Source organism: Streptomyces telluris (assembly GCF_024519335.1).
In the GTDB taxonomy this organism is placed as follows: Bacteria; Actinomycetota; Actinomycetes; order Streptomycetales; family Streptomycetaceae; genus Streptomyces; species Streptomyces telluris.
In genome coordinates this window covers 114785-227513 of the sequence record NZ_JANIID010000006.1, presented here as the reverse complement: position 1 = coordinate 227513, position 112729 = coordinate 114785, and the positions used below count along the sequence as shown (strand labels likewise).

The window sequence follows — 112729 nt, the reverse complement described above, 5'->3', positions numbered from 1 at the left end:
AAGCTCTGCTGGCGCGACTCGGCCTCGTAGATCGAGACCGGGAACACGATCTTGGCGACATCGGCGGGCACGCCGGCCAGGTTGACCTTGATGACCTCGTCGTCGCCCTCGCCCTCACCGGTGAGGTTGTCACCCTGGTGCTCGACGGAGCCCTCGGGGCTCTTGAGGTTGTTGAAGAAGACGAAGTTCTGGTCGTTGGCGACCTTCCCCTGGTCGTTCGTCAGCAGTGCGCTGGCGTCCAGGTCGAAGTCCGTACCGGTGGTGGTACGGGCGTCCCAGCCGAGACCGACGATGACCGCGGTCAGGTTCGGGGCCGCCTTGGTCAGCGAGACGTTGCCGCCCTTGCTGAGACTGACTCCCACGAGTCCTCCATTGGTTCGAGTTCGAGGGGGTAGGTCTCCACCTGCGCCCCCGGTGTGCGATGGCATCCGGTCAACGTGTGGATCCTAGTGACCGGTTCCCACCGATTACATACTTCTTGCTCAGAGAGCTGCGAGCGCCTTGGTGTACTCGTCCAGGTCACGCGCGTCGGGCAGGCCGTTGACGACGGTCCAGCGCACCACGCCCTCCTTGTCGATGATGAAGGTGCCGCGCACCGCGCAGCCCTTCTCCTCGTCGAAGACACCGTAGGCGCGGCTGACGTCGCCGTGCGGCCAGAAGTCGGAGAGCAGCGGGTAGGTGAGGCCCTCCTGCTCGGCGAAGACGCGCAGCGAGAACGGTGCGTCGTTGGAGACGGCGAGCAGCTGGACGTCGTCGTTGACGAACTTCGGCAGCTCGTCGCGCAGGGCGCACAGCTCGCCGGTGCACACGCCGGTGAAGGCGAAGGGGTAGAAGAGCAGGACGACGTTCTTCTCACCGCGGTAGTCGGAGAGCCGGACGGTCTCGCCGTGCTGGTTCCGCAGCGCGAAGTCCGGAGCCTTGGTGCCGACCTCGATCGCCATGTTCGAAATCCTTCTTCTCGGCAGGGCCGGCCCGGGAGGCCGTGCCCGGCCCCGGCCACCGGCGGGTAGGCCGTCAGTGTGTCACTGCGCACTCCGGAGGACGCACCGAGCCCCCCGGCAGCGTGCTGCCGGGGGGCTCGGTGCGTCTGCCGGGGCGCCTGGGCTAGCGCTTGGGGGCGACCATGCGGGTGCCGGTCCAGTCCTTGGCCACGCTGATGCTCTTGGTCTGACTCAGGCCGGCGGTCTGCGACGCCTCGTTGATGTCGCTCGGCTCGATGTAGCCGTCACGGCCGGTCTTCGGGGTCATCAGCCAGATGTCCCCGCCGTCCTCGAGCATGCCGATGGCGTCCACGAGCGCGTCCGTCAGGTCGCCGTCCTCGTCACGGAACCACAGGACGACGGCGTCGGCCACGTCGTCGTAGTCCTCGTCGACGAGGTCCTGGCCGGTGATCTCCTCAATGGCCTCGCGGAGCTCCTGATCGACATCGTCGTCGTAGCCGATCTCCTGGACCACCTGTCCGGGCTGGAAACCCAGCCTGGCGGCAGGGTTGGTCCGCTCCTCCGCGTGGTCCGCGGTCGCGCTCACGGATTGCCTCCTGTCATCTTTCGAGAAAGTGTCTTGTGTTCCTCGCATACGCGAGGCATTGGCGGTAGTCCACACGTGACGGACGGATCGCGCAAGTACCCGGCCATCGGGACCGCCGGAACGTTGACGGACGCGGACGTCCTGTGGCAACTCCAACCCTGAGGCAGGAGGGGAAAGTGATTCACAACACAGAACTTCACCCCTTTTGCGAAGTTACTCCATGTGATGACGGCCGCCGACCCCGAACAGCCGTACACGGAGGACCCTCTTTGGGGGCGTAAGGTTGCGATTTGGCCGCCCCGGGCGACCGACAAACGCTGCTTCGTCTCACCAGTGGTGGTTACCGCCCAGTAGAGATGACGTTTCCGCCGCCGCGGTCCACGATGGGACCGGCGCGACATAAGCAGAGCCATATTTGACCGCGTGCGCAGCAACATCGCGTGCAGAGCACGACAGACCGAACAGCGAAGGAACAGCGTGGCTTCCGGATCCGATCGCAACCCGATCATCATTGGCGGCCTTCCCAGCCAGGTCCCGGACTTCGATCCCGAAGAGACCCAGGAGTGGCTCGACTCGCTCGACGCAGCCGTCGATGAGCGAGGCCGGGAACGTGCCCGCTACCTCATGCTTCGCCTGATCGAGCGCGCACGCGAGAAGCGCGTCGCGGTGCCCGAGATGCGCAGCACGGACTACGTCAACACGATCGCGACCAAGGACGAGCCGTTCTTCCCCGGTAACGAGGAGATCGAGCGCAAGATCCTCAACGCGACCCGCTGGAACGCGGCCGTGATGGTCTCCCGCGCCCAGCGCCCCGGCATCGGCGTCGGCGGCCACATCGCCACCTTCGCCTCCTCCGCCTCGCTGTACGACGTGGGCTTCAACCACTTCTTCCGCGGCAAGGACGAGGGCGACGGCGGCGACCAGATCTTCTTCCAGGGCCACGCCTCCCCGGGCATCTACGCCCGCGCGTTCCTCCTGGACCGGCTCTCCGAGCGGAACCTGGACTCCTTCCGCCAGGAGAAGTCCAAGGCCCCCTACGGCCTCTCCAGCTACCCGCACCCGCGCCTCATGCCGGACTTCTGGGAGTTCCCGACCGTCTCGATGGGCCTCGGCCCGCTCGGTGCGATCTACCAGGCCCGCATGAACCGCTACATGGAGGCGCGCGGCATCGCCGACACCTCCAAGTCCCACGTGTGGGCGTTCCTCGGCGACGGCGAGATGGACGAGCCGGAGTCGCTCGGCCAGCTGTCCATCGCCGCCCGTGAGGGCCTGGACAACCTGACCTTCGTCGTCAACTGCAACCTGCAGCGCCTCGACGGCCCGGTCCGCGGCAACGGCAAGGTCATGCAGGAGCTGGAGTCGCAGTTCCGCGGCGCCGGCTGGAACGTGATCAAGCTGGTCTGGGACCGCTCCTGGGACCCGCTGCTGGCCCAGGACCGCGACGGCATCCTGGTCAACAAGCTCAACAGCACCCCGGACGGGCAGTTCCAGACGTACGCCACCGAGACCGGTGCGTACATCCGCGACCACTTCTTCGGCGACGACCACCGTCTCCGCAAGATGGTCGAGAACATGACCGACGACCAGATCCTGCACCTGGGCCGCGGCGGTCACGACCACAAGAAGATCTACGCGGCGTACGCGGCGGCCAAGGCCCACAAGGGCCAGCCGACCGTGATCCTCGCGCAGACGGTCAAGGGCTGGACCCTCGGTCCGAACTTCGAGGGCCGCAACGCGACCCACCAGATGAAGAAGCTCACGGTCGAGGACCTCAAGCGCTTCCGCGACCGCCTCCACATCCCGATCGCCGACAAGGAGCTGGAGTCCGGCCTGCCGCCGTACTACCACCCGGGTCGCGACTCGGAGGAGATCCAGTACATGCACGACCGCCGCAACTCGCTCGGCGGCTACGTGCCGACCCGTGTCGACCGGTCGAAGCCGCTGGCCCTCCCGGAGGACAAGGTCTACGCGAGCGCCAAGAAGGGCTCCGGCCAGCAGTCGATCGCCACCACCATGGCGTTCGTCCGCATCCTGAAGGACCTCATGCGGGACAAGGAGATCGGCAAGCGCTTCGTGCTGATCGCCCCCGACGAGTACCGCACCTTCGGCATGGACGCGTTCTTCCCGTCGGCCAAGATCTACAACCCGCTCGGCCAGCAGTACGAGTCCGTGGACCGCGAGCTGCTGCTCGCGTACAAGGAGTCGCCGACCGGCCAGATGCTGCACGACGGCATCTCCGAGGCGGGCTGCACGGCCTCGCTGATCGCGGCGGGCTCCGCCTACGCGACGCACGGCGAGCCGCTGATCCCGGTCTACGTCTTCTACTCGATGTTCGGCTTCCAGCGCACGGGCGACCAGTTCTGGCAGATGGCCGACCAGCTGTCGCGCGGCTTCGTGCTCGGCGCCACGGCCGGTCGCACCACCCTGACCGGTGAGGGCCTGCAGCACGCCGACGGCCACTCGCAGCTGCTGGCGTCCACCAACCCGGGCGTCGTCTCCTACGACCCCGCGTTCGGCTTCGAGATGGCGCACATCGTCAAGGACGGTCTGCGCCGGATGTACGGCGAGAACGCCGAGGACGTCTTCTACTACCTGACCGTCTACAACGAGCCGATCCAGCACCCGGCCGAGCCGGCGGACGTGGACGCCGAGGGCATCCTCAAGGGTCTGTACCGCTTCGCGCAGGGCGAGAAGGGCGCGATCCCGGCCCAGATCCTCGCCTCCGGTGTCGCGGTGCCGTGGGCGATCGAGGCCCAGAAGATCCTCGCCGAGGAGTGGGACGTCAAGGCGGACGTCTGGTCGGCGACCTCCTGGAACGAGCTGCGCAAGGACGCCATCGAGGCGGAGGAGCACAACCTCCTGCACCCGGAGGAGGACCTGCGCGTGCCGTACGTCACGCAGAAGCTCCAGGGCGCCGAGGGCCCGTTCGTGGCCGTGTCCGACTGGATGCGGGCCGTTCCGGACCAGATCTCGCGCTGGGTGCCGGGTGCGTACCAGTCGCTGGGCGCCGACGGTTTCGGCTTCGCCGACACCCGTGGTGCGGCCCGCCGCTTCTTCCACATCGACGCCCAGTCGATCGTCCTGGCCGTGCTCACCGAGCTCGCCAAGCAGGGGAAGGTGGACCGCTCCGCGCTGAAGCAGGCGGTGGACCGCTACCAGCTGCTGGACGTCACGGCGGCCGACCCGGGCGCCGCGGGCGGCGACGCGTAAGCAGTCACCCCGATTCACTGCCGGTGCCCCCGGACCAGCGTTCGCTGGTCCGGGGGCACCGGCGGTTTGCGTTGCGGTCAGTGCTCCCAGACCTTGTACGCCCGGACGACGTACGGGCTCTCCGGGACCCACGTCCCCGACGGGTACGTGTTGAACTCGCCCGTCTCCGCGCAGGTGGCGCTCTGGTACGTGGTGACCGGGCGCCCCGTGCGATTGGCCAGCGAGACCGCGCTGACGCCCGCCGGTAAGGCCACGCAGTCCTCGATGCCGATGTCGGCGAGCTCGCTCGTGCTGCGCGTCCCGCGGAAGTCGCCCTTCGTCCACAGGCACAGCTGCCCGGCGGCGCAGGCACCGAGCCGCCCCTTGCCGGCCGTGCCCGCGGCGCCCGCGGTGGGCGCGCAGAACAGGGCCAGCGCGGCGGCCGCGGCCGTGACGGCTGCGGCGGTGCGGATCGTACGCATGAGGATCACTCCCTGTGTCGGCGATGTTGCATTCCGCATCCTGACGGGAGTGACTCCGGCTGCCAAGAGGGCCCCGCGGTGCGGGGCCCTGATAGGGGAAGCGGTCCGGACGGGCTCAGATGTGGGCCGCTCCGGCGGCGGCCTCGGGGTGGGATCCGCGCTTGGTGAACAGGGCGACCGCGGCGGCGACGGCCGCGACGACGCCGGCGACGGTGAAGGACAGGCTCATCCCTGACACGAAAGTGTCATGCGCGACGCCCGTGATCTTCCCGGCCACCTCCGGCGGCGCCCCCGGCGGCACCGGCGGCACGCCGACGGCCACGGCGTCGGCCGCCTGCGCCATCTCCTCCGGCCTGCCCGGGGGCAGCCCCGCGCCGGCCCACTTGCCGGGCAGGAGGCTGTCGACCCGGGCGGCCATCACGGCGCCCAGCACGGCCGTCCCGAGCGAGCCGCCCACCTGCATGGCGGCCTGCTGCAGGCCGCCCGCGACGCCCGCGTGCTCCAGCGGGGCGTTGCCGACGATGACCTCGGTCGCGCCGACGATGACCGGGGCCAGGCCGAGGCCGAAGAGGGCGAACCACACCGACATCACGCCCGTGCCGGAGCCGGGCTCCAGCCGGGACATGCCGAAGCACGCGACGGTGGTCAGCAGCATGCCGGCGACCAGCGGGATCCGGGGCCCCAGCCGGGTGATGATCGCGCCGGCGGCCGGCGAGGCGACGATCATCATGCCGGTCAGCGGCAGCAGGTGCAGGCCCGAGTCGACCGGGCTCATGCCGTGCACGTTCTGCAGGTAGAAGGTGACGAAGAACAGCCCGCCGATGAAGGCGAAGGCCATCAGCAGCATCAGGGCCGTGCCCGCGCTCAGCGGCACGGAGCGGAAGAGGCCCAGCGGCAGCAGCGGCTCCCGGGCCTTGGTCTCCCACAGGACGAACAGGACGAGGGCCAGGGCCGCCCCGCCCAGGAACAGCAGGGTCTTGCCGTCCCCCCAGCTCCAGTCCCGGGCCTTGATCAGCGCCCAGACGAGGCAGAACATCCCGGCCGAGAGCAGGCCGATGCCGGGGAGGTCGAAGGAGCGCGGGGCGTGGTCGGACCGGTGGTCCTTGAGGATCACCAGGCCCAGGGCGAGCGCGAGGGCGCCGACCGGCACGTTGATGAAGAAGACGGACTGCCAGTTGACGTGCTCGACGAGGACGCCGCCGAGGATCGGGCCGCCGGCGGTCGAGACGCCGATCACCATGCCCCAGATGCCGACGGCCATGTTGAGCTTCTCGGCCGGGAAGGTGGCGCGCAGCAGGCCGAGCGCGGCCGGCATCAGCAGCGCCCCGCACAGGCCCTGGAGGACCCGGAAGACGACGACCGCCGACACGCTGCCGGAGAGCGCGATGGCTCCGGAGGCGACGGCGAAGCCGGTGGTACCTATGAGGAAGGTCAGCCGGTGACCGAAGCGGTCACCCAGCTTGCCCGCGGTGATCAGCGCGACCGCGAGGGCGAGGAGGTAGCTGTTGGTTATCCACTGGACATCGGCGAGCGAGGCGTGGAGGTCATCCCGGATGACGGGATTCGCGACGGCGACGATCGTGCCGTCGAGCGCGACCATCATCACGCCTATCGCCACGGAGAAGAGGGTCAGCCAGGGGTGGCCGCGGAGCCCCTTGCGGGGCCCGAGGTCCGGCTGCGCCTCGGCGACAGCGGTCTGAGACGTCATGGGGAGAATTATGTCAGTGCCTGCCAATTGGCTGTCGACCGCATCCGCTGACGCCTGTCACTTTCCTGCGCGGCTATCCTGAGCAGCACAAACGTGGCGGAGGAGAGACGAGCGATGCCGGCGATCGAGGACTCGGCGGCCCGTACGGCGCCGCCGTCCGGCCTGCGCGAGCGGAAGAAGCGGCGCACGCGGGACACCCTCATCCGGTCCGCCCTGGAGCTGTTCTCCCTCAAGGGTTACGAGCGCACCACCGTCGACGAGATCGCCGAGGCCGCGGAGGTCTCCCAGCGCACCTTCTTCCGCTACTTCGCGAACAAGGAAGAGGTCGCGCTGGCCATGCAGACCTCCGTGGACGCCCTCTTCCTGGCCACGCTGCGCTCCCGCCCGGCGGCCGAGGCGCCGCTGCCCGCGCTGCGCGGCGCCGTGCTCGACACCTGGGAGGGCGCGGGCGAGGTCATCGAGTCGGTCGTGCCGCTCGAACTGCACATGCGCACCTACCGGATGATCGAGTCGACGCCCCAGCTGCTGGCGGCGCGGCTGCGGAAGCTCTCCGAGGTGGAGGAGCAGCTGACCCGCGAGATCGCCCGGCGCGAGGGCCTGGACCTGGGCGCCGACCCACGGCCGCACGTGCTCGTGGCGGCGTTCGGCGGGGTGATGCGCGTCACCGCCAGGATCTGGGGCGAGCGCGGCGAGGGCGGCCTGGAGGATCTCCGGCTGCTCACCGTGGCCTATCTGGACCAGCTGGGTCCGGCTTTGGCCGGAAACTGGCGCGCCTGATCGAGAAACCCACGCATGTGCCCAATTACCCCCACTCAAACGTGAGATAGCTCACGGACTTCGCAGTCGCCGCCGCGTTTCTCCTACTGTGTTTCGCGGTGACTTCCTTCCCGGAGCTCGGCTCCCCCTCCTCCGTACCCTGGACGACCACGGCGACCGTGTGGCGCGCACTGCTCGCCCTGGCCGTGGTGTTCGTGATGCTCGGGACGACCGGCTGGACGGCCGTCAGAAGCCACAAGGCGGCCGGGGACGCCCGTACGGTCTCGCTCAGCGCCTGGCTGCACGGCTCCATAGCCGGCAGACCGCTGCCGGCCCCGGGGACGGCCCCCGGCGCCGTGGCCCGCTTCTTCGCCTCCCTCACCGGCGCCCAGCAGGCCCGGCTCGCCGACGACCACCCCTTCGTCGTCGGCAACCTCAACGGCGCCCCGGCCGCCCTGCGCTACCGCGCCAACCGCACCGCCCTCGACCGGGCGCGCGCCGTCGAGAAGCGCCGCAGCCACGCGAGCGGCCTCAGCCCGGTGGGCCGCCAGGAGGCCGTGCGCCGCATGCACCGCTTCGAGTCGCTGCGCGAGGACGGGCGGCAGATCCTCGCCTTCGACCCCACCGGCGCCGGCCGGGTCGCGGAGGTCATCGGCGACCTCGACCGGGCCGAGCGGGTCTCCGTCGTCGTCCCCGGAGTCGACACCAACCTGCTGACGTTCGAGAAGTCCCAGCGGGCCTACAGCGCCCCCGTGGGCATGGCCCGCTCCCTCTACGCCGCCGAGCGCAAGACGGCCCCCCGCATCCGTACGGCCGTCATCGCCTGGGCCGACTACACCTCGCCCGCCGGGGTGGGCATGGACGCCGCCACCGGCAAGCTCGCCGCCGAGGGCGCCCTGCGGCTGCGCGCCGCCGTGCGGGCGCTGCCCGGCACCTCGCGGGTCTCCCTCTTCTGCCACAGCTACGGCTCGGTGGTGTGCGGCGTCGCCGCGCGCGAGTTGCCCTCCCGGGTCACCGACGTCGCGGTGGCCGGCAGCCCCGGGATGCGTGCCGAGCACGTCTCCGAGCTGCGGACCAGCGCCCGGATATGGGCCATGCGCGACCCGGACGACTGGATCCAGGGCGTTCCCCACCTGGAGGTCGGCGGCCTCGGCCACGGCGCCGACCCCGTCTCGCAGTCCTTCGGGGCGCGGGTGCTGTCGGCGCGCGGCGCGGAGGGCCACGCCGGCTACTTCGAGCCCGGCACGACGAGCCTCGCCAACTTCGCCGGCATCGGCGTCGGCGCCCCGGCGACGATCTCCTGCGCGGACGCGGACGCCTCCTGCACCGAAGGCGCATAGCGGTACGAGCCGGGCCGGGCCGCACGACGGGCGGGAGCGCGCGGGCGGACGACGCGCGTAGCTCCCCGCTCCCCGCAGGGGGGACGCGCGAGCGGGCGGCGCATACGATGACGGCATGGGTGATGTGCTGACGGGTTTCCACACCGTCTGGGAGTTCGACACCGACTCCGTGCTCATCCGCTTCGAACGGGGGATCCGCACACCGAAGCTGCTCCAGGCGCTCGGTGAACGACGCATCCCCTACGAGGCGCTCGCGGCCGTCGAGCAGGCCCCGGGGAAGCGCGGGACGGTGGTGCTGCGTGCGGTCCCGAGACCGGGCGCCGATCCGCTGATGGACGTCGCCGACGGCCAGCTCAAGGAGGGCAGCGACCCCTACCGGCTGGTGCTGCCCGCCGAGCGCGACGCCCTCGCCGAGTACTACGCCGACGAGATACGGGCCGCGCTGGGCCCGGACGCGGCCGTGCCCGCCCAGCGCCCCCTGGTCGCGGCCCCCACTCCCCCGGCGTCCTTCAAGGCCTACGACGGCAAGGCCTCCTTCGACGGCGCCTCCGTCGCCTTCCGGTGGTTCTGGACCGGCGCGTCCTCCGCCAAGTGGAAGGCCGGCGACCAGCGGTTCGCCGTCGAGGAGCTCTCGGGCGTCCAGTGGCGCTCCCCCGAGATCGCCGGCGGCTATCTGCGGCTCGTGCCCCGCGGCGCCGAGGACGGGCCGCCGGGCCAGGCCGACCAGGATCCGGCGGCCGTCGTCTTCGGCATGGGCTACGGCCTCATCCACGAGTCGCTGCCGTTCGCCGCGGCCGTCCTGCAGGCCGTGCGGGCCTCCTCCCCGGCCTCGCCGGGCGCGCGCGTCCCGGCCGCCCGGCCCGACCCGGGCGGCATCGCCGACCGCATCCGCCACCTGGGCGCGCTGCACGACGCGGGGCTGCTCACGGACGACGAGTTCAGCGCGAAGAAGGCCCAGCTGCTCGCCGAGCTGTGACCCTCCGCCAAGGCGTGCGTCTGCTACCGGTGCTACCCCGGTATGACCCGCAAGCCCCCACCCCGGGGTGACGTCCCCGCCGGGGCCGCGGCCTAGGCTGAAAGGGTCATGATCCAGTCACCCCCTGCCCCTCTCGCGCGGGCGCGCGCCTTCGCGCTCGCCGTCTGCACCCCCGCCGGACCGCCCGTGCCGCTGGGCGGCCGGTCGCGCCGGCGCTGGGTGCGCAGGCTGCCGTACGTGGCCGCCTGGCTGTTCACCGCCCTGCTGCTGCCGCTGACGGGCTACAGCCTGGCGGAGGAGTACGGCCTGGGCTTCGGCCTCTCGCTGTCCCTCGGCACCGCCCAGGCCGTGTCCCTGCTCGCCGCCGTCCGCAGGCCCCTGCTCGCCTGGGCCGTCGCCTTCACGGCGGGCATCGTGGCGGCCGTGGCCGCGCTGGCCGAGCCGCCCGTGAACAACGACTGGCCGTGGCCCTGGCCGCCGACGACCGTGATCACCATGCTGCTGCTGATGCTCGCGGTCGGCATGCGGGAGCGGCGCCCGACGCTGCTGGCCGTCTGGCTGGCCACGGGCGTCTCGGGCGCGGTCCTGCGGGGCGTGGCGCCGGATCGCAGCTCCTCCAACGTCTGGATCACCCTGTTCGTGACCGGCGGCATCCTGATGCTGCTCGCCGGGGCCCTGCGCGAGCGCGGCGACGCGCGGCGGGCGCTGGCGGAGCAGGAGACCATCAGCGAGGCCGAGCGGGCACAGCGCACCCTGCTGGAGGAGCGCACCCGCATCGCCCGCGAGCTGCACGACGTCGTCGCCCACCACATGTCGGTGATCACCGTGCAGGCGGACAGCGCCCCGTACCGCATCGAGGGCCTGCCGGAGCAGGCGCGCGAGGAGTTCGGCGCGATCGCCGCCACGGCGCGGGAGTCGCTGACCGAGATGCGCCGGCTGCTGGGGGTGCTGCGCAGCGAGGGCGCCTCCGGCGGAGGCGGCGCGGAGCGGGCGCCGCAGCCGGGCGTCGCGCGGATCCCGCAGCTGGTCGAGGCGACCGTGCGGTCCGGGCTGCCGGTGGAGCTGGCCATGCCGGAGCCCCTGCCGGACGCCGTGCCGCAGACCGTGGACCTCTCCGCGTACCGCATCGTCCAGGAGGCCCTGGCCAACGTCGTCCGGCACGCGCCGGGGGCGGACACGCGGGTGTCGGTGTCCGTCGGCGAGGCCGGCACGGACCTGATGGTGCTGGTCGTCAACACCGCCGCGGCGGACCGGGACGCGCGGCCGGTGGAGACCGGCGGCACGGGCCACGGCCTGGTCGGCATGCGGGAGCGGGTGCGGCTGGTCGGCGGCACGCTCGACACCGGCCCGCTGGACGGCGGCGGCTTCCGCGTCGCCGCGCGGCTCCCGCTCACCGCGGAGTCGGGCACGGAATTCCCCACGGAATCGCTTACGGGCACCACAGGAAAAGAAGAGGACTCCCGCACCGCATGACCATCAAGGTGATCATCGTCGACGACCAGGCCATGGTGCGGGCGGGCTTCGCCGCGCTGCTGGCCGCGCAGCCCGACATCGACGTCGTCGGCGACGCCGCGGACGGGCGGCAGGGCGTGGAGCTGGGCCGCAGCGCCCACCCGGACGTCGTGCTGATGGACGTCCGGATGCCCGAGATGGACGGGCTGGAGGCCGCACGGCAGCTCCTCGACCCCCCGCGCGGCGTGCACCACCGCCCGAAGGTGCTGATGCTGACGACGTTCGACGTGGACGACTACGTCTACGAGGCGCTGCGCGCGGGCGCCTCCGGCTTCCTGCTGAAGGACGCCCCGCCCGCGGACCTGATCTCGGCCGTCCGGGTCGTGGCCGCCGGAGAGGCCCTGCTGGCCCCGTCCGTGACGCGCCGTCTGATCGCCGACTTCGCCAAGCAGCGCCCCGCCCGCCGCAAGGGCCCGTCCCTGCGGCTGAACGGGCTCACGCCGCGCGAGACCGAGGTCCTCGAACTCATCGCGCGGGGCCTGTCCAACCAGGAGATCGCGGCGTCCCTGGTGCTCGCCGAGCAGACCGTCAAGACGCACATCGGCCGGGTCCTGGCCAAGCTGGACCTGCGCGACCGCGCCCAGGCGGTGATCTTCGCCTACGAGTCGGGGCTGGTGGCCCCGGGCGGGCAGTGACGGGACGTCACCCGCACCGCGCCGCCCGTGGCCGGGCCTACTCGCGGCCGGCGGAGGTGAAGGCCATGTCGGCGTACCGGGTGCCCGCGACCCTGCCGGCGATCGGCTCCAGGGCCGCGAGCTCGTCCGCCGTCAGGGTGATGCGGGTCGCGCCCGCGTTCTCCTCCAGGCGGGAGCGGCGGCGCGTGCCCGGGATCGGAACGACCGTCAAGCCGTGCACCTGCGCCTGCTGCTGGACCCAGGCCAGGGCCACCTGGCCCGGGGAGGTGCCGTGCTGCTCCGCGATCCGCCGGACGGGCTCCAGCAGCGCCGCGTTCGCCTCCGCGTTGCCGCCGGTGAAGCGCGGCATGGTGCGGCGGAAGTCGTCGCCCGACAGCTCGCTCTCGGCCCGCACGAAGGAGCCGGTCAGGAAGCCCCGCCCGAGCGGGGAGTAGGGCACGAGGGCCACGCCCAGCTCCCGCGCGGCCGGCACCACGTGCGTCTCGATGTCGCGGCTGAAGAGCGACCACTCCGACTGCACGGCGGCGATCGGGTGCACGGCCTGCGCGGCGCGCAGTTCGCCGGCCGTGACCTCGCTGAGGCCCAGGTGCTTGACCTTGCCCTCGGCGACCAGCTCGGCCATGGCGCCGACCGTCTCCTCGACGGGGACGTTCACGTCGCGCCGGTGCATGTAGTAGAGGTCGATCTCGTCGACGCCGAGCCGCCGCAGGCTGGCCTCCACGGCCTGCCGGATGTACGGGCGGTCGTTGCGGATCGTCCGGACCTGCGGGTTCCCGGGGTCGATCCCGAGGGCGAACTTGGTGGCCAGGACGACGTCTTCGCGATGGGCCCGGACGAAGGGCGCGATGAACTTCTCGTTCTCGCCGAGGCCGTAGACGTCGGCGGTGTCGAAGAGCGTGACACCCAGTTCGAGCGCGCGCTCCAGCGTCGCCCGGGCCTCGTCCGGGTCGGTCGTCGGTCCGTAGGCGAAGCTCATGCCCATGCAGCCGAGGCCCTGAACGCCCACTTCGGGGCCGCCGGTGCCGAGGGTCGCGGTGGAGATCTTGTCGTTGCTGTCGGTCATCGGTGCGTCAGGCCCCTTCGGCGGCCTCGGCCCGTCGCCGGGCGTCGGCGTATATGTCGATCTTGTAGTCGAGTACCTCGAGGGTGCTGCGCAGCTCCGCGATGCGCGTGCGGACGTCCTCGCGGTGCGCGGTCAGCAGCCGTTCCCGCTCGGCCAGCGTGTGCTCGCCCTCGCGGACGAGCCGTGCGTAGCGGACCATGTCGGCCACCGGCATGCCGGTCAGGCGGAGCCGCCCCACCAGGTCCAGCCAGTCGAGGTCCCGGTCCGTGTAGCGGCGCTGGCCGGTGTGCGAGCGGTCCACGTGCGGCATCAGCCCGATCCGCTCGTACCAGCGCAGCGTGTGCACCGACAGCCCCGTGCAGTCGGCCACTTCGCTGATCGTGTAGCGGTCGCGCCCCGCCGGGCGGCTGTGGCGCTGCCGTTCCAGCACGGTGCACACGGCGGCCGGCGGTGCGGTGTCCACGACGGCCGGTGCGGTCTCCAAGACGGTCATCGAGCTTCCCCCTGTTTCGCGGGCGTTCGCAGTCGTTGCCCTTGCGATGACCACAACGCTAGAGAGTTCGAGTGCACTCCAGGCAAGCGAAGACTTGGGGGAATCTTGGCCGGAGCGGCCGGGCGGCGGGGCCGGGATAGGCTCGGAGCCATGCAGAGCCTGCGGATGATCGAGAACTGGCCGGTGGACACCGCTGCGGCGGCGGTCGTACGGGCCGATGGCACGACGGTGGGCGCACACGGCCCGGTGGAGCACCGCTTCCCGCTGGCCTCCGTCACCAAACCGCTCGCCGCCTACGCCGCGCTCGTCGCCGTCGAGGAGGGCGCGGTCGAGCTCGACGAGCCGGCCGGTCCCGCGGGCTCGACGGTCCGCCACCTCCTCGCCCACACCTCCGGGCTGGCCTTCGACGAGCACCGGTCCATGGCGGAGCCGGGCACGCGGCGGCTCTACTCCAACGCCGGCTTCGAGGTGCTCGGCGACCACATCGCCAAGGCCACGGACATCCCCTTCGCGGACTACCTGCGGGAGGCGGTGCTGGAGCCGCTGGGGATGACGGCGACGGACCTTGCGGGCTCGCCCGCCAAGGACGGCGTCTCCACCGTCGCCGACCTGGTGCGCTTCGCCGCGGAGCTGCAGGCGCCGCGGCTGCTCTCGCCGGAGACCGTGGCCGGGGCGACGTCGGTGGCCTTCCCCGGCCTCACCGGGATCCTGCCCGGCTACGGGCACCAGCGGCCCAACGACTGGGGCCTCGGCTTCGAGATCCGCGACGGCAAGTCCCCGCACTGGACGGGCGCGTCGTCTTCGCCCCGCACGTTCGGCCACTTCGGGCAGTCGGGGACGTTCCTGTGGGTGGACCCCGCCGCGGGCGCGGCGTGCGTCGCCCTGACGGACCGCGCGTTCGGGCCGTGGGCGACCGAGGTCTGGCCGGCCCTGACGGACGCGGTCCTGACCGAGCTGCGCTCCTAGGACGTGCATCACGACCGTCTGAGTAACCGGGCTGGGGGCACCTCCCAGCGGTAGCTGGGGGAGGTTGGGCGAGGCCCGGCGTGAAGCGCCGGGTCACCCGAAGTGAGGCTCGGCGTGCATCTCCCACGCCAGCAGCTCCGCGTCGGCACCGAGCGCCTCGACCTCGACGGCGGAGGCGTCCAGCAGTCGCGCGGCGTCGCCCGGGCGCAGGACGTCGCCGTCCACCCGGACATCACCGCGTACGACGTGCACGTACACCCACGGCGCCCCCGGCAGGGACCCCCGCTCGCCGGCCCGGAGCCGCCGCACGTGCAGCACCGCCTCCGCTCCCGGCAGCACGTACGACGCGTCGTCGGCGACGCCCCGCACCACCTCGTACGAGGGCTCGCCGCCGTACTCCGACGGAGTCAGCCACATCTGTACGAAGCGCAGGGGCGCCCCGCCCTCGTTCCGCTCGGTGTGGTGGACGCCGGCACCGGCGCTGAGCCGCTGCACGTCACCGGGCCGCACGATCTCGGTGTGCCCCGTGGAGTCCTCGTGGGTGAGCTCCCCCTCGACCACCCACGTGACGATCTCGACGTCGCGGTGGGGGTGCTCCGCGAAACCGGCGCCGGCGGCGAGCCGCTCCTCGTTGCAGGCGGCGAGCGGTCCGAACCGCACGTTGTCGGGGTCGTAGAAGCCGGAGAAGGAGAAGGCGTGCCAGGTCTCGATCCCGGCCTCCGGGTCGCCGCCGCGGAAGCGTTCACCGGCGCGCTGGACGGACCGCTGTACGTGCGTCATCGGGCTACGGTAGCCCGGCGACCCCGCACCGGACCCGAATAAGGCAGGCTTGTCCCCGTGCCTGAACCCGCCGCTAACACCCCGCATCCGCACAGCGCCACCCTCCGCCGCCTGGAGAAGTCATCCGGCACGCTGGCCGCCGCCGCCATCGCCCGCATGGATGCCCAGCTGCCGTGGTACCGGGCGATGCCCCCGGAGAACCGGTCGTGGATCGGCCTGGTCGCCCAGGCCGGCATCGCGGCCTTCACGGAGTGGTTCCGGCATCCGGAGACCCCGCAGGCCATCAGCACGGACGTGTTCGGCACGGCCCCGCGCGAGCTGACGCGGGCGATCACTTTGCGCCAGACGGTGGAGATGGTCCGGACCACCATCGAGGTCATGGAGTCGGCCATCGACGAGGTGGCGGCCCCCGGCGACGAGGGCGTGCTGCGGGAGGCGCTGCTCGTCTACGCCCGCGAGATCGCCTTCGCCACCGCGCAGGTCTACGCGCAGGCCGCCGAGGCACGGGGCGCCTGGGACGCCCGCCTGGAGTCGCTGGTGGTCAACGCGGTGCTCTCGGGCGAGGCGGACGAGGGCGCCCTCTCGCGGGCCGCGGCCCTCGGCTGGAGCGCCCCGGCGCACGTCTGCGTGGTGCTCGGCACCGCCCCGAACGGGGACAGCGAGCTGACGGTCGAGGCGATCCGGCGCGCGGCGCGGCACGCCAAGGTGCAGGTGCTGACGGGGGTGCTCGGCGACCGCCTGGTGGTGATCGCGGGCGGCTCCGACAATCCGCTGCAGACGGCCAAGGCGCTGATCGGGCCGTTCGCGGCGGGCCCGGTGGTGGCCGGCCCGGTGGTGCCGGACCTGCTGTCGGCGACGCGCTCGGCGCAGGCCGCGGCGGCCGGTCTCAAGGCGTGCGCGGCCTGGCCGGACGCCCCCCGTCCGGTGCCGGCGGACGATCTGCTGCCGGAGCGGGCGATGGCCGGGGACACCACGGCCCGCGATCAGCTGGTGGAGGAGATCTACAGACCGCTCCAGGAAGCGGGCTCGGCTCTGCTGGAGACGCTGAGTGTCTACCTGGAGCAGGCGAGTAGCTTGGAAGGTGCGGCACGGATGCTGTTCGTCCATCCCAACACCGTGAGATACCGCCTCCGACGTGTGACGGACGTCACCGGGTGGTCACCCTCCGATGTCCGCTCCGCGTTTACGCTGCGGATCGCGCTCATCCTGGGGCGTCTGGCCGACACGGAGACGGCCCTCTAGCCTTTTGTCGAACGTCAACAATTCCCCTGACGGTTCTTGGTCCCCATCCCCACGGGTGGCCGGAGCCGTCCACGAGAGAGAGTGTGAGGGTGCTCGTACTCGTCGCTCCCGGCCAGGGCGCTCAGACGCCCGGCTTCCTGACCCCCTGGCTCGACCTCCCCGGTGTCGAAGACCGGCTCCGTGAGTGGTCCGCCGCCATCGACCTGGACCTGGTCCACTACGGCACGAAGGCCGACGCGGACGAGATCCGCGACACCGCCGTCGCGCAGCCGCTGCTGGTCGCGTCGGCGCTGGTCTCGGCCCGGCAGCTGTTCCCGGCGGCGGAGGACTTCGCCCGCCTGGTGGGTGCGGCCGCGGGCCACAGCGTGGGCGAGCTCGCCGCGGCGGCGCTGACCGGCGTGCTGCCGGAGCGCTCCGCCATGGAGCTGGTCCGCAAGCGCGGCCTGGCCATGGCCGAGGCCGCCGCCGTCACCGAGACGGGCATGTCGGCGCTGCTCGGCGGCGACCCCGAGGTCGTCCTGCCGCACCTGGAGAAGCTCGGCCTGACCCCGGCCAACGTCAACGGCGCGGGCCAGATCGTGGCCGCCGGCACCGCCGCGCAGCTGGCCGCGCTCGCGGAGGACAAGCCCGAGGGCACCCGCAAGGTCGTCGCGCTGAAGGTGGCGGGCGCGTTCCACACGCACCACATGGCCCCGGCCGTGTCGGCCCTGGAGGCCGCCGTGCAGGAGCTGTCCCCCGCCGAGCCGCACACCCGCTACGTCTCGAACAAGGACGGCGGCGTCGTCGCCTCGGGCGCGGAGATCGTGCAGCGGCTGGTCGGCCAGGTGGCCAACCCGGTCCGCTGGGACCTGTGCATGGAGACCTTCAAGGAGCTCGGCGTCACCGCCCTGATCGAGGTGGCCCCCGGCGGTACGCTGACCGGTCTGGCCAAGCGTGCCCTGCCCGGCGTGAAGACCCTGGCCCTGAAGTCGCCGGCCGACCTCGACGCAGCCCGTGAGCTGATCGCCGAGCACGCCGCACCCGCCGGGTCCCCGGCCGAATAAGGAGCCTCAGAGCATGACCTCGAAGATCAAGCCGAGCAAGGGCGCCCCGTACGCGCGCATTCTCGGCGTGGGCGGCTACCGCCCCACCCGGGTGGTGCCGAACGAGGAGATCCTGAAGTACATCGACTCCTCGGACGAGTGGATCCGCTCCCGCTCCGGCATCGCGACGCGGCACTGGGCCGGTCCGGAGGAGACGGTGTCCGCGATGTCGGTCGAGGCGGCCGGCAAGGCCATCGCCGACGCGGGCATCACCCCGGAGCAGGTCGGCGCCGTGGTCGTCTCGACGGTTTCGCACTTCCACCAGACCCCGGCCATCGCGACCGAGATCGCGCACCGGATCGGCGCGGACAAGCCCGCCGCCTTCGACATCTCGGCCGGCTGCGCGGGCTTCGGCTACGGGCTGACGCTGGCCAAGGGCCTGGTCGTCGAGGGCTCGGCGCAGTACGTCGTCGTCATCGGCGTCGAGCGGCTGTCGGACCTGACCGACCTGGAGGACCGCGCGACGGCCTTCCTCTTCGGCGACGGCGCGGGCGCCGTGGTCGTCGGCCCCTCCGACGAGCCGGCCATCGGCCCCACCGTCTGGGGCTCCGAGGGCGACAAGTCGAACACCATCAAGCAGACCCTGGGGTGGGACGCCTACCGCACCACCCCGGTGCCCGGCGGGGACGGCCCCGAGGCCCGCAAGGCCCTCGACGAGCTCCGTTTCCCGGCCATCACGCAGGAGGGCCAGGCGGTCTTCCGCTGGGCCGTCTTCGAGATGGCCAAGGTCGCCCAGCAGGCGCTGGACGACGCCGGGGTCAGTGCGGAGGACCTGGACGTCTTCATCCCGCACCAGGCCAACATGCGGATCATCGACTCGATGGTCAAGACCCTCAAGCTGCCGGAGAGCGTCACGGTCGCCCGTGACGTGGAGACCACGGGCAACACGTCCGCGGCCTCCATTCCGCTGGCCATGGAGCGGCTCCTGGCCACCGGCGCGGCGAAGAGCGGGGACACCGCGCTCGTCATCGGTTTCGGGGCGGGTCTCGTCTACGCCGCCACGGTCGTTACCCTCCCCTAGGCGAGATCCGCGCAGCCCGGCCCCGCCTCGCTGCGCGGAGCTCACCGCACCAGCAGTTCCTTACCACGCAGTTCCACCGCACAAATAGAAGGAGCGCCGCACATGGCCGCCACCCAGGAAGAGATCCTCAAGGGCCTCGCCGAGATCGTCAACGAGATCGCCGGCATCCCGGTCGAGGACGTCCAGCTGGACAAGTCCTTCACCGACGACCTGGACGTCGACTCGCTGTCCATGGTCGAGGTCGTCGTCGCCGCCGAGGAGCGCTTCGACGTCAAGATCCCCGACGAGGACGTCAAGAACCTCAAGACCGTCGGCGACGCCGCGGACTACATCCTGAAGCACCAGGACTGACCCGAGCGTTCGTCGCCACCCCAGCGGTGGCGGTTTCACCAGCACCTCTACACGTGGAGACAGAATTCCTGTGAGCTCGACCAATCGCACCGTGGTCGTCACCGGTATCGGCGCAACCACACCGCTGGGTGGCGACAGCGCGACGACCTGGGAGGCTCTGCTCGCCGGCCGGTCCGGCGTCAAGCCCCTCGAAGGTGAGCGCTTCGCCGGCCTTCCGGTCCGCATCGCCGCTTCCGCGGCGGTGGATCCCGGTGATGTCCTGCCCCGCCCGCTCGCCCGCAAGCTGGACCGCTCGGCGCAGTTCGCGCTGATCGCGGCCCGTGAGGCCTGGGCCGACGCGGGTTACACCGCCATGGCCGGCGAGGACTCGTCCATCGCCCCCGAGCGCCTCGGCACCGTCATCGCCTCCGGCATCGGCGGCGTGACCACCCTGCTCGACCAGTACGACGTGCTCAAGGAGAAGGGCGTCCGCCGCGTCTCCCCGCACACCGTGCCCATGCTCATGCCGAACAGCCCCTCGGCCAACGTAGGCCTGGAGGTGAACGCCCAGGCGGGCGTGCACACCCCGGTCAGCGCCTGCGCCTCCGGCGCCGAGGCCATCGGCTACGCCGTCGAGATGATCCGCAGCGGCCGCGCCGACGTGGTCGTCGCCGGCGGCACCGAGGCGGCGATCCACCCGCTGCCCATCACCGCCTTCGCCAACATGATGGCGATGTCCAAGAACAACGAGGAGCCCGAGAAGGCCTCCCGCCCGTACGACAAGGCCCGTGACGGCTTCGTCCTCGGCGAGGGCGCCGGCGTCGTGATCCTCGAGTCCGCCGAGCACGCCGCACGCCGCGGCGCGCGGGTCTACTGCGAGGTGCTGGGCCAGGGCCTGTCCGCGGACAGCCACCACATCGCCCAGCCCGAGCCGACCGGCCGCGGCATCGCCGCCGCGCTGCAGAGCCTGCTCGACAGCACCGACCTCAAGCCGTCCGAGGTCGTGCACCTCAACGCGCACGCCACGTCCACCCCGCAGGGTGACGCGGCCGAGATCAAGGCGCTGCGCAAGGTCCTCGGCGACGACCTCGACCACGTCGCGGTCTCCGCGACCAAGTCGATGACCGGCCACCTGCTGGGCGGCGCGGGCGGCATCGAGACGGTCATGACCGTCCTCGCCCTGCACACCCGCACGGCCCCGCCGACCATCAACGTCGACGACCTGGACGAGGACATCGACGCGGACATCGTCCGCAACGAGCCCCGTGCCCTTCCCGCCGAGGGCCCGATCGCCGCGATCAACAACTCGTTCGGCTTTGGCGGCCACAACGTGGTCCTGGCCCTCCGCTCGGTCTGACCGCACCCCGCCCGACGCGACGGCCCCGCCCCGGAACCCCCGGGGCGGGGCCGTCGCCGTTCCGGCGCCCGCCGGGTCCGAGCCACACCGTCCGGCTGCCGACGGCGGCGAAGGCCGGCTCCAGGGTCTTGCGCACCTCCTGCGGCCGTGCTGCCCGACTGGACCCGGACCGTGCCGGGCCGCAGGGCGGGGGCGGCGGCGCTTCAGACCACCTGGTGCAGCCAGCGCACCGGTGCGCCCTCTCCCGCGTAGCGGAAGGGCTCCAGTTCGTCGTCCCAGGGCTTGCCGAGGAGCTTGGCGACCTCGGCCTCCAGCTCCGTCTCGCCGCGGGCGGCGCGGGCGAGGGCCGCGCGCAGCCGGTCCTCGGGGACGAGGATGTCGCCGTGGATGCCGGTGACGGCGTGGAAGATGCCGAGGTCGGGGGTGGAGCTGTAGCGCTCGCCCTCAGCCGTGGCGCACGGCTCGGCGGTCACCTCGAAGCGCAGCAGGTGCCAGCCGCGCAGTGCGGAGGCGAGTTTGGAGGCGGTGCCGACCTGGCCCTGCCAGGAGAATTCGGCGCGCCAGGTGCCGGGCGAGGCGGGCTGCCGGATCCAGTCGAGGGTGACCCGCACACCGAGCACGCCCGCGACCGCCCATTCGACGTGCGGGCACAGCGCGCGCGGCGCGGAGTGCACATACAGAACTCCACGTGTCGTCACCGGGACCTCCAGTGCGGTTCGAGGTTCGCCTTCCCCAGCGGCCTCGCACCCGTACCGGTCCCGCCTGGGACAGCGTGAAACATTCTGCCCCAATGGCCACTCCCGCACCAGCTCGCGAGGTTACCAACAGTAAACACCATCGGGAGCATTTCTCCTGAAAGGGACAGGATGTGACGTGTCGTATTTCAGTTGTGCCGGAAGTGCAAAGCCGCCCCGGGGCCCGGCACAACCACCCCGGGGAAAAGCTACCGTGCGAAGGTACCCCCGCGGTGACGTACCGTCGGACCCGAACAGATATCACCCGGCCGGAGGGGAAAAAGCGATGCGCCGCAGCACGGTGCGGAAGGTGCGCGGAGCCGCCAGGGCGGCCGTCGCAGCGGTCTCCGCCTTCTCGGCAGCCCTGCTCGTCACGGGCTGTGACAGCGGTGGAGAGGACACGTCCGCGGGAAAGCCGAGCGCCTCGCCCGCCGCCCCCGCCTGGAATACCCGGCCCACCTCCATCGCCTCGCTGGGCGACTCCATTACGCGCGGATTCGACGCCTGCTCGGTGCTCGCGGACTGCCCGGAGGTCTCCTGGGCCACGGGCACGCAGGTCGACAGCGTCGCCCGGAAACTGCTGGCGTCACCGCAGACGAGCAGCTGGAATTACGCGCGGACCGGCGCCCGGATGGCCGATCTCCCGGGGCAGATGCAGTCGGCGATCGCCCACAAGCCGCAGCTGGTGACCGTCCTCCTGGGCGCCAATGACGCCTGCCGCGACAATGTGGCCGACATGACGCCGACGGCCTCGTTCCGCGCGGACTTCGAGGCCTCGGTGAAGAAGCTGCGCACCGCCCTGCCCAAGTCCCAGCTCTACGTGGCCAGCGTGCCCGACCTGCAGCGCCTGTGGACGCAGGGCCGCGCGAACGGCTACGCCAAGACGGTCTGGAAGCTGGGCATCTGCCCGTCGATGCTCAAGGACTCCGAGTCCGCCGACCCGGCGGCGGAGCAGCGCCGCGCCCAGGTCGTCAAGCGGGTCGCCGAGTACAACGCGGCCCTGAAGGACGTCTGCGGCCGGGACGCGCTGTGCCGCTACGACGGCGCGGTCCACGGCTACGACTTCACGAGCGAGGCGCTCAGCAAGTGGGACTGGTTCCACCCGAGCAGGAAGGGCCAGGGGGAGCTGGCGGCGCTGGCCTACCGGACCATCACCGCGGAGAAGCACCCGGCCTGAGGCCCGGCCCGGGGCCGGAGCGTGGCTCGGGGCGGGACCTGTCAGGTGGCCCCGCCCCGGTCAGACGCGGTCGTGCGGCCCGCGCGCGGCGCGGGCGTACGTACCCTCGCTCCGGCCGTCCGGCGCCGCGCGCACGCGCACTGCACGCCCCCGGCTTTGGCCAAAGCCACGTCCGGGCGGGCGTTCGCGCCTGCTCATCAGCACGGTATCCGATGAACAGACCTTACTCATAAGCAAGTTCACCCCTGCGCGGGTCAACTTCCTTACCTGCCACGCGCCTGCGGCCACGCGGACGTCGGACAAGCTTTACCTATCGTCATCCCGGCGGCGTTCCGCAGGCCGCCCGCGGCCCGTGCCCGACCGGTACCGTCTGGCCATGACGGAAATCGACCCGCAGCGCACCGCCCTCGTCCTCGTCGACCTGATGGAGCGCATCGTCGCGCTCCCCCTCGCTCCGCGCAGCGGGGACGAAGTGGTCCGCACGGCGGAGGAGTTGGCGCGGTCGTTCCGCAAGTCCGGGGGCACGGTGGTCGTGGTGCGCACCGAGCGGCCGGGGGCGCCGGAGCAGCCGCCGGGGAGCGGGCTGCTCGCGGGGTTCGCCGAGGAGGGCGACGTCGAGGTGGTGAAGCGGGCGGTCGGCGCCTTCCACGGCACGGACCTGGACGCGCGGCTGCGCGAGCGCGGCGTGCGGACGCTCGTCCTCGGCGGGATCGCCACCAACCTGGGCGTGGAGTCGACGGCCCGCGCGGCCGCCGACCACGGCTACGGGCTGGTGTTCGCGGAGGACGCGATGAGCGCGCTGACGGCGGAGGAGCACCGGGCCTCGGTGACGCTGGACATGCCGCGCCTGGGCACGGTGACCACGGCCGCGGACCTGCGGTTCCCCGCGTAGGGGGCGGCCGGGCCACCCCTTTTCCCCGTCCGTTCAGGCGCCCGGTTCCAGCATCCGGCGCAGCAGGTCCCGCAGGGCCCCGCGCTCCTCTGCCGAGAGGGCGGCGAGCGGCTCGCGGGCGAAGTCAAGCGACTCGCTCAGGCGCCCGGCGGTGTCGAGGCCGGCCGGGGTGGCCGCCGCGAGCTTGATCCGGCGGTCGTCGGGGTCGGGGCGCCGCTCCACCAGGCCGCGGGCCTCCAGGCGGTCGACGATGCCGGTGACGTTCGACGGCTCGCACTTGAGGAGCTGGGCTATCCGGCGCATCGGCAGGGACTCGCGCGCGAGCAGGGCGAGGACCTTCGCCTGGGCGCCGGTGAGCGCGTGCTTGGCCGCCGCCTCCTCGTACTCCTCGTGGTAGCGGGCCACGACGGTCGCGATGAGATCGACGACCTCACGGGTCAGGGCATCGGTTCGGGGGGCCATGGATCCAGGGTAACGCGTTGCTTGACAACATGAAATATCGAGGCGCATGGTTGTTTAAGTTGCTTAACCTTTTGCCTGATCCTCAGGAGGTCGCGTTCCATGTCCGCCACGCCCAGCACCAGCCGTGAATGGCACCTCGTCGCCCGCCCGCACGGCTGGCCGACGCCCGAGGACTTCGCGCTGCGGGAGACGGCCGTGCCCGAGCCCGGCGAGGGGCAGATCCTGGTGCGCAACATCCACATGTCGGTGGACCCGTACATGCGCGGCCGGATGAACGACGCCCGCTCCTACATCCCGCCCTTCGAGCTCGACCGGCCCATGGAGGGCGGCGCGGTCGGCGAGGTCGTCGCCTCGCGCAGCGACGCCTTCCAGCCGGGTGACCACGTCCTGCACGGCCTCGGCTGGCGGGAGTACGCCCTGGTCGAGGCCGCGCACGCGGTCAAGGTCGACCCGGAGCTCGCGCCGCTGTCCACCTACCTCGGCGTGCTCGGCATGCCGGGCCTGACCGCCTACGCGGGCCTGCTGGAGGTGGCCTCCTTCAAGGAGGGCGACGCCGTCTTCGTCTCCGGCGCCGCGGGCGCGGTCGGCCTCCAGGTCGGCCAGATCGCCCGGCTCAAGGGCGCCTCGCGCGTCGTCGGCAGCGCGGGCACGGACGAGAAGGTCAAGGCCCTCGTCGAGGAGTACGGCTTCGACGCCGCCTTCAACTACAAGAACGGCCCGGTCGCCGAGCAGCTCAAGGAGGCCGCGCCCGAGGGCGTCGACGTCTACTTCGACAACGTCGGCGGCGAGCACCTGGAGGCCGCGATCGGCGCGCTGCGGCTGCACGGCCGCGCCACGCTCTGCGGCGCCATCGCCGGCTACAACGACACCGTGCCCCAGCCCGGCCCGCACAACATGATCGCGATCATCGGCAAGCGGCTCCGCCTGCAGGGCATGATCGTCCGCGACCACCAGGCGCTGCAGCCGCAGTTCGTGCAGGAGGTCGGCGGCTGGGTGCGCTCCGGCGAGCTCAAGTACCGCGAGACGGTCGTGGGCGGCGTCGAGAACGCCGTGGACGCGTTCCTGGGCATGCTGCGGGGCGAGAACACCGGCAAGATGATCGTCACGTTCTGAGGCCCTTCCCGCCCGTCCTGCGCGCTCCCGCCGTCCGCTCCACCGGCCGGCCGGAGCGCGCCGGATACCCTTCCCGCCATGCGAGATCTCATGGCGGGACTGACGTACCTGGGCAAGGGGCAGCGCTGGGTGGCGCGCAACCGGCGGCAGTGGGGCTTCGGGCTGCTGCCCGGGCTCATCACCCTCGTCGGCTACGCGGCGGCGGTCGTCTGCCTCGCCCTGTACGCGGACGACGCCGTCGGCTGGGCCACGCCCTTCGCCGACGGCTGGTCCTCCCCCTGGGCCGGCCTGTTCCGGGGCGCGCTGACCGTCCTGCTCTTCGGCGGCGGCCTGCTGCTGGCCCTCATCTCCTTCACCGCCGTGACCCTGCTGGTGGGCCAGCCCTTCTACGAGGAGCTGTCCGAGCGGGTCGACCGCTCCGTGGGCGGCGACGTCCCCGAGTCCGGGCTGCCGCTCTGGCGCGAGCTGTGGATCGCGGCCCGCGAGAGCCTCGCGGTCCTCGTGCGTGTCGCCGTCTGGGGCGTGCTGCTCTTCGCGCTCGGTTTCGTGCCCGTCGTCGGGCAGACCGTGATCCCGGCCCTCGGCTTCTGCGTCTCCGGCTTCTTCCTCGCCGAGGAGCTCACCGCCGTCGCCCTGCAGCGCCGCGGCGTGCCGCTGCGCGAGCGGCTGCGGCTGCTGCGCTCGCGCAAGCTGCTCGCGCTGGGCTTCGGGGTGCCGCTGACGCTGCTGTTCCTGGTGCCGTTCGTGGCGGTGTTCGTGATGCCCGGCGCGGTGGCCGGTGCGACGCTCCTCGTCCGGGACCTCATGGGCGAAGAGGCCGCCGCGGAGGACGCCCCCGACGGCCCCGGCCCCCGGACGGAGGACGAGGGCGCCGCGCTCGGCTGAGAGTCGGCCCCTTCTCAAGCGAGCGCCGGAAGGCGCTCAGCCGAGCGTCAGCACGGCCGGCACCAGCTCCGCCTCCGTGGCCGAGCCCTCCGCGAGGACGGAGCCGTCCGGCGCCCACACCGCGCTGAGGCCGCAGGCGTCGTACGGGCCCGACGGGCCGCAGTGGTTCGCCAGCAGGACGTGGAGGCCGCCGGCCTTCGCCAGCGCGGGGAAGATCTCCATCCGCTCCTGCGCGCCGCCGCCCTGCCCGTACAGCGAGCTGGCGAGCAGCACGCCGCACCCGTCGGCGACGGCGCGGGACCCGCACTCGGGGAAGTGGGCGTCGTAACAGATGACGTGCGCGAAACGGACGCCATGGAGCGTGAACCGGCCCTCTCCTGTCCCCGCCACGAAGCCCGCGGCCCGCTCCGTGTCCGTCACGTGCACTTTGTCGTAGCGGGTGAGGAGGGCGCCGTCCGGGCCGTAGACGTAGCTGGTGATCGTCGTTCCCGCGGCGGTCCGCCCCGCGCAGTTGACCACGGCCGCGACGCCCGCCGTGCGGCACGCGTCCCGCACGGGGGCGAGCCGCGGGTCGCCGGGCTCCATGACCAGCCGGTCGCCCCCGCCGATGATCGCGTCCAGCTCGTAGCCGGTGGCGGCGAGCTCGGCGAAGACGACGAGCGCGGCGCCGCGCTCCCCCGCCTCGGTGACGAACCCGGCCATCCGGGCCGCGTTCGCTTCGATGTCGCAGGGCCGGGCGGTGAACTGAGCTGCGGCGATGATCATCCGGCCATCATGGCGTCCGGCCGGCCGCGGCGGCCACCCCTGTGATCGACCGCACCTGCTCGACGATCGCGAGCCGGTTGCGCACGAACTCGGGATCGGTGACCGTGCCGGTCGCCGGGTCCGCGTTGCCCTGCCCGAACTGCAGCACCGGGGTGTGCAGGTGCCCGCCCGGCACGCCCAGGCGCACCGCGTCGCGCAGCAGGGTCGCCCGGTAGGCGATCTCGTTGGAGAGGTAGTCGCCTCCGCCGCCCGCCCGGGCGGTCGAGCCCGGGGTCGGCCCGTCCGGCCGGTCGACCGGCTCGGTGCCGCCCGCCGGGATCTCGGTGACCTCGGTGTTGTCGTGCACGGGGAACGGCCCGGTGGCGGCCGCGGTGATCGCCGCGTACGGGAGGCTGGTGGACGTCCACTGCGGCTGCGGGCGCACGGTCGGGATACCGGGCGGCACCGGCACGGTCTCCGTGCGGGAGACGTTCGCGTTGTCCGGGTAGCCGCCGCGCCAGGCGCCGTTGGTGCGCTCGACGTCGAAGCGGCCGGGGCGGCCCTGGCTGATCGTGGTGAAGACGTCCACCCGGCGGGGTCCCGGCCGGAAGTGCGGCAGCAGCGTCCGTTCCACCGTGCCGTCGGCGAAGTCCGCCCAGCGGACGGGGAAGACGGCGGCCTCGACGCGCGCCGGGCCGGCCGGGGTGTCGATCGTCGTGCCGTCCAGGGCGAGCGCGGCCGCGCCGGAGGGGTTGGAGCGGCGGGGGTCCGCGTCGAGCTGGAACGGGTCGAAGCCGGTGATGAGGACGCGCCTGACCTGCTCTCCGGCGGGGAGGTCGAGGGAGTCCTGGCCGCGCGAGGAGCGCTCGACGCGGCCGGTGAGCTCGGCGCGCTGCGGCCCGGACAGGCCGAAGGCGGGCTTCCACTCCCGCAGGGCGCGGGTCATGCCGAGCCGCGCCCAGTACAGCGGGCGGTCGTCGTCCCGGCTCAGGTCGCCGGCGCGCTCCGGGCCCGGGCCGCGGCCCTGCGCCCGGTCCACGGCCCGCCGCCACAGCCGCTGCCCCTCGGCCGTCGCGAGCCGCTGCGCCTGCGGCAGGGTGCGCGTACGGGCCAGGGCGGCGGCGAAGTCCGGGGCCGCGTCCGCGAAGCCGCCGCGGCGCAGGATCTCCTGCGGCACGGGGCCGGACAGGCGCTGCTCCTCGGCGGTGAGGGCCTGTCGTGCGGCGGTGGCAATGGCGGTGGCGCCGGCGGGGACCGGGGCGGCGGTGGCGGGCGGGGCGGCCGCGGAGGCGGCGAGAAGGGCGGCGCCGAGCGCCGCACCGAGGGGTATTCCGCCAAGTCTCATGGGATTCATGGGCCGGAACGTATCCACTGGGCCCGGTCGTGCGGTAGTGGGGTGTCAACTCTCTTTTAGGACAGTGAATTTCAAGCCACAATGAGGCATGAACCTCGTGCAGCACATTGCGGCTCCCCTGTTCGATCCCTCCGGCCAAGGCGTGCGCCAGTTCACCGAGTTGGGCATCGCGCTGCTGCTCTCCTCCCTCATCGGCCTGGAGCGCGAGTTACAGCAGAAGAGCGCCGGGCTGCGCACCCACACCCTCGTCGGGGTGGGCAGCGCGCTGTTCATGGAGGTCTCGATCCACGGCTTCGGCGCCGTGGCCGGCCTCGTCGGCGTCCGCCAGGACCCCTCGCGCGTGGCCGCCCAGATCGTCTCCGGCATCGGCTTCATCGGCGGCGGCCTGATCTTCGTGCGCCGCGACGCGGTGCGCGGCCTGACGACGGCGGCCACGATATGGCTGACCTGCGCGCTGGGCATGGCCTGCGGCGGCGGCCTGCCGCTGCTCGGCGCCGCGGCGACGCTGGTGCACTTCCTGGTGGTGCGCGGCTTCCCCGTGATCACCCGGCGCATGTCCATGGTGCCCGGCGACCGGGTCGAGCTGCACCTGTCGTACCGCACCCGCAGGGGGCTGCTGGCGCGAATACTGGAGCTGTGCACGAAGCGCGGCTTCCGGGTCACGGACGTGCACATCGAGCCGGAGCAGCCGGCGGACGGCCGCGAGCGGGGCAGGGCCAAGGAGGCCGGGGTGGTGCTGAGCCTGGAGGGCAAGGGCCCGGCGTACCCGCTCGTGGAGGAGCTGACGTACTGGGACGGGATCATCGGGGTCGGGCTGCGGGCACACCAGGACGCCGGGGACTAGCCCCCGGCGCCGGGGCTCCGCGGCCGTCCGCGGGGGCGGCGCGGACCGGGCGACCCGGGCGACCTGCGCCGACGGGCGGTTGTCAGTGGCGGGTGTCACGCTGGCTTCGCAAAGGACCCGCGAAGGGAGATCACTTCCATGATCACCACCGACTTTGTCCCCGGCTCCCCCTCCTGGCTCGACCTCGGCGCCCCCGACGTCCCGGCCGCGGCCGCCTTCTACGGCGCGGTGTTCGGCTGGGAGTTCCGGTCCTACGGCGAGGAGGCGGGTGACTACGGCGTCTTCCGGCTGGACGGCAAGTCCGTCGCCGGCATCGGCCCGCTCACCGAGGAGGGCGCCCGCTCGGCCTGGATGATCTATTTCGGGACCGCCGACGCGGACGCCACGGCCTCGGCCGTCGAGCGGGCGGGCGGCACGGTGCGGCTGCCGCCGACGAGCCCCGGCGAAGGAGAGGGCGAGGGCCGGATGGCCCAGTTCACCGACCCCCAGGGCGGCCAGTTCGCCGTCTTCCAGCCCGGCACCTACTCCGGCCTGGAGGCGGCCGACACCCCCGGCACCCTGTCCTGGACCGAGCTGTACACCACCGACGCGGCGGCGGCGCGGGAGTTCTACGGCGCGGTCTTCGGCTGGACCGCGGAGGACATGCCGCTCCCGGGCGGCGGGGGAACGTACACCCTGCTCACCCCGCAGGGCCGGGACAAGGAGCTGATGCACGGCGGCCTGATGCAGCTCCCCTCCGAGCACCTCGCCCTGAACGGCGGCCGCCCCTACTGGCACCCGGTCTTCGCCACCGCGGACTGCGACGCCACGGTCGCGAAGGTCGTCGAGGGAGGCGGCTCGGTGCAGATGGGCCCGGAGGACGCGGAGGGCGTCGGCCGCCTGGCCGTCTGCCTGGACCCGGCGGGAGCCGACTTCGTGGTGCTCCGCCCGGAACCGGAGAGCTCGGGCGGCTGAGGGCCCGGGCTGCGGCCGGACTCGGTCCGGGAAAGGAGTCGCGCGACCGTACGGGCCCGGGCATGATCGCCGGATGACGTGGACAGCACCCGCCATCACCCGGCCGGCCGGATCCCTCGCGGCCGGCGAACGCACCATGCTCACCGGCCTGCTCGCCTGGCACCGCAGCACCCTGCTGCACAAGTGCGCCGGGCTGACCGGCGAGCAGCTGGCCGAACGGACCGTGCCGCCGTCCGGCCTGTCGCTGCTGGGGCTGATCCGTCACATGGCGAAGGTCGAGCGCATCTGGTTCCGCGAGCGGTTCGCCGGCCAGGACGTGCCGCGGCTCTACAGCACGGAGGAGAACAGGGACGCCGACTTCGAGGAGGCGGACCCGGCCCGCGCCGCCGCGTACTACGCGTGCCTGCTGGAGGAGCAGCGCCTGGCCGACGAGGCGGTCGCGGGGGCGTCCCTGGACGACACGTTCACCGTCGACGGCGAGCCGTGTTCGCTCCGCTTCGTCCACCTCCACCTCATCGGCGAGTACGCCCGCCACAACGGGCACGCGGACCTGCTGCGGGAGCGGGCGGACGGGGTCACCGGCGGCTGAGCGCGGCGGCGGGCCGGGCGGACCCGTCGCTCCGCCGGCCCGTCGCCGCCGCCGGCGTGCGTCGGTGCCGGCGTACGCCGGTGCCGGCGCGTCTCAGTTCCGGACCAGCCGGTCCGCCGACCACGCCGCGAAGGCGAGCAGGCCCGCCGTCAGCACTGCTGCCACGGCGGCCACATCGGCCACGGCCCCCGCGTCGAGCGGCGCCCGCCCCAGCACCTTGTGCAGGGCGATCCCCAGGCCGCCGACCGTCACCAGCGGCCCCGCCGCGTACCAGCCGAGGAAGAGGATCACGCCGGGGTCGCCCATCGGCGTGCTGATGCCGGTGGCCATCAGGTGCGTACGGGCCGGGCCGCGGCACGCCGCGAAGACCGCCGCCGCCGCGAACGGCACCGCGCACACCGGCATCAGCAGCAGCGCCCAGGGCGCCCCCGCGACCGCGAACGGCACCGCCGCGAGGAGCGCCGTCAGGGCGCCCAGCACGGTCGGCACCACCGCGTGCTGGAGCATCAGCGTGCGGAAGCGGAACGGGGACCAGGCCGCGCGGCGCACGTCGTCCGTCTCCAGCCGGGCCGGTTCGGCGAGCGCACCCACGCCGACGTAGCCGAGCAGCAGCGCGGCGACGAGGCCGATCACGCGCTCCGGCCCGCCGAACTGCAGCCCCAGGGCGGCCGTCGCCGTGGCGCACGCCATCCACATCAGGGCCTTCGCCGGGCGTGCGGGCGCCCTCAGCAGGGACAGCAGGTCCCGCCACACCACCACGAGGTACTTGCTGCGCGGACGCGGCAGCCGGACCCGGCGGGCGCCGCCGGTGCCCGTGGCGTCCATCAGGGCCAGCTTGGCGGCCCGCAGCTCCACCGAGTACATCACCGAGGAGACCGTCTGGGCGGTCGCCGCGCGCCGCCGCAGCTGGGTGGTGGGCACGCGCGCGGCGTCCCGGTGCCCCTGCACCAGGCCCGCGGCCGCCAGCAGCACCAGCAGGGCCACCGCGGCGGGCCAGGCGGGCGCGTGCCCGCCGGTCACGGAGACGACGGGCTGGGCGGCCCAGCCCCACGGCCCGGACCAGAGCTCCACCTGCTCCAGCACCGCGCTCCGGTGCCCGTACGCCGCGGCCGCGACCTGCCCCGCCAGCAGCATCAGCACGAGCACGGCCAGGGGCGTGAACCGGCGTACGAGACGCGCGAGCCCGGCCCGGTGCTCCACCGCCATGCCGACCGCCACGGCCAGCAGCGGCAGGCACACCGCGGCCGGCAGGAGCGCGAGCAGCGCGGTGACGAGCGGGGCCAGGTCGATGACGCGCAGGACGACGGCCGCGGCGACCGCCACCAGAAGCGCCGGGACGACCGCGACCGCGGCCGACAGCCGGAACCACGGGCGCAGGACGGCCGCGCGGCGCACGGGCTGCGCGAGCAGCCAGCCGACCGAGGGGGCGGGGACGACGACGGGGCCGCGCCACAGGGCGTCGCGGGCCGCGAGCAGGGCCAGGGCGGCGGTCAGGAGGGTGAACAGGGCGGGCAGCGTGTCCTGGACGCGCTCGCCGAGGCCGCCGTAGTCCGCGCCCAGCCGGGCCCGCCGCAGGAAGTGGACGGCGTAGGCGCTGCCGTAGCCCGCGCCGATGAGCACGACCGAGTAGAGGAGGACGGCGAGGTCGCGGCCCTTCTGCCGGCGGTGGGCCTTGCGCTTCTCGCGCAGCCAGGCCAGCGTCTCGGCGGTGCGGTCGTCCTCCTCCTCGGTCCAGGTGGGCTCGTCGGTGTCGATGCCGATGGCGGTGGCGATGCCGGTCGCGGTGGCGATCTCAGTGTCGGTGTCCACCCCGGCGCCGGTGCCCGCGGCCGGGGCCCCGCCCGGTGCCTCCCCGCTCATCCGCGCAGCCCCAGCCCGGCCAGGACCTCCGCCGGCGGGCCCTCGGCGATCACCCGGCCGTCCTCCAGGGCGATCATCCGGTCCGCGACGGACTCCGCCAGGTCGGCCTGGTGGGTCGCCAGCAGGACGGCCACGCCGTCGCGCTTCTCGCCGTTCAGCAGCTCCGCGAGGCGGACCCGGGCGTCCGGGTCGAGCCGCTGCTCGGGCTCGTCCAGGATGAGCAGGTCGCGGGGGCGGACGAGGGCCGCGGCCAGCAGCAGGGACTGGAGCTGGCCGGAGGAGAGCGAGCCGGGCAGGGCCCGCGCGTGGTCGGACAGCCGGCGGTCGGCGAGCACGTGGTCGATCCAGGCGCCGGCGTCCTCCACGGCGTGGGCGACGGTGACGAGTTCGAGGTGCTCGCGCACGGTCAGGTCCGGGTAGGTGGCCACGGTGTCGCCCACGACCGCCACCCTGGCCCGTACCTCCGGGTCGTCCTCGGAGATCTTGCGGCCCGCGAACCGCGCGGTGCCGGCGGTGGGCTCGTCCCGGCCGGCGGCTATCCGCAGCAGCGTGGACTTGCCCGAGCCGTTGTGGCCGAAGAGGGCGGTGCAGGTCCCCGGCTCCAGGTCGAGGTCGAGCGGGTGCAGGGCCTCCCTCTCCCCGTAGGTGCGGCTGACTCCGCGCAGCCGCAGGAGCGGGGCGGGGCCGCCGCCCCGCGGGGCCTTCGAGCCGGACATCAGAGCCTCCGTACGCTGGTGATCACTCACCCCGACCTTAGGTGAGCGGGGAGTGTCCGCGGAGCCCCGCCCGTCCCGCCGCCGGGTGCGCGACGATGGCCGTCATGTACCCAGCCTCCGACTTCCCGTCCGAGCCGGGCCCGCGGTCCGGCACTCCCGGCGCCTTCGGCCGGTCCCACCGCCCCACCGGTCCCGCCCGTCCCGGCACTCCCGGCGCCTGGGACACCTTCGGTCCCCTCGGCTTCCAGCTCGTCCTGCTGCGGCGCATGGCCGACCACCAGCCCGGCCTGGTCGAGGACGCCCTGCGCGAACTCGGCGTCGACCGGAGCAGGATGCGGGAGGCCAACCGCCGCTGGCAGGCCGTGCTGCGGGCCCCCGGGCGGCGCGGGGCGCGCCCGCCCTACCGCTCGGTGCTCGGCCCGCCCGAGGCCACCGGCGAGCGGCACGTGGGCGACCTGACGTTCGAGGCTGCGACGTGGCGGGTGCCGCTCTGGCCGGACCTGCGGTTCGAGGTGCTGACGGCGCCCGGCGGGGCCGTCTGGAACGAGTGGCTGGTCCGCGCCCCGGGAGCGCCCGCACCCGAGTTGCGGACGGTGGAGGACCTCAAGCCCTGGTCGTGCACCGTGGACGAGGTGGCGCGCGCCTTCGCCCCCGCCCGGCCGCTGGAGGGCACGGCCCCCACCCGCTGGCGGCTCGCCTTCACGGCGCCGGACGCCTCCGGGAAGCGGGCCGCGTACACGGCCGAGTTCACGTGGGGGCTGCTGCAGCGGTTCGTCTGAGGCACCCGGGGGCCACCACCGGGCGGGGGTGCGTCTCCTCCTTCCGGGGGAGGCAGGACTGGCCGTTCACCCGAAGCGGGGGCGCCGCGGCCGTCCCTAGCGTGAGCAGCGTTCCCTCCCCCCACGCCCGGATGGATGCCCGATGCCCCGTACACCCCGTGCACCTCGTACGCCGTGTGCACCCCGTACGCGCCGTGCGCGCCTTCCCGTCCTCGCGCGCGCCCTCGCGGCCCTGCTGCTGCCGGCGGTGCTCGCCTCGGCCGTGCTCACCGGCTGCTCGTCGGGCACGGAGGCCAGCACGGCCGCCAGCGGCACCCCGGCCTCGGCGGAGGAGCCCGCCCGCGTCTCGATCCCGTCCATCGGCGTGGACAGCGCCCTGCTGCGCCTGGGCAAGAACGGCGACGGCACCGTGCAGGTGCCGCCGCCGGAGAAGGGCATGACCGCCGGCTGGTACACCGGCGGCGCGACGCCCGGCGAGCCCGGCGCCGCCGTCCTCATCGGCCACAACGACACCCGCGACGGCAAGGCCGTCTTCCACGACCTGGGGAAGGTCGGCAAGGGGACCGTCGTCAACGTCCGGCGGGGCGACGGCAAGGTGCTGCGCTTCACCGTCACCGGGAAGGAGACGGCCGACAAGTCCGCCTTCCCGACGCAGAAGGTCTACGGGGAGACGAAGGAGCGGGTGCTGCGCCTGATCACCTGCGCCGGGAGCCTCGACGCGGACGGGCACCCGGTGCAGAACCTGATCGTCTACGCGGCCCTGACGTCGTGACGTGACGACGCCGGGGCCGCGGAGCGCGAACGGGCGGGCGTCAGGCCAGCTCGGCCGTCAGCGTGATCGTCGTGCCCGTGAGGGCCTGGCTGACGGGGCAGTTCTTCTTGGCGCCCTCGGCGGCCTCCTGGAAGGCCGCCGCGTCCAGGCCCGGCACCTCGCCGCGGACGGTGAGGTGGATGCCGGTGATGCCCTCGCCGGGCTGGAACGTGACGTCGGCCTTGGTCTCCAGGCGGGTGGGCGGGTTGCCCGCGCCCGTCAGGCCGTGCGAGAGGGCCATGGAGAAGCAGCTGGAGTGCGCGGCCGCGATGAGCTCCTCGGGGCTGGTCTTGCCGTTGGCCTGCTCTGCGCGCGACGGCCACGACACCGGCTGGGAGCCGATGCCGGACGAGTCGAAGGTGACGGTGCCGCTGCCCTTGAGCAGCTCACCTTCCCAGACGGTGTGCGCGGTGCGGGTGGTGGCCACGAATACTTCCCTCCACTGGAATTCGGTCGTACGAAGGCGGTCGTACGGGGACCGGGGCGTCACCGGCCCTTCCGGTCCGCCCCGATCATCGGTGCACGGTGGCCGTGGCCCCGGTTCCGACACGCTCCGCCGGTCCTGCAACGGATCACGCCGACGGCTGGTTCCAGGCCACGAGCGCGGGGCGGCCGTGTTCGGTGCCGATCCGGCTGAGGGTGGCCGTGTCGAGGCGGAAGAGCGCGCCCGCGGCCGGCGGCAGGCCGAGCCTACGGGCGGTCAGCACGCGCAGGAAGTGGCCGTGCGCCACCAGCACCACGTCGCCCTCGCCGCCGCGGTCCCCGTCCAGCCAGGGCGCGAGGCGCGCGAGGACGCGGTCGGCGCGGGCGCCGACCTCCGCGGGCGTCTCCCCCGGGTGCTCCGGCGGCCCGGGGACGACCCCGTCGTCCCACAGGTACCAGCCGGGGCGGGTGCGGTGGATCTCCGCGGTCGTCACGCCCTCGTAGCCGCCGTAGTCCCACTCGTGGAGGTCGGGGTCGGTCACGGCGCCGTCCAGCCCGGCGAGCTCGGCCGTGCGCAGGGCCCGCTTCATGGGGCTCACCAGCACCTTCGCGACCGTGCGGCCCGCGAGCAGCGGCCGCAGGGCCTCCGCCTGCCGCTCGCCGCGCCCGGTCAGGGCCACGTCCGTGAAGCCGGTGTGCCGGCCGTCGCGGCTCCACTCGGTCTCGCCGTGACGGACCAGCAGCAGCTCACTCACCGGCGGACTGTCCCTCGCCCTGCGCCGCCCGCCCGGCCTTGGCCTGCTCCTCGGCGACGGAGGCGCGCACCTCGTCCATATCGAGCGCGCGGGCCTGGCGGATGACGTCCTCCAGGGCGGCCTCCGGCAGGGCGCCCGGCTGGGCGAAGACCGCGATGTTGTCCCGCACGATCATCAGCGTGGGGATCGACCGGATCTCGAACGCGGCGGCGAGCTCGGGCTGGGCCTCGGTGTCGACCTTGGCGAAGACCAGGTCGCCGTGGCGCTCCGCGGCGCCCTCGTACACCGGCGCGAACTGCCGGCAGGGGCCGCACCACGACGCCCAGAAGTCGATGAGGACGAATCCGCTGCCGGAGACGATCTCGTCGAAGTTGTCCTTGGTGAGCTCCACCGTGCTGCTGCTCATGCGTCGCTACCTGCTTCCGCTGTGGCGTCGGGTGACCGTCGGACCGGCCCAGCAGCGCCAACAGGATGAAGCCGGGCCGTATTCCGGCGCATACCCGTGCCCGGGCGGGGCAGACGGACGGCGTGGCCGAAGACGTGCGCCGCCCGGCCCCCGACAGCACGAAGCCCCGCCGGGTCGTTCCTGTCCGGAACCGGGCGGGGCATCGAAAACGCTGGTCGCATCGTTTCTGCACCAACGTCACGCGTGTGGGGCGGGTGGGACTCGAACCCACGGCCGACGGATTATGAGTCCGCTGCTCTAACCGGCTGAGCTACCGCCCCGTTCACGGCGCGTCGCGCACATCTGTGCGCGCCGTCTGCCGCAGCATAGCCGCTCATACGATCTGCTGCCCCTGAGGGGGCGTATTGCGTGACCTACCTGACCATGAGGACTTCGATCACGGCGGGGCGGTTCCCTCCGGAAGGGTCCGGATACGAAAAAGGACCCCCACAGGGGTCCTCGATCGCTTGCTCCTCCGACTGGACTCGAACCAGTAACCTGCCGGTTAACAGCCGGCTGCTCTGCCAATTGAGCTACAGAGGATCGCGCTCCCCCGACTGGACTCGAACCAGTAACCTGCCGGTTAACAGCCGGCTGCTCTGCCAATTGAGCTACAGGGGATTGCTGCGTTTGCCGCGAATGCGGTGCTGCCCGGGCGTCCGGGCGGCGTGCGCTCGCTGCGAGACATACATTAGCGCAAGCAGGGGGGTGCTCCGCCAATCGGTTCCCCGGGAGTGACCTTCGCACCCGGCGGGTAGGCGGCGACCACAGCGTCCGAGGGAAGGGTGGAGCGGGATGCGCTACCGGCTGACGTTCATGATCGGGGCAGCCGTCGGGTACGTACTGGGCGCACGGGCCGGCCGCGAGCGGTACGAGCAGCTGCGCAAGGGAGCCCGGCAGATCGCCCAGAACCCCGCGGTCCGCAATACGGTCGAGTCCGCCGCCCAGAACGGCAGGGCCATGAGCTCCCGGGCCTTCGCGAAGGTGGGCGACCGGCTGCCGGACTCGGTGAGCGAGCGGGTGCGGTCGCTGCGCGAGCGCGGACAGGGCGGCGCCGAGGACGACTGGGGCACCAGTAACACCTGACCGGGCCGTGAGCCCCTGACCCGGCCGCCGGCCGGCCGGGTCAACACCCGACCGGCGCACGGAGCATGCCCCGGTGTTTGGCATCATCTCGGCATGGGCATAGTCGCGGGCTTGGACAGTTCCACCGAGAGCACACGGATCGTCGTCTGCGATACGGACACGGGGGCCGTGCTCCGCCAGGGGTACGCCCCCCATCCGCCGACCGACGGCGACCCCCAGGCATGGCTGATCTCCCTCGGCGAAGCCGCCGCCGGAGGCCTCCTGGAGGGCGTACAGGCCATCGGGGTCTCCGCGCAGCAGAACGGGCTGCTCGCGCTGGACGCCGGCGGCGTCCTCGTCCGGCCCGCCATGCTCGGCAACGACAAGCGCATGCAGCCCTCCGCGGCCGACCTGACCGACGCGCTGGGCGGCCGCGCCGCCTGGGCCCAGGCCGTCGGCTCGGTGCCGCAGCCGGGCCAGATGGTCGCCAAGCTCCGCTGGCTCGCCCGCAACGAACCCGAGTCCGCCCAGCGCATCGCCGCCCTGCTCCAGCCGCACGACTGGCTCGTGTGGCAGCTCCTCGGCCGCCCGCTGCGGCGCACCACCGACCGCGGCGACGCCTCCGGCACCGGCCTGTGGTCCGCCGCGACCGCCTCCTGGCGGCCGGACCTGGTGGAGCTGGCCCTGGGCCGCCCGGCCGTGCTCCCGGACGTCCTCGCGCCCGCCGAGCCCGCCGGGCACACCCCCGAGGGCCTGCTGATCTCCGCCGGCACCGGCGAGACGATGGCGGCCGCCTTCGGGCTGGGCGTGGGGCCGGGCGACGCCGTGATCTCCCTGGGCGCCTCGGGTTCGGTCTTCGCCGTGCACCACGAGGCGCTGGTCGACCCCTCCGGGACGATCACCTCCTACGCCGACGCGACCGGCATGCACCTGCCCGTGGTGCACACCCTCAACGCCGTGCGCGTGCTGCGCGGCACGGCGGAGCTGCTGGGCACGGACCTGGCGGGCCTGTCGGAGCTGGCGCTGCAGTCGAGCCCGGGCTCGTACGGGCTGGTGATGCTGCCGTACCTGGAGGGCGAGCGGACCCCGCACCTGCCGCACACCGCGGGCACGCTGGCCGGGCTGCGCCGCGAGAGCATGAAGCCGGAGCACCTGGCGCGGGCCGCGTTCGAGGGCATGCTGTGCGGGCTCACGGACGCGCTGGACGTGCTGCGGGGGCGCGGGGTGCAGGTGCGCCGGGTGTTCCTGCTGGGGGCCGCGGCAGAGCTGCCCGCCGTGCAGGCCGTCGCTCCCGCGCTCTTCGGCACGCAGGTCGTCGTGCCCCAGCCGGCGGACTACGCGGCGCTGGGAGCGGCCCGGCAGGCCGCCTGGGCGCTGGGCGTCCAGCAGGGCACGCTGGCCCCCCACGAGCCGCCCCTGTGGCCCTCGGCGGCCAGCCAGGTGTTCGAGCCGGGCGAGGACCTGCCGGTGGGTCAGGCGGTACGGCAGCAGTACGCGGCCGTGCGCGAGCAGACCCATCCGGGGGCGTTCGACGCCGCCGGCTGACCGGCGCTCCCCCGGTCAGTCGAGGTAGCCGCGCAGCTGGTCGGCGAAGGCGTGGTCGCGCAGCTTGTTGAGGGTCTTGGACTCGATCTGGCGGATGCGCTCGCGGGTCACGCCGAAGATGCGGCCGATCTCCTCCAGTGTGCGGGGACGGCCGTCGACCAGCCCGTACCGCAGCTGCACCACCTTGCGCTCGCGCTCCCCGAGCGTCGACAGGACCGCCTCCAGGTGCTCGCGCAGCAGCAGGAAGGCCGCCGACTCGACGGGAGAGGCCGCGTCGCCGTCCTCGATCAGGTCGCCCAGGGCGACGTCGTCCTCCTCGCCGACGGGCGCGTGCAGGGAGACGGGCTCCTGCGCCAGCCGCAGGACCTCGCTGACGCGCTCCTGGGTCAGGTCGAGGTGGGCGGCCACCTCGTCGGCCGTGGGCTCGTAGCCGCGCTCCTGCAACATGCGGCGCTGGACGCGGACGACGCGGTTGATGAGCTCCACGACGTGCACCGGGACGCGGATGGTGCGGGCCTGGTCGGCGAGGGCGCGCGACATGGCCTGGCGGATCCACCACGTCGCGTACGTGGAGAACTTGTAGCCGCGGGCGTAGTCGAACTTCTCGACCGCCCTGATCAGGCCCAGGTTGCCCTCCTGGACCAGGTCGAGCATGGTCAGGCCGCGGCCGATGTAGCGCTTGGCGACCGAGACGACGAGGCGCAGGTTCGCCTCGATCAGCCGCCGTTTGGCCATCCGGCCCAGCACGACGAGCCGGTCGAGGTCCAGGGCGAGCTGGGAGTCCAGGTCCGGGGCGCCGGCGAGCTTCTCCTCCGCGAACAGCCCGGCCTCCACACAGCGGGCGAGCTCCACCTCCTCGGCGGCGGACAGCAGCGGGATGCGGCCGATCTCGCGCAGGTACTGCCGGAAGAGGTCGGAGGACGGGCCGCCGCCGGTGTCGGTGCGGGCGGAGTCCGACTGCTCGGCGCGCGCGGCCCGGGGGGACGCGGTCTCCGTCTCGGCCTCGGTCTCCTCGGCCTCGTGCGGGGCGCCGGCCGGCGCGGGGCTCCCCGCCGGATCCGGCAGGGGCGGCTCGTCGGAGACGCTCTCGGCCTGGGGCGCGGCGGGCTGCCGGGGGACGCCCTGGGCCGGGGCGGCCGCGGGCCGTGACGGGAGCCTGGTCGGTGTCCGGGTCTGCACGGGGGCGACCTCCAAGGTGATCGCTGCCGGTTTCGGGGCGGCATGCGCCGGAGGGGCGGCAGCGGCCTGGCCGCCGGCCGTCCCGGGGATCAGGAGCGGCTTCGCGAAGGGTTCCGAGTTCCGGGTCCGAGCGGCCGGGCCTGCCGCGTCCGAGGACTCAGGCACCGCCCACCAGTGTGGGGTACGACGCGGGCCCGCCACGAGGGGCTTGCGGGCACTTTCTGAGTCCGTTCCGTGACCGCGGGTTACGGAAGGTGCCGGCGCCCCGGTGCGGGGTCACTCGGGTGAAGGGCTCAGCCCTTCGATCCCGCCGCGACGCGAGCAACCCCCACGACGTGACCGGCGGTGCCGGACGACACTTCCGGTGGGCTCGGCACCGCCGGACCACTCCGTGGGGGTTGCTCACCGTTGCGGCGGAAAGGAAGAGGCCCGGCCCCTCCGCCTCTGAGGCAGCTCCCTCGAATCCGCCGCGGCGGCGGGAAGAGAGGGGCTGGGCTCCGGCGACAGACCCGCTAGAGCGCCGCCGCGCCGCGGTCCTTCAGGGAGCGGCTGTACTGCTCCAGCACCCACAGCTCGTTCTGCACGGCCGTCAGGTGTTCCGGCGCGGCCTGGTTGCCCAGCCGGATGAGGCTGCCCTGGACCTCCTGGATGCGGCGCTCGACGGCGCGCAGCCGGACCTGGACGAGCTGTATTCCCGCGTAGACCTCGTCGACGTTCTTGTGCCGGATCGCCTCGACCGCCAGCTCGGTGATCATCGCCCGGACGGTGTCGTCGGGGGCGGCGTCCCGGACGCGCGTGAGGTAGTCGGCGGGGGCGCCGGTGACGCCGCCGGCCTCCTCGACGGCGCGGCGCACGGCCACGTAGGGCGCGGCGGTGAACTCGTCCTCGCCGTAGGCGTCGAAGGCGGGGGCGACGAGCTCGGGCCGCTGCAGGGCGAGCTTGAGCAGCTCGCGCTCGGTGAGCGCGGCGGGGCTGCGCAGGTTGAGCGCGGGGCCGCGCCGCACGGGCTCCTGCGGCGCCGCGGGGGCGGCGGGCGCCGCGCCCCGGCCGCGCCCGGCGGACGGCGGCTGCTGGCCGCGCTCGCGGGCCCACTTGGCGAGCTGGCCGACGCGGCGGACGACGAACTGGGTGTCGAGGATGCCGAGCATGCCGGCGAGCTGGACCGCGTACTCGTGCTGGATGGAGGTGTTCTTGATGTTGGAGACGATGGGCGCGGCCGCTTCGAGCGCGGCGGCGCGCCCCTCGGCGGTGTCGAGGTTGTGCCGGCCGACGACGTGGCGGATGGCGAAGGCGAACAGGGGCGTGCGGGATTCGACGAGCGCCTGGACGGCCGCGTCGCCCTCGGCGAGCCGCAGCTCGCAGGGGTCCATGCCGCCGGGGGTGATGGCGATGGAGGTCTCGGCGGCGAACTTCTGGTCGTCCTCGAAGGCGCGCAGGGCGGCCTTCTGGCCGGCGGCGTCGCCGTCGAAGGTGAAGACGACCTCGGCGCCGGAGTTGTCCATCAGCAGCCGGCGGAGGATCTTGATGTGGTCGCCGGCGAAGGCGGTGCCGCAGGTGGCGATGGCGGTGGTGACGCCGGCCAGGTGGCAGGCCATGACGTCGGTGTAGCCCTCGACGACGACGGCGCGGCTGGTCTTGGCGATGTCCTTCTTGGCGAGGTCGATGCCGTAGAGGACGTGCGACTTGCGGTAGAGCGGTGTCTCGGGGGTGTTGAGGTACTTGGGGCCGTTGTCGTCGTCGCGGAGCTTGCGCGCGCCGAAGCCGACGACCTCGCCGGTGATGTCGCGGATGGGCCACATCAGGCGGCCGCGGAAGCGGTCGATGGGCCGGCCGCCGCGGCTCTCCTGGGCGAGGCCGGAGAGGATCAGTTCCTTGTCGCTGAAGCCCTTGCCGCGCAGGAAGCGGGTGAGGTGGTCCCAGCCGGCGGGGCTGTAGCCGACGCCGAAGTGCTCGGCGGCCTCCTGGCCGAAGCCGCGGCTCGCGAGGAACTGCCGGCCGATCTCGGCCTCGGCGCTGCCGAGCTGCTCGGCGTAGAACTTGGCGGCGTGCTTGTGGGCCTCGACGAGGCGGATGCGCTCGCCCTGCTGGCGGCCCGGGGTGTAGCCGCCCTCCTCGTAGCGCAGGGTGATGCCGGCCTGGGCGGCCAGCCGCTCGATCGTCTCGGCGAAGGAGAGGTGGTCGATCTTCATGACGAAGTCGACCGTGTCCCCGCCCTCCTGGCAGCCGAAGCAGTAGAAGAGGCCCTTGGCCGGGCTGACCTGGAAGGACGGGGACTTCTCGTCGTGGAAGGGGCAGAGGCCCTTGAGGTTGCCGCCGCCCGCGTTGCGCAGCTGGAGGTACTCGGACACGACGGCGTCGATCGGGACCGCGTCCCGTACCGCCTTCACGTCGTCGTCGTTGATCCGTCCTGCCACGCGTGAATTCTACGGGCGGGGGCCGCCGGCCCGGGACCGTCAGGACTGCGCGGGGCTGGGCAGCAGGGCGTCGAGGGGCACGGCGGGGTCGGCGAGGGCCTCGGGGTCCAGCGGGGCACCGGAGCGGATGAGCTTCTGGAGGGTCTCCGTGACATCCCACACATTGACGTTCATCGCGGCGAGGAGGCGCCCCTCGGCGAGCCAGAAGGCGATGAACTCGCGCTTGCCGACGTCGCCGCGGCAGACGACCTGGTCGTAGGAGCCGGGCGGGGCGTAGCCGGAGTACTCCAGGCCGACGTCGTACTGGTCGGAGAAGAAGTAGGGCACCCGGTCGTAGACGATCTCCCGGCCGAGCATGGCGCGGGCGGCGGCGGGGCCGGTGTGCAGGGCGTTGGCCCAGTGCTCGACGCGGAGCCTCGTCCCCACCCATGGGTGTTCGGCCGCGGCGACGTCGCCGGCGGCGAAGATCTCGGGGTCGGAGGTGCGCAGGGAGGCGTCGACGGCGATGCCGCCGCCGTCGGCCCGGTCGACGAGGGCGAGCCCGGCGGCCTCGGCGAGGGCGGTGCGGGGGGCGGCGCCGATGGCGGCGAGGACGGCGTGGGCGGGGTGCTCCTCGCCGTCGTCGGTGCGGGCGGCGAGGACCATGCCGTCCTGGCCGGTGATCTCGGTGAGGCGGGCGCCGAAGTGGAAGCGGACGCCGTGCTCGCTGTGCAGGTCGGTGAAGAGCTGGCCGAGCTCGGGGCCGAGGACGGGGTGCAGCGGCGTGGGCTCGGGTTCGACGACGGTCACCTCGGCACCGTAGGAGCGGGCGGCGGCGGCGACTTCGAGGCCGATCCAGCCCGCGCCGGCGATGACGAGGTGGCCGTTGTCGCGGCCGAGGGAGGCGAGGACGCCGCGCAGCCGCTCGGCGTGGGCGAGGCGGCGCAGGTGGTGGACGCCGGCGAGGCCGGTGCCGGGGATGTCGAGGCGGCGGGGCTCGGCGCCGGTGGCCAGCAGCAGCTTGTCGTAGTGGACGCGGGTGCCGTCGCCAAGGCGGACGGAGCGGGCCGCGCGGTCGAGGTGGACGGCGGGCTGGCCGAGGTGCAGCTCGATGTCGGCCTGGGCGTACCAGCCGGGCTCGTGGACGAAGACGCTGTCGCGGTCCTCCTTGCCGGTGAGGTAGCCCTTGGAGAGCGGCGGGCGCTCGTAGGGGTGCTCGCGTTCGTCGCAGATGAGGATCACCCGGCCGGTGAATCCCTCCGCGCGCAGGGTCTCCGCGGCCTTCGCCCCGGCCAGGCCCCCTCCGACGATGACGAACGTCTGGTTCGCGTCGACCACTTGCTGCCTCCTCGCTGCCACGCAGTGCGTCTGCGTTGAACCGCCCCCGGCCGGAATCGCCCGTGCAGAGGTTGCCGCACGGGGCCCGCCGCCGGAAGAGGGACTACCCCGGACGGGTCAGTACCCGCATGGTGTGGGGGAAGTCCTCGGATTCTGTGGACATTCGGTCACCCTTCTGACACAGCGCGTCCGTCGGTGAGGCGGGTGAGCAGGGAGCGCGCGGAGACGTCGGTCAGGGCGGCAATCTGGTCGATGACGGCGCGCTGGCGGCCCGCGTCGTCGGCGGCGGCCGCGTACAGGGAGCGGAACTGCGGGTCGAGGCCGTCGGGGGCGCGGGCGGTGAGGGCCTCGGCGAGCTCGGCGATGACGACGCGCTGGTCGGCGCGGAGCTTCTCCTGGGCCGGGCGCTGCATCACGTAGCGGTCGGCGACGGCCTTCAAGACGGCGCATTCGAGGCGGGTTTCGCGGGGGACGACGAGCTCGGCCCCGTAACGGGTGAGCCGGCCGGGGCCGTGGGCAGCGCGGGTGGCGCTCTCGGCGGCCAGGCAGAAGCGGCCGATGAGCTGGCTGGTGGCGTCCTTGAGGCGGGCCTGGGCGACGGCGGATCCGTCGTAGCCGTGCGGCCACCACTCCTGCTCCAGGAGGCGGTCGAGGGCCTCGGCGAGCTCTTCGGGCCCGGCGCCGGGGGCGTAGCGTCCGGCGGCGACGGCGAAGACGTCCTGCCGCTCGGGCTCGGCGAGCAGCGCGTTGGGGTCGAGGTGGCCGGCGTGCAGGCCGTCCTCGACGTCGTGCACGGAGTAGGCGACGTCGTCGGCCCAGTCCATGACCTGGGCCTCGAAGCTCCGCCGCCCCTCGGGGGCGCCCTGCCGGAGCCAGGTGAAGACGGGCAGGTCGTCCTCGTAGACGCCGAACTTGCGGGAGGCGGGGTCGGTGGGGTGGCCGCCGCGCGGCCAGGGGTACTTGGTGGCGGCGTCGAGGGCCGCCCGGGTGAGGTTGAGGCCGACGCTGACGAGCTCACCGCTGCTGCCGCCGGGGACGAACCGCTTGGGCTCCAGGCGGGTGAGCAGGCGCAGCGACTGGGCGTTGCCCTCGAAACCGCCGCACGGCCCGGCGACTTCGTCGAGCGCCTGCTCGCCGTTGTGGCCGAACGGGGGGTGGCCCATGTCGTGCGCGAGGCAGGCGGCCTCCACCAGGTCGGGGTCGCAGCCGAGCGCCGCGCCGAGCTCGCGGCCCACCTGGGCGCACTCCAGGGAGTGCGTGAGGCGGGTGCGGGGGCTGGCGTCCCAGGCCTGGGCACTGACGCCGGGCGTGACGACCTGGGTCTTGCCGGCCAGCCGGCGCAGGGCCGCCGAGTGCAGCACGCGGGCCCGGTCGCGCTGGAAGGCGGTGCGTCCGGGGCGCTTGTCCGGCTCGGGCGCCCAGCGCTCCAGGTCCTGCTCGTCGTATCCGGCGATGACGGGCTTCTCGCCGGGGGTGCGTGCCGCTGCGTTCATACCCCGACGGTAACCGCCGGGTGTGACACCAGCGACGGCGTGAGCTGGAGCGGAGCGGGAACCGAGGGTGCGTCCGGGGCGTTCTTACCGGGGCGACGGGGAGGAATGATCGACATGGTGCGGGGCCGCGTGCTGCGGATGCGGGTGCGGATGCCGCGGACGCGGCGGGAGAGACGGCGGCTGCTGTGGGCGGCCGTGGCCGGCTGCGTGCTCGCGCTGCTGCCGGTGACGTGGGTGTACGCGGCGGCGGAGCCGCGCGTGCGCACCGTCTCGGACGTGCCGTCCGCGCCGGTCGCCGTGGTCTTCGGTGCGGGCCTGTGGGAGGGCGAGCCGTCCCCCTACCTGGCCCACCGCCTGGACGCGGCCGTCGAGCTGTACCGGGCGGGCAAGGTCCGCGTCGTGCTGGTCACCGGCGACAACAGCCGCGTGGAGTACGACGAGCCGGACGCGATGCGCACGTACCTGACGGAGCGGGGGATCCCCGCCCAGCGGATCGTCAGCGACTTCGCGGGCTTCGACACCTGGGACTCGTGCACGCGCGCCGCCCGCATCTTCGGGGTGAAGAAGGCGGTGCTGATCACCCAGGGCTTCCACGTCCGGCGGGCGCTGGCGCTGTGCGGTGCCGCGGGCATCGACGCGTACGGGGTCGCCGTGGCCGCCAAGCACGACGTCACCTGGTACGCGGGCGGCGCGCGCGAGGTGTTCGCCTCGGGGAAGGCGGCGCTGGACGCCCTCGTCCGGCCGGGGCCGCGGTTCCTGGGGCCGCACGAGCCGGGCGTGCAGCAGGCGCTGGCGGAGGCCGACAAGAGGTGAACCCGGGCGGAAGCGGGGGCGGAGTCCGGGGCGACGGCCCGTACGGCTTCCGGGCCAGCGCGGCTACGTCTTCCTCGTCCGGGCGCCGCGCGGAGTGAGTATGCCGGGGTCAGGACCGGGCCGTCGCGCGCGGCCCACGATGCGCGCCGCATTTCCCTACGCCGTTCCGTCGGCGAGCCTCTGACCTGCCTGCAGAAATCCACTGCCGACCATATAAAGGGACTGTCGCACCAGTCCCTTCCTTGGTGATTCGTTGAAGCGCCGTTTACACCCCCCGGAATCTTCTGACAGCGTATGGCCGCTACGCCGGTGAATTGAGCCGGAAACCGGACGTCAGGAGGACAGATGCGCCACGGCACCGCTCTGCGGGAGGACATCGCAGCGCCCGGTACCACCCCCCTCATCGGTATCTACGACATGTACTCGGCCTCCATCGCCGCACAGCACTACGACGGATTCTTCGTATCCGGGTTCGGATTCGCCGCGTCCCACTACGGCCTCCCCGATATCGGCTTCATCGCCTGGCCCGACATGCTCGGCTTCGTGGAACGCCTGCGCCCGGCCTTCCCCCGCCACCACCTCCTGGTGGACATCGACGACGGCTACGTCGACCCCGAGGTCGCGTGCCACGTGGTGCGGCGGCTGGAGCGGGCCGGGGCCTCCGGGGTGATCCTGGAGGACCAGAAGCGGCCGCGCCGGTGCGGGCACGCGGACGGAAAGATCATCCTGCCGCTGGACGAATACCTGAACAAACTCGAACTGGTGCTGGCGGCCCGGAATGACCTGCTCGTCGTGGCACGCACCGACGCCACCGAGGAGAACGAGATCCTGCGCCGCGCGGCGGCCCTGGCGGAAACGGGGGCGGACGTCGTCCTGGTCGACGGGGTGCGCAGCGTGGAGTGGATTCGCAAGGTCCGTTCCGTCATCGGCGACAAACCGCTGCTGTTCAACCAGATCGCGGGCGGGAAATCCCCCCGCCTTTCCCTGACCGAGCTCGCCGGGCTCGGCGTCGATCTCGCCATTTACAGCACGCCGTGCCTTTTCGCCGCGCACCGTGCGATCGACGGGGCGCTGACCGCCCTGCGGGAGGACGACGGGCGGCTGCCGGACGCCGCGGCGGGCGGCGAGATCGGCGTGGCGAGCTCCACCCGCCTGCTGGAACGCAACATCGGCGGGCAGCGCCTGGGCCGGCAGGCGGTCCCGGCGTGATCCGTGGCGCCGCTCTCCTCGCCGCGGGCGTCGCCGGCGCCGTGATCGCGGGCACGCTCCTGGGCGGCGAGGCCTCCGCCGGGGTCCGCGTGCGGGTCGATCCCCCGGAGCCCTGCCCCAAGGGCATCGGCCCCTCCAACGTCGGCGTCCTCGTGGTCGACAATTCGCGGGCCGACTCCTGGCTGGAGGTCGACCGCACGGCCAACACGCTCATCGGCAGCAAGGGCACGGCCGGCAGCGACCACGACGGCGGCGGTGGCGCCATCGACGTGCACAACCGGGACGTGGGCGGCTCCGCCCAGTCGCAGCCGGAAGGCGGCTGGATCGGCCACACGCCCGGCAGCCGGGACGAGGAGGACTGAGGGGAGGCGGCGAGGAGGACCGCAGGAGCGGCATGGGGGGCGGGGAGCCGCGGGGGCGTCAGGCCCGCTGCGGCTCCCGTCCGTTTATCGCGTCCAGGTACAGCTTGAAGATCTCGTCGTCGTTGACCGGGCTGTACGAGATCTGCGCGCTCTCGTCCCCGTCCGGCCCGCCCCCGTTGAGGCCGCCGAGGACCCCGACGAGGTCGCCCGTCTTCGTGCGTTCGTCGAAGTGGGTCAGCCAGGGGCTGCCGGAGGTGCCCGAGACGTAGCCGTCGCAGCGCATCCGCAGCTGGCGGCGGTCGTCGAGGCGGGTCGTCATGGCCGTGCAGCGGATCGCTCGGTCGGCGGGGTCGTCGTCGGCGTCGGGGTAGCCGATGACCGTGACCCGGTTGACGTAGCCGGGGGTGCGGACCAGCCGGTTGGCGCCGGTGACGCGCTCGACCTGGCGGCCGCGGCCGTCGGGTCTGAGGGTGGCGAAGGCGAAGTCGAGGTCGGAGCCCGGGCCGGTGTCGGAGCGGCGGGGGTCGACGAAGGCGCGGTCCACGGCCCACACGCCGTAGGGCTGCCGGTCGGCGCCGGCCCGGTAGTCCGGGACGAAGGCGGCGTCGGAGCCGACGGAGCAGTGCCCGGCCGTGACGATCAGGTTGCCCTTGGGGCTGTGCACCACGCTGGCCGTGCAGTGGTGGTCGCGCATGTCCTCGCCGACGGAGAAGAGCACGCCCACGGACGGCACGCCGTCGAAGTGGCGGGCGCTGCCGGTGATGCCCTGCGCGGCGGGTGCGGGGGCGCCGCCCGCGCCGTCGTCGCCTCCGCCGCCGTCCAGGGACTGCTCCATCCGTGTGGGGCCCCAGAACCGGCGGGCCTCCTCACTGGACCAGCTGCCCTCCCGGCCATGGCCTCCGGCCCCCCGGGGCACGGCCGCCGCGAGGGTGACGACATAGAGCCCCGCGAGCACGGCCCGGACCCATCGGACCCGGCCCCACCGGGAGAAACGCACGAGAACCCCCACCACGTCAGGAAGGTAGTCGACAGGCTAACCGCATCTGCCGTGCACGGGATCGCGCCGGGCCGATTTACCTATCGCTTTACCTCCTGCTTTACCTTTCGTCGTGCTCCGGCCGGCCGTAACCGGGCAGGCGGGCAGCCGAACAGACGGGCCGACAGGCAGGCCCGGTCAGCCGCCCCACTGGTCGTAGCCCAGCTTGCACACCAGCGACACGACCACCACGAGGAGCACCGCCCGCACGAAGCCGCTCCCCCGCTTGAGCGCCATCCGGGCGCCCACCGCGCCGCCGGTGAGGTTGAACAGCGCCATGGGGGCGGCGACCTGCCAGATCACGGAGTCGTGCAGGGAGAAGGTGACGAGGGCGCCCACGTTGGTGCACACATTGATGATCTTGGCGGTGCCGGAGGCCGTCACCAGGTCCATGTGGAGGATCGCGGCGAGGGTGAGCACGAGGAAGGTGCCGGTGCCCGGGCCTATGAGGCCGTCGTAGAAGCCGATGCCGAGGCCCGCGACGAGGATCGCGGCGAGGGTGCGGCGCCGGGAGACCGGCTCGGCGGTGGGCACGGCCGTGCCGAAGGTGGGACGCAGCAGCACGAAGGCGAGCACGGCCAGCAGGATGGCCATGATCAGGGGCCGCAGGACGGCGTTGCTGATGCCGGTGGCGAAGACCGCCCCGGCCAGCGAGCCGCCGAGCGCGGCCAGGCCGATGCGCAGGGCGGTGCGCGGGTTCACCGGCGCGCGCCGGGCGTAGGCGACGGCCGCCGCCGCGGTGCCGCAGATGGCCACGGCCTTGTTGGTGCCGAGGACGTGCGCGGGCGGCACGTGCGGCAGGCCCACCATGAGCGCCGGGAGCTGCAGGAGGCCGCCGCCGCCCACCACCGCGTCGATCCACCCCGCCGCGGCCGCGGCGAGGCAGAGCACGAGCAGGGTCGACAGCGATATGTCGGTGGTCACCCCGGCGATCGTACGGGCTCCTCCCAACTCGCCCGCGGAACAGGGCCGGAGTCCCGGCGGGACTCGGACACACGGGCGTCATGTCACCGGTGAAAACCTGTGCCACGGTGACGACAGACGGCGGCGGCTGTGCCACAGTTCTGGGCGCTCCGCAGCCCGCTCCCCCACCGTCCCTGTCCGCTCTCCCGAAGGGACCTCCCGCGATGACCGTCGCACCCGAGCAGCTGCCGCACGCACCCGCGCCGGCGTCCGTCCGCGTCGAGGCGCTCCTGGGGCGCCGGTGGCACGCGTTGTGCGAGCTGGGCGATCTGCGGCCGGGGCGTGGCGTGGCGGTCCTGCTGCCGGACGGCCGGCAGGCCGCCGTCTTCCTCGACCGGGCCGGGCGGGCGTACGCGATCGGCAACCGGGACCCGTTCAGCGGCGCGTACGTCCTCGCGCGCGGGCCGCTGGGGTCGGCCGGCGGGCGGGCGTACGTCACCTCGCCGCCGGCCGGACGCCGGTTCGACCTGACGGACGGCAGGTGCCTGGACGACGCGGCGGTGTCGGTCCCCGCGTATACGGTCCGGCTGCGCTGAACGGGGGCGCCCCGCGCGCGGGCCACCGTAACGGGCGAATGCCCGTCCTGCGCGGCCGCGCCCTCGCCTAGGCTGGTTCCCACGAGGGCTACTGACGCGTATGGGCCGGGTGCGGACCGCAGAGGAGCGCAGCAGACGTGACGGGATGGAACGCGGGCGAGATCGCCGACCAGAGCGGCCGCACGGCGGTGGTCACCGGCGCCAACAGCGGCATCGGCTTCGTCACGGCCCGCGAGCTGGCGCGCCGCGGCGCGGCGGTGGTCCTGGCCTGCCGGGACGCCACGCGCGGCAAGGCGGCCGAGGAACGGGTGCGGGCGGCGGCGCCCGGCGCCGACGTGCGGTTCGCCCCGCTGGACCTCGCGGACCTCTCCTCCGTCCGGGCCTTCGCGGAGGGCCTGCCCGGCGACCGGCTGGACCTGCTGATCAACAACGCCGGGGTGATGGCGCTGCCGCAGCGCCGCACGGTCGACGGCTTCGAGATGCAGTTCGGCACGAACCATCTCGGCCATTTCGCGCTGACCGGGCTGCTGTTGCCGAGGCTGCGCGAGGCCGGGCACGGCGCGCGGGTCGTCACCGTCGCCAGCGGGCTGCACGTTCTGGGCACGGTCGACCCGCGCGACCTCAACATGGAGCACCGCTACCGCCGCTGGATCGCCTACGGCCGCTCCAAGAGCGCGAACCTGCTCTTCACGCACGAGCTCGCGCGGCGCCTGGTGGCGGAGGGTTCGCGGGTCGTCGCGGCGGCCGCGCACCCGGGGTACGCGGCGACCAACCTGCAGACGGCCGGGGTGCGGATGGAGGGCCGGGAGGTCGCCGAGCACGTCGTGCAGCTCGGCACCCGGCTCTTCGCGCAGAGCCCGGAGAACGGCGCCCTGCCCACGCTGTACGCGGCCACCGCGGCGGACGTCCGGCAGGACGACTACTTCGGCCCGCGCCTGGAGTTCCGCAGCGGCGGGGCGCCCACGCGGCGGGCGGTCCGGGCGCCCTGGACGCGGAACGACCGGGCGAGCGCGGGGCTTTGGGCGGCGTCGGAGCGGCTGACGGGCGTGACGTACGCCTGGCCGTGACCGGGGCCCCGTCCCGGCGGCGTCCTTGACCGGCGTCCCCTCAGTCACCGGGTGCGCCGGAGAGCTTGCAGCTGTCCAGCAGCCGCCGCGCGCCCTCGCCGTCGATCCGTTCCGCGAGTTCCGTCAGCGGCGCGGCGCCCTCCCGCAGCAGGCCGCTCTCGCGTGAGCGCCGGGCGCCCGCGTCCAGCCGGTGCCACAGCATCGGGTTGGCGACGAGCACCTGCGGGTCGAGTTCCACGCGGCCGCCCCCGGCGTCCCGCAGCACGAGGCGCGGCGTCATGCCGTCCGCGCGGCGCACCCGCGTCAGCAGGTCGGTGCGCACGCGCTTCTCGCCCAGCAGGCCGCGCACGGCGAGCCAGCCGTCGCCGGCGGTGACCCGGTGCGGCAGCAGCACGGCCACGAGGAGGGCCCCGAGCCCGGCCCAGCAGGCGGCGCGGGGCCCGTTGAGGCCGCCGCGGGCGAGGTCGGCGAGGACGAGGACGCCCGCGAGGGCCGTTCCGCAGTACCAGGCGGCCCGCGCCTCGCGCCGCCAGTTGCGGTCGTGGGCGAGGGCCCGGCCGCCCGGCGGGTGGGTCCGCGTCCGTCTCGCGTGCGCTTCGTGCCCGTGCCCGTAGCGGTGTCCGTGCCGCTGTCCGTGTCCGTGCCCGCCTGCCCGCACCCTTGAGGGCTGTCGCCGTCCCATGTTCGTGACGCTAGGCCCGGACCGGGGGCGCACCTCGCGCTGTTGACGCAGCGCTGACGCCGCTCGGGCCAACCCTTACGCCTCGCTGACGTAACCCCGCCCGGCCCGTCAAGAACGCGTGAAGATCCCTCCGGAACGCGCCAAGAGGCCGCCAAGACCGTGCGCGGGCGCGCGGGACCGGCTGCACGCTGGGCGTCCCACTCACGGAGGTACGAACAGAATGTCCCTGCTTGCCCACGGGAACCGGCGGTCGGGTGCGGCCGACGAGGAGCCGCCCGATACCGGCGCCGCACGGCCTTCCGCCGAGGACCGGCACCGGCTGACCGCCGCTCAGGGACTCGCGGCCCTGTCCCTGGACGCGATGGCGTCGGTGGCCTACGGCCCCGAGTCGATCGTCCTGGTGCTGGCCGCGGCGGGCGCGTACGGGCTGGGGTTCACGCTCCCGGTCACGCTCGCGATCGCCGCCCTGCTGGCGGTGCTCGTCGCCTCCTACCGGCAGGTCATCGCGGCGTTCCCGGACGGCGGCGGCTCGTACGCGGTCGCCAAGCGGCACCTGGGCCGGCGCACCGGCCTGGTGACCGCGGCCTCCCTGGTGCTGGACTACGTGCTGAACGTGGCGGTGTCGGTCACCGCCGGCGTCGCCGCCCTGACCTCCGCCTTCCCCTCCCTCTACGGCGACCGGCTGTGGATCTGCCTGGCCGTGCTGGCCCTGGTGACCGGGGTGAACCTGCGCGGCATCGTGGAGTCCGCGAAGTGGTTCATGGTGCCGACGGCCGTCTTCGTCGGCTCGATCCTGACGATGATCGTGGCCGGGCTGCTGCGGGACGCGCCCGCGAGCACCGAGGCCGCCGCCGGGCACGCCTCCGTCCTCACCGGCAACGCCACGGCCGTCGGCGCGCTGCTGCTCCTGAAGGCCTTCGCCGCGGGCTGTTCCGCCCTGACCGGCGTGGAGGCCGTGGCCAATGCCGTGCCGTCCTTCCGCGCCCCGGCGCAGCGGCGGGCCCAGCGCACGGAGGTCGCGCTCGGCGCCCTGCTGGGCGTCATGCTGATCGGCCTGTCGGTGCTGATCGGCCGCTTCCACCTGCAGCCGGCCGAGGGCGTCACCGTCCTCGCCCAGCTCGCCGACGCCTCGCTCGGCCACAACTGGGCCTTCTACATCGTGCAGTTCGCCACCGTCGTCCTGCTGGCGCTGGCCGCGAACACCTCCTTCGGCGGGCTGCCGGTCCTGATGGCGCTGCTGGCCCGGGACAACTACCTGCCGCACGTCTTCGGCCTCAAGGCCGACCGCCAGGTGCACCGGCACGGGGTGCTGGCCCTGGCCGCGGTCTCCGCGCTGCTGCTCGTCTTCTCCGGCGGCGACGTCAACACCCTCGTGCCGCTGTTCGCGATCGGGGTGTTCGTGGGCTTCACCATCTGCCAGGTGGGCATGGTGCGGCACTGGCGGCAGGAGCGCTCGGCCGGCTGGCCGGGCAAGGCCCTCCTCAACGGCTTCGGCGCGCTGCTGACGGGCGTCTCGGCGGTCGTGGTCACGGCCACGAAGTTCGAGGAGGGCGCCTGGCTGATCGTCCTGGCGCTGCCGCTGATCGTGCTGGTCTTCGAGACCGTCCACCGCGCGTACGGGCGGATCGGCGAGCGGCTGGGGCTGGGCCGGGTGCCCGAGGCGCCGCGCCGCTGCCACAGCGTGGTCGTCGTGCCCGTCTCCTCCCTCTCCCGGCTGACCAGCAAGGCCCTGACGGCCGCCGTGTCGCTGGGCGACGAGGTGGTCGCGGTGACCGCCGTCCAGCCCGACGCGGAGGGGGCGCGGGCCGCCGAGTCCCTGCGACGCGACTGGGAGCTGTGGAACCCCGGCGTCGACCTGGTCGAACTGCCCGCGCCCACGCGCGCCCTGGGCCGCCCGATCGTGGACTACGTCCACGAGCTCACCGCCCGGCACCCCGACAACCGCGTCACCGTCCTCATCCCCGAGGTCGAGCCCGCGCACGTGTGGCAGCGGCTCCTGCAGAACCAGCGCGGCGCCGTCGTCGCCCACGCGGTCCGCCGCGACACGGACGCGGTCATCTGCCGCCTCCGCTTCCGCACCGGCGCGGAACCGGCCCCGCGCAAGGCCTGAAAGGCCGGCACGCGGCGGTAATTCGCTCTGTCGTAATCCTCCCCCATCGTTGATCGTTGGTCCGTACGGTCCCGACCGCGAGGGGGAGAACCGACATGCCGATCAGCCGCAGACTGCTCTTGACCGGGGGTGCCGCGCTCGCACTGACCGGGTGCGGGTCCGACACCGGGCGGGGCGACAAGGGCTCGGGCAGACCCCGGCTCTCCCACTGGTACCACCAGTACGGAGAGGCCGGCACCCGGCAGGCCGTGGGACGGTACGCCGCCGGGTACGGCAAGGCGGACGTGCGGATCGAGTGGCGGCCCGGCAACTACGACCAGCAGACCGCCGCCGCCCTGCTGACGGACTCCGGGCCGGACGTCTTCGAGGTCGACGGCCCGACGCTGGACCAGATCCGCGGCGGGCAGGTCACCGACCTCACCGCCCTGCTGGACGGTGTGAAGGACGACTTCCACCCGGTGGTGCTCGCCCCCAAGACGTGGGACGGGCGGGTGTGGGGCATCCCGCAGGCGGTCGACACCCAGCTGCTCTACTACCGCCGCAGCCTGCTGGAGAAGGCCGGGGTGCGCCCGCCGCGGACCCTGGACGAGCTCGTCGACGCCGCCGGGCGGCTCACCTCCGGCCCGGTCAAGGGCCTCTTCCTGGGCAACGACGGCGGCGCGGGCGTCCTGGGCGGCACGCCCCTGTACGCGGCGGGCCTCTCTCTGGTCACCGCCGACGGCAGGCCCGGCTTCGACGACCCGGCAGCCGCCCGCACCCTCGGCAAGCTGCACCGGCTGTACGCCGCCAAGTCCCTGCTGCTGGGCGCGCCCGCCGACTGGTCCGACCCGGCGGCGCTGATCCAGGGCCTCACCGCCATGCAGTGGTCCGGGCTGTGGGCCCTGCCGCAGGTGAAGAAGGCGCTCGGCGACGACTTCGGCGTACTGCCCTTTCCCGCCGACGGGCCCGCGGGCAAGCCGGCCGTGCCCGTCGGCGCGTACGCCGCGGCGGTCAGCGCCCGCAGTGCGCGGCGGAAGGAAGCCGAGGCGTACGTGAAGTGGCTGTGGGTCGACCGCACCGACCACCAGGAGGACTTCGCGCTCTCCTACGGCTTCCACATCCCCGCCCGCAGATCGCTGGCCGCGAAGGCGGCGAAGCTCAAGGAGGGCGCAGCGGCGGAGATCGTAGGGTTCACCAACGATCACGGCTACGCGCAGCCGCTGCTGTGGACGGTCGCCGCGCGGACCGCCTACCAGGACGCGCTCAGCCGGATCATCAAGGAAGGAGCCGATCCGGAGCGCGAGCTGAAGGCGGTCGTGCGGCGCACGGCGGACGAACTGCGGCGCGCCGGGAAGAAGCCCTGACGTGGCGGCGACCCGCGGTGCGCGGCGCAGCCGGCGTCAGGCCCTGTGGTTCTGGGCGTTCACCGGCCCCTTCGTCCTCGGCCTCGTCCTCTTCACCTACGTGCCCCTGGCCTGGAGCGTCCGGCTCAGCTTCTTCGACGCGCACAACACCGTCTCCCCCACCGACTTCACGGGCCTGGACAACTACCGCGAGGTGCTCGGCGATCCGGCCTTCCGCTCCTCGCTCGGCACCTTCGTGCTGTTCACGGCGTTCATCGTGCCGGCCACGTACCTGCTGTCGCTGGGGCTCGCGCTGGCGGTGGGGCGGCTGCGCGCCGCGCAGGCCTTCTTCCGGTCGGTGTTCTTCCTGCCGACGGCCTGCAGCTACGTGGTGGCGGCGCTGGTGTGGAAGATGTCGGTCTTCAACGGGGTGCGGTTCGGACTGGCCAACACCGTCCTCGGCTGGTTCGGCGCCGAGCAGGTCGCGTGGCTGTCGACCACCGACCCGCCCTGGTACTGGCTGGTCCTGGTCACCGTCCGGCTGTGGCTGCAGGCCGGCTTCTACATGGTGCTCTTCCTCGCCGGGCTGCAGCGCATCCCGCCGCAGCTGTACGAGGCGGCGGCCGTCGACGGGGCGCGGCCGGGGTGGCAGACCTTCCGGCACATCACCTTCCCGGCGCTGCGGGCCACGTCCGTCGCGGTGGTGCTGCTGCTGGTCATCAACGCCTTCCAGGCGTTCGACGAGTTCTACAACCTGCTGTCGGACGCGCGCGGCTACCCGCCCTACGCCCGGCCGCCGCTGGTCTACCTCTACTACACGGCGCTCGGGCAGGGGCAGAACCTGGGGCTGGGCAGCGCGGGCGCCGTCGTCCTGGCGCTGGTGATCGCGGTGGTGTCGGTGGTGCAGGTGCGCTGGTTCGGCCTGGGCAGGAGGGAGGCGTGATGAGGCGGTCGGACGACGCCCTCGTACGGGCCGGGCGGGCGCTGCGGCTGATGCTGCTGATCGTGCTGGCCGCGCTCTTCCTCCTCCCCTTCTACCTGCTGGTGCGCAACGGGCTCGCCGCCGAGGAGGACATCACCTCGCCGGAGTGGACGTTCTTCCCGTCCGAGGTGCACTGGTCGAACGTGCGGGAGCTGTTCGTCGACCCGGACGTGCCGATGGCGCACGCGCTGCTGAACTCCTCGCTGATCGCCGTGGCCACCACGCTCGGCACGCTGCTCCTCGCCTCCCTCGCCGGCTACGGCCTGGCCCGCATCCCCTACCGGCACGCCGACGCCGTCCTCTACGCGGTCCTGGGCACGCTGCTGGTGCCGGCGGCGGTCACCTTCGTGCCGTCGTTCGTGCTGGTGTCGTCGCTGGGCTGGGTCTCCAGCCTGCGCGGCCTGATCGTGCCGACGCTCTTCAGCGCCTTCGCCTGCTTCGTCTTCCGCCAGTACTTCCTGGGCTTCCCGCGGGAACTGGAGGACGCGGCCCAGGTGGACGGCCTGGGCCCGTGGCGCACGTACTGGCTCGTCGTCGTGCCCAACTCCCGCCCGGTGTTCGCCGCGGTCGGCACGATCGTCTTCATCGGGGCGTGGAACTCGTTCCTGTGGCCGCTGGTGATCGGCCAGGACCGCGACGCCTGGACGGTCCAGGTGGCCCTGTCGACGTTCACCACGGCCCAATCCGTCAACCTCCACGAACTCTTCGCGGCAGCCGCGGTATCGGTACTCCCGCTCCTGGTCGTCTTCCTGGTGCTGCAGCGCTACATCGTCGCGGGGGTGGAACGTTCGGGGATCGACGACTGAGAGGGCGAGCCCGCCCCGCCCCCGGCTGGGGGTCCGGGGGTCATCCCCCGGGAGACTGCAGCATCGTGGCGGGGGTGGAACGCTCGGGGATCGACGACTGAGAGGGCCTGGGCGCCAGCTGCGTGGTCCTGTGGCCGCCGCGCAGGAGGGCCGCGCCCAGGGGGGTCAGGGTGTGCATCACGGCGCTGCCGTTGCGCAGGGTCAGGACGAGGCCCGCCTCGCGGAGCACGCCCGCGTGCTGGCTGGCCGAGGCCGCGGACACCCCGACGCGGCGGGCGAGTTCGCTCGTGGTGCAGCCGCCGCCGATGGAGCCGAGCACCGCCGAGCGGGTGTGCCCGACGAGCTTGCCGAGGGAGCGCGGCGCGGTCTGCACGGCGGGCGCGGACTCCGACATGTGCCGGGCGGGGTAGACGAGCACCGGGGTGAGGTCGGGGTCCTGGTAGGTGACGGGCGTGCGCCGGCAGAAGAAGGAGGGGACGAGCAGCAGGCCCCGACCGTTGAGGTGGACGTCGCGGTCGACGGGGTAGTCGGCCTCCAGGACGGGTGCGCGCCAGCGCATCATGGGCGGCAGTGAGGAGAGCAGCGCGTCGGCGCCGCCGTCCAGCAGGGCCCGGCCCCGCACGGCGCGGTCGGCCTCGATCTGGGCCTGGATGTGCTGCCAGTAGGGTGCTATCGCGGCCTCGTGGTACGCCTGGAGCGCCCCGGTGAGCTTGGCGAAGGCGCGATCGTCGCCCTCGGCCATGGATCGTATCCAAGCAGGGAGCGTGCGGGCCGTGGAGAGCCGGCCGAGCTCGCGGTGCACCCGCTCCCCCGGCGTCTCGCGCAGGGCCTGCATGCCGGAGTCGAGTCCGAGTACCCCTTCGGGGGGTGTGAGGAAGTCCGGAAAATACCCGCGGGAAGGCACCAGCGGAGCGAGAAGCCGAGTTTCACCATTCAACCGGGTCCGGGTTTCCGAGCGCCAATCCCCGAAGATCGACTCGCCTTGTTTGTCCCGGAGCCGGTGGAGGCTCAATACGGTTTCCCAGAGTGCGTCCGGGTCTCCGGCCAGGCGCAACCGGGCCAGATCGAGTCCAGTGAAATGGACGCGCAGCACCAAACCCCCACATGAGACATCCGCAACCACCCCCCGCTCACTGAGTATGCACACCGATACGAGCTGTTACCACGCCCTTTTGGCCACAGTTGAAAGGACTCGCGGCGAACGTGGGGGAAGCGAAATGCTATTCACGCACTCGGGGCCGCCCCCGCTCGTTCCCGTGGGGGGTGGCGAGCGAAAAAGCGGCCGCTGAGTATGCGAGTTGCCGCCCGAGCCGATGCGGGCGGCAACAACTCCCGGTGGGGGAGTAAAGAGGGGCGGCGCTCCCGCACGGGCGCCGCCCCTTCGCCCTGTCCGGCTCCGGCATGACCACAGGTCAGCCACAGGACGGGCACATCTCGGGCGCATGACCACCACAGGACGATCACCTGCCGGTAACCCCTGCGTCATGTGCCGGAGACACTGCCGGCGTGCCGCGCGCCCCATGGGCCCCGGGTGAGGGGCGGTTTTCCGCCACCGCCCTTCCGGCCGAGGGGGCTTGGTCCGTACCGACCGGTCAGTCCCGGCCCGTCCTCCGGGCCGCCCGTCCACCGTACGCAACCGCCGCCCAAGGGCGAAGGGGCGGCCCCCCGCACGGGTGCCGCCCCTTCAGGATCGGGAGCCGTCGCCGGGTTGAGGGTCGGGGTCGCCCCGGCGACGGCTCCGCCGCGCCGGCCCGGTTCGTGCCGGGCCGGTGCGGCCGCCGCATCAGCGGCTGTCGGAGCCCCCGGCGCCGAGCGCGGCGGCACGGCCGGCCTCCAGGCGCGCCACGGGGATGCGGAAGGGGGAGCAGGAGACGTAGTCCAGGCCCACCTCGTGGAAGAAGTGCACCGACTCGGGGTCGCCGCCGTGCTCGCCGCAGACGCCGAGCTTGAGGTCGGGGCGGGTGGCCCGGCCGGCCTCGGCGGCAGCGCGCACCAGCGAGCCGACGCCGTCCTTGTCGATGGTCTCGAAGGGGCTGACGCCGAAGATGCCCTTCTCCAGGTACGCGGTGAAGAAGCTCGCCTCGACGTCGTCGCGGGAGAAGCCCCACACGGTCTGGGTCAGGTCGTTGGTGCCGAAGGAGAAGAACTCGGCGGCCTCGGCGATCTGGCCGGCCGTGAGCGCGGCCCGCGGCAGCTCGATCATGGTGCCGAGGGTGAGCCCCAGGTCGGTGCCGGTGGCCTGCTCGACCTCGGCGATGACCCGCTCGGCCTCCTCGCGGACGATCTCCAGCTCCTGGACGGTGCCCACCAGCGGGATCATGATCTCGGCGCGCGGGTCGCCGCCGGCGGTGGCGCGCTCGGCCGCGGCCTCGGCGATGGCCCGCACCTGCATGGCGAACAGGCCCGGGATGACGAGGCCGAGGCGGACGCCGCGCAGACCGAGCATCGGGTTCTGCTCGTGGAGCTTGTGCACGGCCTGGAGCAGGCGCAGCTCGTTCTCGTGCGGCTCGCGGCGGGCCTCGGCGAGCGCGACCCGCACCGACAGCTCGGTGATGTCGGGGAGGAACTCGTGCAGCGGCGGGTCGAGCAGGCGGACCGTGACCGGCAGCCCGTCCATGGCCTCGAAGAGCTCGACGAAGTCGGCCTTCTGCAGCGGCAGCAGCGCCCCGAGGGCCTCGTCCCGCTCGGCTTCGGTGTCGGCGAGGATCAGGCGCTCGACCATCTCGCGGCGCTCGCCGAGGAACATGTGCTCGGTGCGGCACAGTCCGATGCCCTGGGCGCCGAAGCGGCGGGCGCGGGCGGCGTCCTCGGCGTTGTCGGCGTTGGCCCGGACCTGCAGACGACGGCCGCCGTCCGCGTAGGACATCATCCGGTGCACGGCCTGGACGAGCTCGTCCGCGTCGGCCGAGTCGGCCTGCATGCGGCCCTCGAAGTACTCGACGACCGGGGAGGGGACGACGGGCACCTCGCCGAGGTAGACCTTGCCGGTCGAGCCGTCGATGGAGACGACCTCGCCCTCCTCGATGACGACCCCGCCGGGGGCGGTCATGCGCCGGCGCTTGGTGTCGACCTCCAGCTCCTCGGCGCCGCAGACACAGGTCTTGCCCATGCCGCGGGCGACGACGGCCGCGTGCGAGGTCTTGCCGCCGCGCGAGGTGAGGATGCCCTCGGAGGCGATCATGCCGTCGAGGTCGTCGGGGTTGGTCTCGCGGCGGATGAGGATGACCTTCTCGCCCGAGCGCGACCACTTCACGGCGGTGTAGGAGTCGAAGACGGCCTTGCCGACGGCGGCGCCGGGCGAGGCGGCGATGCCGCGGCCCAGGAGCTCGGTTTTCGCCTTGTCGTCGAACCGGGGGAACATCAGCTGCGCCAGCTGCCCGCCGGTGACGCGCTGCAGCGCCTCGGCCTCGTCGATCAGGCCCTGGTCCACCAGCTGCGTGGCGATGCGGAAGGCCGCGCCCGCGGTGCGCTTGCCGACGCGGGTCTGCAGCATCCACAGCTTGCCGCGCTCGATGGTGAACTCGATGTCGCACAGGTCCTTGTAGTGCGTCTCGAGCGTCTCCATGATCTGCATCAGCTGGTCGTAGGACGCCTTGTCGATGCGCTCCAGGTCGGCGAGCGGCACGGTGTTGCGGATGCCCGCGACGACGTCCTCGCCCTGGGCGTTCTGCAGGTAGTCGCCGTAGACGCCCTGGTGGCCGCTGGCGGGGTCGCGGGTGAAGGCGACGCCGGTGCCGGAGTCGGGGCCGAGGTTGCCGAAGACCATGGAGCAGACGTTGACGGCGGTGCCGAGGTCGCCGGGGATGCGCTCCTGGCGGCGGTAGAGCTTGGCGCGGTCGCCGTTCCACGAGTCGAAGACCGCCCGGACGGCGAGGTCCATCTGCTCGCGCGGCTCCTGCGGGAAGTCCCGGCCGGTCTCCTTGGCGACGATGCCCTTGAACTCCTCGACCAGGCGCTTCAGGTCGGCGGCGTCGAGCTCGACGTCGGTGGTGACGCCCTTGGCGCGCTTGGCCTCCTCCAGGGCCTCCTCGAAGAGTTCGCCGTCGACGCCGAGGACGGTCTTGCCGAACATCTGGATGAGGCGGCGGTAGGAGTCCCACGCGAAGCGCTCGCTCCCGGCCTGGGCGGCGAGCCCGGCCACGGAGGCGTCGGAGAGCCCGATGTTGAGGACGGTGTCCATCATGCCGGGCATGGAGAACTTGGCGCCCGAACGGACCGAGACCAGCAGCGGGTCGTCCGCCTGCCCCAGCTTCTTGCCCATCTGCTTCTCGAGGGCGTCGAGGTGGGCGGAGACCTCGTCGCGCAGGGCGACGGGCTCGGTGCCGCTCTCGAGGTAGACCTTGCAGGCTTCGGTGGTGATGGTGAAGCCGGGGGGTACGGGCAGGCCGAGGTTGGTCATCTCGGCGAGGTTGGCGCCCTTCCCGCCGAGCAGGTCCTTCAGGTCCTTGTTGCCCTCGGTGAAGTCGTAGACGAACTTCTGCTGACTGGTGGTTTCCGGCACGGGACTCGACTCCTCACTGGGGTCCCCCCGTACACAGTTGGGGGAAGGCGTGCTCAAACGTGCTGACGGCGGGGAGCGTACCCAGATCGAAGGCTTATGAGGAGGTCCACCCCCCGGCCATATGGGCGTAACCGCCTGTCAGCCAGCAGATCGAAAGTCACGCCCCGGTAAAGGGCCCGAGAGCCGATCGTTCGACTTCTGAAGACAGAATGACAAAAAGAAGTCGACAGATCACGGAGGGTCGATAAACGGCGAGGTGGGCCGTCGACTTATGAAAGCAAGAGGGGTGGCACGCAGTGCCACCCCTCAAGAGATGCACCCCTACATCAGACGCTCATCTGAGCGGGACCCTGATCAGGGGTGGCGAGAATCACGCCTCCTCAGCCGCCGGATGTGTCGAGTTCGGCGTCCGCGCTGACGGCCGCGCAGTCGTACGGGTCGTCCAGCCAGCCGTCCGGGAGCACCACGCGGTTACGGCCGGACGTGCGGCCGCGGGGGCCGTCGGCGCCGACCGGCCAGGGCTGGTCCAGATCCAGCTCGCTCAGATGAGCGTCCAGCTCGTCCAGGGACGAGGTGATCGCCAGCTTCTTGCGCATGTCCGAGCCGATGGAGAAGCCCTTGGTGTACCAGGCCACGTGCTTGCGGAAGTCGATGACGCCGCGCTCCTCGCTCTCCAGCCACTCGCCGAGGAGCGTCGCGTGGCGCAGCATCACGCGGGCCACCTCGCGCAGGGTGGGCGCGGTGAAGGCGCCGCCGCCCTCGAAGGCCGTGACCAGGTCGCCGAAGAGCCACGGGCGCCCGAGGCAGCCGCGGCCGACGACGACGCCGTCGCAACCGGTCTCGCGCATCATCCGCACGGCGTCGTCCGCCGACCAGATGTCGCCGTTGCCGAGCACGGGGATCTCCGGCACGGCCTCCTTCAGGCGGGCTATGGCCTCCCAGTCGGCGGTGCCGCCGTAGTGCTGGGCGGCCGTGCGGCCGTGCAGGGCGACGGCGGTGACGCCCTCCTCGACGGCGATCCGGCCGGCGTCGAGGAAGGTGATGTGGTCGTCGTCGATGCCCTTGCGCATCTTGATCGTCACCGGGAGGCTGCCGGCGTTGCCGACGGCCTCGCGCAGGATCGAGCGCAGCAGGTTGCGCTTGTAGGGCAGGGCCGAGCCGCCGCCCTTGCGGGTGACCTTGGGGACCGGGCAGCCGAAGTTGAGGTCGATGTGGTCGGCCAGGTCCTCGTCCACGATCATGCGGACGGCCTTGCCGACGGTGACCGGGTCGACGCCGTAGAGCTGGATCGAGCGGGGCTTCTCGGTGCCGTCGAAGTGGATCAGCCGCATGGTCTTGGCGTCGCGCTCGACCAGGGCGCGGGTGGTGATCATCTCGCTGACGAACAGCCCCTTGCCGCCGGAGAACTCGCGGCACAGCGTGCGGAAGGGCGCGTTGGTGATGCCCGCCATGGGGGCGAGGACCACCGGCGGCCACACGGTGTGCGGGCCGATCTGGAGCGGCGTGGCGGCGTCATTCGTCATGGGCCCATTGTCGCGTACCGCGGCCGGGAGTTTAGTTGTACTCTTAAAATCATTGGAGATGTACAACTATCTGTTGTGCGCCCGCTCCCCAGGGGGTCCCCGTGCCTGAGCTCTCCCGGCGCCGCCGGCTTCTGGTCCTCGCCATCTGCTGTACGAGCCTGCTGATGGTGAGCCTCGACAACACGATCCTCAACGTGGCGCTGCCCTCCATGCAGCGGGAGCTCGACGCCTCCGTCTCCGGGCTGCAGTGGACGATCGACGCCTACACCCTCGTCCTCGCCTCGCTGCTGATGCTCGCCGGCTCGACCGCCGACCGGCTCGGCCGCAGGCGCGTCTTCCAGGCCGGGCTGGTCCTCTTCACCGCCGGCTCCGTGCTGTGCAGCCTGGCGCCCGGGCTCGGCTGGCTGATCGTCTTCCGCATGGTGCAGGCCGTGGGCGGCTCCATGCTCAACCCCGTCGCCATGTCGATCATCACCAACACGTTCACCGACCCCCGGGAGCGGGCCCGCGCCATAGGCGTGTGGGGCGGCGTCGTCGGCATCAGCATGGCCGCCGGGCCGATCATCGGCGGCGCGCTCGTCGAGACGACCGGCTGGCGGGCCATCTTCTGGATCAACCTGCCGGTCGGGCTCGCCGCGCTCGCCATGACCGCGCGGTACGTGCCCGAGTCCCGCGCCGCCACCGCCCGCCGGGCCGACCCCGTCGGCCAGCTGCTGGTGATCGCGCTGCTCGGCTCGCTCACGTACGGGATCATCGAGGGCGCCGCCGCGGGGTGGGGCTCGCCCCTCATCCTCGGCTGCTTCGCCGTCGCCGCCGCCTCCCTGGCCGTGCTCGTCCCCTACGAGCGGCGCCGCGCGGAACCCCTGATCGAACCGCGGCTCTTCCGCAGCGCGCCCTTCAGCGGCGCCACCGTCACCGCGGTGTCCGCCTTCGCCGCGCTCGGCGGCTTCCTCTTCCTCAACACCCTGCACCTGCAGAACGAGCGCGGCCTCTCCGCCCTCGGCGCCGGCCTCTACATGCTGCCCATGGCCGTCATGTGCCTGGTCTTCGCACCGCTGTCCGGCCGGCTGGTCGGGACCCGCGGGCCGCGGCTGCCGCTGCTGCTCGCCGGAGTGGCCATGACGGCGAGCGGCCTGCTCTTCGCCGCCTTCGACGCGGGCTCCTCCGACGCCCTGCTCCTCACCGCCTACGTCCTCTTCGGCATCGGCTTCGGCCTGGTCAACGCGCCCATCACCAACACCGCCGTCTCCGGCCTGCCGCGCGCCCGGGCCGGGGTCGCCGCCGCCGTCGCCTCCACCAGCCGGCAGGTCGGCAGCTCGCTCGGCGTCGCCGTGATCGGCGCGGCCGTCGCCGCGGGGCTGCAGGAGACCGGCTGGTGGATCGTCTCCGGCTGCGGTGCGGCCGTCCTCCTGGTCGGTACGATCACCACCGGCCGCTGGGCCGCCCGGACCGCCGAGCGCGCCGCGGCCCGCCCCGACCCCCACGCCGAGCGGAACAGGATCCCGGTGACGACACCATGACCGCGCACGACACACACGACGAGACCGCGCAGCGCGCCTGGGGGCAACTGCGGGAGATCGTCCTCGGCGGCAACGAGCGCCGCAAGGAGGTCGTCGAGGCGCTCGGCATGAGCTTCTTCCGCATCAAGGCCCTGCGGCGCATCGCCCGGGGCCCGCTCACGCTCCGCGAACTGGCCGAACAGCTGCTCACCGACCGGCCCTACACCACGCTCGTGGTGGACGACCTCGCCGGGCGCGGCCTGGTGGAACGCACCGCGAACCCGGCCGACCGCCGCTCGAAGATCGTCTCGGCCACTCCGGCGGGCCACGAGGCGGCGGCCCGGGCCGAAGCCATCCTGGGCACCCCGCCCCCGGCCCTCCTGGCCCTCCCCCCGGAAGACCTCGCGGCCCTGGCCCGCATCACGGCCCGCCTGACGGGAACCCCGGAACGGAACGCTTCGGGGTAAGGCCGAGGGCCAGTAGGCACTGCCGGACACCACGGCGGCGGAACGGAAAGCCGCCGGCACCCGAATCCGCCGCAACGGCGAGAAACCCCGACGACGCGTTCCGGCGGTGCCGAACCAGCCGCACACACCGGGCCGAAGGCCGACCCGGCACCGCCGGACACCGCCACAGTGGTTGACCACCGCCGCGGCGGAAAGAACCCTGCCCGTGCCGGCAGGACCCGGACGACGGCGCCCCCGCACCCCGGCCACGGGGATCGCTGCCGCGGCAGCGACAAAATGTCCGCCGCGACGGCGAGACGCCCGACGACGCTTCCCGGCGGTGCCGAACCAGCCGCACACGCCGGGCCGAAGGCCGACCCGGCGCCGCCGGACACCACCGCAGTGATCGCCACCGCGGCGGAAAGAACCCTGCCGGTGACGGCAGGACCGGACGGCGACGTCCCGGCACCGCCGGGCTCCACCGCGGGGGTCACTCGCCGCGGCAGCGGCAAAAGGTCCGCCGCAACGGCGAGGTGCCCGACGGCGCGTTCCGGCGGTGCCGAACCAGCCGTACGCGCCGGGCCGAAGGCCGACCCGGCCCGCGGCCGTGCGCCCCGTACCCGTGCCTCAGGGCGTGCCGCCGCGTGTGAGGGCGGTCAGGCGTTCGTGGGTCGTGGCGTCCGCGGGAGTGAACGTCACGAGGCGGCCGCCCGGGTGGGGGCCCGTCCAGAGGCTGGTGTGGTTCAGGTGGAGTTCGCCCGTGCGGGCGTGCCACAGGGTGCGGACGCGGTAGGCCGTGACGGGGGCGACCTCGTGGCGGGCCCACAGCGCCCGGAACTCCGGTGACGCCCGCAGCAGCTTCGCCAGCAGGTGCTTCCACGCCGGATCGGCGAGGTGCTCGGCCATGGCCGCGCGGAACTTCGCCGCCATGGCCCGGATCGTCTCCTCCCGGTCGACGAACGTGGCCCGCACCTCGGCGTTGGTGAAGGCCAGCCACATGCAGTTGCGCTCCTCGTGCGGCAGCTTGTCGAGGTCGCACATGAGGGCGCTGTAGGTGCGGTTGTAGGCGAGGATGTCGTAGCGCGAGTTCTGGATGCAGGCGGGGAACGGCTCCAGCCGGTCCAGCATCATCCGCAGGTCCGCGGAGACCCCGGGGCAGTCGGTCTCCGGCAGCGGGTCGACCGCGTTGGCGAGGGCGAAGAGGTGGCTGCGCTCGCTGCGGTCGAGCCGGAGGGCGCGGGCGACGGCGTCGAGGACCTGCGGCGAGACCTTGATGTCGCGGGCCTGTTCCAGCCACGTGTACCAGGTGACGCCGACGGCGGCGAGGTGGGCGACCTCCTCCCGGCGCAGCCCGGGCGTGCGCCGCCGGGGCCCGCGCGGCAGCCCGGCCTGTTCGGGGGAGACGCGCTCGCGGCGGCTGCGCAGGAAGGCGGCGAGCTCCCCGCGGCGCACGTCGTCGGCGGTGGGCGGAGGCGGGGAAGCGGGCGCGGGCGCGGGTGCGTCGACGGGCCGGGGCTCCTGCAGCATCGTGGTCATGTCTCCAGCGTGCGCGAGGCCGGCGGCCCGTTCCAGGTAGTACGGGTACCAGGATAAGAAGGCTCTGGTACCGGGCTGAACGGGCGGGCATCGTCGGGACGGTGAGCGATACCCGGATGACCTCCCCCGCCGAAGCGGCCGTTGCCGCCCCCGTCCCGCGCCCCGCCGCGCGCCCCGCCCCGCATCCCGTCCTGACCCCCTTGGGCCTGTTCACCGTGCTGGTCGGCGCGGCGCTGCCCATGGTCGACTTCTTCATCGTCAACGTCGCCCTGCCCGCCATCGACCACGACCTGCACGCGGGCCCGGCGCTCCTGGAGATGGTGGTCGGCGGCTACGGGGTCGCCTACGCCGTGCTGCTGGTGCTCGGCGGGCGGCTGGGCGACACGGTGGGGCGGCGCCGGCTGTTCCTGTGGGGCACGGCCGCGTTCGGGGTGACGTCGGTGGCGTGCGGCCTGGCGCCGGGCGCCTGGGAGCTGGTGGTCGCGCGGATCGCGCAGGGCGCGGCGTCCGCGCTGATGCTGCCGCAGGTGCTGGCGACGATCCAGGCCACGACGAGCGGGGCGGCCCGGGCCCGGGCGCTCAGCTTCTACAGCGGTACGGCCGGGGTCGCCGCCTCGGTCGGCCAGGTGCTGGGCGGGGTGCTGGTCGCCGCGGACGTCGCGGGCAGCGGCTGGCGGTCGATCTTCCTGGTGAACGCTCCGGTCGCGGCGGTCGCCCTGCTGCTGGCGGGCCGCGCGGTGCCCGAGACCCGCTCGGCGCGCCCGACGCGGGTGGACGGCCTGGGCACGGTGCTGCTGTCGCTGTCGCTGGTCTCCCTGCTGGTGCCGCTGACGGAGGGCCGGGCGACGGGCTGGCCGGTGTGGTCGTGGGTGCTGCTGGCGGTCTTCCCGTTCGCGGCGGTGGCGTTCGCCGTGACGGAGCGGCGCCTGGAGCGGTCCGGCGGGGAGGGGCGGGCTCCGCTGGTGCCGCCGTCGCTGCTGCGGGTGCGCTCGGTGCGTACGGGGCTGGCGGTGCTGGTGCCGTTCTCGCTCGGCTGGGGCGGCTTCATGTTCGTCCTGGCGGTGGTGCTGCAGGAGGGGCTGCGGCTGGGCCCGCTGGCGGCGGGGCTGTCGCTGCTGCCGATGTGTGTGACGTTCTTCGCCGGCTCGCTGGCCGGGCCGCGGCTGTTCGGCCGGTACGGGCGGCGGGCCGTGACGGCCGGGGCGCTGGTGCAGGGGGCCGGGCTGCTCGCGGTGGCGGCGGCCTTCCACCGGGGCTGGGAGGCGGCGGACCTGTGGGGCCCGTGCGTGGCGCTGGCCGTCCAGGGGCTGGGCCAGGGGCTGCTGCTGCCGCTGACGCTGCGGACGGTGCTGAGCGAGGTGCCGGTGGCGCAGGCGGGCGTGGGCAGCGGGGTCATGGTCACGACGCAGCAGTCGTTCATGGCGCTGGGCGTGGCCACGCTCGGGTCGCTGTTCCTGTCGCTGTCGGACGCGGTGGGGATGCGGGATGCGCTCGCGGTGACGCTGGGGGTGCAGCTGGTGACGGTGGTGGCGACGGTGCTGCTGACGTTGCGGCTGCCGCGCGCGAATGACTGACAGATATTGAAATCTGTCAGCCCATGTGTCACTCTTCAAAGGAGCCCGCAATCCGGCTTACCCCCTTCTGGGCAGATTGCCCCTTTCTGCCCGCCTCCCCTCCGAAGGAGCTCCCGTGCAGCACCGCACCCTCGGCACCACCGGCCCCCAGGTCTCCGCCCTCGGCCTCGGCGCGATGGGCATGTCCGCCCTCTACGGCGAAGCCGACCGGGCCGAGTCGATCGCCACGATCCACGCCGCCCTCGACGCGGGCGTCACCCTGATCGACACCGGCGACTTCTACGGCATGGGCCACAACGAACTGCTCATCGGCGAAGCCCTGCGCACCACGAGCGAGGCCCACCGCGCCAAGGCGCTCACCAGCGTCAAGTTCGGCGCCCTGCGCGACCCGGACGGCGGCTGGTCCGGCTACGACGGCCGCCCCGCCGCGGTGAAGAACTTCGCCGCCTACTCCCTGCAGCGCCTGGGCACCGGCCACATCGACGTCTACCGCATCGCCCGCGTCGACCCCGACGTGCCGATCGAGGAGACGGTCGGCGCCATCGCCGAGCTCGTCGAAGCCGGCCACGTGCGCCACATCGGCCTCTCCGAGGTGGGCGCCGGCACCCTGCGCCGGGCCGCGGCCGTGGCGCCCATCTCCGACCTGCAGATCGAGTACTCGCTGATCTCCCGCGGCATCGAGGAGGAGATCCTGCCCACCGCCCGCGAGCTGGGCATCGGCGTCACCGCGTACGGCGTGCTCTCGCGCGGCCTCATCAGCGGCCACTTCGGCCGGGACCGGCAGCTCGGCGCGGGTGACTTCCGCGGCATGAGCCCGCGCTTCCAGGGCGAGAACCTGCAGCGCAACCTCGACCTGGTCGACGCCCTGCGCAAGGTCGCCGACAGCAAGGGCGCGAGCGTCGCGCAGACCGCCATCGCCTGGGTCCTCGCCCAGGGCGAGGACATCGTCCCCCTCGTCGGCGCCCGCCGCCGCGACCGCCTCACGGAGGCGCTCGGCGCGCTCGACCTGACCCTGGACGCCGGCGACCTCGCCGCCATCGAGGCGGCCGTCCCCGCCGGCGCGGCGGCCGGCGCGCGCTACCCGGAGTCCCAGATGGCCCACCTCGACAGCGAACGGTGAGCCCTGCGGGCGGCTCGCCCGGTCTCCGGGCGGGGGTGGCTCCGGCACCGCCGGACCACGCCGTCGTGGCCGAACGCCGTCGCGGCGGAACGAGAGGCACGGCCTCTCGACTCGTCCGCCCCGGCGGAAGATCCCGCCGCGACGGCGCGCAACCCCCACCGGCGGGCCCGGCGGTGCCGAGCGACCCGGCCCCGGGCCCGGAACGGCACCGCCGGACTCCACCACAGTGGTTGCTCACCGCGGCGGCGGAAGGATCCGCCCGGCTCCGCCGGATGAACGCGGCCCCCGCCGGACAGGTACCGTCCATCTGGGCGTATCACCGGAACCGCCCGCCCCCAGCCGAAAGGTACGAGCCCGTATGACGCCCGCGCCGCTGACTCCCGAGCGCATTCTCGAAGCCACCGAGGACGTTTTGCGCCGCTTCGGGCCCGCCAAGGCCACCGTGGTCGACGTCGCACGTGCGCTGGGCGTCAGCCACGGCAGCGTCTACCGGCACTTCGGCAGCAAGGCCGCCCTGCGGGAGGCGGTGACGCAGCGCTGGCTCGACCTCTCCCACGCGGAGCTGTCGGCCGTCGCCGACGCGGACGGCCCCGCGGGCCCGCGGCTGCGCTCCTGGCTCGCCGCGCTGTTCGCCGCGAAGCGGCGCAAGGCGGGGGACGACCCCGAGCTGTTCGCCACGTACATGGTCCTCGTCGGCGAGAACAGCGCCACGGTCGACCGGCACATCGAGACGATGATCGGGCAGCTGGCCCGCATCGTGGAGAGCGGCGTCCGCAGCGGCGAGTTCGCCGGGACCGACCCCGCGGCCACGGCCCGCGCCCTCTGGGACGCGACGAACCGCTTCCACGACCCGGCGTACGCCGCGGACTGGTCCCTCCCGGGCATCGACGCCGCGTTCGACGCCGTCTGCGACCTGCTGCTGCGCGGCCTGCAGGGCTGAGAAGCCGTCAGCCCGCGCCCTGCCGCCCCACGCCCCGTCAGCCCACGCCGAGGAACCGCAGGACCGCCAGCACCCGCCGGTGGTCCGCGTCCGCCTTCGGCAGGTCCAGCTTCGCCAGGATCGAGTTGATGTGCTTGGCGACGGCGCTCTCGCTCACGACCAGCCCCTCCGCGATCCCCGCGTTCGACCGCCCGGACGCCATCAGCTCCAGCACGTCCCGCTCGCGCGGCGTGAGCCGGTCCAGCGGATCGCTGTGCCGGCGCAGCAGCAGCTGCGAGACGACCTGCGGGTCGAGCGCGGTGCCGCCGGCCGCGACGCGCCGCAGGGCGTCGATGAACTCCTCCACGTCGGCGACCCGTTCCTTGAGCAGGTAGCCGACGCCGCGCGTGTCCCCGGACAGCAGGTCGGCGGCGTAGCGCTCCTCCACGTACTGGGAGAGCAGCAGCACGGCCGTGCCGGGCCACTGCTTGCGGATGACGAGCGCGGCGCGCACGCCCTCGTCGGTGAAGCCGGGAGGCATGCGCACGTCGAGGACGGCGAGGCCGGGCCGGTGCTCCTCCATCGCCGCCAGCAGCGCCTCCGCGTCGCCGGTCTCCGCGACCACGTCGAACCCGGCCGCCTCCAGGACCTTCACCAGGCCGATCCGGAGCAGGACGGAATCCTCGGCGATCACGGCGCGCACGGCAGCTCCACAGTCACAACGGTCGGGCCCCCCACGGGGCTGCTGATCGAGAACTTGCCGTCGACCGACGCCACCCGCTTGGCCAGTCCGGCCAGCCCGCTGCCGCCCGTAGGGTCGGCCCCGCCCACGCCGTCGTCGGTGACGACGACGAGAAGTATCCCCCCTCGCCGTTCGACGCGGACGTCGGCCCGGGTCGCCCGCGCGTGCTTGACGACGTTGGCGAGCGCTTCGGAGACCACGAAGTAGGCGACGGCCTCGACGGTGGGGGCGGGCCGGTCGGCGAGGTCGACCGTCAGCCCCACGGGCAGGGGCGTCCGCTCGGCGATGCCGGACAGGGCGGCGTCGAGGCCGCGGTCCTCCAGCACGGCCGGGTGCAGGCCGCGCACGAGGTTGCCGAGCTCGGCGATGGCCTCCTTGGCCTCGCGGTGCGCCTCGTCGATGACCTGGCGGGCCTCGTCGGGCAGGTCCTTGAGCGTCACCTTGGCCAGCCCGAGGTTGACCGCCATGGACACGAGCCGCTGCTGGGCCCCGTCGTGCAGGTCGCGTTCGATGCGGCGGCGCTCGGCGTCCGCGGCGTCCACGACGCCGGCGCGGCTCGCGGCGACCTCCTCGACGCGCTGCTCCAGCACTTCGGCGCGGCTGGGGCCGAGGCGGCGCGCGGCGGCGCGGGCGTCGGTGCGGGCGAGCACGCCGGACAGCCACGCGGCCGTGTACAGCCCGGCGATGCCGGCGACGGTGACGTACGCGGCCTGCGTGGTGTACCCGGTGTTCGCGAGGCGCACCCCGGGCGGCAGCACCCAGATCCAGACGTAGACCGTCGCCGCGACGCCGGCCGCCGCCCACAGCAGCAGCGTGACCGCTCCGCCGAGCGAGAGCAGCGGCGCCACCACCAGGTGGTAGCGCACCTGACGCCAGGTGGATTCCGAGCGCAGCCGGCGCATCAGGCCCCCGGGCGGCGCCGGTGCCGCTATCTCCACCCCGAGCCGGTTGCGGAAGCGCGCCCGCTGCACGGCGCTCAGCACGGGCGCCGCCGCCGCGAGCAGGGCGAGGGGCACGGCCACCGCCGCCAGCACGCTCAGCACCTCGTCGGGCCCGCCGGGCAGCCACGGGAGGGCCACCACGAGCAGCGCGGCGAGCTGGACGAGCACGCCGGCGGCGAGGCACGCGACGGAACGGCCGACGCCGTCGAAGGGGCGGAGCAGGGGGCGCGCAAGGACGAGGAGTCGCATGCCGCAAACGGTAGACGCGCAGGTCAGAGGGATCGATGGCGCTGGTGCCCGGGGGCGGGGTGCAGCTGGTGCCACCCTGCGGGCCGGAGTCGCCGAAACGGCCGAAGGCCCTGGTTCCCGCCGAGCGGGAACCAGGGCCTTCGGCTGTGGCGCAGTGGCAGCGGCCTGCCGCGTCAGCAGCCCAGCAGACGCGAGCCCAGGTAGCCCTCGATCTGGTCGAGGGAGACGCGCTCCTGCTTCATCGTGTCGCGCTCGCGGACGGTCACGGCGTTGTCCTCGAGCGTGTCGAAGTCGACCGTGACGCAGAACGGCGTGCCGATCTCGTCCTGGCGGCGGTAGCGGCGGCCGATGGCGCCCGCGTCGTCGAACTCGATGTTCCAGTTCTTGCGCAGGTCCGTGGCGAGGCCCTTGGCCTTCGGGGACAGCTGCGGGTTGCGGGACAGCGGGAGGACGGCGACCTTGACCGGGGCCAGGCGCGGGTCGAGGCGCATCACGACGCGCTTCTCCATGACGCCCTTGGCGTTGGGGGCCTCGTCCTCGTTGTACGCGTCGAGCATGAAGGCGAGCATGGCGCGGTTCAGGCCGGCCGCCGGCTCGATGACGTACGGGAACCAGCGCTCGCCGGCTTCCTGGTCGAAGAAGGTCAGGTCCTGGCCGGAGGCCTGGGAGTGGGCCTTCAGGTCGTAGTCCGTGCGGTTGGCGATGCCTTCCAGCTCGGAGAACTCGGTGCCGCCGAAGTTGAAGCGGTACTCGATGTCAGTGGTGCGCTTGGAGTAGTGGGAGAGCTTCTCCGCGGCGTGCTCGTACCACCGCATGTTCTCCTCGCGCATGCCGAGGCCGGTGTACCAGCTCCAGCGCTGCTCCATCCAGTACTCGTGCCAGGTCTCGTCCTCGCCCGGCTTGACGAAGAACTCCATCTCCATCTGCTCGAACTCGCGGGTGCGGAAGATGAAGTTGCCCGGCGTGATCTCGTTGCGGAAGGACTTGCCGGTCTGGGCGATGCCGAACGGCGGCTTCTTCCGCGAGGTCTGCTGGACCTGGGCGAAGTTGGTGAAGATGCCCTGCGCGGTCTCGGGGCGCAGGTAGCTGACCGAACCGGAGTCCTGGGTCGGGCCCAGGTGGGTGGACAGCAGGCCGGAGAAGAGCTTGGGCTCGGTGAAGGCACCCTTGGTGCCGCAGTGCGCGCAGTTGAGGTCGGCGAGGCCGTTCTCGGGCAGCTTGCCGTGCTTGGCCTCGTACGCCTCCTCCAGGTGGTCGGCGCGGTAGCGCTTGTGGCAGGAGGTGCACTCGGTCAGCGGGTCGGTGAAGGTCGCGACGTGGCCGGACGCCTCCCAGACCTCACGGGCCAGGATCACCGACGAGTCGAGACCGACGACGTCGTCGCGCGAGGTGACCATGGAGCGCCACCACTGGCGCTTGATGTTCTCCTTGAGCTCCACGCCCAGCGGACCGTAATCCCAGGCGGCACGCTGTCCGCCATAGATCTCACTGCACGGATAGACGAAGCCACGGCGCTTGCTCAGGCTGACGATGGTGTCGATCTTGTCGGCGGCCACGGTGCTCTCTTCATTGCGACGACGAACAGCGAATGACTCAGGTTACCGGCGCTGCCACCCTCCTAATCAAATCGGCTCTGGCCTTGGCTTGACCATGCCCCTCCGCACCCCGCCCCGGACCCCCTTGTTGACAATCGTTTCCATTTTTGTTGAAAATGACTGTCATGAACGTAAGCCGTCACCACCCCCTCCGCGCTCCCCGAATACGCACCGCCGGCGTCGCCGCGGCCGCCGCACTGGGGCTGCTCGGCCTCTCCGCCTGCTCCACGGACGAGTCCGCGGGCAAGGCGGCGGACGGCAAGCTCGCCGTGGTGGCGTCGTTCTACCCCATGCAGTACCTCGCCGAGCAGATCGGCGGCGAGCACGTCAGCGTCACCAACCTGACCAAGCCCGGCGTCGAACCCCACGACCTGGAGCTCAAGCCCCGGCAGATCGGCTCCCTCGCCGACGCGGGCGCGATCGTCTACCTCAAGGGCGTCCAGCCCGCCGTGGACGAGGCGATCAAGCAGTCGAAGAACAAGCACGCCGTGGACGTGGCCTCCCTCACCCACCTGGAGGCGCACGGCGCCGAGGTCGACGGCAAGCACCACACCACCGGCGACGGCGACTCCCACTCCGGGGAGCCGGAGGAGGCCGGGCACGACCACGACGAGCACGGGCACGACGAACACGGCCACGAGGGCCACGACCACGGCCACGAGGGCGGCACCGACCCCCACATCTGGCTCGACCCGGTGAAGTACGCCGAGGTCGCCAAGGGCGTCGCCAAGACCCTCGCCGAGGCCGACCCCGAGCACAAGGGCGACTACGAGAAGAACGCCGGCGCCCTGGTGAAGAAGCTCGGCGCCCTGGACGCCAAGTTCAAGGACGGGCTGAAGAACCGCGCCTCGGACACCTTCATCACCACCCACGCGGCCTTCGGCTACCTCGCCGAGCGCTACGGGCTGACCGAGGAGTCCATCAGCGGCCTCGACCCCGAGTCCGAGCCCAGCGCCGCCCGCATCAAGGACCTGCACAAGCTGGCGGAGGAGCACCACGTCTCGACGATCTTCTTCGAGACCCTCGCGAGCCCGGACACCGCGAAGACGCTGGCCAAGGACCTGAAGCTGAAGACCGACGTCCTGGACCCCCTCGAGGGCATCACGGACAAGTCCAAGGGCCGCGACTACGTCGAGGTCATGGAGGCCAACCTGGCCGCCCTGCAGAAGGCACTCGGCACCAAGTGAGCGCGCCGGAGGAGATCACCATGGAGCAGCCCGTCATATCCCTGCGGGGCGCCACCGCGAGCCTGGGCGGCCGCCCGGTGCTGCGCGGCGTGGACCTGACCGTACGGCCCGGCGAGGTCGTCGCCCTGCTCGGCGCCAACGGCTCGGGCAAGTCCACGGCCGTGCGCAGCATCGTCGGCCAGGTGCCGCTCACCGGCGGCGAGCTGGATCTCTTCGGCACGCCCCGGCGGCGCTTCCGCGACTGGGCCCGCGTCGGCTATGTGCCCCAGCGCACCACCGCCGCCGGCGGGGTCCCCGCGACCGTGCGCGAGGTCGTCTCGGCCGGGCGGCTCGCCCGCACCCGGTTCGGGATGATGCGCAAGGCCGACAAGGAGGCGGTCATACGCGCCCTGGAGCTCGTCGGCATGGACGGCCGGCTCGGGGACTCCGTCGACGCCCTCTCCGGCGGCCAGCACCAGCGGGTCCTCATCGCCCGCGCCCTGGCCGGCGAACCCGAGCTGCTGATCATGGACGAGCCGATGGCCGGCGTCGACCTCGCGAGCCAGGAGGTCCTCGCCGACGCCCTGCGGGCCCAGGTCGCCCGCGGGACCACCGTGCTGCTGGTGCTGCACGAGCTCGGCCCGCTGGAGCCGCTCATCGACCGGGCGGTCGTGCTGCGCGACGGCTGCGTCGTCCACGACGGCCCGCCGCCGGAGGCCGTCGGCCAGCACGCGCTGCCCGGCCACGACCACGTACACCCGCACGCCGGCCCGGCGGCGGAACCGATTCGGACAGGGCTGCTGACCTGATGGACATCCTCGACCTCGCCTTCATGCAGCGGGCCCTGCTCGCGGCGCTCCTCGTGGGCGTCACCGCGCCCGCCATCGGCACCTACCTCGTCCAGCGCCGCCAGGCCCTGATGGGCGACGGCCTCGGACACGTCGCCCTCACCGGCGTCGGCCTCGGCTTCCTGCTGAACTCCAGCCCCGTGTGGACGGCCACGGCCGTGTGCATCGCGGGCGCCGTCGTCATGGAGCTGATCCGCTGGTACGGGCGGACGCGCGGCGACATCGCCCTCGCGATGCTCTTCTACGGCGGCATGGCCGGCGGCGTGATGCTGATGAACCTCTCCGACAACGGCTCCAGCGCCAACCTGAGCAGCTACCTCTTCGGCTCGATCGCCACGGTCTCGGAGGAGGACATCGTCGCGATCTGCGTCCTGGCCGCCTTTGTGATCCTCACCACGGTCGGGCTGCGCCGTCAGCTTTTCGCCATCTGCCAGGACGAGGAGTTCGCGCGCGTCACCGGGCTGCCGGTGCGGCTGCTGAACCTGCTCGTCGCCGTCACCGCCGCCGTCACCGTCACCGTCGCCATGCGCGTCGTCGGCCTGCTGCTCGTCAGCGCCCTGATGGTGATCCCGGTCGCCGCCTCGCAGCAGATCGCCCGCAGTTTCAAGGCGACCTTCGCCCTCGCGGTGGGCATCGGCGTCACGGTGACCCTCTCCGGCACCGCCACGTCCTACTACGCCGACGTGCCCTCCGGCGCGACCATCGTGCTCTTCGCCATCGGCCTGTTCGTCGTCCTCACCGCGCTCGCCGCGCCCCTGGCGAAGCGGCGCGCGGGCAGGGCCGCGGCGGCCGAGGAGTGCACCCTGGACCTGCCGGGCGCCCGCACGGCGGGGGACGACGTCAAGGTCTGACGCCCGTCCGGGCTTGCCCACCCGCCCGCGCGGACTGGCACAATTGCCGTGCGACATGTGCGGATGGGTGTTCAGGCGAGCTGGAGGAGGCAACTGTGGCGACCGCGGGTCCCCCCGTACGCGGCCGGTCCACCAAGCAGCGGGCAGCGGTGGCGGCCGCGCTCGACGAGGTGGACGAGTTCCGTAGCGCGCAAGAACTCCATGACATGCTCAGGCACCGCGGTGCGTCGGTCGGCCTGACCACCGTCTACCGCACGCTGCAGTCCCTCGCCGACGCGGGCGAGGTCGACGTGCTGCGCACCAGCGAGGGCGAGGCGGTCTACCGCCGCTGCTCCAGCGGGCACCACCACCACCTGGTGTGCCGGCTGTGCGGCAAGGCCGTCGAGGTGGAGGGCCCCGCCGTCGAGAAGTGGGCGGACTCCATCGCCGAGGAGCACGGCTTCGTGGACGTCGCGCACACCATCGAGATCTTCGGCACGTGCGGGGAGTGCGCCGCGAAGCGCTGACACCGGCCGCGTGCACCGAGGGCCCCGGGCGATGCCCGGGGCCCTCGTGCGTACCCGCGCGCGCTCAGCTCACGCGGTGCCCTGCTCCTCCGCCTGCTGCTGCTCGTTGGGGATCGCCCCGCCGAACCGGCGGTCCCGCGACGCGTACTCCAGGCACGCGCGCCACAGGTCGCGGCGGTCGAAGTCCGGCCAGAGCACGTCCTGGAAGACCATCTCGGCGTAAGCGCTCTGCCAGATCAGGTAGTTGGACGTGCGCTGCTCGCCCGAGGGGCGCAGGAACAGGTCGACGTCCGGCATGTCCGGGTAGTAGAGGTACTTCGCGAAGGTCTTCTCGCTGACCTTCGACGGGTCGAGCCGGCCCGCCTTCACGTCCTCCGCCATCGCCTGCGCCGCGTCCGCGATCTCCGCGCGCCCGCCGTAGTTCATGCAGAAGTACAGCGTGAGCTTGTCGTTGTCCTTGGTCTGCTCCTGGGCGATCTGGAGCTCCTTGGCCACCGACCGCCACAGCTTGGGCATGCGGCCCACCCAGCGCACCCGGATGCCGAGCTCGTCGAGCTGGTCGCGGGTCTTGCGGATGAAGTCGCGGTTGAAGTTCATCAGGAAGCGCACCTCGTCCGGCGAACGCCTCCAGTTCTCGGTGGAGAAGGCGTACAGGGAGATGCTGCCGACGCCCATCTCGATCGCGCCCTGCAGCACGTCCAGCACGCGCTCGGCGCCGACCTTGTGGCCCTCGGTGCGCGGCAGGCCGCGGTCCTTGGCCCAGCGGCCGTTGCCGTCCATGACGATCGCGACGTGCTCGGGGACCAGCTCGCCGGGGATCTTCGGCGGCCGTGCCCCGGACGGGTGCGGCTCGGGTGTGCGGTACTCGCGTCGGGAACGGCCCAGAATCCCGCGTCGTGCCATGCGTGCCACTACTCCTTGGTCCCTGTTTCCCTATTTCTCGACATACCGGAGCGAACGGAGGCCGCGCTCCAGGTGCCAGTGCAGATACGCCGCGACCAGGCCGCTGCCCTCCCTGACGTGGCGCGGCTCGCAGGCGTCCGCCGTCGCCCAGTCGCCCGTCAGCAGCGCGCCGAGCAGCCCGATCGCCTCCGAGGAGGGTACGACGCTTCCGGGCACCCGGCACTCCCCGCAGACCACGCCGCCGGCGGCCACCGAGAAGAAACGGTTCGGGCCCGGCATTCCGCACCGGGCGCAGGCCTCGAAGCTGGGCGCGTAGCCGTTGACGGCCAGGGAGCGCAGCAGGAAGGCGTCCAGGACGAGGCCCGGGGCGTGCTCGCCCGCGGCGAGCGTGCGCAGGCCGCCGACGAGCAGCAGGTACTGCTGCACGGCGGGTTCGCCCTCGTGGTCGGTGAACCGCTCGGCGGTCTCCAGCATGGCGGTGCCGGCGGTGTAGCGCGCGTAGTCGGTGACGATCGGGCCGCCGTACGCGGCGATGGTCTCGCTCTGCGTGCACAGCGGCAGGCTCCGCCCGACGAGCTCGCTCCCCCGCGCGAAGAACTGCACGTCGACGTGCGAGAACGGCTCCAGGCGCGCCCCGAACTTCGACTTGGTCCGCCGCACCCCGCGCGCGACGGCGCGCACGCGGCCGTGGCCGCGCGTGAGGAGGGTGATGATGCGGTCGGCCTCACCGAGCTTTTGCGTGCGCAGGACGACGCCGTCGTCGCGGAAGAGGCTCATGCAGTTATTGTCCCGTACCGACGAAGGCTGAACGTCCCCGCCTCCGGAGGCACAATGTGACCCCCATGTCGATCTTCCTCCCCCCAGTGAGTACCCGGTGACCCCCATCCGCCGCCGGCGCCGCAGGCGCCACCCCGTCCGTTCCACCGCCGCCGCGGCCCTCCTGTGCGTGCTCGCCGCGCTGTTCCTGCTGTTCGTCACCGTGCCGGACCGGCGCGCCGACAGCCGGGCCTTCGCCACGGCTCCCGCGTGCGTGGGCGACGAGCCGGCCCTGGAGTGCCGCAAGGTGGTCGAGGGCGCGGTGAAGCACACCGAGACCGCTCCGCAGGGCAAGACGACCCACTACTGGCTCACGTTCACGGGGCGCGACGGCTCCACCCACCACGCGGACATGAACGGGCCGCTCTCGGTCTTCGCGAAGGTCAAGCCGGGCGACAAGGTGCGCGCGACGTACTGGCGCGGAAAGATCCGCTTCGTCGACTACCGCGGCACCGTGCAGCTGACGGCCGACCAGCCGAAGGACGCCTACCGCCTGCCCTTCGCCGGCGGCCTCGGGCTGCTCGTCCTGGGCTCGACGTTCGCCGGGATCGCCTACTGGATGGTCCGGCACTCCCCCCGCGCCCCCGAGCGGTACACCTGGCAGACCACTGTGCCCACGTGCGCGGGGATCCTGATCGCCGTCGTCGCGTTCGTCTCGGCCCTGGTGACGGACACGGTGCCGACGGCCCTGACGCTGACCGGCGCGGGGGCGGTGCCGGTCGTCCTCGGCGCCTCGTGGCGGGTGCGGGTGCGGCGGCGGCCGGCGGAGAGCGGCCTGGCCCCGGCCGTCCCCGGCAAGGAGAAGCGCTTCGAGGGCGGGGTCGCGGCGGACACCCCGTACGGCGCCGAGCTCATCGGCCCGTACCTGGTGGCGGGCCCCGGCCTGCTCGCGGTGACCCCCGACCCGGCGGGCCGCACCCTCCGCAGGGCCCTGCCGCGCACGCTGGTCGTGGAGGGCGTCCGCGTGCCCCACCGCTCGGACCCGGCGCGCGTCACCGCGGAGGCCGGGGGCCGGCGGAAGGCGCTCCGCCAGGTGGTCGTGGTCTGCCGCGACGGCGACGGGGAGGTGCTCATCGGTGTGCAGCGCAAGCACGCGCCGTGGGTCCTCGGCGCCCTGCAGGAGCCGGCCCCGGGCGGGGCGGGCGCGCAGGAGCCCGTCCCGCTGTCCGGGTACGGCTCCTGAGCGGCGGGGGCCCTACGACGGCGTCCGTGCCGCGGCCAGCAGCCGGTCCGTGTCCTCCGGGCAGAGCATGAGCGCCCGGCCGACCGTGGCGAGCACCTCGCGCTCGGCGGGCCGGTAGGGGCCGTCGGCGAGGGCGATGCGGGCGCCCTGCAGCAGGATCGATTCGCGGCCGGCGGGGGCGAGGTGGGGGGCGAGGGGCTCCAGCGCCTCGTGGAGCTCGATGGCGAGGGCCGTGCCCCGCGGGTCGAAGCCGTCCCGCCCGGCGTAGGGGGACGGGGTGCCCAGGTCGGTGCCGTAGGCGCCGGGCAGGCGCCCCGTGTCGGCGGCGAGGGCCTCGATCAGGGTGATCAGCTGCTCCTCGCTGCAGTCCGTGAAGCCCGCGGCCCGGACCGCGCCGACGGCCGCTCTGCGGACCGTACGGGCCTCGGTGCCGCCCGCGGCGAGGACGGCGAGCGCGACGGTGTGCACGGCGTCGCGCAGCATCGCGGAGAAGCGCGTGGTGGTGGGGTGGTCGAGGACGTCCGTGCCGTAGCGGGCACGGCACGCGGAGCACTCCACGACCGGCCCGACGGGGCCGCGCGGCAGCAGCGGCAGGCCGAAGGCCACCAGGCGGCGGCGCCCGGTGCGGCGGCGGTAATTGCGGTCGCCGCCGCAGCCGGGGCAGTAGAACTCGCCGTCGCCGACCGTGCGCCATACGGTGCGTACGCCCACCACACACCGGTCCCGGCCGGGTCGGCCCTGCGCGTGCATCACGGCGCACACCTCCATAACGCCACGGCCTCGTCGCCGCGTTGACGTGATGTTAGCCACATCGATGATGCGACGTCAGTACCCCGTGCGCAGAGTGCGGGCGTCATACGGGGGAACCCGCCACGGGGCCACCGGATACGGTGGATTCCCCGTCGTCCCCTTGACGGCGGACCGGCAGCGGGCCGCCGGCGGACCGCCGGCGGCCCCGCCTCAGCCCCGGTAGGCCCGGTTGACCGCCGAGACGACGGCCTTGATCGAGGCGCGCGTGGTGTTCGGGTCGATGCCGATGCCCCACAGCACCCGGCCGTCGATCACGCACTCGATGTACGAGGCGGCGCGGGCCGTGGCGCCCTCGCTCATGGTGTGCTCGCTGTAGTCCAGGACCCGGGCGTCCACGCCGGTCGCGGCCAGCGCGTCGATGAAGGCCGAGATCGGACCGTTGCCCGTACCGGTCAGCACCGTGTCGGCGCCGTCCACGACGGCCTCGACGGTCAGCGCGTCGCCGCCCTCGCCCGTGGTGGAGGTCTGGGTGCTGCGCAGCGCGATCCGGCCCCAGGGGTTGCCCTCGGTGGGCAGGTACTCGTCCTGGAAGACCGACCAGATCTCGGCGGGGGTGACCTCGCCGCCCTCGGCGTCGGTCTTGCCCTGGATGATCTTCGAGAACTCGATCTGCATCCGGCGCGGCAGGTCCAGCTTGTGGTCGTTCTTCAGGACGTACGCGATGCCGCCCTTGCCGGACTGCGAGTTCACGCGGATGACGGCCTCGTAGGAGCGGCCGACGTCCTTGGGGTCGATCGGCAGGTAGGGGACGGCCCACTCGATGTCGTCCACGCCCTTGCCCTCGGCGGCGGCGGTGCCGGCCATCGCCTCGAAGCCCTTCTTGATGGCGTCCTGGTGGGAGCCGGAGAAGGCGGTGTAGACCAGGTCGCCCGCGTAGGGGTGGCGCGGGTGGACCTCCATCTGATTGCAGTACTCGGCGGTCCGCCGCACCTCGTCGATCTGCGAGAAGTCGATCATCGGGTCGACGCCCTGGGAGAACAGGTTCATGCCCAGGGTGACCAGGTCGACGTTGCCGGTGCGCTCGCCCTGGCCGAACAGGCAGCCCTCGACCCGGTCGGCCCCGGCCATGACCGCCAGCTCGGCGGCGGCGACGGCCGTGCCCCGGTCGTTGTGCGGGTGCACGGACAGGCAGATGTGCTCGCGGCGCGACAGGTGCCGCGACATCCACTCGAAGCGGTCGGCGTGGGTGGAGGGCGTGGAGCGCTCGACGGTGGCCGGCAGGTTCAGGATGATCTCGCGGCCGTCCTCGGGCTGCCAGACGTCCATGACGCCCTCGCAGACCTCCAGCGCGAAGTCCAGCTCGGTGTCGGTGAAGATCTCCGGGCTGTACTGGAAGCCGAAGGCCGTCTCGTCGCCGAGGATCTTCTCCGCGTACTCCACGACCAGGCGGGTGCCGTCGACCGCGATCTGCTTCACCTGCTCGCGCGAGCCGCGGAAGACGACCCGCCGGAAGACCGGCGCGGTGGCGTTGTACAGGTGGACCGTGGCGCGGCGGGCCCCGCGCAGGGACTCCACCGTGCGCTCGATCAGCTCCTCGCGCGCCTGGGTGAGGACGGAGATCGTCACGTCCTCGGGGATCGCGTCCTCCTCGATGATCGAGCGGACGAAGTCGAAGTCGGTGGCGCCGGAGGAGGGGAAGCCGACCTCGATCTCCTTGTAGCCCATGCGGACCAGCAGGTCGAACATCTCGCGCTTGCGGGCCGGGGACATCGGGTCGATCAGCGCCTGATTGCCGTCGCGCAGGTCGGTCGACAGCCAGCGGGGAGCCGCGGTGATCCGCTTGCCGGGCCAGGTGCGGTCCGGGATGTCCACGGCCTCGTAGGGGCGGTACTTGTGCACCGGCATCCCGGAGGGGCGCTGGGTCACGGTCGCCGCGGTGAGGGGGGTGGGACGGCCGACGGAAGCGGAGGTCTCGGGCATCTGCGGGGGCTCCTCGTATGTCCTGAGGTGGGGTTCCCCCGGCTCGGCGGCGAGCTGGGGGGAGGCCGACGGGCAGGTCACCACGGGTGACCGCAACGCCTCACACCGCGGGGAGGGGGTCGGCCGATCGACTACAGACCCTCGCCGCGGCAGCTAAGAAGAAGCAGCCCGAAACGCATGATGCACAGCACGGTAGCCGAGCCGGACGGGATGCGGTACGGGCGTTCCAGCATGCGGGACACAAGCGGAACACGGAACGGTGCCACTCGATTGTGTTAATCGGCGCACCGGGGCCTGACAAGGCCGGGGGCCGCTGCCAGATTCGGGCCATGAGTGACAACGTGAACAGCGTTTTCTGCACCATCGTCCCGCCGCACGTGCTCGACAAGCTCGCACGGGCCGACGACTCCGCGCGCGCCGATGTCGCGCAGCGCACCCTGGAGCACGACTCCCAGCAGCGCACCCGGCGCCGGGTCACGGCGCTGCGCGGGCTCGCCGCCCCGGCGGGCACCCCTTCCGACAGCCCCCGCCGGACGATCTACGACGCGGAGCACCGGGCGGTCCAGCCGGGCAGGAAGGTCCACGCCGAGGGCGACGCCCCCTCGAAGGACGCGACGGTCAACCGCGCCCACGCCGGGCTGGGCGCCACCTTCGATCTGTACCTCAAGGCGTTCGGCCGCCGCTCCATCGACGACGCGGGCCTGCCCCTGGACGCCACCGTCCACTACGGCGAGGGCTACAACAACGCCTTCTGGGACGGCAGCCAGATGGTCTTCGGGGACGGCGACGGCGACATCTTCCTCGACTTCACCATCCCCGTGGACGTCATCGGCCACGAGCTCACCCACGGTGTCACCCAGTACACGGCGAACCTGGAGTACTACGGCCAGTCCGGGGCGCTGAACGAGTCCGTCTCGGACGTCTTCGGCTCGCTGATCAAGCAGTACTCCCTGGGGCAGAGCGCCGACCAGGCCGACTGGCTGATCGGCCAGGGGCTGCTGGGGCCGGGCATCGACCGCGGGGTGGCCCTGCGCTCCATGAAGGAGCCGGGCACGGCCTACGACGACGACGTCCTCGGCAAGGACCCGCAGCCCGGCCACATGGACGACTTCGTCCGCACCTCCCGGGACCAGGGCGGGGTGCACATCAATTCCGGCATCCCCAACCGGGCCTTCTACCTGCTGGCCACCCGGCTCGGCGGCAACGCCTGGGAGCGCGCGGGCAAGGTCTGGTACGCGACGCTGACCGGCGGGCAGCTGAAGGAGGACGCCCAGTTCGCGGACTTCTCCCGGCTGACCGTGGCCGCCGCCCGCACGCTCTACGGCGACGGCGACGAGGTCCAGGCCGTCCTCAAGGCGTGGGAGGAGGTGGGCGTTCCCACCTCGTAGGGACCGCCCGCCGGGGCGAGAATGGCGCCATGCGGATCGTCATCACCCGGACCGGCGGGTTCGCCGGCATCGAGCGGCGGGCCGAGCTGGACACCTCCGGCCGGCCCGACGCCACCCACGTGCAGGCACTGGCCCACCGCGCGCTCGCCGCGTCGCCCGCCGAGGCGGCGGGCGTGCGGGGGGTGCCGGACGGCTTCCACTACGAGATCGATGTGGACGGCCGCACGGTGCACTGCGCGGACCCTCATGTCAGCCATGATCAGCGCGAGCTGATCAGGCTGGTACTACGGGAGGGCGCGTAGCGCCTTGCCGGCGGATCCCGGCATGCGTGCCGTTTACGGTGCCCGCGCCTTCCGCCGGACCCGCACCGCTGTGGTCCTTCGCCGTTGCGGCGGGCCTTTTCTCCGGCGGTGCCGAGCAGGGCCCGGTCTCGGCCCTCGGAGCGGCTGCCGCTAGAAGCCCAGCTTCCGCAGTTGCTTCGGGTCGCGCTGCCAGTCCTTGGCGACCTTCACGTGCAGGTCCAGGTAGACCGGGGTACCCAGGAGCGCCTCGATGTGCTTGCGGGACTTCATGCCCACCTCCTTGAGGCGGGCGCCCTTCGGGCCGATGATGATGCCCTTCTGGCTGGGGCGTTCGATGTAGACGTTGGCGTGGATGTCCAGCAGCGGCTTGTTCGCCGGCCGGTCCTCCCGCGGCAGCATCTCCTCGACGACGACGGCGATGGAGTGCGGCAGCTCGTCGCGGACGCCCTCCAGCGCGGCCTCGCGGATCAGCTCGGCCACCATGACCTGCTCGGGCTCGTCGGTGAGGTCGCCCTCGGGGTAGAGCGGCGGGCTCTCCGGCAGCATCGGCGCGATCAGGTCCGCCAGCAGCGACACCTGCTTGTCGCCCACCGCGGAGACCGGGACGATCTCCGCCCACTGGATGCCCAGCTCCTCGCCCAGCTGCTGGATGGCGATCAGCTGCTCGGCGAGCGCCTTGGAGTCCACCAGGTCCGTCTTGGTGGCGATGGCGATCTTCGGGGTCTTCTTGATCCCGGCCAGCTCGCTCGCGATGAAGCGGTCGCCGGGGCCGAGCTTCTGGTCGGCCGGCAGGCAGAAGCCGATGACGTCGACCTCGGCCCAGGTGGTGCGGACCACGTCGTTGAGCCGCTCGCCCAGGAGCGTGCGCGGCTTGTGCAGACCGGGGGTGTCGACGAGCACCAGCTGGGCGTCGGGCCGGTGCACGATGCCGCGCACGGTGTGGCGCGTGGTCTGCGGACGGTTGGAGGTGATCGCGACCTTCGTCCCCACCAGCGCGTTGGTCAGGGTCGACTTGCCCGCGTTGGGGCGGCCGACGAAGCACGCGAAGCCCGCGCGGTGGGGGGCCCGGGAGGGGGACGAGGCGTTATCCATACCGGCCATTCTCCCCGATCCCGGCCCACCCGCCGACCAGCGGCCCGTCCGCCCGGACGGACCGGGAGGCCTACGCCCCCGCCCCGGCCCGCCGCAGGCGCCGCGCGGCCAGCCTGGCCTCGCGGCGCCGCTCGGCCACCTTGGCCGCGAGCCACAGCGCCCCGGCGGCGGGCAGCAGGAGGGCGCCCGCGAGGGCGAACCAGTCCGTGCCCTCGCCGCGCGTCCAGCCGAGGACGAGCCCGGTCCACAGGACGGCGGTGGCCGGGAACGGGCTCCAGTTCGCCACGGTGCCGACGCGGCCGGCGGCCCGGCGGCGGCCGCGGGCGCGCAGCACGTCCCCCAGGGCGTACGGCCACAGGACGAACAGCCAGGCGGCCGTCGTCCAGTCGAAGCCCTCGCCGTCGGCCCAGTCGACGGCCAGGCCGAGCGTGAGGAGGACCGACACCACGATCATGAACCAGGCGAAGCCGGCCGGGTTCTCGTTCCGTGCCACGGCTCAGCCCGCGTCGACTCTGCTGCGCAGGGTGCCGTCGGGGCCCGCCAGGAGCACAGGGGTGGCGGGGCCGCCCAGGTCGCGCACGGCCGCGCGGTCCTCCGAGGGGACGGCGTCCGCCTCGGAGACGACGGCCGCGGCCTCCAGGGACTTCGCGCCGCTCGCGACGGCCATGGCGACCGCGGTCCGCAGCGCGCTGAGCCGCAGCGAGTCGAGCGCGACCGTGCCGGCCACGTACGTGCGACCGGTCTCGTCGCGCACGGCGGCGCCCTCGGGCACACCGTTGCGGGCGCGCGCGGAGCGGGCCAGCGTGATGATCTTGCGGTCTTCGGGGTCCAGCGTGGTCTCCGTCATACCGGGGAGCATAAGCAGCGCCGGTCCGTCCGATCGCCCCGGGATCAGGCCTTGCCGCCGGCCTTCGACTGCGCCTGCCGCACCTTCTCGACGGCCTTGCGCAGGGACGACTCGAAGGCGGCCGTGTCGGCGGTGGTGAAGCTCGCCTGGGAGACGGTCACGACGGTGCCGCCGACGCGGACGGCCGCGATGTCGTGCTGGATGCTCACGCCCTGCTCGGTCGCGGCGAAGACCACCCGCACGCCGCGGGCCCCGTCGCCGAGCGCGGGCACGGTCAGCTCGCTGCCGGCCGCCTGGTCCGTGGTGCCGTCGGCGCCCTTGGCCGCGAACTTCCCGCAGGCACCGAAGTCGATCTTCTGCTGCATGATCCTGACGGCCTCGGCCTCCTGGTAGGAGGTGACGCCCTGGGTCATCTGGATCTTGGTGTCGCCGGCCTGCTTGAGGTCGGTCATGGCGTGGGCCTGTGCCTTGGGGCCGTTGTCCGCGCCGACGAAGACGTCGAGCAGGGGCTGGCAGGCGGCCTTGTCGGCCTTGCCGAACTGCATGCCGGTCGCGCCGACGTCGTAGGCCGGGATGTCCTTGTTCACCTCCCAGCCGGAGGCCAGGTCGCCGGGCGTGAGCAGGGCCGCCTTGGCCTGCCCGGCGGTGAGGGGGCGGGCCCCCTTGTCCTTGCCCGGGGCGCCCGGGGCGGGGGCGGTGCCGCCGGTGGCCGGGCCGCCGCTCGGCGCGGCGGAGGGCTGCTTCCCGTCCTTGCCGCCGTCGCCGCAGGCGGAGAGGGCCAGGAGGGACGCGGCGGCGAAGGCGGCGAGGGCGCCACGGCGCAGGGCAGCGGACACGAGGAATCCTTAGGTAAAGGGAGGGTCTGCCCGAAGTATGCCCAAGGCAAAGCCCCTGGACTCCGGCGGCCCCTCCCCCTGCCTCGGCGGCCCTCGGCGGCCCGCGCCGGCCCCGTCAGCCCCGTCAGCCCGCGACCGAGTACATGCCGCCCCGCCGTCCCTCCGGCGAGACGAGCCACTCCAGCTTCGCGGCCGTGCCCGTGTCCGCCACCGGGTTGTGCATGACGATCGTCAGGTCGGGCCGGGCCGGCACGCGCAGGTGCGTGCTCTCCAGGTACAGGTGCCCGGCCACCGGGTGGTCGAACTCCTTGACCAGCTGGCCGCCCGCCTGCACGTCGCCCTGCGCCCACAGCTCCACGAACTCCGGGCTCGCCGCGGACACCTCCGCCACGATCTCCTGGAACCCCTCGTCGTCCGGGCGCTCCGAGCACGCGGCGCGGTACTGGGCGACGACCCGCCGGGCGTTCTGCTCCCAGTTCGCCGCGCGGGCGCGGTAGGCGGGGTCGGTGAAGAAGTCGACCAGGCAGTTGGGCCGCGGCTTGCGGCGGAAGCCGATGACCATGCGGGCCGAGTCGTTGAAGGCGACCAGGTTCCAGTACGGGTCCATGATGTGCGCCGGGTACGGCATCCAGCCGTCGATCAGCCGCTGCAGGCCCTCGCACAGGTAGTCCGGGTCCGGGGACTGCGGCTGCGGCGGGTTCAGCCCGGCGAGCACGTAGAGGTGCCGTCGCTCGTCGCCGCTCAGCTTGAGCACGTTCGCCACGGAGTCCAGCACCTGCGGCGAGACGGTGATGTCCCGCCCCTGCTCCAGCCATTGGTACCAGGAGGCGCCCACGCCCGCGAGGACCGCGACCTCCTCGCGGCGCAGCCCGGGCGTGCGCCGGCGGCCCCCGCCGTCCGGCAGTCCCACGTCGGCCGGGGACACCCGGGCCCGACGGGTCATCAGGAACTCACGCAGCTCTTGGCGACGACGCGTCTGTACGGTCATCTCTCCCCCTTGCCTGGTGGTGCGGCCACCACCATAAGCACGCTCTCCCCACGTTTCTTCCGCGCGCCGGAAGGTGGGCGCATGGCGATCGACTCCCCTCCCCGTACGACCCCAGCCGGCGCGGCCGCCGCGGCCGGCCCGGGCATGTCCGCCCGCGACAAGCTGGTCCTGCTCGTGCTGTGCGCCGCGCAGTTCATCGTGGCCCTCGACTTCTCCATCCTGAACGTGGCCCTGCCCGTCCTGGGCGACGACCTCGGCATGGGCCAGGCCGACCTGCAGTGGGCGGTCACCGCCTTCGCCCTGCCCTCCGGCGGCTTCCTGCTGCTCTCCGGCCGGATCGCCGACCTGTACGGGCGGCGGCGCGTCTTCCTGTCCGGGCTCGCGCTGTTCACCGCGGCCTCCGTGCTCGCCACGCTCGCCTGGGCCCCGGCCGTCTTCCTCGCCGGGCGCGCCCTGCAGGGGCTCGGCGCGGCCGTCATCGTGCCGACCGGCATGTCGCTGCTGACCACGACCTTCGCCGAGGGCCCGCAGCGCGAACGCGCGCTCGGCATCAGCGGCACCCTGCTCTCCCTCGGCTTCACCATCGGCATGGTGCTCGGCGGCGTCATGACCGACACGCTCGGCTGGCGCTCGACGATGGGCCTGCTGGCCGTGGCCGGCCTCGGCATCCTCGCGCTCGCGCCCGGTCTGCTCACCGAGTCCCGGCACCCGCAGCGGCCCCGGGTCGACATACCGGGCGCGGTGACCGTCACCGGCGGTCTGCTGGCCCTCATCTACGGGCTGTCGACCGCGGCCCAGCGGGGCTTCGGGGGCGCGGACGTCCTCGTCTCGCTCGTCCTGGGCGCCGTCCTGCTCGTGGCGTTCGTCGTCGTCGAGTCCCGGGCCGCCGAGCCGCTGGTCTCCCTGCCGATGCTGCGGCGGCGGACGGTCGCCTGGGGGAACCTGGCCGGGCTGGTCACCTTCGCGATGATGAGCACCGTCGTCTTCCTGCTCACCCTCTACCTGCAGGAGGTGCTGGAACTCTCGGCCTTCCGCACGGGCCTGGTCTTCGGCGTGCAGGGCGTCTTCGCCGTCGCCGCCGGCATGACCGCGCCGCGGGTCATCGCCCGCTTCGGCGCCCGCACCACGCTCCTCGCCGGCCTGGCCGTCCAGGCCGTCTTCTCGGCCGCGCTGCTCGCCCTGGGGCAGGACGCCTCGGGTGCGTGGCTGGCCTTGGTCGCGGCGAGCGTCGCCTGCATCGGGCACCTGTGGGCGATCGTCGCCTACGGGGTGACGGCGACGTCGGGCCTGCCGGACACCGAGCAGGGCCTGGCCACGGGGCTGGTGACCAGCTCGCAGCAGGTCGGGCTCACGATCGGGATCCCGCTGCTGAGCGCGGTCTCCGCCGCGCGGACGGCTTCGCTCCAGGACGGCGGTGCCGGCTTCGCGTCGGCGACGCTGGGCGGCATCCGCCTGGGCCTGGGCGTGGACGCGGCGATCGTGGCGGCGGTGGCGGTCCTGGTGGCGGTGGGCCTGCGCGGCCGGAGCGCAGCACGCTGACCGTGCAGGGCTGCCCCCTGCGACCGGCGGTGCCGTGCCCGGCACGGCACCGCCGGTCGGCCACGTCGTGGTGCCTCGCCGTTGCGGCGGAAGAAAGAGGCCGCCGCAACGGCGAGGCACCTCCACGGCGTGGGTCCGGCGGAATGGCCGGCCTGGTGGAACCCGCGCGTATCCCGCGAGGCACAGCGCCCTAGCGAACCGGTTCGACCAGCACCGTCACGATCCGGTTCCGGCGGCCCGCCGCAGCCTCCGCGGTCAGGCGGAGGCCGGTGATGCCGCCGGGCTCCCCGAGCCCGTAGCCGGCGAGGTCGACCTCGGCCACCGCGCCCGCGATCGGCACCCGGCCCAGGGACTTGGCCAGCAGGCCGCCGACCGTCTCCACGTCCTCGTCGTCGAGCTCGTCGAAGCCGTAGAGCTCGCCGAGGTCGCCGAGGTCGAGGCGGGCGGTGACGCGGTAGCGGCCGTCGCCGAGCTCCTCGACGGGCGGCAGCTCGCGGTCGTACTCGTCGGTGATCTCGCCGACGATCTCCTCGAGGATGTCCTCGATGGTGACGATGCCGGCGGTGCCGCCGTACTCGTCGATGGCGACGGCGCAGTGGTTGCGCTGCTGCTGCATCTCCCGCAGCAGGTCCCCCGCGTTCTTCGTGTCGGGCACGAAGACGGCGGGCCGCATCGCGGTGGAGACCAGCTCGGACTCCGCGTCCCGGCTGATGTGCGTCTTGCGGACGAGGTCCTTGAGGTAGACGACGCCCACGATGTCGTCCTCGCTCTCGCCGGTGACCGGGATCCGGGAGAAGCCGGAGCGCAGGGCGAGGGTGAGGGCCTGGCGGATGGTCTTGCCGCGCTCGATGACGACGAGGTCCGTGCGCGGCACCATCACCTCGCGCACGAGGGTGTCGCCGAGCTCGAAGACGGAGTGCACCATGCGGCGCTCCTCGTCCTCGATCAGGGACTCCTTCTCCGCGAGGTCGACCATCGCCCGCAGCTCGGCCTCGGAGGCGAAGGGGCCCTTGCGGAAGCCCTTGCCGGGGGTGAGGGCGTTGCCGATGAGGATCAGCAGCTGCGGCACCGGGCCCATGACGCGGGCGAGCGGCAGCAGGACGTAGGCGGCCGCGGTGGCGGTGCCCAGCGGGTGCTGGCGCCCGATGGTGCGCGGGGAGACGCCGACGGCCACGTAGGAGACGAGGACCATGACGGCGATGGCGACGGTCAGCGCCTGCCAGGTCTTCTCGAACTCCTGCAGGCAGGCGTAGGTGACCAGCACGCCGGCCGCCATCTCGCAGGCGACGCGGACGAGCAGGGCCACGTTCAGGTAGCGGGTGGGGTCGGCGGCGACGGCCATCAGCCGGGCGCTGCCGCGCCGCCCGGAGCGGACGGCCTCCTCCGCGCGGAACCGGGTGGTCCGCGCGAGGCCGGCCTCGGCGCAGGCGGCGAGCCAGGCCACGACCAGGAGGAGGACCGCGACCGCGATCAGTTGGCCGCTCACGTGATCGTGGGCGCCGGGGAGGGCCCCTCGATCCCGCGCTCGGCCCGCCAGCCGTCGACGATGGCGGCCTGGAGGCCGAACATCTCGGCCTTCTCGTCGGGCTCCTCGTGGTCGTAGCCGAGGAGGTGGAGGACGCCGTGGACGGTGAGCAGCTGGAGCTCCTCGTCCATGGAGTGCCGGGTCGGCGCGTCCAGGCCCTGCTTCTCGGCGACCTCCGGGCACAGCACGATGTCGCCGAGGAGGCCCTGGGGGGGCTCGTCGTCGTCCTTGGCCGGGGGACGGAGCTCGTCCATCGGGAAGGACATCACGTCGGTCGGGCCGGGCAGGTCCATCCACTGGATGTGGAGCTGCTCCATGGCTTCGGCGTCGACAACGATGACCGAGAGTTCGGAGAGCGGGTGGATGCGCATCCGGGCCAGGGCGTAGCGGGCGATGTCGAGGACCGCCTGCTCGTCGATGTCCGTGCCGGATTCGTTGTTGACGTCGATAGCCATCGTGTTTTTACCGGGGGGTGCTTTCGTTTCGGCTGTCGTACTGCTCGTACGCGTCGACAATACGGCCGACGAGCTTGTGCCGGACGACGTCGTTGCTGGTGAGCAGGGAGAAGTGGACGTCCTCCACCCCTTCGAGGATCTCCCGCACCTGGCGCAGGCCGCTCTTCGTACCGCCGGGGAGGTCGACCTGGGTGATGTCGCCCGTGATGACGATCTTGGAGTCGAAGCCGAGCCGGGTGAGGAACATCTTCATCTGCTCGGGGCTGGTGTTCTGGGCCTCGTCCAGGATGATGAAGGCGTCGTTGAGGGTGCGGCCGCGCATGTACGCGAGCGGCGCGACCTCGATCGTCCCCGCCGCCATCAGGCGCGGGATGGAGTCGGGGTCGAGCATGTCGTGCAGCGCGTCGTAGAGCGGGCGCAGGTAGGGGTCGATCTTCTCGTAGAGCGTGCCGGGCAGGAAGCCGAGCCGCTCGCCCGCCTCGACGGCCGGCCGGGTCAGGATGATCCGGTTGACCTGCTTGGACTGCAGGGCCTGGACCGCCTTGGCCATGGCCAGGTAGGTCTTGCCGGTGCCGGCGGGGCCGATGCCGAAGACGACCGTGTGCTTGTCGATCGCGTCGACGTAGCGCTTCTGGTTGAGCGTCTTGGGCCGGATGGTGCGGCCGCGGCTGGAGAGGATGTTCTGGGTGAGGACCTCGGCGGGGGTCTCGGCCCCCTGCTCCTCGTCCCTGAGCATGGCGATCGAGCGTTCCACCGCGTCCTCCGTCATCGGCGCACCCGTGCGGAGCACCAGCATCATCTCGTCGAACAGGCGCTGCACGAGGGCGACTTCCCGCGGCTCCCCGGTGGCGCTTACCTCATTGCCCCGTACGTGGATGTCCGTCGACGGGAACGCTTTCTCGATGACCCGCAGGAGGGAGTCCCCCGAGCCCAGGACCGTCACCATGGGGTGCTTGGCCGGGACCGTGAACCTCGCCGTCGCCTGCGGTCGTGTGGGTGTCTGCGTCATGGGCCGGCCCGATGGCCTGCTCATCGCCTCTTCTCTGCACTCCTGTGTCCGGACGGTGTCCGGAAATCCTTGGAATACCAGGGTACGACGGCAGGCGCACGGGCCCGAGGGCTTTTCCGGCTGCACGGGGCCCGCCCGCGCGGGCCCCCGCGGCTACGGTCTGCGGAAACCGAGCGTGGGGACCGCCCGGCGCAGCGGCCAGGGCCGGGCGGCCGCGGGCAGCAGGCCGTCGAGGAAGGCGTAGCGGCGGCGCACGGCCGGGCTCTGGTCGTCGTAGGACCGCACGTGCTTCCACCAGGCGGCGATCTCGACCCACCCGGGGGCCGACAGCGACCCTCCGAATTCCTGTACGGAAAGGGCGGCCGTCAGCCCGGCGAAGGCGAGCCGGTCGGCGAGCGGCCAGCCGGCCAGGGTGCCCGTGACGAAGCCCGCGACGAAGACGTCGCCGGCGCCCGTGGGGTCGAGCGCCTCGACGGCGATCGCCGGGACCTCCGCGCTCTCCCCCGTGCGGCTGTCGACCGCGAAGGCGCCCTTCTCCCCCATCGTGACGACGGCGACCGGCACCTTCTCGGCGAGCGCGCGGGCGGCGGCCCGGGGGCAGTCGGTGCGGGTGTAGCGCATGGCCTCCTCCGCGTTGGGCAGGAAGGCCTCGCAGTGCTCCAGGCCCGCCAGGTCGGCCGGGTCCCAGCGGCCGGTCTCGTCCCAGCCGACGTCCGCGAAGACCCTGCTGCCGCGGGCCGCCGCCCGGGCGATCCACTCCTCCTCGCGGCCCGGCACCAGCAGGGCCACGCAGGCTCGCGAGGACGGCGGGCACTCGGGCGCGGGCACCCCTCCGTCACCGGGCGGCGGCGCCTCGTGCCCGTGCGAGACCATCGTCCGCTCGCCCTCGTAGGCCATCGAGACGGTCACCGGCGAGTGCCAGCCGGCCACCGTGCGCGACAGGCCGAGATCGATCCCCTCCCCTTGCGCGAGCGCCTCCCAGCAGTACTCGCCGTACATGTCGTCCCCGAAGGCCGCGGCGAGGGAGGTGCGCAGGCCCAGCCGGGCCAGGGCGGTGGCCATGTTGGCGATGCCGCCCGGGCTCGACCCCATGCCGCGTGCCCAGGACTCCGTGCCGCGCACGGGGGCCGAGTCCAGGCCCGTGAAGATGATGTCGAGGAAGACCGTTCCGGTCAGGTACACGTCGGTGGGCGGGTCGTCCGCCGAGCGGACCTCCGCCAGCGGGTCGAGGACGGGAGCCGCCCCCTGGAACTCGAATCCCTCGGTGCGCTCGCCCGGGCAGTGCCCGTTCCGGATGTCCTGCCGGGGCGTCGAGTGGGGCGAAGAGGTCGTCATACGCGCTCGCTGCTCCTCTCACGGGGTGCGGATCCGGACAGTGTGCCCGATGCTGAGGTACCTTCCGGAATATGAGGCTGACGATTCTCGGCGGTGGCGGGTTCCGGGTGCCTCTGGTGCACCGGGCCCTCCTGGACGACGCGCGGCGCGACACCCCGGGCCGCTGTACGGAACTCGTGCTCTACGACACCGATTCCATGCGCATGAGAGTGATCGCTTCGGTGCTGGCGGCGCAGGCCGACGGGGTGCCCGGCGCCCCCTCCGTGCGCATCGCGCACAACCTGGACGACGCGCTGCGCGGCACCGACTTCGTGTTCTCGGCCATCCGGGTGGGCGGCACGGCCGGCCGGGTGCTGGACGAGCGGATCCCCCTGAGCGAAGGGGTGTTGGGGCAGGAGACCGTCGGCGCGGGCGGGGTCCTGTACGGGCTGCGCACGGTGCTGGTGGCCCTGGAGATCGCGGAACGGGTGGCGGCGGTCGCCCCCGACGCCTGGGTCATCAACTTCACCAACCCGGCGGGCATGGTGACGGAGGCGATGTCGGCCGTTCTGGGGCGGCGGGTCATCGGCATCTGCGATTCACCCGTGGGGCTGGTGCGCCGGGCGGCGCGGGCCGCCGGAGCCGACCCGGATCGGGTGACCTTCGACTACGTGGGACTCAACCACCTGGGCTGGCTCAGATCGCTGTGCGTCGACGGCGAGGACCTGCTGCCGCGCCTGCTCGCGGACGACGAGGCCCTCGCCTCCTTCGAGGAGGGCAAGCTCTTCGGCGCGGACTGGCTGCGCGCCCTGGGCTCGCTGCCCAACGAATACCTGCACTACTACTACTTCCGCCGCGAGACCCTGCGCTCGGTGCTGGAATCCCCCGAGACCCGGGGTCAGTTCCTCGACCAGCAGCAGAGCGGCTTCTTCACCGAGGCGGCGGCCACGCCGGAGCGCTCGTACGAGCTGTGGGAGCGCACCCGGCTGCAGCGCGAGTCCACCTACATGGCCGAGAGCCGCGCGGCCAGCGGCGGCTGGCAGCGGGACTCCTGCGACCTGGACGGCGGCGGCTACGACAAGGTCGCGCTCGAACTGATGCGGGCCATCGCCCGGGACGAGCCCGCGCGCCTGATCCTCAACGTCCCCAACGGCACGACCGTCCCCGGGCTGGCCCCCGAGGCCATCATCGAGACGGTCTGCGAAGTGGACGCCCGGGGCGCCCGCCCCCTGCCGTGCAAGCCCCTGCGCGAGGACCAGCTGGGACTGATGCTGCAGCTCAAGGCGGTCGAGCGGGCCACGATCGCGGCCGCGGTGCACGAGGACCGCGACGCGGCGCTGCGCGCCCTCGCCCTGCACCCGCTGGTCGACTCGCCGGCGGTCGCGGCCCGCATCCTGGCGCGGGCCGGGCGCGGGCCCGTCCGGCGCCCGGGAGGGGAGACCACGCCCCTACCCGCGTAGACACGGCTTGACCTGCAGATGCTTGACCTGCACCCGGCAAGGCCCTAGCTTCGCGCTGCACCGCCCTCGCTACTCAGGAGTACACACGTGCAGCTCAGCCTTGCGTCCAAGCGCGCCCGCATCGCCGCGGCCGGCGCCGCACTCGCCGTCGGCGCCGGCCTCTACACGGCCGGCGCGGCCAGCGCGGAGCACTCCGCTCCGCGCACGGACAAGGAGATCCCGAACCTCACCAAGGTGACGGACAAGATCAAGGCCTACTACGGCGACACGGTCGACAAGAACGGCCAGCACCACGCGTCGCCCGACAGCAACTACGCCAAGCAGGTCGCCGACATCGAGAAGAAGGCGAAGGCGCAGCTGGAGAAGGTCGTCAAGAACCAGGCGGGCAAGGGCGACAAGGGCGCCAAGCCCGCCATCGTCCTCGACCTCGACGACACGACCCTGCTCACCTACAACTACGAGCTCCAGGTCGGCTTCCACTTCACGCCCGAGTCCCAGGACGCGTACCTGAAGTCCACCGACATGGCCCCGGTCTTCGGCATGCCGAAGCTGGTCAACTGGGCGCAGTCCAAGGGCATCACGGTCTTCTACGTCACCGGCCGCGGCGAGCACCAGCGCGACTGGAGCGTGCGCAACCTCAAGAACGCCGGCTACAAGCCCGCCGCCGACCCCGCGCACTTCTACCTGAAGAACAAGAAGACGCCGCCGGCGTACCTGCCGTGCGGCGCCAAGTGCACCACCGTCGAGTACAAGGCGGGCACGCGCAAGCACATCGAGTCCCAGGGCTACCGCATCGTCGCCAACTTCGGCGACCAGTACAGCGACCTGCAGGGCGGGTACGCGCAGCACACCTACAAGCTGCCGAACCCCATGTATTTCCTTCCGTAACCGGGGCTCCGCCCCGGACCCCGGTCCTCGATCGCCGGACAGGCTCTAGTTGAGCGAACGCTTCGGTACCGGGATCCGCATGAGGTCCCGGGCCACCGTCAGGTCGCCCTCGAAGCCCGCCGCCCGGGCCTGCCGTTCGAAGACCGCGGGGTCGTCGTACCGCTGCGAGAAGTGCGTCAGCACGAGATGGCGCACGCCCGACTCCGCGGCGACCCGGCCGGCCTGGCCGGCCGTCAGGTGGCCGTGGTCCGCGGCGAGGGCCGCGTCCTCGTCGGTGAACGTCGACTCGATGACGAGCATGTCGCAGCCCTCGGCGAGCTCGTACACGCCGTCGCACAGCCGGGTGTCCATCACGAACGCGAACCGCTGCCCGCGCCGGACCTCGCTCACCTCGTCCAGGGTGACCCCGCCGACCGCGCCCTCGCGCTGCAGCCGGCCGACGTCCGGGCCGGCGATGCCGTGCGCGGCGAGCCGCTCGGGCAGCATGCGCCGGCCGTCGGGCTCGACCAGGCGGTAGCCGTAGGACTCGACCGGGTGGGAGAGCTTGCGGGCCTCCAGGCGGTACGAGGGCTCCTCCGCGAGCACCCCGCCCGCGCCGGAGACGGGCTCCTCGGCCAGTTGCACCGTCTCCCGGTAGGCGGTGGCGTACCGCAGGCGCTCGAAGAAGCGCTTGCCGCTGCGCGGGTAGTGCGCGGTGACGGTGTGCGGCACCTGGTCCAGGTTGATGCGCTGGATCACCCCGGCGAGGCCGAGGGAGTGGTCGCCGTGGAAGTGGGTGACGCACAGCCGGTTCAGGTCGTGCGCCGCCACCCCGGCGCGCAGCATCTGGCGCTGGGTGCCCTCGCCCGGGTCGAAGAGCAGACCGGTGCCGTCCCAGCGCAGGACGTAGCCGTTGTGGTTGCGGTGCCGGGTGGGCACCTGGCTGGCGGTGCCCAGGACGACGAGTTCACGTACGGACAAGGGGGTTCTTCCTACCCGGGGGGCCAGTTGAAGCCACGGCCGCCGAGGACGTGGGCGTGCGCGTGGAAGACGGTCTGGCCGGCGCCGGCGCCGGTGTTGAAGACGATGCGGAAGCCCTTGTCCCCGTTCTCCTGGAGAGCCACCTCGCCCGCGGTCCTCAGCACGTCGGCGGCGATCGCCGGCTCGGCCGCGGCGAGGGAGCCCGCGTCCGGGTAGTGCACCTTGGGGATGACCAGGACGTGCACGGGCGCCTGGGGGTTGATGTCCTGGAAGGCGAGGGTGGTCTCCGTCTCCTTGACGACCGTCGCCGGCACCTCCCCCTTGACGATCTTGCAGAACAGGCAGTCGGCCTGCGGTTCTCCCGCCACCGGTGGGCTCCTCACGCGTCGTCGGCTCGTACCGTCCGGATGTTACCGGGCGGCCTGCGATTCCCTCTCGCGGGCGCTCTTCAGCCGCTTCTGCTTCGCCTTCTCGGCCTCCTCGCGCTCGTTGCGCCGCCGGGCGTTGCCCCACCACATGGCGAGCACCACGGGCACCCCGCCGATCCACGCGAGCGCCTGCTCGTAGCCGCGGTCCGTCCACGGCACGGTCACCAGCAGCACCGCGCAGAGCGTGCCCCACAGCGAGTGCGCCACGGCCAGCTTCGCGGCGAAGGCGCGCCGGATCACCGACAGCAGGGTCAGCTGGGCGCCCTTCGGCAGTTTGAAGTACGTGCGCCAGACGCACAGCCCCCAGCCCACGCACATCAGGAAGAAGAACCACATGCGCGGGCCGAGCGGCGCGGGCAGGGAGGTGGGGTCGTCGCCGGTCGGGAAGGCCCGGGAGACGACGGCCGCGTAGACGAGGCAGACCAGCGCGACCCAGCGGGTGCGGCGCACCAGGCGCAGGGCGACGTCCTCCAGCTTGGCGGTGATGAACGCGCTCGTGGGGTCGGACCCCAGTGCGGCGGTGTACTCCTTGGCCAGCTCCGGCAGCCTGAGCTCGCGGGCCTCGTCCCTGAGCCCCGCGAGGATGGCGCGCGCGTCCGCGTCTTCGGGGGCGAAGCTCAGGACGTCGCGCATCACCTGCTGCGCACCGGCCTTGTCGTCCATGTCCATCAGGACCGAGTACCGGGCGAAGTGCGCGTTCACGGACTCCGGGCTGACGCGCACGGACTCGTTCGCGGCCGCCAGGGCTCCGTCGAGATCGCCGGTGGCGCGCAGTGCCGCCGACAGCGACTGGTAGGGCGTCTGGTGGTGCGGCGAGATCCGTATCGCCTCGCGGGCCGCGGTGACGGCCTCGTCCGCGCGGCCGAGGCGCCACAGCGCCTCGCTGCGGTAGATGTGGCCGTCGGTGTGGGACGGGTTGAGGCTGAGCGCGGACTCCGCCATGACCAGGGACGCGGGCCACTTCTGCGTCCGGTAGAAGCAGCAGGCGAGCAGGGCGTAGACGTCGGCGTCCTTGTGGGAGACCTCCTTCGTGTGCGCGGTGAGAAGGTCACAGGCGTCCTCGACGCGGCCGACGCTCAGCAGCGCCTCGGCTCGGGCCACGTTCGGGTGGCCGCCGCCGTACGGGGTGTCGCTCACGCTCAGAGCATCCTCTTCTTCTTGAGGTAGGCCAGCAGCTCGTCGTACTGCCCGCCTTCGTTGGCGAACTGGGCGACGCTGCGGGCCGAGTCGAACCACGGGCCCGTCGAGGGCCGGAGCTGGGTGAGGGCCGCGAGCAGGTCGTCGGTCTCGATCATGCGGGCCTGGCCGGTGCGGACCGAGTCCATCAGGGCGCGCTCGGCCGCGCTCTCGCACAGGTGGCGCAGGTCCGCGCCGGAGAAGCCGTCCGTGCGCTTGACCAGCTTGCGCAGGTCGATGCGGGCCACCGGGCGGTCCTTGAGGTGGTGGCGCAGGATCGACTCGCGGGCGGACTCGTCGGGCGGCAGCACCAGCACCGTGCGGTCCAGGCGGCCGGGGCGGCGCAGGGCGGGGTCGACGTCCCAGGGGTGGTTGGTGGCGGCGAGCACGAACAGGCCCTCGTTGGCCCGGGCGTCCACGCCGTCCAGCTCGGTCAGCAGCTGGTTGACCGTGGTGCGCAGGCCGGAGTGGCGGAGCTGGCTGCGCTTGGCGCCGAGGGCGTCCAGCTCGTCGAGGAAGACGACGCAAGGGGCGTTGCGGCGGGCCGTCTCGAAGAGTTCGCGCAGGTTGCGCTCGGAGTTGCCGATCCACATGTCGAGGACGTCGGTGATGCTGACCGACATGAAGCGGGCGCCCAGCTCGCCGGCGACGGCGCGGGCGATGTACGTCTTGCCGCAGCCGGGCGGCCCGTACATCAGCAGTCCGCCGCGCAGGCTCTTGCCGTAGAGCCTGCGCAGTTCGGGGTTGCGCATGGGGGCGAGGAAGGCGGCCTGGAGGCGCTCCTTGACCTGGTCCATGCCGCCGACGTCGGCGAGGGAGAGCTCCGCGTTCTCGACGTCCCAGGCGCTCACCCCGGCCGGGTCGTCCTCGCCGTCGGCGGACAGCGGCTGTGGCTGTGGCTGCTGACCGGGCTCCGGCTCCGGGGACTCCACGAAGCGCGGCGGGATGACGTCGGACAGCTCGTCCTCGGCCTGCTTCCAGTCGTAGCGGGGCTGTTCGGCGGGCGCGCCGTCCCGGGCCTCGGCGGGCGCGGGTACGGGTGCGGGCGCGGCCTGCGCGGGGGCCTGTGCGGGAGCCGGGGCCGCGGCCGGAGCAGGCACCGGCGGGGCGACGGCGCGGGCGATCAGCGCCTGTGCCTCCGCGTTGCCCGGTTCCCGCTGCAGGGCCGCGGCGACCTGGGAGATCGTGTCCTGGACGTGCCCCGCGTCGAGGAGCAGCTGGGCGAGGTGCAGGCGCAGGGGCACGTCGTCGGGCGCGGCGTCGACGGCCGCGCGCAGGCTCTTGAGGAGCGGGGACTCTTCGGACATGGACCAAGGGTAAGCGGGTGTCCGGGGCGGCTTTCCAGGCGGCTTGGCGATGTCCCTACTTGGACTGGTGATGTCCTTCCTGCCAGTTTTTGTCGTCCTTCTTCCCCTGTTTGCCGCCGTTGTTGCCGGTGCTCTTGTCGCCGCCGCCCTTGCCGCCCCCGCTGCCGCCGCCGCAGTCGCCGCCGCCGTTCGTCGCGCCGCTGCCCGAGCAGTCGCCGAGGACGCTCGCCGTGAAGACCGACTTGCCGTCGACCTTCGCCGTCAGCTTCCCCTGCACGCACGAGTCGTCGTGGAGGCCCGTCACCCGCCCGTAGACGATGATCTTCTGCCCGCCGCTGGTGCGGCCGTCGCAGTCGACGCCGACGGCGTTGACCGGCCGCGCCCCGCCCTTCTCCGTCACGCCGGGGTCCTCGGCCTTGCCCGTGCAGGTCAGCCACTGGACGGGATAGCCGTCGTGCTCCAGGCGGCCGGTGGCCCGCTTGTCGGCGGTCACGGCCACGATCACCGAGTCCAGCCCACCCGGGCCCTCCTGACGGCAGCCGGTGAGCCCCGCCGCGGCCGCGGCCGTGAGTGCCAGCGCACCCGCTGCACACAGCACCGATCGTCCCCGTAGGCGCCTCAATGCCCGCATACGCGGCAGTTTCCCACTCCCCGGGGCCGGGCGGAAGGCCCGACCGGTCCGGCAATGCCCCAACTCCCCGGCATCGACCGTAAGTTCGGAAACACAGGATTTATCAATTACGCACCTGAGTTTCACCCGCCCCCCTTACTCTCTCCTGCGAAGGGGGACACACGCGCACTGGGGAGTCGCGTGAGGGGGCATTCAACGCTGCGGTGACGGCCGGGGGTCTTGGCCGTCGCGCGGCTCGTGGCTGACTCAGCGCTGCCGGGCGCGCCCACGGCATTCATGTCTAGGGGGGACATCTTTGCTCACGTCCGTATTGGTCTGCGCCGTGTCACTGGCGCTGTTCTGGATGGCCGCCTTCACGCTGTGGTGGCAGATGCACGCCTGGCGCACGCCCGAGACGCTCGCCGCGACCCGCTTCGAGCCGGCCGGTGACACCGGCGCCCTGTCGTTCTCCCTGCTGGTGCCCGCCCGGCACGAGCAGGCCGTCCTCGAACACACCGTCAGACGCCTGCTGGAGTCCACGCACGCGCGCTACGAGATCCTCGTGATCGTCGGGCACGACGACCCGGAGACCGCGGAGGTCGCCGAGCGGATGGCCGCCGCCGCGCCCAACCGCGTCCGGGTCATCACCGACACGCACGCCGTGAAGAACAAGCCCAAGGCGCTCAACACCGCGCTCCCCCACTGCCTGGGCGACGTGGTCGGCGTCTTCGACGCCGAGGACCAGGTGCACCCGGCGCTGCTCGCGCACGTCGACCACGCCTTCCGCAGCACCGGCGCCGACGTCGTGCAGGGCGGCGTCCAGCTCATCAACTTCCACTCCAGCTGGTACAGCCTGCGCAACTGCCTGGAGTACTTCTTCTGGTTCCGCAGCCGGCTGCACCTGCACGCGGAGAAGGGCTTCATCCCGCTCGGCGGCAACACCGTCTTCGTCCGCACCGAGGTGCTGCGCGAGGCGGACGGCTGGGACGCCGACTGCCTCGCCGAGGACTGCGACCTGGGCGTGCGGCTGTCCAGCAAGGGCAAGCGCGTCGTCGTCGCCTACGACCCCGAGATGGTCACCCGCGAGGAGACGCCGGGCTCGCTGATGAGCCTGCTCAAGCAGCGCACCCGCTGGAACCAGGGCTTCCTGCAGGTCTACCGCAAGCGCGACTGGCACCGGCTGCCCGGCTTCGGGCAGCGGATGCTCGCCCGCTACACCCTGATGACACCGTTCCTGCAGGCCTTCACCGGCGTGGTCGTGCCGCTCAACATCGCGGTGACGCTCCTGCTCCACGTCCCCGTGTACGTCGCGGTGCTCACCTTCCTGCCGGCCGTCACCGCCTTCGTCACCTTCGTCTTCGAGATCGTCGGCCTGCACGACTTCGGCGTGCAGTACGGCCTGCGCGTGCGCTTCGCGCACTACCTCAAGCTCGTCCTCGGCGGGCCCTTCTACCAGCTGCTCCTCGCCGGAGCCGCGATCCGCGCGGTCTGGCGCGAGCAGCGGGGCCGCAACGAGTGGGAGCTCACCGCCCACGCCGGCGCGCACCTCACCCGAGAGGACGTCACGACGTGACCGCCACCTTCCCCGCCGCCCCGGCCCGCCCGGCGGCGGCCCCTCACCACGCCACGGCCCGGGCCGCCGCCCGCCCCGTGCTGCGCCTGCGCCGCTCCCGCCCCGACCTGCTGGCGTGCGGTCTGCTGCTGGTGGCCGTCCTGCTCGTCCAGGGGTGGAACATCACCGGCTACCCGGGCCTGAGCGACGACGAGGGCACCTACCTGGCCCAGGCGTGGGCCGTCCAGCAGGGCGAGGGCCTCGCCCACTACACCTACTGGTACGACCACCCGCCGCTGGGCTGGCTCCAGATAGCCGCGCTGACGTGGCTGCCCTCGCTCCTCTCGCCCGAGTCGCTGACGGTCGCCCCGATGCGTGGCGCGATGCTCGTGGTGACGGCGGCGAGCTGCGTCCTCCTCTACGTGCTCGCGCGCCGGCTCGGCCTGCAGCTGTGGGCCGCGGGCCTGGCCACGGCCCTGTTCGGGCTGTCCCCGCTCGCCGTCGTCCTGCAGCGGGAGATCTTCCTCGACAACCTCGCCGTCATGTGGATGCTGCTGGCCTTCTGCCTCGCCGCCTCCCCCCGCCGGCACCTGTGGCACCACTTCGGCGCGGGCGTGACCGCCGCGGTCGCCGTGCTGTCGAAGGAGACCATGCTGGTCGTCCTGCCCGCGCTGCTGGTGACCATGTGGCGGCACAGCCACCGCGACACCCGCAAGTTCGCGCTCACGGGCGCGATCACCGTGTGCGCGCTGATCGGCCTGGCGTATCCGCTGTTCGCTCTGCTCAACCACGAGCTGTTCCCCGGCCCCGGGCACGTCTCGCTCGTCGACGGCATCACGTACCAGATGAGCCGGGCCGGTTCGGGCTTCCTCCTCGACCCCTCGTCCGCCGCCCACGACGTGCTGGGCTCCTGGCTCTACTACGACCGGGTGCTGCCCGTGGGCGGCCTCGCCGCGGCCGTGGTGCTCCTGGCCTCCTTCCGCCGCTCCGTGACCGGCAGGGCGCTCGCCGGGCCCGCGCTGGCCGTGCTGATCCTGACGGCCGTGGCCATGCGCCCCTCGGGCTACCTGCCGGCCATGTACGTCATCCAGGCCCTGCCGTTCCTGGCCCTGGCCCTCGCCGGAGCGGCCGCGTCCGTGGCCTGCGCGCTGCTGCGCACCCGGCCCGGCTTCCGCCGGCGCTGGTACGCGGCGCGCTGGACCGCGCTCGTCCTGCTGGCCGTGACGGCCGCCGCGTACGTGGTGCCGCGCTGGTACGACGGCGACCGCGCCGCCCTCACCACCGACGTCAACGGCCCCTACCGCGCCGCGAAGACCTGGCTCGCCGACCGGGGCAACGTCCCCGACCCCGCCCGTACGCGCGTCCTCGCCGACGACGCGATCTGGCTCGACCTGGTGCACGCCGGCTACGCGCCCGGCACGGGCGCCATCTGGTTCTACAAGGCCGACCTGGACCCGGCCGTGAGCAGGACGCTGCCACGGGGGTGGCAGGACCTGGACTACGTGGTCGCCTCGCCGACGGTGCGGCGCGACGCCTCCCACCTTCCGGTGGTCAAGGGGGCGTTGGAGCACTCGACGGTGGTCGCGGCCTTCGGGCGCGGAGAGGACCGGATCGAGATCCGGCGGGTCGGGGTCGCCCCGTGACGCTCTTCGAGACCGGCGCGCCCCGGGAGGCCGACGCCCGCGCCGACACCCGCGCCGAGGTTCCCGCCAAGGTTTCCCCCGAGGTGACCGCCGGCGCCCCGCGCGCCGTCACCGAGGCGGTCACCGTCCTGGTCCCCACCTTCAACGAGGCCGGGAACGTGGCGGAGTTGCTGCGCCGCCTCGGCGCGGCCCTGCCCGCCCGCCTCTCCTCCTGCGAGATCGTCTTCGTCGACGACTCCACCGACGACACCGCCGAGGCGATCCGGGAGGCCGCCCGCACCTGCCCGTACCCCGTCACGGTCATCCGGCGCCGGGAGCCCGTGGGCGGGCTCGGCGGGGCCGTCGTCGAGGGCATACGGGCGGCAGGCACGCGGAAGCCCGGCTGGATCGTCGTCATGGACGCCGACCTGCAGCACCCGCCCGAGCTCGTGCCGGACCTGGTCGAGGCGGGGCTGCGCGAGGGCGCCGACCTCGTCGTCGCCAGCCGCTACCGCCCCGGCGGCAGCCGGGCCGGCCTCGCCGGCGGCCGCCGCGTCGCCGTCTCGCGCGCCGCGACCTGGCTGGCCAAGGGGGCCTTCCCCCGGCTGCTGCGCGGCATCAGCGACCCCATGAGCGGCTTCTTCGCCGTCCGGCGCGAGACGGTCGCGACGACGGAGGAGCTGCGCCCCCTGGGCTACAAGATCCTCATGGAGCTGGCGGTGCGCTGCCGCCCGTCGTCCGTCACCGAGCTGCCGTTCGCCTTCCAGGACCGCTTCTCCGGCGAGTCCAAATCCTCGGCCCGCGAAGGATTCCGCTTCCTGGGACACCTCACGACGCTGCGCACCTCGGCCCCCTGGGCCCGCATGCTGGTGTTCGGCCTCATCGGCCTGACCGGCTTCCTGCCCAACCTGCTGGGCCTGCACCTGCTGACGGGCGCCGGGCTGCACTACGTACCGGCGGAGATCGCGGCCAACCAGCTCGGCGTGCTGTGGAACTTCCTCCTGATCGAGGTGCTGCTCTTCCGCGACCGGCGCCGCCACCGCCACTGGGCGGACCGCCTGAGCCGCTTCGCGCTCCTCGCCAACGCCGATCTGCTGCTGCGGATCCCGCTCATCGCGCTGTTCGTCGGCGTGCTGCACCTCGAAGTGCTGCACGCGACGGCCATCGCCCTGCTGACGACCTTCGTGCTGCGCTTCGCGGCGACGGAGGCCCTGGTCTATCTGCCGCGCAAGGCCCGCAAGGGCCCAAAGAGCCGCGAGCGGCACCGTGGAGAAGGGACGGACGGATGTCACTGACGACGGGACGGAACCCGCTGAAGGAACGCCGCAGACGCGGCAGACGCGCACGGCTGGCGACGGCGGTGCTCGTCACCGTCACGGCCTCGGCCGGCCTGCTGCTGTCGGCCCCCGGCCCGGCCAGCGCCGGCTCGAACCTGCTGGTGAACCCCGGCTTCGAGTCCGTCCGCGCGAACGGCGAGCCCACCTGCTGGCAGAAGTCCGGCTGGGGCGACAATGACTTCACGTACGCCCTGACGGGCGCCGCCGAGGCCCACAGCGGCGGTCGGGCGATGTCGGTGACGCTCACCCGGCGGCTGAGCGGGGACCGCAAGGCCCTGATGCTGGAGGACACCTCCTGCGCGCCGAACGTGAGCCCGTCCCACCAGTACGACCTGTCCCTCTGGTACAAGTCGACGACGCCCGACGCCTCCGTCACCGTCTTCCGGCACGACGTGAAGGACGGCTGGCAGTACTGGACCGACCTCAAGACGCTGCCGGTGAGCGCGGGCTACACGCGCGCCCAGGTCCGCACGCCCGTCGTCCCGCCCGGCACGGACCAGATCACCTGGGGCGTCTCGGTGTACGGCACGGGCACCGTCACCACCGACGACTACGTGATGGAGGACGCCACCCAGCCGGCCCCCGGCGACGTCTGCACCGCGGGCGCCGCATGCACCAAGGGCAGCTGGGCCGTGATGCCGTTCAAGAACCCCGTCCGCAGCATGCACTCGGTGGTGCTCCGCAACGGCAAGGTCCTGCTCGTCGCGGGCTCCGGCAACGACCCGGAGATGTTCAAGGCGGGCACGTTCACATCGGCGGTCTACGACCCGAAGACCGGCGCGATGAAGACCGTCCCCACCCCGGTCGACATGTTCTGCGCGGGCCACGTGCAGCTCTCCGACGGCCGCGTCCTGATCATGAGCGGCAACAAGGCCTACCCGGCGGCGGACGGCAGCCACGGCTACGAGGGCTTCAAGGACTCGTACCTCTTCGACCCGTCCAGCGAGTCGTACGTGAAGACGAACGACATGAACGACGGCCACTGGTACCCGTCCGCGACGATCCTCGGCAACGGCGACGTCATCTCCTTCGGCGGGCTGCGCGAGGACTCCACGGGCAGCGTCACCGCCGAGAAGTTCAGCCAGGCGCAGCAGAAGTGGCTGCCGATGAACGAGGTCAACCAGACCTGGTCGTACTGGGGCCTGTACCCGTCGATGATCCTCATGCAGGACGGGCGGCTGTTCTACTCCGGCAGCCACGTCTTCGGCAACGGTACGCCGGGCACGGGAGCCTCGGTCTACGACTACGGCGCCAACAAGATCACCGACGTGCCCGGGCTGCAGGACAAGGACCACCGCGACCAGTCCGCGAGCGTCCTGCTGCCGCCCGCGCAGGACCAGCGCGTCCTGACGATGGGCGGCGGCAACGTCAACACGAACCCCGAGGCGAACCGTCACACGGACATCATCGACCTGAAGAAGCCCAACCCGGCGTACGCGCCCGGCCCGCTGCTCCCGCAGGGCGAGGTCGACCAGGGCCAGGGCCGCAAGCCGCAGACGGGCGGCCAGGGCAAGATGTACGTCTCGGCGGTCCTCCTCCCGGACGGCAAGGTCCTGGAGACGGGCGGCGGCCTGCACGACCGGGCCGACCCCGTCTACGAGGCGTCGATGTTCAACCCGGCCGCGAACACCTTCCAGCCGGGCCTGGCGACGGACCCGATCCCGCGGACGTACCACTCGTCGGCGTTCCTGCTGCCCGACGGCCGGGTGATGGCCGTCGGCGACAACCCCGGCAACGGCACCTTCGACGACCACGTGTCGATCTACACCCCGCCGTACCTCTACAAGGGCGCGCGCCCGCAGATCACGTCGGTCGCGACGGACCAGTGGAGCTACGCGAGCACGCAGCGGATCACGGTGGACCGGCCGGTGGTCAAGGCGGAACTGATCCGCCCGGCGGCCGTCACCCACTCCTCCGACCCCAACCAGCGCTTCGTCGACCTGCCGATGAGCGTCGGCTCGGACGGCAGGACGATCGACCTGAACGTCACCAGCAACCCCAACCTGGCGCCGCCCGGCTGGTACATGCTGTTCGCGGTCGACGCGGCCGGGGTCCCGTCCGTGGCCTCCTGGGTGCACCTGGGCGGACCGCAGGCCACCGCGGCGGAGGCGAGCCCGATGGTGCACGGTTTCGCGGGCGGCATGCCGCACTCCGCGGAGAAGAAGCAGGAACCGAAGCGCACTTCAGTGAAGGTCGACACCCAGATCGCGGGCTGCGACCGGCACTACGGCGCGGAGAACGTGTGCGTGCCGACGGTGTTCCCGGCGAAGGTCGCGCCGACGACGAAGGCACGGTGCGAGTGGCTCGGCAAACACGGCTACAAGAACCTGAGGGTGAACGGGAAGGACGACCCGCTGAGGCTGGACCCGGACGGGAACGGGAAGGCGTGCGGGTGAGCGTGTAGGGGGTACCTGAAGAACTGAGGTGGGAGCCCTGCTGCCGGCGAGAAGAAAGCCGGCAGCAGGGCTCCTTCATGGGGCGGCGGACGAAGTAAACGGCAGAATTCCGGACGGGCTGGTGACCTGCTCCTCGGGCCCCGCGCGGTCGGAAAACGGTGTGACAGCCGGTCCGGACAGGGCCGAAGCTGGGCGGATGACCGAACGTCTGCACGTCTTCGGTATCCGTGTCGTCCCTTCGGACCCGCGGGACCGGTACGACAACCCCGAGGTCCGCCCGCTGATCGACGGCACGGACTTCGTCGGGCGCGACTACGACGGGGCGATGTGCGGCGACGCACGCGACTGGCTGCTTCCCGGCGGACCGTTCTCCGTAGGGGACACGCCGCACGAAGTGGAGCTGGCGGCGTGGTGCCCGTGCTCCTGCCGCACCCTCGACGTGACGATGCGGCGCGAGGGCGGCACGGTGGTCTGGCAGTGGGAGGAGCCCGGGGACGGCTCCCCGCCTTCCAGGCATTCCAGCGAATACCGCTTCGACGCCGGGCAGTACGACGCCGAAGTGGAGCGGGCCGTCGAGGACCGCAGCTGGGAATGGCCTTCCGCGGCCGTCGCCCGGATGCTCGGCGGCGTCCTCCGTTCCCGCACCGACTGGCTCGACGCCTGGACGTGCGAACTCGGTGCCGTCTGGTCACCTCCGGGAGCCCTCGACGAGATCCGCCTCTTCTTCCAGGCCTACGCGCTGCAGCCCGACGGGGCCCGGGCCTTCAAGGGCTGGTTCGGGACCGTGCGACCGGTCACCGGCGAGGACCCCGCGGCACAGGCCGAGCGCCTGGCGCGGGAGCTCACGGCTGGCGACCCGCGCGAGGCGGACGGCATGCGGAGCGAGCCCGGCACGCCCCTCGACGACTGGCTGGGCACGCCCGACGTCTGCGGCCCGAGCAGCCACAAGTGGTACCGCACCGCGTGACGGCCCCGCCCTAGGAGACGCCTGCCGGGGCCTGGCGGCGGAGCTGGCCCGGGGTCGTGCCGAGGCGTTCGCGGAGGAGGGTGGTGAGGGTGGTGGCGTTCTCGTAGCCGACGCGGCGGGCCACGGCGTCGGTGGGCAGACCGGTCGTACGGAGCAGATGAGCGGCCTGTTCGAGGCGGATGCGCTGGGCGAAGCGCAGCGGCGACATGCCGAGGACGCGGTCGACGGCGCGCTGCAGGGTGCGCTCGCTCACGCCCAGGCCGCGGGCGACGTCCGCGATGCGCAACGGCTGTTCGAGGTGCTCTCGCACCCAGCGCTCGTAGCCGGCGACCAGCGGGTCCGTACGGGCCAGGTGACTGGGCACGGCGTAGCCCGCCTGGGCGGGGCGGCTGTCGATGAGCAGGTAACGGGCGGTGAGCTCCGCGAGGGCCGGGCTGCGGTCCCGCACGAGCGACAGCGCGAGGTCCAGGTGCGCCGTGGCGGCGCCGGCCGTGGTCACGCCCGGGGCGTGGGCGAGCATGCGCGTCTCGTCCAGCAGAACCTGGGGATAGCGCTGCCGGAAGTCGGGCGCGAGCCACCACGTGGTGGTGGCGGGCTGCCCGTCGAGCACGCCGCTCTCCGCGAGCAGGAACGTGCCGGTGCAGGCGGCGGCGATGGCCGTACGGGCGGCCCGGGCCTGCCGCACGAGCTCCCTCGCGGCCTCCCGCTCCGGCGAAGCCACCCACTCGGCCAGCGGCCCCGCCTGCCTGTGCCCGGCTGCGGGCACGACGAGCGCGTCGGGCACGGGGGCCGCGCCCGGGGAAACGGCATCCACCCGGTGCCCGGCGGCGGTCCGCACCGTCGTCTCGTACGGGCTGACGCAGGCCACGTCCCACGGGGGCGGCGGCTGCGGCACCTCGTGGCGCAGTTCGCCGGCCGTCTGCAGCACGTCGAGCACGGACGCAAGCCCGGAATCGAACACGCCGTCCACGACCAGAACCGAGATCTTCACGCCGGAAACGCTAAGGGACGGGCCGCGTCCGCCAGGGGGACGGCGTGGCCGGTGGGGGGCAAATTCGCCGGGTTGCGGGTGGGGGGCGGGCGGGAGGGTGGTTGCGTTCCGTGGTTCGGGTGCGGCTCAGAACAGGCTGGCAGCAGGGGGAGGGGTGGGGGGCGCGGGTCCGGTTCGTTGGCTGTGCGGCCGGTGGGAGGTGGGCCGCCGTACTCGTGCCGTCGCGGATGCACGCGCGTAAGGAGACCGGTCCCTCCGGCCGTGGCTGAGGGGGAGCTGGCTGCTGCCGCGATGTGGTTCCTGCCGTCGTGGGCGCTTCGCTCAGCTCGCCACCGTCGTGGCTGGGCGGGCGGGTGTCCCTGGGCTGTGGTTCCTGTGGCGTAGGGCGTGTGGTGGGGCTGCGGGTGGCTTGCGGCCTGCGAGCGGGCCCGGTTATCCGCCGCGGCGGCGGCCAACTGCCCCCGAATATGGGCTCCTGTGACAGGAGAGGCCCGGTGGGGCTGAAGGTGGCCCGCAGTCTGCGACTCGGCCCGCTTCTCCGCCGCAGCGGGCGGCTGGCCGCCCCTGAGGGGGCTCGCCTGTGACAGGAGCACTCTCGCGGGGCCGCTGAGGTGCTCGGCCGCCATCCCGGGCCACTTATCCGCCCGCTGCTGCACGCCGGGCCGGTGGATTTCCGTCCCTCATCGAGCCGTCACCCCCACCAGCCCGCACCCGCCCGCGCAACCACCAACAGACGCGAGCTGAGCGAAGCGCCCCCACCGGCCCCAGCCACATCGCGGCAGCAGCCAGCTCCCCCTCAGCCCAGGCCTATGGGACCGGTCTCCTCACGCGCCCGCATCCGTGACGGCAGGAGTACGGCGGCCAGCCTCCCACCGGCCGCACAGCCGACCAACCGAACCCGCGCCCCCCACCCCTCCCCCCGCTGCCAGCCTGTCTTGACGCCCGCCCCCACGAGCCGCTGAGGCCGGCCGGACGCCGGACCGCCCGGGTCCCGTCGCCATCCTGAACCGCCACCACCCACTACCTGCCACTGCCGCTACCCGCCCCCCACTGCGGCAACTCCGGGATCAGCAGCGCCCCATAGCCCGTGAAGCGCCGGGTTCCGCAGTGGTCGCACCTTGCCGCGTCTCCCTCCTGCGTCCACCCCGTCGCGTGCGCACACCTCACCACGAGCCTCCCCACCACCGTGGTCACCCGATCGCCCCTTCGGCCGGCCGGTGCACGTTGCGGAAGTGCCTGCGCACGGCGATCGCCGCGTCCACCGCACGCTCCCCGCCGCACGCTTCCGCATCGCGGCGGGCCGCCTCCAGTTCGGCGCACTCCTTGCAGCCGACCAGCGACACGGTCGACGCTGCGCGGGCGTGCTGCTCGGCCACCTCCGTGATGTGGCCACCCACGCTCACCTGCAGCCGGCCGCTGCCTTCACCCCCACGCAGCCTCAGCCGCAGCGTTGCCCCTGCGGGTGCGGGCGCGGTGGCGATGAGCTCGGCCGTCAACGTCTCGGCGGCACCCGCCAGTTCCGTCATACCGCGCTCCCCGAGAACGGCCCGCAACACGGCCCGCGCGACCGCCTGTGCGGATGCGTCGCGCGGCAGTTCGAGTGTGTACGTCCAGGGCTGCGATACGGATACGGTGACCATGCAACTCTCCCGGCAGGGTGGGGGGTTGAGCCACGTCCCGTGGCCTGCATCACACTCTAGCGCCGCGGAGATAAGTTATTTCCAGCCCCAGGGAAAAGGCTTATCTGTGCCACCCGCCCGGGCTACGAGTGCTCACTGTGTTCGAGCAAGGAGGGGGTGCAGTGCCCGTGAGGGACAGATCAACTACCCGTCAGCTTCGCCTCGGCAGCGAACTGCGCAAGCTCCGCGAGGCGGCAGGAGTGTCCTCCACTGAAGCGGGCCGACTGCTCGGCACGAGCCAGGCTCAGATCAGCAACATCGAGGCGGGGCGCGTCGGCGTCAGCCCGGACCGGGTGCGCGCCATGGCGGACAACTACTGCTGCACGGACCAAGCCCTCATCGGCGCCCTGGCAGTTATGGCCGGAGAGCGCCACCGAGGCTGGTGGGAGGAGTACCGCGACACACTTCCTGCCAGCCTGCTCAGCCTCGCCGAGGCTGAGTACCACGCAAGGGCCCTGCGCGTATCCCAGGTGATCAACATCCCCGGGCTGCTGCAGACCCCCGAACACGCCCGCGCGCTCTTCCGCGAGGCTGTCCCACCTCTGCTCCCGCATGAGATCGAGTACCGGGTCGGATTCCGGATCAAACGGCAGGCGATTCTCTACCGGGATACCCCGCCGTCCTACACGGCGATCATCCACGAAGCAGCCCTGCGGATGTGCTTCGGCGGTACAGCCGTTGCGAGAGCCCAGCTCGACCACCTGCTCGACCTGAGCGAGCGCGAAGGAATCACCATCCTGGTCATCCCGTTCGGAGGGCAGCTCTTTCCTACCTCCGGCCAGGGAATCGACTACTTCTGTGGTCCGGTCGCCCATCTCGACACCGTGCATATCGACACGGTGCACGGTGGCGCCCTGGTCGAGAACGTGCCACAGCTTCAGAAGAACCGGCTCGTACTGGACCGCATGGAGAGCGCGGCGCTTTCGCCCTCTGATTCCCGCGACATCATCCGCCGCATCTCCAGAGACGACTGAAGGGTTATGCCATGCCCAGGCTCGACTGGAGGAAGTCCTCCTACTGCCAAGAGGGGTCTTCGTGCCTCTACCTTGCCGCCAGCGCCGGAACCATACTGCTTCGCGAGAGCGAGGTTCCCGGCACCATACTCACCACGACGCCTGCCAGACTCCGGCCCCTCATAGCCCAGATTAAGGCCGGGCCGTCAGCCCGCCTCCTGCGGCGGGAGGCAATACGGTGACCACGCTGCTTTGACAGAAGTCCTCTCGCAGTCAAGAGGCCTCCTCCTGCGTCTACCCGGCTGCGACTCCGTCAGGAGAGGTACTCCTCCGCGAGAGCGACGCCCCCGGCGACATCATCGCCATGCCGCCGGACAGGCTGAGCCCCCTCATAGCCCGCATAAAAGCCGGAACGCTCAGCGCGAGCTGACCCCGCTGACCGCGCGGCCGCCGGTACCCCCGTATCCGGCGGCCGACCGCGACCGTTCCGTACGAGACAGCATGGCCGACGCGCGTCCCGCCGGACCATAGGAAGATCTTCCTACCGCTGCGCCCGGGCGCTA

At 72.8% G+C, this 112729-nt stretch carries 105 protein-coding genes, 3 tRNA genes and 2 pseudogenes (1 of these 110 only partly in view); 55 read left to right on the top strand and 55 right to left on the bottom strand.

Annotated features, from left to right (window positions below):
- The 3 genes from NQU55_RS09700 to NQU55_RS09690 all read right to left on the bottom strand — a co-directional run.
- On the bottom strand, window positions 1-362 hold the 5' portion of the coding sequence (locus NQU55_RS09700; RefSeq protein WP_168091353.1) for a TerD family protein. Its footprint begins 214 nt before the window's first position; only the first 362 of its 576 coding nucleotides appear in the window; it begins with the start codon at window positions 360-362; its stop codon lies off the left edge, out of view.
- A gap of 120 nt (window positions 363-482) precedes the next feature.
- Window positions 483-941 (bottom strand): peroxiredoxin, encoded by a 459-nt coding sequence (locus NQU55_RS09695; RefSeq protein WP_058044592.1) that lies wholly within the window; start codon window positions 939-941, stop codon window positions 483-485.
- A gap of 163 nt (window positions 942-1104) precedes the next feature.
- Window positions 1105-1527 (bottom strand): DUF3052 domain-containing protein, encoded by a 423-nt coding sequence (locus NQU55_RS09690; RefSeq protein WP_116211480.1) that lies wholly within the window; start codon window positions 1525-1527, stop codon window positions 1105-1107.
- Window positions 1528-2004: 477 nt separating this feature from the next.
- Between NQU55_RS09690 and aceE the strand changes: the two genes are divergently transcribed.
- Complete coding sequence (aceE, locus tag NQU55_RS09685) at window positions 2005-4737, top strand: pyruvate dehydrogenase (acetyl-transferring), homodimeric type (protein ID WP_256790254.1); 2733 nt, start codon at window positions 2005-2007, stop codon at window positions 4735-4737.
- A gap of 77 nt (window positions 4738-4814) precedes the next feature.
- Here aceE and NQU55_RS09680 read toward each other — a convergent pair whose 3' ends face one another.
- Entirely contained in the window at window positions 4815-5198 is a 384-nt protein-coding gene (locus NQU55_RS09680; RefSeq protein ID WP_168094604.1) for a peptidase inhibitor family I36 protein, read from the bottom strand.
- Window positions 5199-5297: 99 nt separating this feature from the next.
- Window positions 5298-6906: pseudogene (locus NQU55_RS09675) on the bottom strand (MFS transporter); the annotation flags it as partial.
- A gap of 114 nt (window positions 6907-7020) precedes the next feature.
- Between NQU55_RS09675 and NQU55_RS09670 the strand changes: the two are divergent.
- The 5 genes from NQU55_RS09670 to NQU55_RS09650 all read left to right on the top strand — a co-directional run bounded on the left by NQU55_RS09670 (window position 7021) and on the right by NQU55_RS09650 (window position 12125).
- On the top strand, window positions 7021-7683 hold the full coding sequence (locus tag NQU55_RS09670) for a TetR/AcrR family transcriptional regulator (protein WP_168094606.1): 663 nt from the start codon (window positions 7021-7023) through the stop codon (window positions 7681-7683).
- Between the two features lie 98 nt (window positions 7684-7781).
- Window positions 7782-9002 carry an alpha/beta hydrolase gene (locus NQU55_RS09665; protein ID WP_256790252.1) on the top strand — a complete coding sequence of 407 codons (1221 nt, stop codon included), beginning with the start codon at window positions 7782-7784 and terminating at the stop codon, window positions 9000-9002.
- A 115-nt stretch (window positions 9003-9117) separates the two neighbouring features.
- Window positions 9118-9978, top strand: a complete 861-nt coding sequence (locus NQU55_RS09660; protein ID WP_168094607.1) for a DUF4429 domain-containing protein — start codon at window positions 9118-9120, stop codon at window positions 9976-9978.
- Window positions 9979-10086: 108 nt separating this feature from the next.
- Complete coding sequence (locus tag NQU55_RS09655; protein ID WP_168094608.1) at window positions 10087-11451, top strand: sensor histidine kinase; 1365 nt, start codon at window positions 10087-10089, stop codon at window positions 11449-11451.
- Window positions 11448-12125: a response regulator gene (locus tag NQU55_RS09650; RefSeq protein WP_168094609.1), complete on the top strand. Its 678-nt coding sequence runs from the start codon at window positions 11448-11450 to the stop codon at window positions 12123-12125. The genes NQU55_RS09655 and NQU55_RS09650 overlap by 4 nt, the downstream gene beginning before the upstream one ends.
- A gap of 37 nt (window positions 12126-12162) precedes the next feature.
- On the opposite strand, the gene NQU55_RS09645 is transcribed toward NQU55_RS09650, so the two are convergent.
- Both NQU55_RS09645 and NQU55_RS09640 read right to left on the bottom strand, forming a co-directional pair.
- Window positions 12163-13188 carry an aldo/keto reductase gene (locus tag NQU55_RS09645; RefSeq protein WP_256790249.1) on the bottom strand — a complete coding sequence of 342 codons (1026 nt, stop codon included), beginning with the start codon at window positions 13186-13188 and terminating at the stop codon, window positions 12163-12165.
- A 7-nt stretch (window positions 13189-13195) separates the two neighbouring features.
- Complete coding sequence (locus NQU55_RS09640; RefSeq protein ID WP_168093817.1) at window positions 13196-13681, bottom strand: MerR family transcriptional regulator; 486 nt, start codon at window positions 13679-13681, stop codon at window positions 13196-13198.
- Window positions 13682-13831: 150 nt separating this feature from the next.
- Between NQU55_RS09640 and NQU55_RS09635 the strand changes: the two genes are divergently transcribed.
- Window positions 13832-14647 carry a serine hydrolase domain-containing protein gene (locus NQU55_RS09635; RefSeq protein WP_168093816.1) on the top strand — a complete coding sequence of 272 codons (816 nt, stop codon included), beginning with the start codon at window positions 13832-13834 and terminating at the stop codon, window positions 14645-14647.
- A gap of 93 nt (window positions 14648-14740) precedes the next feature.
- On the opposite strand, the gene NQU55_RS09630 is transcribed toward NQU55_RS09635, so the two are convergent.
- Window positions 14741-15427 (bottom strand): pirin family protein, encoded by a 687-nt coding sequence (locus tag NQU55_RS09630; protein WP_168093815.1) that lies wholly within the window; start codon window positions 15425-15427, stop codon window positions 14741-14743.
- 57 nt (window positions 15428-15484) lie between these two features.
- Between NQU55_RS09630 and NQU55_RS09625 the strand changes: the two genes are divergently transcribed.
- From NQU55_RS09625 to fabF, 5 genes are all read left to right on the top strand, one after another.
- Window positions 15485-16669 (top strand): PucR family transcriptional regulator, encoded by a 1185-nt coding sequence (locus NQU55_RS09625; RefSeq protein ID WP_058044581.1) that lies wholly within the window; start codon window positions 15485-15487, stop codon window positions 16667-16669.
- An 89-nt stretch (window positions 16670-16758) separates the two neighbouring features.
- Window positions 16759-17712 carry an ACP S-malonyltransferase gene (locus NQU55_RS09620; protein ID WP_168093814.1) on the top strand — a complete coding sequence of 318 codons (954 nt, stop codon included), beginning with the start codon at window positions 16759-16761 and terminating at the stop codon, window positions 17710-17712.
- 13 nt (window positions 17713-17725) lie between these two features.
- Entirely contained in the window at window positions 17726-18772 is a 1047-nt protein-coding gene (locus NQU55_RS09615) for a ketoacyl-ACP synthase III (protein ID WP_168093813.1), read from the top strand.
- 102 nt (window positions 18773-18874) lie between these two features.
- Window positions 18875-19123 (top strand): acyl carrier protein, encoded by a 249-nt coding sequence (locus tag NQU55_RS09610; protein ID WP_168093812.1) that lies wholly within the window; start codon window positions 18875-18877, stop codon window positions 19121-19123.
- Window positions 19124-19193: 70 nt separating this feature from the next.
- A complete protein-coding gene (gene fabF, locus NQU55_RS09605; protein ID WP_168093811.1) occupies window positions 19194-20459 on the top strand; it encodes a beta-ketoacyl-ACP synthase II in 1266 nt (421 codons plus the stop codon).
- Window positions 20460-20662: 203 nt separating this feature from the next.
- Here the strand turns inward: fabF and NQU55_RS09600 are convergent, their stop codons facing one another.
- Window positions 20663-21157, bottom strand: a complete 495-nt coding sequence (locus tag NQU55_RS09600) for a DUF3145 domain-containing protein (RefSeq protein WP_058044575.1) — start codon at window positions 21155-21157, stop codon at window positions 20663-20665.
- Window positions 21158-21479: 322 nt separating this feature from the next.
- Between NQU55_RS09600 and NQU55_RS09595 the strand changes: the two genes are divergently transcribed.
- Window positions 21480-22370, top strand: coding sequence for an SGNH/GDSL hydrolase family protein (locus NQU55_RS09595; RefSeq protein WP_168093810.1), 891 nt, complete (start codon window positions 21480-21482; stop codon window positions 22368-22370).
- Window positions 22371-22746: 376 nt separating this feature from the next.
- Entirely contained in the window at window positions 22747-23262 is a 516-nt protein-coding gene (locus NQU55_RS09590; RefSeq protein ID WP_168093809.1) for an isochorismatase family protein, read from the top strand.
- Window positions 23263-23295: 33 nt separating this feature from the next.
- Here NQU55_RS09590 and NQU55_RS09585 read toward each other — a convergent pair whose 3' ends face one another.
- The gene (locus NQU55_RS09585) at window positions 23296-23724 is read right to left on the bottom strand and encodes a MarR family winged helix-turn-helix transcriptional regulator (RefSeq protein WP_168093808.1); all 429 of its coding nucleotides are present in this window, start codon (window positions 23722-23724) and stop codon (window positions 23296-23298) included.
- 99 nt (window positions 23725-23823) lie between these two features.
- Between NQU55_RS09585 and NQU55_RS09580 the strand changes: the two genes are divergently transcribed.
- On the top strand, window positions 23824-24837 hold the full coding sequence (locus NQU55_RS09580; protein WP_168093807.1) for an NADP-dependent oxidoreductase: 1014 nt from the start codon (window positions 23824-23826) through the stop codon (window positions 24835-24837).
- A gap of 78 nt (window positions 24838-24915) precedes the next feature.
- The gene (locus tag NQU55_RS09575) at window positions 24916-25722 is read left to right on the top strand and encodes an EI24 domain-containing protein (protein ID WP_256790245.1); all 807 of its coding nucleotides are present in this window, start codon (window positions 24916-24918) and stop codon (window positions 25720-25722) included.
- A gap of 36 nt (window positions 25723-25758) precedes the next feature.
- Here NQU55_RS09575 and NQU55_RS09570 read toward each other — a convergent pair whose 3' ends face one another.
- Both NQU55_RS09570 and NQU55_RS09565 read right to left on the bottom strand, forming a co-directional pair.
- Window positions 25759-26487 carry a carbon-nitrogen hydrolase family protein gene (locus NQU55_RS09570; protein WP_168095590.1) on the bottom strand — a complete coding sequence of 243 codons (729 nt, stop codon included), beginning with the start codon at window positions 26485-26487 and terminating at the stop codon, window positions 25759-25761.
- Between the two features lie 7 nt (window positions 26488-26494).
- Complete coding sequence (locus NQU55_RS09565; protein WP_168095591.1) at window positions 26495-27820, bottom strand: pyroglutamyl-peptidase I; 1326 nt, start codon at window positions 27818-27820, stop codon at window positions 26495-26497.
- 97 nt (window positions 27821-27917) lie between these two features.
- Here NQU55_RS09565 and NQU55_RS09560 point away from each other — a divergent pair, with 97 nt between their 5' ends.
- From NQU55_RS09560 to NQU55_RS09550, 3 genes are all read left to right on the top strand, one after another.
- Window positions 27918-28664, top strand: coding sequence for an MgtC/SapB family protein (locus NQU55_RS09560; RefSeq protein WP_168095594.1), 747 nt, complete (start codon window positions 27918-27920; stop codon window positions 28662-28664).
- A gap of 138 nt (window positions 28665-28802) precedes the next feature.
- Window positions 28803-29618, top strand: coding sequence for a VOC family protein (locus NQU55_RS09555; RefSeq protein WP_168095592.1), 816 nt, complete (start codon window positions 28803-28805; stop codon window positions 29616-29618).
- 73 nt (window positions 29619-29691) lie between these two features.
- On the top strand, window positions 29692-30207 hold the full coding sequence (locus tag NQU55_RS09550; RefSeq protein WP_168095593.1) for a DinB family protein: 516 nt from the start codon (window positions 29692-29694) through the stop codon (window positions 30205-30207).
- A gap of 93 nt (window positions 30208-30300) precedes the next feature.
- Here the strand turns inward: NQU55_RS09550 and NQU55_RS09545 are convergent, their stop codons facing one another.
- On the bottom strand, window positions 30301-32016 hold the full coding sequence (locus tag NQU55_RS09545; protein WP_256790243.1) for a hypothetical protein: 1716 nt from the start codon (window positions 32014-32016) through the stop codon (window positions 30301-30303).
- A 47-nt stretch (window positions 32017-32063) separates the two neighbouring features.
- Window positions 32064-32783: an ABC transporter ATP-binding protein gene (locus NQU55_RS09540; RefSeq protein ID WP_168095957.1), complete on the bottom strand. Its 720-nt coding sequence runs from the start codon at window positions 32781-32783 to the stop codon at window positions 32064-32066.
- A 95-nt stretch (window positions 32784-32878) separates the two neighbouring features.
- Between NQU55_RS09540 and NQU55_RS09535 the strand changes: the two genes are divergently transcribed.
- Together NQU55_RS09535 and NQU55_RS09530 are read left to right on the top strand one after the other, a co-directional pair.
- Window positions 32879-33562, top strand: coding sequence for a hypothetical protein (locus tag NQU55_RS09535; RefSeq protein ID WP_240976924.1), 684 nt, complete (start codon window positions 32879-32881; stop codon window positions 33560-33562).
- A gap of 142 nt (window positions 33563-33704) precedes the next feature.
- A complete protein-coding gene (locus NQU55_RS09530) occupies window positions 33705-34334 on the top strand; it encodes a class F sortase (RefSeq protein WP_168095958.1) in 630 nt (209 codons plus the stop codon).
- A 40-nt stretch (window positions 34335-34374) separates the two neighbouring features.
- Here NQU55_RS09530 and NQU55_RS09525 read toward each other — a convergent pair whose 3' ends face one another.
- The 6 genes from NQU55_RS09525 to NQU55_RS09500 all read right to left on the bottom strand — a co-directional run bounded on the left by NQU55_RS09525 (window position 34375) and on the right by NQU55_RS09500 (window position 36617).
- Window positions 34375-34800 (bottom strand): OsmC family peroxiredoxin, encoded by a 426-nt coding sequence (locus tag NQU55_RS09525; RefSeq protein ID WP_168095959.1) that lies wholly within the window; start codon window positions 34798-34800, stop codon window positions 34375-34377.
- A 145-nt stretch (window positions 34801-34945) separates the two neighbouring features.
- Window positions 34946-35551 carry a histidine phosphatase family protein gene (locus NQU55_RS09520; protein ID WP_168095960.1) on the bottom strand — a complete coding sequence of 202 codons (606 nt, stop codon included), beginning with the start codon at window positions 35549-35551 and terminating at the stop codon, window positions 34946-34948.
- Entirely contained in the window at window positions 35544-35957 is a 414-nt protein-coding gene (gene trxA, locus NQU55_RS09515; RefSeq protein ID WP_168095961.1) for a thioredoxin, read from the bottom strand. The genes NQU55_RS09520 and trxA overlap by 8 nt, the downstream gene beginning before the upstream one ends.
- Before the next feature lie 246 nt (window positions 35958-36203).
- Window positions 36204-36277 (bottom strand) — tRNA-Ile (locus NQU55_RS09510).
- Window positions 36278-36466: 189 nt separating this feature from the next.
- Window positions 36467-36539 (bottom strand) — tRNA-Asn (locus NQU55_RS09505).
- 5 nt (window positions 36540-36544) lie between these two features.
- Window positions 36545-36617 (bottom strand) — tRNA-Asn (locus NQU55_RS09500).
- Between the two features lie 174 nt (window positions 36618-36791).
- Here NQU55_RS09500 and NQU55_RS09495 point away from each other — a divergent pair.
- Together NQU55_RS09495 and NQU55_RS09490 are read left to right on the top strand one after the other, a co-directional pair.
- Window positions 36792-37082, top strand: coding sequence for a YtxH domain-containing protein (locus NQU55_RS09495; RefSeq protein ID WP_168097108.1), 291 nt, complete (start codon window positions 36792-36794; stop codon window positions 37080-37082).
- A 93-nt stretch (window positions 37083-37175) separates the two neighbouring features.
- The gene (locus NQU55_RS09490; protein ID WP_256790239.1) at window positions 37176-38606 is read left to right on the top strand and encodes an FGGY family carbohydrate kinase; all 1431 of its coding nucleotides are present in this window, start codon (window positions 37176-37178) and stop codon (window positions 38604-38606) included.
- Between the two features lie 15 nt (window positions 38607-38621).
- Here the strand turns inward: NQU55_RS09490 and NQU55_RS09485 are convergent, their stop codons facing one another.
- From NQU55_RS09485 to NQU55_RS09470, 4 genes are all read right to left on the bottom strand, one after another.
- Complete coding sequence (locus NQU55_RS09485) at window positions 38622-39950, bottom strand: RNA polymerase sigma factor (RefSeq protein WP_168096754.1); 1329 nt, start codon at window positions 39948-39950, stop codon at window positions 38622-38624.
- 347 nt (window positions 39951-40297) lie between these two features.
- Window positions 40298-42199, bottom strand: coding sequence for a DNA primase (dnaG, locus tag NQU55_RS09480; RefSeq protein ID WP_168094488.1), 1902 nt, complete (start codon window positions 42197-42199; stop codon window positions 40298-40300).
- 39 nt (window positions 42200-42238) lie between these two features.
- Window positions 42239-43516, bottom strand: coding sequence for an NAD(P)/FAD-dependent oxidoreductase (locus tag NQU55_RS09475; RefSeq protein WP_168094489.1), 1278 nt, complete (start codon window positions 43514-43516; stop codon window positions 42239-42241).
- A 167-nt stretch (window positions 43517-43683) separates the two neighbouring features.
- Window positions 43684-45009 carry a deoxyguanosinetriphosphate triphosphohydrolase gene (locus NQU55_RS09470; protein WP_168094490.1) on the bottom strand — a complete coding sequence of 442 codons (1326 nt, stop codon included), beginning with the start codon at window positions 45007-45009 and terminating at the stop codon, window positions 43684-43686.
- 105 nt (window positions 45010-45114) lie between these two features.
- Here NQU55_RS09470 and NQU55_RS09465 point away from each other — a divergent pair, with 105 nt between their 5' ends.
- From NQU55_RS09465 to NQU55_RS09455, 3 genes are all read left to right on the top strand, one after another.
- Window positions 45115-45822, top strand: a complete 708-nt coding sequence (locus tag NQU55_RS09465) for a SanA/YdcF family protein (RefSeq protein ID WP_168094491.1) — start codon at window positions 45115-45117, stop codon at window positions 45820-45822.
- A gap of 345 nt (window positions 45823-46167) precedes the next feature.
- The gene (locus NQU55_RS09460) at window positions 46168-47031 is read left to right on the top strand and encodes an isocitrate lyase/PEP mutase family protein (RefSeq protein WP_168094492.1); all 864 of its coding nucleotides are present in this window, start codon (window positions 46168-46170) and stop codon (window positions 47029-47031) included.
- On the top strand, window positions 47028-47393 hold the full coding sequence (locus NQU55_RS09455; RefSeq protein ID WP_168094487.1) for a hypothetical protein: 366 nt from the start codon (window positions 47028-47030) through the stop codon (window positions 47391-47393). The genes NQU55_RS09460 and NQU55_RS09455 overlap by 4 nt, the downstream gene beginning before the upstream one ends.
- Window positions 47394-47451: 58 nt before the next feature.
- Here NQU55_RS09455 and NQU55_RS09450 read toward each other — a convergent pair whose 3' ends face one another.
- Window positions 47452-48405: a trypsin-like serine peptidase gene (locus NQU55_RS09450; protein ID WP_206329694.1), complete on the bottom strand. Its 954-nt coding sequence runs from the start codon at window positions 48403-48405 to the stop codon at window positions 47452-47454.
- Between the two features lie 162 nt (window positions 48406-48567).
- The gene (locus NQU55_RS09445; protein WP_168094493.1) at window positions 48568-49353 is read right to left on the bottom strand and encodes a sulfite exporter TauE/SafE family protein; all 786 of its coding nucleotides are present in this window, start codon (window positions 49351-49353) and stop codon (window positions 48568-48570) included.
- A gap of 203 nt (window positions 49354-49556) precedes the next feature.
- Between NQU55_RS09445 and NQU55_RS09440 the strand changes: the two genes are divergently transcribed.
- Both NQU55_RS09440 and NQU55_RS09435 read left to right on the top strand, forming a co-directional pair.
- Window positions 49557-49928, top strand: coding sequence for a nitrite reductase small subunit NirD (locus NQU55_RS09440; RefSeq protein WP_256790237.1), 372 nt, complete (start codon window positions 49557-49559; stop codon window positions 49926-49928).
- A 137-nt stretch (window positions 49929-50065) separates the two neighbouring features.
- Entirely contained in the window at window positions 50066-50995 is a 930-nt protein-coding gene (locus NQU55_RS09435) for an oxidoreductase (RefSeq protein ID WP_168096066.1), read from the top strand.
- 40 nt (window positions 50996-51035) lie between these two features.
- Here NQU55_RS09435 and NQU55_RS09430 read toward each other — a convergent pair whose 3' ends face one another.
- Complete coding sequence (locus tag NQU55_RS09430; protein ID WP_240976941.1) at window positions 51036-51677, bottom strand: hypothetical protein; 642 nt, start codon at window positions 51675-51677, stop codon at window positions 51036-51038.
- Window positions 51678-51897: 220 nt separating this feature from the next.
- Between NQU55_RS09430 and NQU55_RS09425 the strand changes: the two genes are divergently transcribed.
- The 4 genes from NQU55_RS09425 (at window position 51898) to NQU55_RS09410 (ending at window position 56897) form a co-directional block, all read left to right on the top strand.
- Window positions 51898-53787 (top strand): APC family permease, encoded by a 1890-nt coding sequence (locus NQU55_RS09425; protein ID WP_168096065.1) that lies wholly within the window; start codon window positions 51898-51900, stop codon window positions 53785-53787.
- Between the two features lie 95 nt (window positions 53788-53882).
- Window positions 53883-55130, top strand: a complete 1248-nt coding sequence (locus NQU55_RS09420) for an ABC transporter substrate-binding protein (RefSeq protein ID WP_256790236.1) — start codon at window positions 53883-53885, stop codon at window positions 55128-55130.
- A 1-nt stretch (window position 55131) separates the two neighbouring features.
- Window positions 55132-56052, top strand: coding sequence for a carbohydrate ABC transporter permease (locus tag NQU55_RS09415; RefSeq protein ID WP_168096885.1), 921 nt, complete (start codon window positions 55132-55134; stop codon window positions 56050-56052).
- Entirely contained in the window at window positions 56052-56897 is an 846-nt protein-coding gene (locus NQU55_RS09410; protein ID WP_256790235.1) for a carbohydrate ABC transporter permease, read from the top strand. The genes NQU55_RS09415 and NQU55_RS09410 overlap by 1 nt, the downstream gene beginning before the upstream one ends.
- A gap of 40 nt (window positions 56898-56937) precedes the next feature.
- Here NQU55_RS09410 and NQU55_RS09405 read toward each other — a convergent pair whose 3' ends face one another.
- The 3 genes from NQU55_RS09405 to dusB form a co-directional block, all read right to left on the bottom strand.
- Window positions 56938-57990, bottom strand: a complete 1053-nt coding sequence (locus NQU55_RS09405) for an ArsR/SmtB family transcription factor (RefSeq protein ID WP_168096588.1) — start codon at window positions 57988-57990, stop codon at window positions 56938-56940.
- Window positions 57991-58680: 690 nt separating this feature from the next.
- Window positions 58681-61398: a pyruvate, phosphate dikinase gene (gene ppdK, locus NQU55_RS09400; protein ID WP_256790234.1), complete on the bottom strand. Its 2718-nt coding sequence runs from the start codon at window positions 61396-61398 to the stop codon at window positions 58681-58683.
- A gap of 380 nt (window positions 61399-61778) precedes the next feature.
- Window positions 61779-62921 (bottom strand): tRNA dihydrouridine synthase DusB, encoded by a 1143-nt coding sequence (dusB, locus tag NQU55_RS09395; protein ID WP_168095035.1) that lies wholly within the window; start codon window positions 62919-62921, stop codon window positions 61779-61781.
- A 101-nt stretch (window positions 62922-63022) separates the two neighbouring features.
- Between dusB and NQU55_RS09390 the strand changes: the two genes are divergently transcribed.
- Both NQU55_RS09390 and NQU55_RS09385 read left to right on the top strand, forming a co-directional pair.
- The gene (locus NQU55_RS09390; RefSeq protein ID WP_168095034.1) at window positions 63023-64441 is read left to right on the top strand and encodes an MFS transporter; all 1419 of its coding nucleotides are present in this window, start codon (window positions 63023-63025) and stop codon (window positions 64439-64441) included.
- Window positions 64438-64887 (top strand): MarR family winged helix-turn-helix transcriptional regulator, encoded by a 450-nt coding sequence (locus NQU55_RS09385; RefSeq protein WP_168095033.1) that lies wholly within the window; start codon window positions 64438-64440, stop codon window positions 64885-64887. The genes NQU55_RS09390 and NQU55_RS09385 overlap by 4 nt, the downstream gene beginning before the upstream one ends.
- Window positions 64888-65493: 606 nt before the next feature.
- On the opposite strand, the gene NQU55_RS09380 is transcribed toward NQU55_RS09385, so the two are convergent.
- Window positions 65494-66402 (bottom strand): helix-turn-helix transcriptional regulator, encoded by a 909-nt coding sequence (locus tag NQU55_RS09380; protein ID WP_168095032.1) that lies wholly within the window; start codon window positions 66400-66402, stop codon window positions 65494-65496.
- Between the two features lie 116 nt (window positions 66403-66518).
- Here NQU55_RS09380 and NQU55_RS09375 point away from each other — a divergent pair, with 116 nt between their 5' ends.
- From NQU55_RS09375 to NQU55_RS09365, 3 genes are all read left to right on the top strand, one after another.
- Complete coding sequence (locus NQU55_RS09375) at window positions 66519-67976, top strand: MFS transporter (protein ID WP_256790290.1); 1458 nt, start codon at window positions 66519-66521, stop codon at window positions 67974-67976.
- A 115-nt stretch (window positions 67977-68091) separates the two neighbouring features.
- Window positions 68092-69096 carry an aldo/keto reductase gene (locus NQU55_RS09370; protein ID WP_168092182.1) on the top strand — a complete coding sequence of 335 codons (1005 nt, stop codon included), beginning with the start codon at window positions 68092-68094 and terminating at the stop codon, window positions 69094-69096.
- A gap of 358 nt (window positions 69097-69454) precedes the next feature.
- On the top strand, window positions 69455-70036 hold the full coding sequence (locus tag NQU55_RS09365; RefSeq protein WP_168092181.1) for a TetR/AcrR family transcriptional regulator: 582 nt from the start codon (window positions 69455-69457) through the stop codon (window positions 70034-70036).
- Between the two features lie 37 nt (window positions 70037-70073).
- Here the strand turns inward: NQU55_RS09365 and NQU55_RS09360 are convergent, their stop codons facing one another.
- The 3 genes from NQU55_RS09360 to NQU55_RS09350 form a co-directional block, all read right to left on the bottom strand.
- A complete protein-coding gene (locus NQU55_RS09360) occupies window positions 70074-70718 on the bottom strand; it encodes a response regulator transcription factor (RefSeq protein ID WP_168092180.1) in 645 nt (214 codons plus the stop codon).
- The gene (locus tag NQU55_RS09355; RefSeq protein ID WP_168092179.1) at window positions 70706-71947 is read right to left on the bottom strand and encodes a sensor histidine kinase; all 1242 of its coding nucleotides are present in this window, start codon (window positions 71945-71947) and stop codon (window positions 70706-70708) included. Before NQU55_RS09355 ends, NQU55_RS09360 begins: the two co-directional genes overlap by 13 nt.
- A gap of 173 nt (window positions 71948-72120) precedes the next feature.
- A complete protein-coding gene (locus tag NQU55_RS09350; RefSeq protein WP_058044533.1) occupies window positions 72121-73503 on the bottom strand; it encodes a glycine--tRNA ligase in 1383 nt (460 codons plus the stop codon).
- A 164-nt stretch (window positions 73504-73667) separates the two neighbouring features.
- Here NQU55_RS09350 and NQU55_RS09345 point away from each other — a divergent pair, with 164 nt between their 5' ends.
- The 4 genes from NQU55_RS09345 to NQU55_RS09330 all read left to right on the top strand — a co-directional run bounded on the left by NQU55_RS09345 (window position 73668) and on the right by NQU55_RS09330 (window position 76913).
- Window positions 73668-74729, top strand: a complete 1062-nt coding sequence (locus NQU55_RS09345) for a metal ABC transporter substrate-binding protein (RefSeq protein ID WP_168092178.1) — start codon at window positions 73668-73670, stop codon at window positions 74727-74729.
- 20 nt (window positions 74730-74749) lie between these two features.
- The gene (locus NQU55_RS09340) at window positions 74750-75517 is read left to right on the top strand and encodes a metal ABC transporter ATP-binding protein (protein WP_168092177.1); all 768 of its coding nucleotides are present in this window, start codon (window positions 74750-74752) and stop codon (window positions 75515-75517) included.
- A complete protein-coding gene (locus tag NQU55_RS09335; protein ID WP_168092176.1) occupies window positions 75517-76407 on the top strand; it encodes a metal ABC transporter permease in 891 nt (296 codons plus the stop codon). The genes NQU55_RS09340 and NQU55_RS09335 overlap by 1 nt, the downstream gene beginning before the upstream one ends.
- 95 nt (window positions 76408-76502) lie before the next feature.
- A complete protein-coding gene (locus NQU55_RS09330; protein ID WP_168092175.1) occupies window positions 76503-76913 on the top strand; it encodes a transcriptional repressor in 411 nt (136 codons plus the stop codon).
- Between the two features lie 69 nt (window positions 76914-76982).
- Here the strand turns inward: NQU55_RS09330 and NQU55_RS09325 are convergent, their stop codons facing one another.
- Entirely contained in the window at window positions 76983-77816 is an 834-nt protein-coding gene (locus NQU55_RS09325; protein WP_168092174.1) for an isoprenyl transferase, read from the bottom strand.
- 30 nt (window positions 77817-77846) lie between these two features.
- Window positions 77847-78593, bottom strand: coding sequence for a DNA repair protein RecO (gene recO, locus NQU55_RS09320; protein WP_168092173.1), 747 nt, complete (start codon window positions 78591-78593; stop codon window positions 77847-77849).
- 97 nt (window positions 78594-78690) lie between these two features.
- On the opposite strand from recO, the gene NQU55_RS09315 reads away from it, so the two are divergent.
- Window positions 78691-79815, top strand: a complete 1125-nt coding sequence (locus NQU55_RS09315) for a hypothetical protein (RefSeq protein ID WP_168092172.1) — start codon at window positions 78691-78693, stop codon at window positions 79813-79815.
- A 12-nt stretch (window positions 79816-79827) separates the two neighbouring features.
- Here the strand turns inward: NQU55_RS09315 and NQU55_RS09310 are convergent, their stop codons facing one another.
- Together NQU55_RS09310 and leuA are read right to left on the bottom strand one after the other, a co-directional pair.
- On the bottom strand, window positions 79828-80565 hold the full coding sequence (locus NQU55_RS09310) for a tellurite resistance TerB family protein (protein WP_168092184.1): 738 nt from the start codon (window positions 80563-80565) through the stop codon (window positions 79828-79830).
- Window positions 80566-80775: 210 nt separating this feature from the next.
- Window positions 80776-82545: a 2-isopropylmalate synthase gene (gene leuA, locus NQU55_RS09305; RefSeq protein ID WP_168092171.1), complete on the bottom strand. Its 1770-nt coding sequence runs from the start codon at window positions 82543-82545 to the stop codon at window positions 80776-80778.
- Between the two features lie 329 nt (window positions 82546-82874).
- Here leuA and NQU55_RS09300 point away from each other — a divergent pair, with 329 nt between their 5' ends.
- Complete coding sequence (locus tag NQU55_RS09300; RefSeq protein ID WP_168092170.1) at window positions 82875-83933, top strand: M4 family metallopeptidase; 1059 nt, start codon at window positions 82875-82877, stop codon at window positions 83931-83933.
- Between the two features lie 29 nt (window positions 83934-83962).
- The gene (locus NQU55_RS09295) at window positions 83963-84235 is read left to right on the top strand and encodes a protealysin inhibitor emfourin (RefSeq protein ID WP_168092169.1); all 273 of its coding nucleotides are present in this window, start codon (window positions 83963-83965) and stop codon (window positions 84233-84235) included.
- A gap of 150 nt (window positions 84236-84385) precedes the next feature.
- Here the strand turns inward: NQU55_RS09295 and era are convergent, their stop codons facing one another.
- The 5 genes from era to NQU55_RS09270 all read right to left on the bottom strand — a co-directional run bounded on the left by era (window position 84386) and on the right by NQU55_RS09270 (window position 87998).
- Entirely contained in the window at window positions 84386-85327 is a 942-nt protein-coding gene (gene era, locus NQU55_RS09290; protein ID WP_168092168.1) for a GTPase Era, read from the bottom strand.
- A gap of 70 nt (window positions 85328-85397) precedes the next feature.
- On the bottom strand, window positions 85398-85820 hold the full coding sequence (locus NQU55_RS09285) for a hypothetical protein (protein ID WP_168092167.1): 423 nt from the start codon (window positions 85818-85820) through the stop codon (window positions 85398-85400).
- Window positions 85821-85823: 3 nt separating this feature from the next.
- The gene (locus tag NQU55_RS09280; protein ID WP_168092166.1) at window positions 85824-86174 is read right to left on the bottom strand and encodes a cytidine deaminase-like protein; all 351 of its coding nucleotides are present in this window, start codon (window positions 86172-86174) and stop codon (window positions 85824-85826) included.
- 44 nt (window positions 86175-86218) lie between these two features.
- On the bottom strand, window positions 86219-87010 hold the full coding sequence (locus NQU55_RS09275; protein WP_168092165.1) for a hypothetical protein: 792 nt from the start codon (window positions 87008-87010) through the stop codon (window positions 86219-86221).
- Between the two features lie 124 nt (window positions 87011-87134).
- On the bottom strand, window positions 87135-87998 hold the full coding sequence (locus NQU55_RS09270; RefSeq protein WP_168092164.1) for a helix-turn-helix transcriptional regulator: 864 nt from the start codon (window positions 87996-87998) through the stop codon (window positions 87135-87137).
- 81 nt (window positions 87999-88079) lie between these two features.
- Between NQU55_RS09270 and NQU55_RS09265 the strand changes: the two genes are divergently transcribed.
- The gene (locus NQU55_RS09265; protein ID WP_168092163.1) at window positions 88080-89537 is read left to right on the top strand and encodes an MFS transporter; all 1458 of its coding nucleotides are present in this window, start codon (window positions 88080-88082) and stop codon (window positions 89535-89537) included.
- Window positions 89538-89727: 190 nt separating this feature from the next.
- Here the strand turns inward: NQU55_RS09265 and NQU55_RS09260 are convergent, their stop codons facing one another.
- The 4 genes from NQU55_RS09260 to NQU55_RS09245 all read right to left on the bottom strand — a co-directional run bounded on the left by NQU55_RS09260 (window position 89728) and on the right by NQU55_RS09245 (window position 93861).
- Window positions 89728-91023, bottom strand: coding sequence for a hemolysin family protein (locus NQU55_RS09260; RefSeq protein WP_256790232.1), 1296 nt, complete (start codon window positions 91021-91023; stop codon window positions 89728-89730).
- Window positions 91020-91517, bottom strand: coding sequence for an rRNA maturation RNase YbeY (gene ybeY, locus NQU55_RS09255; protein ID WP_168095635.1), 498 nt, complete (start codon window positions 91515-91517; stop codon window positions 91020-91022). The genes NQU55_RS09260 and ybeY overlap by 4 nt, the downstream gene beginning before the upstream one ends.
- A 7-nt stretch (window positions 91518-91524) precedes the next feature.
- Window positions 91525-92526 carry a PhoH family protein gene (locus tag NQU55_RS09250; RefSeq protein WP_168095636.1) on the bottom strand — a complete coding sequence of 334 codons (1002 nt, stop codon included), beginning with the start codon at window positions 92524-92526 and terminating at the stop codon, window positions 91525-91527.
- Window positions 92527-92679: 153 nt separating this feature from the next.
- Window positions 92680-93861: a carbohydrate kinase family protein gene (locus NQU55_RS09245; protein ID WP_168095637.1), complete on the bottom strand. Its 1182-nt coding sequence runs from the start codon at window positions 93859-93861 to the stop codon at window positions 92680-92682.
- A 71-nt stretch (window positions 93862-93932) separates the two neighbouring features.
- On the opposite strand from NQU55_RS09245, the gene NQU55_RS09240 reads away from it, so the two are divergent.
- Both NQU55_RS09240 and NQU55_RS09235 read left to right on the top strand, forming a co-directional pair.
- Window positions 93933-95300, top strand: a complete 1368-nt coding sequence (locus NQU55_RS09240; protein ID WP_168095638.1) for a 6-phospho-beta-glucosidase — start codon at window positions 93933-93935, stop codon at window positions 95298-95300.
- 87 nt (window positions 95301-95387) lie between these two features.
- The gene (locus NQU55_RS09235; protein ID WP_168095639.1) at window positions 95388-96188 is read left to right on the top strand and encodes an HAD family acid phosphatase; all 801 of its coding nucleotides are present in this window, start codon (window positions 95388-95390) and stop codon (window positions 96186-96188) included.
- 45 nt (window positions 96189-96233) lie between these two features.
- Here NQU55_RS09235 and NQU55_RS09230 read toward each other — a convergent pair whose 3' ends face one another.
- From NQU55_RS09230 to NQU55_RS09210, 5 genes are read right to left on the bottom strand one after another with little or no spacing between them, the layout of a single operon-like run.
- On the bottom strand, window positions 96234-97148 hold the full coding sequence (locus tag NQU55_RS09230; protein ID WP_256790228.1) for a ribonuclease Z: 915 nt from the start codon (window positions 97146-97148) through the stop codon (window positions 96234-96236).
- 11 nt (window positions 97149-97159) lie between these two features.
- The gene (locus NQU55_RS09225; protein ID WP_168096943.1) at window positions 97160-97516 is read right to left on the bottom strand and encodes a histidine triad nucleotide-binding protein; all 357 of its coding nucleotides are present in this window, start codon (window positions 97514-97516) and stop codon (window positions 97160-97162) included.
- 42 nt (window positions 97517-97558) lie between these two features.
- A complete protein-coding gene (locus tag NQU55_RS09220; RefSeq protein ID WP_256790227.1) occupies window positions 97559-98713 on the bottom strand; it encodes a tetratricopeptide repeat protein in 1155 nt (384 codons plus the stop codon).
- A gap of 2 nt (window positions 98714-98715) precedes the next feature.
- Window positions 98716-100059 carry an ATP-binding protein gene (locus tag NQU55_RS09215; protein WP_168094258.1) on the bottom strand — a complete coding sequence of 448 codons (1344 nt, stop codon included), beginning with the start codon at window positions 100057-100059 and terminating at the stop codon, window positions 98716-98718.
- Window positions 100060-100114: 55 nt separating this feature from the next.
- Window positions 100115-100657: a hypothetical protein gene (locus NQU55_RS09210; RefSeq protein ID WP_168094257.1), complete on the bottom strand. Its 543-nt coding sequence runs from the start codon at window positions 100655-100657 to the stop codon at window positions 100115-100117.
- Between the two features lie 328 nt (window positions 100658-100985).
- On the opposite strand from NQU55_RS09210, the gene NQU55_RS09205 reads away from it, so the two are divergent.
- From NQU55_RS09205 to NQU55_RS09185, 5 genes are all read left to right on the top strand, one after another.
- Window positions 100986-102242, top strand: coding sequence for a glycosyltransferase (locus NQU55_RS09205; RefSeq protein ID WP_168094256.1), 1257 nt, complete (start codon window positions 100986-100988; stop codon window positions 102240-102242).
- Window positions 102239-103864 (top strand): ArnT family glycosyltransferase, encoded by a 1626-nt coding sequence (locus NQU55_RS09200; RefSeq protein ID WP_168094255.1) that lies wholly within the window; start codon window positions 102239-102241, stop codon window positions 103862-103864. The genes NQU55_RS09205 and NQU55_RS09200 overlap by 4 nt, the downstream gene beginning before the upstream one ends.
- Before the next feature lie 83 nt (window positions 103865-103947).
- Window positions 103948-105138, top strand: a complete 1191-nt coding sequence (locus tag NQU55_RS09195; RefSeq protein WP_168094260.1) for a glycosyltransferase — start codon at window positions 103948-103950, stop codon at window positions 105136-105138.
- Window positions 105129-107576: a galactose oxidase early set domain-containing protein gene (locus NQU55_RS09190; protein WP_168094254.1), complete on the top strand. Its 2448-nt coding sequence runs from the start codon at window positions 105129-105131 to the stop codon at window positions 107574-107576. Before NQU55_RS09195 ends, NQU55_RS09190 begins: the two co-directional genes overlap by 10 nt.
- Window positions 107577-107772: 196 nt before the next feature.
- Window positions 107773-108543 (top strand): hypothetical protein, encoded by a 771-nt coding sequence (locus NQU55_RS09185; RefSeq protein WP_168094253.1) that lies wholly within the window; start codon window positions 107773-107775, stop codon window positions 108541-108543.
- Between the two features lie 10 nt (window positions 108544-108553).
- Here the strand turns inward: NQU55_RS09185 and NQU55_RS09180 are convergent, their stop codons facing one another.
- From NQU55_RS09180 to NQU55_RS09175, 3 genes are all read right to left on the bottom strand, one after another.
- Window positions 108554-109534: a GlxA family transcriptional regulator gene (locus NQU55_RS09180; RefSeq protein WP_256790225.1), complete on the bottom strand. Its 981-nt coding sequence runs from the start codon at window positions 109532-109534 to the stop codon at window positions 108554-108556.
- Window positions 109535-110554: 1020 nt separating this feature from the next.
- On the bottom strand, window positions 110555-110701 hold the full coding sequence (locus NQU55_RS37070; protein ID WP_372504672.1) for a DUF6255 family natural product biosynthesis protein: 147 nt from the start codon (window positions 110699-110701) through the stop codon (window positions 110555-110557).
- A 23-nt stretch (window positions 110702-110724) separates the two neighbouring features.
- A complete protein-coding gene (locus NQU55_RS09175) occupies window positions 110725-111174 on the bottom strand; it encodes a hypothetical protein (RefSeq protein WP_168096855.1) in 450 nt (149 codons plus the stop codon).
- Between the two features lie 167 nt (window positions 111175-111341).
- Here NQU55_RS09175 and NQU55_RS09170 point away from each other — a divergent pair, with 167 nt between their 5' ends.
- The 3 genes and pseudogenes from NQU55_RS09170 to NQU55_RS09160 form a co-directional block, all read left to right on the top strand.
- A complete protein-coding gene (locus NQU55_RS09170; protein ID WP_168096856.1) occupies window positions 111342-112187 on the top strand; it encodes a helix-turn-helix domain-containing protein in 846 nt (281 codons plus the stop codon).
- A gap of 11 nt (window positions 112188-112198) precedes the next feature.
- Window positions 112199-112408, top strand: a complete 210-nt coding sequence (locus NQU55_RS09165; protein ID WP_168096854.1) for a DUF397 domain-containing protein — start codon at window positions 112199-112201, stop codon at window positions 112406-112408.
- 26 nt (window positions 112409-112434) lie between these two features.
- Window positions 112435-112596: pseudogene (locus NQU55_RS09160) on the top strand (DUF397 domain-containing protein); the annotation flags it as partial.
- Between the last annotated feature and the right edge of the window lie 133 nt (window positions 112597-112729).

Excerpts from the sequence above, each read along its gene's own strand:
- NQU55_RS09695 (WP_058044592.1), bottom strand. The coding sequence starts at position 941 with ATGGCGATCGAGGTCGGCACCAAGGCTCCGGACTTCGCGCTGCGGAAC.
- NQU55_RS09680 (WP_168094604.1), bottom strand. The coding sequence starts at position 5,198 with ATGCGTACGATCCGCACCGCCGCAGCCGTCACGGCCGCGGCCGCCGCG.
- NQU55_RS09670 (WP_168094606.1), top strand. The coding sequence starts at position 7,021 with ATGCCGGCGATCGAGGACTCGGCGGCCCGTACGGCGCCGCCGTCCGGC.
- NQU55_RS09660 (WP_168094607.1), top strand. The coding sequence starts at position 9,118 with ATGGGTGATGTGCTGACGGGTTTCCACACCGTCTGGGAGTTCGACACC.
- NQU55_RS09655 (WP_168094608.1), top strand. The coding sequence starts at position 10,087 with ATGATCCAGTCACCCCCTGCCCCTCTCGCGCGGGCGCGCGCCTTCGCG.
- NQU55_RS09650 (WP_168094609.1), top strand. The coding sequence starts at position 11,448 with ATGACCATCAAGGTGATCATCGTCGACGACCAGGCCATGGTGCGGGCG.
- NQU55_RS09645 (WP_256790249.1), bottom strand. The coding sequence starts at position 13,188 with ATGACCGACAGCAACGACAAGATCTCCACCGCGACCCTCGGCACCGGC.
- NQU55_RS09640 (WP_168093817.1), bottom strand. The coding sequence starts at position 13,681 with ATGACCGTCTTGGAGACCGCACCGGCCGTCGTGGACACCGCACCGCCG.
- NQU55_RS09635 (WP_168093816.1), top strand. The coding sequence starts at position 13,832 with ATGCAGAGCCTGCGGATGATCGAGAACTGGCCGGTGGACACCGCTGCG.
- NQU55_RS09630 (WP_168093815.1), bottom strand. The coding sequence starts at position 15,427 with ATGACGCACGTACAGCGGTCCGTCCAGCGCGCCGGTGAACGCTTCCGC.
- NQU55_RS09615 (WP_168093813.1), top strand. The coding sequence starts at position 17,726 with ATGACCTCGAAGATCAAGCCGAGCAAGGGCGCCCCGTACGCGCGCATT.
- NQU55_RS09610 (WP_168093812.1), top strand. The coding sequence starts at position 18,875 with ATGGCCGCCACCCAGGAAGAGATCCTCAAGGGCCTCGCCGAGATCGTC.
- NQU55_RS09595 (WP_168093810.1), top strand. The coding sequence starts at position 21,480 with ATGCGCCGCAGCACGGTGCGGAAGGTGCGCGGAGCCGCCAGGGCGGCC.
- NQU55_RS09590 (WP_168093809.1), top strand. The coding sequence starts at position 22,747 with ATGACGGAAATCGACCCGCAGCGCACCGCCCTCGTCCTCGTCGACCTG.
- NQU55_RS09585 (WP_168093808.1), bottom strand. The coding sequence starts at position 23,724 with ATGGCCCCCCGAACCGATGCCCTGACCCGTGAGGTCGTCGATCTCATC.
- NQU55_RS09580 (WP_168093807.1), top strand. The coding sequence starts at position 23,824 with ATGTCCGCCACGCCCAGCACCAGCCGTGAATGGCACCTCGTCGCCCGC.
- NQU55_RS09575 (WP_256790245.1), top strand. The coding sequence starts at position 24,916 with ATGCGAGATCTCATGGCGGGACTGACGTACCTGGGCAAGGGGCAGCGC.
- NQU55_RS09570 (WP_168095590.1), bottom strand. The coding sequence starts at position 26,487 with ATGATCATCGCCGCAGCTCAGTTCACCGCCCGGCCCTGCGACATCGAA.
- NQU55_RS09565 (WP_168095591.1), bottom strand. The coding sequence starts at position 27,820 with ATGAATCCCATGAGACTTGGCGGAATACCCCTCGGTGCGGCGCTCGGC.
- NQU55_RS09555 (WP_168095592.1), top strand. The coding sequence starts at position 28,803 with ATGATCACCACCGACTTTGTCCCCGGCTCCCCCTCCTGGCTCGACCTC.
- NQU55_RS09550 (WP_168095593.1), top strand. The coding sequence starts at position 29,692 with ATGACGTGGACAGCACCCGCCATCACCCGGCCGGCCGGATCCCTCGCG.
- NQU55_RS09540 (WP_168095957.1), bottom strand. The coding sequence starts at position 32,783 with ATGTCCGGCTCGAAGGCCCCGCGGGGCGGCGGCCCCGCCCCGCTCCTG.
- NQU55_RS09535 (WP_240976924.1), top strand. The coding sequence starts at position 32,879 with ATGGCCGTCATGTACCCAGCCTCCGACTTCCCGTCCGAGCCGGGCCCG.
- NQU55_RS09530 (WP_168095958.1), top strand. The coding sequence starts at position 33,705 with ATGCCCCGTACACCCCGTGCACCTCGTACGCCGTGTGCACCCCGTACG.
- trxA (WP_168095961.1), bottom strand. The coding sequence starts at position 35,957 with ATGAGCAGCAGCACGGTGGAGCTCACCAAGGACAACTTCGACGAGATC.
- NQU55_RS09495 (WP_168097108.1), top strand. The coding sequence starts at position 36,792 with ATGCGCTACCGGCTGACGTTCATGATCGGGGCAGCCGTCGGGTACGTA.
- NQU55_RS09490 (WP_256790239.1), top strand. The coding sequence starts at position 37,176 with ATGGGCATAGTCGCGGGCTTGGACAGTTCCACCGAGAGCACACGGATC.
- NQU55_RS09470 (WP_168094490.1), bottom strand. The coding sequence starts at position 45,009 with ATGAACGCAGCGGCACGCACCCCCGGCGAGAAGCCCGTCATCGCCGGA.
- NQU55_RS09465 (WP_168094491.1), top strand. The coding sequence starts at position 45,115 with ATGATCGACATGGTGCGGGGCCGCGTGCTGCGGATGCGGGTGCGGATG.
- NQU55_RS09460 (WP_168094492.1), top strand. The coding sequence starts at position 46,168 with ATGCGCCACGGCACCGCTCTGCGGGAGGACATCGCAGCGCCCGGTACC.
- NQU55_RS09440 (WP_256790237.1), top strand. The coding sequence starts at position 49,557 with ATGACCGTCGCACCCGAGCAGCTGCCGCACGCACCCGCGCCGGCGTCC.
- NQU55_RS09430 (WP_240976941.1), bottom strand. The coding sequence starts at position 51,677 with ATGGGACGGCGACAGCCCTCAAGGGTGCGGGCAGGCGGGCACGGACAC.
- NQU55_RS09425 (WP_168096065.1), top strand. The coding sequence starts at position 51,898 with ATGTCCCTGCTTGCCCACGGGAACCGGCGGTCGGGTGCGGCCGACGAG.
- NQU55_RS09420 (WP_256790236.1), top strand. The coding sequence starts at position 53,883 with ATGCCGATCAGCCGCAGACTGCTCTTGACCGGGGGTGCCGCGCTCGCA.
- NQU55_RS09410 (WP_256790235.1), top strand. The coding sequence starts at position 56,052 with ATGAGGCGGTCGGACGACGCCCTCGTACGGGCCGGGCGGGCGCTGCGG.
- dusB (WP_168095035.1), bottom strand. The coding sequence starts at position 62,921 with ATGACGAATGACGCCGCCACGCCGCTCCAGATCGGCCCGCACACCGTG.
- NQU55_RS09385 (WP_168095033.1), top strand. The coding sequence starts at position 64,438 with ATGACCGCGCACGACACACACGACGAGACCGCGCAGCGCGCCTGGGGG.
- NQU55_RS09380 (WP_168095032.1), bottom strand. The coding sequence starts at position 66,402 with ATGACCACGATGCTGCAGGAGCCCCGGCCCGTCGACGCACCCGCGCCC.
- NQU55_RS09375 (WP_256790290.1), top strand. The coding sequence starts at position 66,519 with ATGACCTCCCCCGCCGAAGCGGCCGTTGCCGCCCCCGTCCCGCGCCCC.
- NQU55_RS09365 (WP_168092181.1), top strand. The coding sequence starts at position 69,455 with ATGACGCCCGCGCCGCTGACTCCCGAGCGCATTCTCGAAGCCACCGAG.
- NQU55_RS09355 (WP_168092179.1), bottom strand. The coding sequence starts at position 71,947 with ATGCGACTCCTCGTCCTTGCGCGCCCCCTGCTCCGCCCCTTCGACGGC.
- NQU55_RS09345 (WP_168092178.1), top strand. The coding sequence starts at position 73,668 with ATGAACGTAAGCCGTCACCACCCCCTCCGCGCTCCCCGAATACGCACC.
- NQU55_RS09340 (WP_168092177.1), top strand. The coding sequence starts at position 74,750 with ATGGAGCAGCCCGTCATATCCCTGCGGGGCGCCACCGCGAGCCTGGGC.
- NQU55_RS09335 (WP_168092176.1), top strand. The coding sequence starts at position 75,517 with ATGGACATCCTCGACCTCGCCTTCATGCAGCGGGCCCTGCTCGCGGCG.
- NQU55_RS09325 (WP_168092174.1), bottom strand. The coding sequence starts at position 77,816 with ATGGCACGACGCGGGATTCTGGGCCGTTCCCGACGCGAGTACCGCACA.
- recO (WP_168092173.1), bottom strand. The coding sequence starts at position 78,593 with ATGAGCCTCTTCCGCGACGACGGCGTCGTCCTGCGCACGCAAAAGCTC.
- NQU55_RS09310 (WP_168092184.1), bottom strand. The coding sequence starts at position 80,565 with ATGCACGCGCAGGGCCGACCCGGCCGGGACCGGTGTGTGGTGGGCGTA.
- leuA (WP_168092171.1), bottom strand. The coding sequence starts at position 82,545 with ATGCCCGAGACCTCCGCTTCCGTCGGCCGTCCCACCCCCCTCACCGCG.
- NQU55_RS09300 (WP_168092170.1), top strand. The coding sequence starts at position 82,875 with ATGAGTGACAACGTGAACAGCGTTTTCTGCACCATCGTCCCGCCGCAC.
- NQU55_RS09295 (WP_168092169.1), top strand. The coding sequence starts at position 83,963 with ATGCGGATCGTCATCACCCGGACCGGCGGGTTCGCCGGCATCGAGCGG.
- era (WP_168092168.1), bottom strand. The coding sequence starts at position 85,327 with ATGGATAACGCCTCGTCCCCCTCCCGGGCCCCCCACCGCGCGGGCTTC.
- NQU55_RS09280 (WP_168092166.1), bottom strand. The coding sequence starts at position 86,174 with ATGACGGAGACCACGCTGGACCCCGAAGACCGCAAGATCATCACGCTG.
- NQU55_RS09270 (WP_168092164.1), bottom strand. The coding sequence starts at position 87,998 with ATGACCGTACAGACGCGTCGTCGCCAAGAGCTGCGTGAGTTCCTGATG.
- NQU55_RS09265 (WP_168092163.1), top strand. The coding sequence starts at position 88,080 with ATGGCGATCGACTCCCCTCCCCGTACGACCCCAGCCGGCGCGGCCGCC.
- ybeY (WP_168095635.1), bottom strand. The coding sequence starts at position 91,517 with ATGGCTATCGACGTCAACAACGAATCCGGCACGGACATCGACGAGCAG.
- NQU55_RS09250 (WP_168095636.1), bottom strand. The coding sequence starts at position 92,526 with ATGACGCAGACACCCACACGACCGCAGGCGACGGCGAGGTTCACGGTC.
- NQU55_RS09245 (WP_168095637.1), bottom strand. The coding sequence starts at position 93,861 with ATGACGACCTCTTCGCCCCACTCGACGCCCCGGCAGGACATCCGGAAC.
- NQU55_RS09240 (WP_168095638.1), top strand. The coding sequence starts at position 93,933 with ATGAGGCTGACGATTCTCGGCGGTGGCGGGTTCCGGGTGCCTCTGGTG.
- NQU55_RS09215 (WP_168094258.1), bottom strand. The coding sequence starts at position 100,059 with ATGTCCGAAGAGTCCCCGCTCCTCAAGAGCCTGCGCGCGGCCGTCGAC.
- NQU55_RS09190 (WP_168094254.1), top strand. The coding sequence starts at position 105,129 with ATGTCACTGACGACGGGACGGAACCCGCTGAAGGAACGCCGCAGACGC.
- NQU55_RS09185 (WP_168094253.1), top strand. The coding sequence starts at position 107,773 with ATGACCGAACGTCTGCACGTCTTCGGTATCCGTGTCGTCCCTTCGGAC.
- NQU55_RS09175 (WP_168096855.1), bottom strand. The coding sequence starts at position 111,174 with ATGGTCACCGTATCCGTATCGCAGCCCTGGACGTACACACTCGAACTG.
- NQU55_RS09165 (WP_168096854.1), top strand. The coding sequence starts at position 112,199 with ATGCCCAGGCTCGACTGGAGGAAGTCCTCCTACTGCCAAGAGGGGTCT.